This is a genomic window from Hymenobacter sp. FMD4 (assembly GCF_058932745.1).
Map to the genome: position 1 here is coordinate 1 of NZ_JBZYWH010000017.1, position 111,739 is coordinate 111,739.

Here is a 111,739-nt window from a genome sequence, read left to right on the forward strand (position 1 = left end):
CTAGTTTGAAGTGGTCGTAGCTGGCTTCGGTTACCAGCTCCTCCGAGTTGGTAAAAGCCGCTGTGGCGGCCGCTTCCGGTTCCGCCGCTTCGCTGGCCGCCGGGGCCGCCAGGCTTTGGAAGGCCCGCGACAGATCGGTCATGGAGCGGGCCACATCCAGCAGGCAGTGCGCCGCAAACAGGCCGGTGCCGAGCAGCAGCATACCCGACAGCACGTAGGCGCGGTCGATAAAGGAAAGCGCCGCCAACGACAGCAGCAGCCCGGCAATGACGTAAGCCGATTTGCTCAGCACTGCCCACGACTTAAACTTGATCATCAGGCGGCCGCCGCCGTGCTCTTCCACGGCCATCACGCCGCGTGCCCCGGCAAAGAAGCTACAGGTGGCCTGCAGGTCCCACCGATCAAAGGTGCCGCCGCGGCGGGCGCGCACTTTGTGCCGCAGCAGGTGATTCTCGACGCGAGCCAGCAGCTCCTCCACCGGGTGCCAGTCTTCGGACCAGCATTCTTCCTGCCGACGGAAGCGCAGCAGCTGCCCGGCGTACTGCGTGCAGCTGCTGCGCCGCCGCCAGGGCGTGAGGCCGAACTGCAGGCGGCCGTAAAGCCGGGCGACGGGCTGCATCAGGTGCAGCAGGGTAGTCAGGGCAAAGCGTTTGAGCTGATTCAGGCGGCTACCGGCGCTGCGAAAATCGGCGCGGCTGGCACTCAGCGCCGCCTGCGCCACCACCAGCAGGCCCGTAACGAGCAGCGGCGGAATGGCCCACAACAGCGCCGGCCACAGCACCGACAGCACCGACAGCGTGGCCAGCAGCCCGATCAACAGAAACCACTCCGGCATCAGCGGCAGATAAGCAATTGAGTTGGGCGCCTGCTCGTACACCGACTGGAACAGCGCCGAGCCCCAAGTGCCGTGGAAGATCTTGCGTTTGCCCACTTGGATGGGCAGCGTTAGTCCGTTGCCGTAGATGCGGCCCGTCCAGGAAAGGTGGCCGAAGCTGTTGTACTTCTGCGGCCACTTGCCTTCCAGCAGCGCCTCGGCCTTGCCGTAGCCCTTCTGCTGCCGCCAGTACATCTTGACGGAGTTGCGCCGGTGGTGCCACACAAACGCCGAAGCGTGGAAGCCGATGGTGTGCCCGGTGTGCAGGATGCGCCAGCACAGGTCTACGTCGTCGCCGGCGGCGCGGTAGATGGGGTCGAAGCCGCCTACTTCCAGCAGCACCGCGCGGCGGAAGGCCATGTTGCAGCCGGGAATGTGCTCGGCCAGCTCATCGGAGGTGAGCACGTGCACGGGCCCGCCGGGGGCATTGGCCACGCAGTCCGCAATGAGGCCGCCGTCGCCGGGCGGCAGGTTGGGGCCGCCGATGCCGGCGTGCTCGGAGCTCAGAAAAGCATAAGCAAGGTAGCGCAGCCACTGCGGATCGGGGTAGGCATCGTCGTCGATGTAGGCCACGATTTCGCCTTTGGCGGCGTACAGGGCCGTGTTGCGCGCGCTGCTGAGGCCCTGGTTTTCGGTGCTGATGAGCTGAACGTCGTAGTTTTTTACAATATCAAGGAGGCTATCGGTGGAGCCATCGTTCACCACTATGACTTCGTAGCTGGGGTAGTCCAGCGCCATGAGGCCCTCCATGGTGTCGCGGATGGTAGCGCTGCCGTTGTAGGAGCACACCGCTACCGAGATAAAAGGCAGGTCGGCTTCGTTGGTAAAGGGCACATCGGCAAAGGCCTGGCTTACCGTGTGCAGGGCCGGCTTGGGGTGGCGGTTGCGGTCGACGAGGCCAAAATCCCAATCCTCTATATCGAAGCCACCACGCCACCACTCATCGGTCCAGGCAAAAACGAAGGTGCCCACGCAGCCTTTGGCGAAGATGCTGCGAATCTGCCAGTCGAGGATTTCGGCCTGCTTTTCCACGCTGTTGCGCAGGCTGTCGAGGCCCACTTCGGCCAGCAGCAGGGGTTTGGCGCCCACCAGGTTGTGCAGCTTGGCGATGTAAGCGTTGAGCTTCTCCGGCGTTTCGAGGTAAACGTTGAAGCAGGCAAAGTCCAGAAACGGCAGGGAGAGGTACTCGGTAGTAGGGTAGTTGACGTACGTGACCAGTCCCGCGGGGTCTTCGGCCTTCACGGCGGCGTAGAGTCGGTGCAAAAAGCAGCTGATTTTTTCCTCGCCGTACCAGCGCACGATGGGCGCCGGAATCTCATTGCCGATGGCGTAGCACAAGATGGCAGGGTGCTGCTGGCAAGCGCGCACATTGGCCCGCAGCCGGGCAACAATGTCCTGTGCCTGCGCCGGAGTGTCCAGAAAGGTAAGGTGCTGCTCCCAAGGCAGGCCCACCATCACCAGCAGACCGTATTCCAAGGCCTTATCGAGCAGGTAGGTTGGCGGCACGGTATAGGTCCGAACGCAGTTGATGCCGTTCTGGGCCATGGCCGCAAAGTCCAGATCAATAACTTCGGGCGTGGGGTATTGGTGGCCGGCTTCACTGGGCCGAAATGTGCCGTACGTGACGCCCTTGATGTACAGTTTCTGCTTTCCCCACATCAGGAACTTGCCCTTGACACGGACTCGCTCGTGGGTGGCGCGCAAAGTGGCCGTGGGAATCAGTTGCGGTGATTCTTGTCTCATAAACCAGCAGAATTTGGAGCACGACGAGGTCAGGGCCGGTAGCCGTGCGCAAGACTTTAGAAATGGGCTGGTGGAGTAGCGAACGGGTTTCAGCAGGACGGAAACCGCAATCCGCTAGCAGGCCGGTCCGTTGGGGCCGGTCAGGGGAATATTGCCAGAGCTTTCCGCTTTGGCGGTTTTCAGTACGAATAGGGGGTTAGGTGTGTTGGGCGCTTAAGCGGATCGATTGTCCAAGCAGCATGGCAAAACGGTGGCGTAGGCGGCGGAATAGTGGAAGCTTCCTGGCGCGGGTTGGAGCAGGAACGGTACGGCTGTACATGTATAGTAAGAGCAATATAAACACCTTTATTGGTGTTATTTAATTAATCTAATTTTTATTTTGACTTTATAAGGTCAAAGAGTGCCTTCTGTTATATAAGCTGGCATCTATTGAGCAGAAGCAGTCAATCAATTAAAAGATGTTACGTGAGCCAAACGCCAACTGTGGGCCCCCATGCAGCCTGCCTTCAAGAACGGCACCTGTTATCTGTGCTTTCCGGTAAAAAATAGCCAGGACGGTTTCGTAATTGAGTGATTAACAATGCTCATGCCGCAGGTTCATTCACCAATAAGGGTGTGCTGATAAACCTGGTGCAAGGCTGGCCTACGCACCGTTCCATCATCGAGCACAAAGGCAAGTGGTACATCTTCTACCCGACACTGAGCTATCGGGCAAGACCACCTGCGCAACGTGAAGGAGCTCAAGCGCCGCCCCAATAGCGGCCTCGAACTCATAGAGCCATTAGCTAGCTGCAAGTACTGAGACACAACCGCCGGCCCCGGTATCCACAAGGAATACCGAGGCCGGCGGTTGTGTCTCTGAAGGCTAGGTTCTACAGTTCCTGCCGCGGGTTCCAGTTCCGAAATACCGTTTCCAGGGTGTATTGCCGGGCTTCCGTTTCGCTGAGCTGGCGCGACCAGGGCACGCGCTGCTTGGGCATGTAGCCCTTGCCTTTGTTCTTATACTCGGCGTAGTAAGCCGTTTGCTTGTTCGATTCCTTGTCCCAATGGTCCCAGCCTTCAGGACGAATGTGCGGGCCTAGTTCGCAGCCGATAAACACCGTTTTGGCGTAGGGCCGCCACGGCCGGCCGAGGTAGAAGCTGCCAGCTGCCGCATCGGGGGTGGGGAGAATGCGACAATTATTAAACACGTAGCCGTAGCGAGTGCTGTCGGGCGTGGAGGCCGCCGTTACGTAGCCGTTCTTCTTGCACAGAATGGTGCAGTTCTCAAACCACGCCGTGGACGAGCCGAAGATAAAATCCACCGTGCCCTCGATGTAGCAATCCTGGTAATACTGCCGCGAGCCGTAGCCGTAGGTGTACAGCGTATCCTGAAAGCCCCGGAAGCGACAGTTTTTGAAGCGCATCCGGTCGCCGGCCACCCACAGGGCCACGGCCTGACCTACCGGCCCAGATGAGTTTTCGAACGTAAGGTTTTCGGCCGTAAAATCGGGGCCGTAGAGGTAGCAGCTGGAGGAGCCCGAAGTGCCTTTGTCTTCGCCGAAGATGTTCTTCTTCTGGTTGTAATCGTCGTAGGTGAGGATGGTCTGGTCGCGGTCTTCACCGATGAGCCGCACAAATTGCTTCGAGCCGGCCAAAATCAGCTTCTCCTTGTAGGTACCTTTCTTGACGTAGATGGTGGTTACCTTCTTGCGGAAGTCCGGTACCGCGTTGAAGGCCTCTTGCACCGTGCGGAACTGCCCCGAACCGTCCTGCGCCACCACAAAATCGTAACCAAAAGCCCGGCCCAGCAGCAGCCAGCTCAGGCAGACAAGGGAAAAGAGGTGCTTCACGGCGTGGTGGGTTGGGCGTCTTTGCCGTTGGCAGTGGGCGGCACGGCGTTCTTGGCAGTGGGCTTGGCCAGCCGTTCCGAAAGCAGCGGCAACTTTTGGGCTATTACTTGACTCACCACCAGCTGCGCCATTTTGCGGGCGCCCAGCTCGCTGAAGTGGGTGTTGTCATTCTTCCCGTAGGGGTAGTTCGGATGGTCGCCGGGCGCGAGCTGCAGAAACAGCAGCTTGGAGTTTTCCTCCCCGAACTGCTGCAGCATTTCGCGGCTTAGTTGATCTAAATCGATAACGGGCACCTTGTGCTGCTTGGCCACCTCCAAAGTCGCGGCCGAATAGGCCACGTGCGTTTCCTGCTGCCGACCATCCTTGAACTTGCGCCGCGTGACGGGCGTGATGAGCACTGGGTAAGCTTTCTTGACCCGCGTCTCGGTCACAAACTTGATGAGGTTCTTGCGGTAATCGGTGGGCGAAGTGTAGCGGTCGGGGTGGGCCTCCGATTCGTCGTTGTGTCCGAATTGAATGAATACGTAATCCTGCGGTTGCAGCGCATCCACAATGGGCTGCCAGCGGTTTTCGGCCAGAAAGGTGCGGGTGCTGCGGCCGTTCATGGCGTGGTTGGCCACTACCACCGTTGTGTCAAAAAAAGTACTCAGTGGCATTCCCCAGCCAGTTTCGGGAAACACCTGCGTCACCTTTTGGGCGATGGTAGAGTCGCCGATGAGGTAGAGCTTGAGCTTTTTGGGAGGCGCCGGGGCCGTGAAGGCGGCTAGCAGTAGCACGAGACTAAGCGGCCAGGCTTTGCGCAGGAGGTGTAGCATGGGGTGGGAGGTAAGAGTTGGTGCCGAGTTGCCTGCTCCGCGCTTGGCGGCTGCATTTACCGGGCTTGCGGGTCCACGGCGGTTTTTACTTCGCGCTTCACGATGCGGTCGGCTAGTTCCAGCTTTAGCGTGCGGATGTCGGCCAGTACCAGCTGGGCCATTTTGCGGGCGCCCAGCTCGCTGAAGTGGGTGTTGTCGTCGCGGCCGTCAGGGTAGTTGGGGTGCTCACCGGGCGCCAGTTGGTTGAACAGCAGCTTAGAGTTTTCGACGCCAAATTGCTGCAGCAGCGCCTGGCTGCTGCGGTCTAGGTCGATGAGCGGAACGTTGTTGGCCTTGGCCACCTTGCGCACCAGCTCGGCGTAGGCCTCGTGGGTGCCCACTACCTTGCCCGCCTCGTTGAATTTGCGGCGAGCTACCGGCGTCAGCAGCACCGGCAGGCCTTTTTTCTGCCGCGTTTCGGTCACGAAGCGCAACAGGTTCTGCTGGAACTCGGCCTCGGTGGTGTAGCTCTTTTTGGTTGGCACCTCGTCGTTGTGCCCAAATTGGATGAAAACGTAGTCGCCTTCCTTCAGCGCGGCCGCTACGGACTGCCAGCGGTTTTCGGCCAGAAAGGTGCGGGTGCTGCGGCCGTTCATGGCGCGGTTATCCACGGTCGCCGTTTCGTCGAAAAAGGCCGTGAAGGGCATTCCCCAGCCGGTTTCGGGGTAGGTTTTTACTTCTTTGATCGACAAGGTAGAATCGCCGATCAGGTACACGGTAATCTTCTTGGGGGCGGGGGCACTAAAGGCCAGCAGGCCCAACAGCACCAGCGCCGCGGCGTATCGCAGGCAGCGGTGAATCATACTTGGGAAAGGAAATGAAGGGAGCCGTGCCCGCCGCGCCGCTACCGAGCCGCATCCGGGGCAGGATAGCTCAGCAGCAGCGCGGGGTAAGCACACTCACTCACAGGTTGATAATCGGAGCTTTAAACCAGGCTCGCAAGGATGATCCTGCTTTTATCTGCGCAATCGTTATCGGGAACGTTGCCAAATCAACCCCTGGGCTGCAACCGTGGCAGCCCAAACGGGCTCTGCCAAGCAGTAAGCTCTAGTCCGGTTCAGGAGCGCCTGCTTGTGCGGGAGCCGAAGCCAGGGTAGCAGCGCTGATTGTCATCTATGTTTTAAAGCATTATGAAAGCTCTGGGATTACTCATCGGTCTGGGAATGGCCACACAGGTTGCGCAAGCTCAAGCGACGGAGTTTTCGGCTCACCTGAACACCGGCTTTTTTCACTTCGCCGGTATTTCCACGTCCCGTTACACCGGCATCGTTATGAGCGACGTAGCCTCGGTGCCGGACTACACCAATTCGCCTTACGGTGCCCGAATGGGCTTCTCATACGGACTGGCGGCGCAGGTGCAGCGGGTTACAGCTGGCGGTACGGTATTCGGCTTGCAGGCCGGCTATGATAAGCTCCGCAGCCGCGTTGAAATCGACCAAGTGTACAATCGATTTCCGGGTCGGGCTACCGAGGGGCATTCCAACCTCGAAACCCAGTTTATCAACTCTTATGCTTTCGCCGGACACCGGTTCCGGGCTGGTTCGGTGGACCTGGACGTGGCTGCCGGCCCAGAGCTAGGCTGGGGGCTGAAGTCGGTGGATAAGGGGTGGGCAACCCACGAAGATGGTTTCGAGGTGAGGGTAAACAATGAGCGCGAGGCGCCGACGATGGATGCCCGGGCTCGCGGCACCGTCGCGGCTTACTACAAGCGTATGGGGTTGTCGCTGAGCTACTCGCGCGGCTTCACAAATTACCTCAGCAGTTACGATGGCGGTAGCAACGACGCTTCGGCTCGGTTGCTGCGCATCAGCGCCGTGTACCGGCTGCAGTAGTCCGTTCGCCCAACACACGCCGGCCCCGCTACTAATCTGGTAGCGGGGCCGGCGTGTGTTGGGTAAGGCCAGCGCAAGCAGCGCTCCAAGCTTTAATTATTATTCGCTGGCTTGCTTCAACTGCTGCAAATCCTGATCAGAGAGCTGCAACTGCATGGCCTTCAAAATGTCCTGCACCTGCTCCGGGCTGGTGGCACTGGCAATGGGGGCGGTAAGGCCCGGCTGCGCCATAATCCAGGCCAGGGCCACCTGAGCTTGCGTAGCACCTTGGTGGGCAGCCACCTCATCCACAGCCGCCAAGATGCGCAGGCCGCGTTCGTTTAGGTACTTGTTGCCGACGCCGCCGCCGCGGGCGCTTTTCTTTAGGTCGGCTTCGGAGCGGTACTTGCCGGTGAGGAAGCCGGCAGCCAGGCCGTAATAGGGAATCACGCCGAGGCCGAACTGCTGGCACACGGGCAAGAGTTGCTGCTCAAACTCGCTACGGTCGTAGAGGTTGTAGAGCGGCTGCAGGGTTTCGTAGCGCGGTAGGCCGTGCTGCTCGCTGGCTTGCAGGGCCTCGGTGAGGCGCTCGGCCGAGAAGTTGGAGGCTCCGATAGCGCGCACTTTACCTTCCTTGATTAGCTGGGCGTAGGCTTCCAGCGGCTCGTGCACCGGCACCGTAGGGTCGTCTTTGTGCGACTGGTACAGGTCGAGGTAGTCCGTCTTGAGGCGCTTCAACGAGCCCTCCACGGTGCGCAGGATGTAGTCTTTTGACAGGCCTTTCTGGTCGGGCGCTACTTCCCAGCCGACTTTGGTGGCGATGATTACATCGTCGCGGCGGCCGCGCTGCTGCAGCCATTTGCCGATGATGGTTTCGGATTCGCCACCGGTGTGGCCGGGCACCCACACGGAGTAGCCGTGGGCCGTGTCGATGCAGTTGCCGCCGCCGTCCACGAAGGCGTTGAGCACCCGGAAGGAAGTGGCCTCGTCGGCCGTCCAGCCGAATACGTTGCCGCCCAGTACCAGCGGCGCAATGGAAAGGCCGGAGCGGCCAAGTTCACGTTGTTGCATATGTCAGTCAGGAAGAAGGAAGGTAAACAACCGCAGGGCGCGGCCAGGGTTTAAACGTGCTGTGGCGCGGAGTGGTACTCCGCGTGGCGATGCAGGCGCTAAGGCAGTTCTGCGCGGCTTGAGCATGGCGGCTGTTGGCCGCACGCGGAGTGTTACTCCGCGCCACTTGGTTGGGTATGCGCAGTGTGTGGGTGGCCGCCCACGTCATTCCAAAGCCGATGCTGCCGTAACCAAGCCGGCCGAAGCTTGTACGCTAGCCCGTTTCTGAGTACCTACGCAACTATGCAGGCTCCCGACTCCACTACCCTGGCTTCGGCTACGTTTAACGTGGCCCCGCCGGTCTTCGCCAAACAGATCTTTAAATGGTTCGGCAAGCTGCTCGGGGCCGCGCTGTTATTGACAGGCTTAACGGCCGAAGCCCAGCAGCCCCGCGCCAGCATCCTCATCCGCAACGGCCGCATCCTGGACGGCTCCGGCAACTCCTGGTACCACGGCGACGTGGCCGTGCACAACGGCCGCATCCTGGCCATCGGGCGCCTGTCCGCCAATTACCCCGCCGATACCGTGCTCGACGCCAAAGGCCTCATTGTGGCGCCCGGCTTCATCGACGTGCACACCCACATCGAAGACGATGAGCTGCGCCAGCCCACGGCCGATAACTTTATCTACGACGGCGTGACGACGGTAATCACCGGCAACTGCGGCTTTTCCCGCCTCGATCTTAGCCGCTACTTCCACGTGCTCGACAGCGCCCGGCTTTCGGTGAACGTGGCTTCTCTAATGGGCCACAACGACATCCGCCGCGCCGTGATGGGTGGCGCCAACCGCGTACCTACCGAGGCCGAGCTGCAACGCATGGAAGCCCTGGTGGCGCAGGGCATGCAGGCCGGTGCCGTGGGATTCTCCTCGGGGCTGATTTACATTCCCGGCACCTACACCCGCACGCCCGAAGTCGTGCGGCTGGCCCGCGTGGCCGCGCAGCACCGCGGCGTGTATGCCACCCACATGCGCAGCGAAGGCGACAGTATCACGCAGGCCATTCAGGAGGCCTTGCGCGTGGGCCGCGAGGCCGGCATGCCGGTGCAGATTTCGCACCTTAAGCTCAGCGGACAGCACAACTGGGGCCGCGTGGGAGAGCTCCTGAACCTCATCGACGAAGCCCGCCGCCAGGGGCAGGAAGTGACCATCGATCAGTACCCGTACACGGCCAGCTCCACTTCCCTGAGCACCCTGCTTCCGGATGCCCTGCAGGCCGACGGACGCGACTCGTTGAAAGCCCGGCTCAGCCGCCCCGCCGTGCGCAAAGCCGCGGTGGAGTCCATGGTGCAGCGCCTGCGCAAGCGCAAGCTGAAGCACTTTAGCTACGCCGTGGTGGCCAGCTTTCCACCCGAGCCGAGCTACAACGGCCTCAGCATCGAGCAAATCAACCAGCGCCTGGGCCGCAAGCACCACGCCAAGGAAGAGGCCGAAACCATCCTGAACCTGGTAGTGCAGCACAACGCCGGTATGGTGTTTCACGGCATGAGCGAGCAAGATGTGCAGCAAATCATGCGCTACCCCTTCAATATGGTCGCTTCTGATGCTACCGTCCGGGTGTGGCAGGAGGGGGTGCCACACCCGCGCGGCTACGGGTCCAATGCCCGCGTGCTGGGCCGCTACGTGCGTGAGCTGCAGGTCATCAGGCTGGAAGAAGCTGTGCGCCGCATGACCTCACTGCCCGCCCAAACTTTCGGCCTGCTCGACCGCGGCCTGCTACGCCCCGGCATGGCCGCCGATATCGTCGTGTTCGACCCCGCTACCGTGCAGGACCTTTCCACTTACGACAAGCCGCACCAGTACAGCACCGGCATGCAGTACGTGCTGGTGAACGGGCGTCTCACGGTAAATCAAGGCAAGCACCTCGGCCGCCGCGCTGGGCAAGTGCTGCGCAGGGCTACGGCAAGCGCGCAGCCAGTAACGAGGTAGCCGGTGGCTCCGTGCAAGTCAGAGACTTGCTTCCGTCGGTCGTCGGGCAGTCCTGTAGCAGCGCGCACCAGCGCGCACTGCTACGGAATGACAACGTTCATACGAGCTGAGTTAAGGTTGAGAAGTAGCCGAAGCAGGCTGCTCCAGCACGCGGTAGCTGTGAGCAAATACCGGCAGCGTAATGTCCTGCGCCACCCGGTAGAGCTGATCAGCATTTACGTCGTAAAAGTCGCCGCTCCACGGTGCCGGAATGCGTACTTCCTTTTGCTCGCCGGTAAAGTTTACGGCCACGATTACCGAGGCCTTGTTCTTGTGGCGCACGAAGGCATAGGTGCCCTCGGGCGAGGGCAGGCGCGTAAACTGGCCGCACGGGTCGCCGTTGGCCAAGGCCGGGTTGCGCTTCTTGAGTTGCAGCAGCTGGGTGTAAAAGCGCTCCAGCGGGTAGTTATTCCATTCGATGGGGTCTTTGTCGAAAAACTTTAGGCGCTTTTTCAGGGCGGCTTCCTGCCCGCTGTACACCATCGGAATGCCGGGAAGCAGGGCCGTAAGCACGGCCTGCGGCAGGGCATTTTCGCCGAGGCGTTCGTACTCGGTACCGTCCCAGCTATTGATGTCGTGCGAGGTGGTAAAGTTCATCAAGTACACCGAGGGCGGGTACTTGGCGCGCTCTACCTGGAGGTACTGGTCGATGGCCGCGGTGGGCTGCTGGCCGCGGGCAATGCTGTCGAGCAAATAGCGCAGGCGCAGGGCGTAGGTAGCGTCGAAGGCTTGTTCGAGCAGGCGGCTGTTGGGGTCGAACTCGCCAGGCTTGAGGAAGGGCGGATCGTGCAGCTCGTCCCATTCGGCCAGCATAAACACCGGCTTGATTTTCTCCAGCTCGCGGCGGGTATGGTTCCAAAAGTCGGTGGGCACCAGGCCGGCCACGTCGCAGCGGAAGCCGTCCACGTCGGCCTCGCGCACCCAGTAGGCCATGCTCTCGGTCATGTACTGGCGCAGTTCGGGCTTGCTGAAATCCAGGTCGATGACGTCCTGCCAATCGGAAACGGGGGGCACGAAGCGGCCCTGCGCGTCCTTGGTAAACCACTCCGGATGTTCCTTGGCCAGCCTGCTGTCCCAAGCTGTATGATTGGCCACCCAATCCAGAATCACGTGCATGCCGCGCTTGTGGGCTTCTTGCACAAGGTGGCGCAGGTCATCCATCGTGCCCATTTCGGGGTTTACGGTGCGGTAGTCCTGCACGGAGTAGTAGCTGCCCAGCGTGCCCTTGCGCTTCTGCTGCCCGATGGGGTGCACCGGCATCAGCCACAAAATGCCCACGCCCATCTTTTCCAGCCGCGGCAGGTGTTGTTCGAAAGCTTTGAAGGTGCCCTCCGGCGTGTACTGCCGGATGTTGACCTCGTAGAGGCTGGCTTGCCGGGCCCACGCGGGCTGTTTCACCTGAAACGCCGGCGGCACGGGCGCGCAGTTCGGGTCTTGGTTTTTCGTGGCGTCAGTGGATTTGGACTGGCAGCCGATAAGCAAAGCCGCCGTGAGCATTCCGGTGGAAAAGATGGGGAGCAAGCGCATGCCTAAACATACGTAATTGCACTATTTAGATAATGTATCTTGTATTATATATATAATCAACGCTTCTGCAATTGCGCCTTGCCCAACTTGGCGGTGCCCAATCTTCAGCGGCGTATCTTTAAGCAAGTCTGTTGGCTCTGTTCCTGGCAAGGGATGCCGCTTTGGTCTGTTCTTTATGAAATATAAAATCGGGCTTTTGCCCGGCGCATTGCTGCTAGCTACCGGGGCCTGGGCGAAAAGCCAGGCTCCAGGGCCCGCTGCCCCGCCTGCGTTGGCCGATCAGGTAGCCGAGTTTTTCAGCCGGCTGCTCGATCCTACGGGTTTCCCGGCACGCTGGCGTTGCGGTCAGTGGACGGACTTCCACGGCTGGCTCTACATCGTGTCGGACCTGCTGATCTGGGCCGCTTATTTCGCCATTCCCTTTTTGCTGATCAGCTTTATCCGGCAGCGCCGCGACATGCCCTTCGATCGGCTATTCTGGGCTTTTGGCCTGTTCATCTTCGCCTGCGGCGCCACGCACTTCCTCGATGCCGTTATCTTCTGGTTTCCAGTATACCGCCTCAGTGGACTGCTTCGCTTCCTGACGGCCGTCGTGTCGTGGGTGACCGTGTGGGCCATGATGGGGGCCCTGCCTAAGGCCCTGCTGCTACGCACGCCCACCGAACTAGAGCGCATGGTGCAGGCGCGTACTGCCGAGCTGGCCGCCGCCAATGCCCAGCTGCAGGAAGTAGCCGAGCAGCTGCGCCGCCGCGAGGCCGAGTTCAGCACCATGGCCAATGCCATTCCGCAACTGGCCTGGATAGCGGAGGCCGATGGCCACATTTCCTGGTACAACCAGCGCTGGTACGACTACACCGGCACCACCCTGGAGCAGATGCAGGGCTGGGGCTGGCAGCAAGTCCAACACCCTGAGCACTTACCGACTGTACTTGCCCGGTGGCAGCAGCACCTGGCCGCCGGCCAACCTTGGGAAGACACCTTCCCGCTGCGCCGCCACGACGGTGAGTTCCGCTGGTTTCTGTCGGGGGCCTTTCCCGTGCGCAACGAGCGGGGCGAAGTAATGCGCTGGTTTGGCACCAATACCGATGTGACCGAGATGCGGCAGCTGCAGGAGCAGGTGCAGCGCAGTGAGCTGCAGTACCGCGTGCTCATGGAAAGCATTCCGCAGCTCGTCTGGACAACTAATAGTGCCGGTCTGCTCACCTACTGCGACGGCCGCACCGTGGACTACACCGGCATTGTGTGCGACGAGTGGCACGGCCGGGCCTGGCAGGAGCTGCTGCACCCCGACGATCAGGAAGCAGCCACCGCCAAATGGGAGCAAGCCCTGCTGGCAGCCGACGACGTATTCGAGGGCGAGTACCGCCTGCGCCGCTACAGCGGCGAGTACCGTTGGTTTCTGGTGCAGGCGCGCCTGCTGAACGACGCCGACCGCCAGCCCGATGCGCAGTGGTTTGGTACCTGTACCGATATTCACGAGCAGCACACCCTGCGTGAGGCCCTGCAGGTGCAGAACGCTGAACTAGCCCGCACCAACCGCGACCTGGACACCTTCGTGTACGCCGCCTCCCACGACCTGAAGCAGCCCGTGCAAAACCTGCGCGGCCTGTTCGACGAGCTAAAGCACGGCACCAGCTTCCACGACCCCGACGCCGACCGCATGCTCTACATGGTGGATGACTCTCTGAGCCAGCTGCTCAGTACCATTCACTCGCTGGGCGAAGTGGTGCAGGTGCAGCGCCAGGCCGAGCGCCTACCGGCCGAGCCCGTACAGCTGCAGCCGTTGGTGGAGGAGGTTATGCGCTCGGTGCAGGAACTGGGCGTCGCGCCGCCCACCTGGGAGCTGGATTTCTCGGCAGTGTCAGCGGTGCTATTTGTGCGGGCCAACCTGCGCTCCGTGCTGTACAACCTAATGTCGAACGCCGTGAAGTACGCCGACCCCAGCCGGGAAACACGCATCCAGGTTCGCACCGAGCTCGACAACGGCGTGCCTGTGCTCATGGTGCAAGACAACGGCTTGGGGATGGACCTCGACCGGCACGGGCACGAACTGTTCCATTTGTTCCGCCGCTTCCACGACCATGTGCCCGGCTCGGGCGTGGGCCTGTACCTGGTAAATCGACTGGTAGAGCAAGCCGGTGGCCGCCTGGAAGTGGAAAGCCAGGAGGGGCAAGGCAGTACGTTCCGGGTGTACCTGCACGCGTAGCGCCTATCCGAAAATCCAACAGCCCGTCATGTCGAGCGCAGCCGAGACATCTCGCGTGCTGACGTCCGATACTAATTAAATCAAGTTCGGTAACTAGCCCTAGCAGTACCCAATCTGGTTTAATCAGTTCAACGAAGAAAATACTATCGAGCGAGATGTCTCGACTGCGCTCGACATGACGTTCTTATCGGCCCTGGCCGGCTTTCAGCCAGGCTCTTAATATCGTTCTTACATTCCTTACCAATTGGCGCGGCGCAGCTTTTCGGGCTGCAGCACCCGGATGGTTTTGTTGGTCAGCTCGATGTAGCCATCGTTTTTAAATTCGCTCAGCGTCCGGATTAGCGACTCGGGTGCGGTGCCCACCACGGCGGCCATGTCGTCGCGCGAGAGTTGGATGGGTCCGGCCGCGGGCTCGGTGGTGGCCTGCTCGTGCATGCGCAGCAGCACATCGGCCACGCGGCGACGGATGGAGTTGTAAGCCATTGACAGCAGCTGCTGCTCCCGCTCGCTCACGCGGCCCGCCAGCAGCCGGATAAAGTGCTGACCCACTTCGGGGTTGCGGGTGACCAGCTGCGTAAAGTCATCCTTCGGAATATAAATCAGCTCGGAGTCGTCCACGGCCACGGCCGAGTCGCTGTGCTTGGTGTGCTCCAGCAGGGGCATGTAGCCAAAGAACTCGCCGGGACCGTAGAGGCCCGTTATCAGCTCCTTGCCGCCCTGCGTGGTCTTGATGGTCTTCACCCGGCCAGCCTTCACAAAGTACAGGCGCGTGGGCTCGTCGCCTTCGGAATAGATGTCCTGCTTTTTGCGCACGGTGTGCACCTTGCGGTCCTGCGAGAGGCTGTCGAGGTTGGCCACGCGGCGGGCGTCGTCCAGGAACTCGGTGAGGCCTTCCTGCTGCAGGTCGTACTCGGGCTTGAGGTGCCGGAAGCGGTTCAGGCGGCCCGTAATGGCGCTCAGCAGCTCGGCCTCGTCGAAGGGCTTGGTGAGGTAGTCATCGGCGCCCAGTTCCATGCCGCGGCGCATGTCGGTGCGCTCGGTTTTGGCCGTCAGGAAGATGAAGGGCACGCCGGCCAGCTGCGGGTTCTGGTTGAAGATGTTCAGCACGCCGTAGCCATCGAGCACGGGCATCATGATGTCGCAGATGACCAGATCGGGCCGCTGGCCCAAGGCTTTTTCCACCCCCACTTTGCCGTTTTCGGCCGTGTGCACCGCGTAGCCGGCCAGCTCCAGAATTTCAGCGGTGTTTTCACGGATGAGGTCGTTGTCCTCAATCAGCAGGATGGTCTTCATAGGGAATGGTGATGGTGACGGTGGTGCCCACGTTTAGCTCGCTCTGAAGGGCAATGCTGCCGCCCATCAGCTCCAGGTACTTGGCAATAATATACAGCCCCAGGCCGGTGCCGGGTACGTTGGTGACGTTGCGGGCGCGGAAAAACCGCTCGAACAAATGCTCCTGGTCTTCCTTCGAGATGCCCACGCCCTGATCTTGCACCGTGAGGGTGAGTTGGTTATTGGCGCAGGCAGCGCGCACCGTAACGGTAGAGCCGTCGGCGGAATATTTGATAGCGTTGGAAAGCAGATTCACCAGCACCTTGCGCAAAAGCGACGGATCGAGCAGCACCGGCCGGGGGCAGTCGATGCGCTTGTCGATGGTCTGGCCGACTTTCAGCAGGCCCTGCACGTTGCTGATGGTGTCGTCGAGTAGCGCGGGCATATCCAGCGGCACAGGATGCGCCTCGATCTTGCCTTCCTCGATGCGGCCCACCGACAGAAACTCCTCCAGAATATCGTTCAGGTGATTCACCGACGAGCGGATGCGTTGCAAATGCTTCAGGCGCTTGTCCTGCTGGTCGCCGCCGGGGTACTTCTCGATGAGTGTGGCCGAGGTGAGCACCGCCGTGAGCGGCGTGCGAAACTCGTGCGAGGCCATGCTCACGAAGCGCGACTTCAGCTCGCCCAGTTCCTGCTCGGCGGCCAGGGCCTGGGCCAGCTCGTGGGTGCGCTGCTCCAACTGCTCCAGGGTGCTGAGCAGGGCGTGGGTGCGGTCGGCCACTTTCTGCTCCAGCTCGGCGTTGAGGCGCTCCACGCGCTGCCGCTCGGCAATCAATTCCCGCTCGGCTTCCTTCTTATAGGTAATGTCGAGCACGTAAGACACCACAAACAGCTCGTCTTCGATGTAGAAATAGCTCAGGCTGACTTCCACCGGAAACTCCGACCCGTCTTTGCGGAGGGCCGATAAGTCGCCATGGTGCGCGCCCATCGCCCGGATGGAGGGGCGGGCATTGAAGGTCTCGCGCAGCTTCTCGTGGTGGCCGCTGATGTTCATCGGTACCAACAACTCGATGCCTTTGTCGAGCAGCTCGCCGTCGGCGTAGCCAAACAGCTGGTGCGACATGTGATTGGCCGAAACGATGGTGCCCGCCCGGTCGCACATGATAATGCCGATGGTCGCGTTGGCCACTACGGCCTCGAAGCGGTTCACGCTTTGGGCCAGCTCCCGCTCGGCTTGCAGCAGGCGGGCCTGCTCGGTAAGGTGCACGAGGTAGAAACTGCGGTCATTGACCTGAAAGTACGTGAGCTGCAAGCGGGCCGGAATGCTGCCGTCGGCCCGCTTACCGATCTGCACATCGGCCTCTAGGGAGCCGAGCTGCCGGGCCTGACCGAGCAGGACGGTCCAGTCCTGGCTGGCGGGCGTTTGGATGTGCAGGTGGCGGCGGGCGTCGTTCACGAAGGCTTCTTCCGACGGGTAGCCCAGCAGCTCCACGCCGGCGCGGTTGACGCGGATAAACCAGGCCGCCGCCGCGTCATAAATACCCACGAAGCCCGGCGCCTGATTGATCAGCAAATCGGTAAGCGCACTGGTATAAGGATTAGACAGCATGGCGCAAATGTAGTTTTCCGGGCACTATCCAAGTAGCCGTGTGTAGCTTGTTTTGGTTGATAGGGCCTCATAGCGGCCATTATGATGGCTATCAGGCCGGATCATGACGAATGTCATAGAGAACGATACGCCGAAAGGCCAATTTTACGATTGTAAACAAGCCTAAAGCCATGACTGACTCCCAATCCAAGCCGCTTTCACCGCCTGCCGATCCTGCGGTGTTGCTGGTGCTGCTGCCGGTGGCCAGTCGCAATTGTCAGGAGTGCCACGCCTCCACCAATGCTACGCTGGAAGCGCTCCAAAGCCGTTTGGGCACGGCTATTCGGGTAATGAAAGTAGACGAGCTAAGCCACCCGGTAGTGGTGCGCAGCTTCCACGCCCCGAAGCTGCCTTCCAGCGTGCTGGTGCGGCGCGGCGTAGAGCTGTGGCGGCAGCAGGGCTTGCCCGAGGGCGAAGCAATTGCGGAGGTGCTGCTGAGCAAGCTCCGTACGGCGCTAGCCGCCGAGCCAGTTGTTTCGGTAGCCTGAGGGGGGCGTAAAGCGGGCACTAATCAGCGGAAATCCCGCAGGCGCTTTTTGCTGAGCTCGTAGCTGATGATGGCCGGCACGTAAAACGTCACGTCGGCCAGCAGCTTGGCGGCCAGCACCCCTAGGGAAAGATTGCCGAATAGCAGGGGCAGATAATACATCAGCGCCGGCCGAATGGCGAAGCTGTCGGCCAGCTCCGCCACGCCAAACTCCACCGCCAGGGCCCGCACGTTCTTCCAGAATGTCCGCAACGTGTAGCGCTGCCCGTGCCCGTGCCGCACTTGCCGGGCGTGCAGCGCATCGGCCAGCAGCAGGTAGCCGAAGTAGGCCACATTGCCGCCCCAGGTGCCGGCCAGCGCCATGGTCAGGCGGTTATCAGTAGCCCAAAAGGCCCAGGCCGCACAGCCGAGCGTGGCGAGGATGGAAAGGATTTCGGCCGGCAAATAGCGCCGCAGCCACTCTTTAATCTTCTGTTTCATGCCCGCTGAGCGGCGCTACGCCAGCAGCCCCGTCGTTCCGATACGTAATCGGGCGGCGGGGCTGTTGTGGCTAAGGGGTGATGCCGAAAGTATCTGGCTGACGAGACTACTGATGTTTACCGCATCACCAGGATGCGCTGGCGCTGGCCTTGGGCCTCGAAGTAGTACACCCCGGCCGGTACGGGCTGCTGCTGGTCGTTGCGGGTGTCCCAGCGCAGGCGCCGTTCGCCGGGCGTGGCAGCCTCGGCCGGCAGGGTGCGCACCACGCGGCCAGCGGCGTCGCGTACGTGCACCGTGTACACTCCGGGTGTATGCACTTGGTATTGCACTTCGGTGCCGCCGCTGGTGCTGCGGTCGGCCACGGCGCCCAGGGTGAAGGCCACGGGCGAGCGGTCGGGCTGTGCGGCGGCGGCGGGCAGCAGCCGCAGACCGCGCAGCGCCAGTTCCACGTTTTGGCCGCGCGGCTGCGGGGTGTTGATGCGCAGCGTGTGGGTGGCGGCATCGTACTGCCAGGCCGAGGAAGCCAAGGGTTGGCCGTTGAGCGTGGCCGAGACCGGTGCTGCGGCCACCCGCGGAATCCACCATTGCACGGTGCGCTTGGCTGGCTCGCCGGGGTAGCCATTGCCGCTGTACAGCTCCTTGCCGAGGGTCAACTGCAGCTCGGCGCCGGTGTTGTTGGCGCGCAGGGCCCAGCGACGGAACTGCTCCTGCGGCAGGGCGCGGGCGTTGCGGCCGTCGTCCTCGTAAAGCTTGCTTTCTGAGTAGCGCACGGCACTGGTGGCGTAGTAGCGCACGTAGAGCGTGTCGGTAGAGGCCTGCGTGGTATTTGGGCCGATGGGTGACATGGGCAGCAGCGCGCCGCCGCGTACCAGCAGCGGAATCTCATTCAGCGGGGCGCTGGCCCCAATGGTGCAGTTGCCGCGCACGGGCGCCCCGGTGCGAAAATCAACCCAAGTACCGCGGGGCAGCACCACGTTGCGGCGGCGCTGGCCGGGCTGCGTCACGGGCGCCACCAGCAGGTCGCGGCCGAGCATATATTGGTCGTTGAGGTTGGCCAACCGCTCGTCGGTGGGGTGCTCGTAGTTCATGGGCCGGGCCAGCGGCGCACCCGTGATGGTATTGTCGTGGGCAAGGGTGTAGAGGTAGGGCAGCAGCGAGTAGCGCAGGCGCACGTAGCGGCGCACGATGCTTTGGTACGGCTCGGGGTAGTAGATGGGCTCGGGCGGCACGCCTTCGCCGTGCGGGCGCAGAATGGGGGAGAGCGACGAATGTTGCAGCCAGCGCGTGTACAGTTCGGCATCGTAGGGCCCCACGCAGAAGCCGCCGGCATCGGAGTGCATGTAACCCACGCCCGAAAGGCCCATGCCGAGCATGATGGGCACCTGCGCCTGGTAGCCCGACCACGAGCGGTTAATGTCGCCCGACCATGGGAAGATGCTGTGCCGCTGCATGCCTGCCCAGCCCGAGCGCGCCAGCAGGAACAAACGCTCATTGGGGTACTTGGCGGCGTGATTGTCGCTCAGGATAGACGCCCAGGCCTGGCCGTAGGCGTTGTGAATCTGGCGGGTAGTGCCGTCGTCGTATACCATGTCGAAGGGCTGGTTTTCCGGCTCGCCCAAATCAAACCACCAGCCGCCCACGCCGTCCTGCTTCAGCCGGTCGTACTGCTGCCACATCCACTGGCGCGTGGCCGGCCGGAACATATCCAGCAGCGTAGCCGGCCCGGCCCAGAACGATTCCACCGTGTAGGGCTGGCCGTTTTTGTCGCGGCCCACGAGGTTGCGGTTGCGCACCAACTCATCGTTGCGGGAGGTGCGCATCACGTACGGCTCAGAAATAATGATGGTCTTGACGCCGACCGAATCCAGGCCGCGCATCATGCCCGCCGGGTTCGGAAACTGCGAGCGTTGCCACGCGAAGTCGCCCTGCTGCTTGGTGCCGCCAAACCAATACAGATCCAGCACCACGCCGTCGATGGGAAAGTTGCCGGCGCGCATCTTCCGCACGATGCCTTCAGTCTCGGCCTGGGTGCGGTAGCCGAAGCGGCTCTGGAGCAGGCCCAGCGCCCAGCGCGGCGGCAGCGGCTGCGTGCCGGTGAGGGTGGTGTAAGCTTCCAGCACCTGCTGAAAGGGCTGCGATTCTACGTCGGTGCCGGCGTTAAGTCGCGGCGCCTCGCCCACAAGCAGGAAGTAAGAGAGCTGCTGCAGACCTTCGCCGTCGTAGCGGAGCACGCCCGGCTCGGTGGCGCCGAGGTCAAATACGCCGGGCGCGTGGTTGTCGAAAAACAGCCCGTAGCCCCGGCTCGACAGCACCACCGGCAAGGTGGTGTTGAGCGTCGATTCGCCGTTCTGGTAGCTGTAGTGGGCTTCGTTGTAGAGGCGCAGCCGCTGGCCGCGGCGGTCTACGGGTAGGGCGCGGGCCCCGGTGCCATATAGGTGCTCGTGCGGGCTTAGCCGAAAGCTCACACCCGCACCGCCCGGGCCGGTAGCCGCCGTGGCCTGGCGGGCGTACAGGCCGCCGGCATCGGCCAGCAGTGTGTCGGCGCCGCGCATGAAGGTGAGGCGCAAGGGACTTTTCTGCACCACTATTTCGAGCAGGCCCCCAAGCGGTTGCGGATTGATGCGCAAGGCTTGCGCCGATTGCTGCAGCTGCGGCTCCTGCGTAATGGCCTGGCCACGGCCCGGCGCCGGCGTGAAAGCCGTGATGGGCCGGCGCAGGCGTAGGCTCACCGACGAATCATTCGGGGCGGGCGAGCCGCTGGGAAAGAAATCGACGCGGTAGGCCTCGCCGCTGAAGCCAGCCCCGGGTGCAAACCATGGCTGTACGCGCACCATGGCGCCGGCCGTGGTGCGAACGGTAAGCACCCGGCCCTGCAGCACGTGGCTTTGGTAATCACCGATGCTGCTAGCCGGGGCCTCGGGCCGCTGAAAAGGATCGGACGTGGGCGGGGCGTTGCCTTCGCGCTGGGCCAGGGCGGGAGTGGCAGCGGAAAGAAATAGCAGCGGCAGCAATCGGCGTAAATGCGCGGGCATCGGCAGGGGCAAAAAGAGGCTTAGGTCAGCAAAATACGCTTTCGGCTTGCATCAAGGGAAAAAGCTCGAACGTGAAAAGCCGAGGAGCTGCTGCTAGACGCTGAAAGTGAGCTTGCAATACGTTGACTGTGCAAATAAACTCAGCAATAAATCGACTTGAAGGCTCGGTCAGACAACGGCCTGGCCCGGATGGCGTACGCTTAGGTAGACGTATTTCATTCAACCACACCTCCCGATCATGCAATCCTCCGCTCCCGAAAGTGCCCCGCAGCTCGACGCCACCCTGAAGGCTTTGCAAGCAGGCGACCTGCTCCAACAGGCGCCGCAGGCCCGGCAATACATCCGCGAGTGGGCTCAGGCCCTGCGCCGCTCCGAAAACAACCAGCTTTCCGACATCGCCTCCGAGCTGGACCGCCTCAACGACTTGCTCCAGGATTCCAAACCCGATAAAGCCCGCGTGCGCCAGTCGCTCCAAACGCTGGCCGAGTACACCGAGCGGGCCGCCGAAAGCATTGGTGGGCCGGGCGGCGATATTCAGCAACTCAGCACAGCCCTAAACAGCGCGGCTGATGAGCTGCGCTAAAAGCAAAGGCTAGGGTTTCTGCTCAGGCTCCGGTCGGGTACATGTTTTGAGTGATTAGGTATTATCACGCTGAATATTCTTCAGCTGGGCAACTGTGTATCAAACGCAGGCATCTGCCCAACCAAAAGCGCGGTATAGCACTTGCGGCGTCGCTTTACATACCTGCTCTCACTCATTACCGAAGCCTAGTGAAGAAACCTCTCCGCCTATTCTCGTTTATTATGAGCGGCGCTATCGCCGTATTGCTCAGCTGGCCCGCCGCCGTACAAGCGCAGGCACCCGCCGACAGCGTGGATATTCTGGTGCAACAGGCTATGCGCCAACTGCGCGTGCCGGGGCTGCAGCTGGCCGTGGTGCGCCACGGCCGCATCGAAAAGCTAGGCAACTACGGCCTGGCCAACGTGCAGGACTCGGTGCCGGTGACCACGCAAACGCGCTTTTTCCTCAACTCCATCACGAAGGCCTTCGTGGGTGTGGCGGCAATGCAGCTTGTGGAAGCCGGCAAGCTCGACCTTTCCGCGCCGGTGGGGCGCTACCTGCCCGAGTTGCCCGCTTCCTGGCATCCGGTTACGGTGCGGCAACTGCTCACGCACACCTCCGGCTTGCCCGACATCATGCCCGAGGATGCGATGGTGACCGAGAACAATGAAAAAGCCGCTTGGGCTCAGGTACAAACGCAGCCGCTGGATTTCCCCGCCGGTCAGCGGTTTGCCTACAACCAAACCAACTACCTGCTGCTGGGTCGCCTCATCGATAAGCTCAGCGGTCAGCCTTTCGCTCAGTTTATCCGGCAGCGACAAATCGAGGTAGTGGGCATGCCCCGCACCAGCTCCGGCGACGCCCACGACGTGCTGCCCCACATGGCCCGTGGCTATACCTTTACCAAATACATCGACGGGCAGGTGCGCCGCGGGAAGGAGCTGCGCAACCTGTTCGAAGTATTTCCGCCCTCGTTGCGCGCGGCGGCGGGCATGAGCTCCAGCGCCGAGGATGTGGCCCGCTGGGTAATTGCCCTGCAACAGGGCAAACTGCTGCAACCCGTCAGCCTCACTACGCTCTGGACTGCCGGCCGCCTCAACGACGGCTCGCAGCGCAGCTTCGGCGGCAAGCTCAACGGCTACGCGCTCGGCTGGCCGACCGTCGACAGGGCCGAGCACCGCGCCGTGGCGCCCGTAGGGGGCGGCCGCTCAGCGGTATTCCTCTACCCCGACGACGACTTGGCCATCATCGTGCTGACCAACCTGCAGGGCGCCAGCCCCGAACGGTTTATCGACGAGCTGGCGGCCTGCTACATCCCCGACATGCGCGCAGCCGATGGCTTTGGCTTGCCACCCGTAGTGCGGGAGCTGCACCGCACGCTGCGACAGCGTGGTTTTCAGCACGCGGAAGCGGAAGTTCGTAATGCCAAGCGCCAAAACCCTAATTACCAACTGAAGGAAGCCGACGTGAACTCCTGGGGCTACGCCTTGGTGGGGCAAGACCAACTGGCCGCCGCCCTGTCCGTGTTTCAGCTCAACGTGCGCCTATACCCCAATAGCGCCAATACCTACGACAGCCTGGCTGAAACCTATGCCGCCCTCGGCAACAAAAAGCTGGCCGCTCAGAACTACGCCCGTGCCTTGCAACTGAATCCTCAGAACAAGACCGCCGCGGAGTATTTGAAGAATTAACGCGGGAAGGGCTCCACGGCCTTTTGGCATACAGCAAAAAAGCCCCGCCATTCGTTGGCGGGGCTTTTTTATTTCCGGATTGTTTGCAATGGGTGTTGCTAGCTTGTGAACCGTGGGCCCTATAGTTGCTGACGTTGCCTTGGGCGCAAGCAGGCTTGCTAATACCCGACGGCCGTGTCGTCGCCGCGTGGGTCGGCGCCGCCTACCAGAGTGCCATTCCTGCGCCGTTCGATCAGGTCGATGCGGCCCCAGGCGGAGCGTGGGTTCAGCCGGTAGCCGCGGCGCTGCAGCTCGGCCTCGGCAGTGGGCGTGAGGGCACCGGCTTCCACATCGATGTGGTCGGGCAGCCACTGGTGATGCAAGCGCGGCGCGGCCACGGCTTGTTGGGCATCGAGGCCGTAATCGAGCACGTTCAGCGTGGCTTGCAGCACGGAAGTGATGATGGTGCTGCCGCCGGGCGTGCCCACCACGAGGCGCAGCTTGCCTTTCTCGGTCACGATAGTGGGCGTCATGGAGGAAAGCATGCGCTTGCCAGGCTGAATGGCATTGGCGCGCCCCCCGATGACGCCGTACATGTTCGGCACACCGGCCTTGGCCGAGAAGTCGTCCATTTCGTTGTTGAGCAGGAAGCCGGCACCCTGCACTACCACTTTGGAGCCGTAGCTGCCGTTGAGCGTGGTGGTGCAGCTGACGGCATTGCCCTGCGCATCCACGATGCTGTAATGGGTAGTCTGATCCGATTCGTAGGCCATCAGCCCCTCGCCAGCCTGTACTTGCGAGGAAGGCGTGGCCGCACCATCAGGGGTGATGCCGCGCATGCGCTGGCGCAGGTACTGCCCATCGAGCAACTGTGCTACGGGCACGCGGCCAAAGTCAGGGTCGCCGAGGTAGGTGGCGCGGTCGGCGTACACGCGGCGCTCGGCTTCGGTGATGAGGTGCACGCCCGAGGCGGAGTGCCAGCCGAGTTTGCGCAAATCGTAGGGCTCCAGCATCTGCAACATCTGCAGCAAGGCCACCCCACCGGAGCTAGGCGGTGGCATCCCGATTACCTCGTACTGACGGTAACGGCCGCGCAAGGGCGTACGCCACACGGGCTGGTATTGGTCGAGGTCTTGCTGACTGATAATACCGTTGCCGCGCTGCATCTCGGCGAGTAGCAGACGGGCGGTTTCGCCTTGGTAGAAACCGGTGCGACCCTGGTCCCGGATGCGGCCGAGGGTGGCAGCTAAGTCGGCATACTTGATCTGGTCGCCGGCTTGCCAGGGGCGACCTTCCGGGTGAGCGTATACCGGTACGTGCTTGTTGAGGCGCAGGAAATCAGCCTGCGTACGGTTCAGGCCCGCGGCTTCTTTCGCGGTGAGGGTCATGCCGCGCGCGGCCAGCTCGGCGGCCGGCGCCACCAGCTGTGCCCACGGCAGTTTGCCCAGCTTTTTGTGCAAGGCTTCCATGCCCGCCACCGTGCCCGGCACGCCCGCCGCCAGGTGCCCGTCGGTGCTCAGGCCGGGGCGCACGTTGCCCTGCGCATCGAGGTACATATCCCGCGAGGCAGCCAGCGGCGCTTTCTCCCGAAAATCCAGCGCGCCTACCGAGCCATCGGCCCCGCGGTACACCACGAAGCCCCCGCCACCGATATTGCCGGCGGCGGGCAGCGCCACGGCCAAGGCAAACTGCACCGCTACGGCTGCATCATACGCATTGCCGCCTGCTCGCAGCACTTCCAGCCCGATGCGCGAAGCCTCCGGGTGCGCCGCTACCACCATGGCCTGCCGCGCCGTAACGGGGGAAGCGGTTTGGGGCAGGGGAGCGGCAGTAGTATCGGACGCTGAGGAAGCAGCCGGTCGCTGGCAAGCGGGTGCCGTGGCCAGGAACGCAGCCAGGCTCAGGGAAAGCAAATAGCGGTGGAGCATGCAGCTAAGTTACACGGGTGAGTGTTTTTGGATTGACACGTGGCGGCTTAAAAGTCATTCATGCTTTCTTGCCCGTCGCTGCTCACTGCCCGCTGCCTCCCATGCGCCACCGTTTCCGTCTATTGCACTTGTTGCTTGGGGCGCTGCCCCTCACGGCCGCCGCCCAGGCACTGCCGCCCAACCTGTTGCTCGACGATACCTTCGATGACAACCGGCAGGGCTGGCGCATCGGGCGCACCGAGGACTGCACCTTCAGTCTGGAAAGCGGCACTTACCGCCTGCAAAACCGGCGCAACGTCAGCACGGAGCTGAAAACGCTGCCGCTCAGCCTCAGCGGTGATTACGCGCTGGAAGCCACCGTGCAGCAAAGCGGAGCCGGCCGCGGCGGTCTGCTGTGGGGCGCCGCCGATGAAAACAACGGCAATGTCTTCGCCCTCGAAAATGACGGCCGCAGCTACGTTATCGGCCGCTGGCAAAAAGGCAAATGGGAGGAGCTGCGCCCCGCCACGCCCGTGCCCGGCGCGGCGGGCAAGCCGCTCGCCTTGCGCGTGCTGGTGCACGGCGGCGAAGCTCGCTACTACATCGACGGCGCGGAAGTGTGGAAGCAGAACGCTGCGCGCACCTTCGGCACCGATGCCGGGCCCTACGCCAGCCGCGAAACCGAGCTGCGCCTCGACCGCCTGCGCATCTGGCACCGGGCCAGCATCCGCCTCGCACCCAATCTGCCCCTGACCATGCAGCGCGAGCCGCTGGGCGCCGCCATCAATGAGCCCGATCTGCGCGAAACCAACCCGCGCGTGAGCCCCGACGGCCGCTACCTGTACTTTGCCCGCGATGTGCAGCAGGGTACGGCGCTCAATTTGGACATCTTCGTGGCGCAGCGCCAGCCCGATGGCCGCTACGCCGACGTGCGCTCCGTGGGCCGCCCGCTCAACAACGAGGGCAACAACGCCGTGGAAAGCATCACGCCCGACGGCAACACGGCCCTGCTCATGAACCTGTACCAGGCCGACGGTTCGGCCCGGCCCGAGCGCGGTGCCTCCATGGCCCGCCGCCGGCCCGATGGCTCCTGGGGTGCCCCCGAGCAGGTGCGGTTTCGGGCCCTGCCGCCCGCCGCCGAGCGCGCCGACTACTTCCTGGCCGCTTCCGGCAACGTGATGCTGCTGGCCCTCGACGCGCCCGCGCACCCGCAAAAGTGCGACCTGTACGTGAGCCACCTCACCCCGAGCGGCCTCTGGACCGAGCCCAAGCCGCTAGGTGCCACCATCAACACGCCCGGCGACGACTACGCGCCTTTTCTAGCTCCCGATGGCAAGACCTTGTACTTCGCCTCCAGCGGCCACCCCGGTTTCGGCGGCGACGACATCTTTGTGACCCAGCGCCTCGATGAAAGCTGGACCAAGTGGAGCGAGCCGCTGAACCTCGGCCCCGGCGTCAATACCCTGCAGGACGACGGCTATTTCAGCGTCACGGCTTCCGGCGACTACGCTTTCCTCGTCGGGACCAATGAGCGCGGCTCCTACGACTTGTTTCGGGTGGCGCTGCCGCTTGCCCTGCGCCCCAAGGCTACCTTGCTCGTGCGCGGCCGGGCACTCAATGCCCGCACGGGGCAGCCCATCGTAGCCGAAATAAAAGCCGAGCTGCAGCCCAAAAACACGGCCGTGGGTCAGGCCAATGCCGCTACCGGTGGCAACTACCAACTTAGCCTGCCTGCCGGGGCCACTTACACACTACGCGCCACTGCCCCTGGCTTTCTGCCCCTTGCCGACACGCTCAACTTGACCAGCAACACGCAGTTCGGCGAAATCACCCGCGACTTGCAACTGGTGCCTTTGTCAGCGGGGCAGCGCATTGCCCTCAATAATCTGTTTTTCAAGCAAAGCAAGCCCGACCTGCTGCCCACTTCCATGCCCGAGCTGGACCGCCTCGTGCAGGTGCTCAAGGACAATCCGGACCTCAAAATTCGTCTCGAAGGCCATACCGACAACCAAGGCGACCCGAAGCTAAACGTGAAGCTGAGCGAGGAGCGCGTGCAGCACGTGCAGCAGTACCTCGTGGGGCAGGGCATAGTGGCTGCGCGGCTGCAAACCATCGGCTATGGCGGCAGCAAGCCTGTAGCGCCGAACGACAACGAGTACAACCGCCGCAAAAACCGCCGCGTGGAGCTGGTAGTAGTGGAGTAGAATTAAGAGGGGAGACGCGGCTTTTAAGGCGCCAATGGACGTTCGATGCTTTTGGGACTGCTACCCGAACAGCCCAATCCCGGATGGCGGCCTGCAGCCGCCCGCGCAGTACCACTCCGCGCCACTTACGGTTGTATCGTTGGCTTGCGAAGGTTTAGTGCCAGCAACCGCTTGCGGATGAATCGGATAGGTGTCTTTTATTTGTGTAGTTTATTTAAGAAATAAGCCACTGCGGCCATCGGCTTGACAAAAGCCAACGGCGCGTACCTTTAGGGCTTAACACATTGTACGCATGGAATCTACTGCTACTGCCGTTACGGCGCTGCCCTTGGTGCAGCAAGACCCCTGGCTGGCTCCCTACGCCGATGTTATTCAGCGCCGCCTCGACCGTTTGGAGGCGCGCCTGACCGAAATACACCTGGAATGTGGCTCCCTCAGCCGCTACGCCTGCCGCCACCAGCACTTAGGCCTGCACTACGATGTGCGCCGCCGTGGCTACTGGGTGCGTGAGTGGGCCCCGGCCGCTGAGGCTGTGTCTGTGATGGGCGACTTCAACGAGTGGGACCGGCACTACACCCCACTTACCCGCCGCCCCGACGGTGTATGGGAAACCTTCCTCAGCGAAAAAACCTTCCCCAACCTCACGCACGGCTCGCATTACAAGCTGCACGTGGTAGCCGCCAATGGCCACCGAGACCGGCTGCCCGCCACCGTGCGCCGTGTGGTGCAGGATGAGCACTCCAAGGACTTCGCAGCCCAGGTATGGCGTCCCGAAGAAGCTTTTCAGTGGACCGACCAACAGTTTCGCGTGAACAACTACGTGAAGGAGCCGCTGATTTACGAAGCGCACGTAGGCATGGCCTTGGAAGAAGGCCGCGTAGGTACCTGGCGCGAGTTTGCCGACCACATCCTGCCGCGCATTCAGGCCGATGGCTACAACGTGGTGCAGCTCATGGCCGTAGCCGAACACCCGTACTACGGCTCCTTTGGCTACCACGTGGCCAATTTCTTTGCGCCCTCGGCCCGCTTCGGCACTCCCGAGGACCTGAAGTACCTCGTGAACGAGGCGCACCGCCGTGGTCTGGCCGTGGTGATGGACGTGGTGCACTCGCACAGCGTCAAAAACGAAGCCGAGGGCCTCGGCAATTTCGACGGCTCCGGCAACCTGTATTTCCACCCCGGCGAACGGGGTCAGCACCCAGGTTGGGATTCGCTGCTGTTTGATTACGGCCGGCCCGAGGTGCAGCAGTTTCTGCTGAGCAACCTGCGCTACTGGCTCGAGGAGTTTCACTTCGACGGCTTCCGCTTCGATGGCGTCACCAGCATGCTCTACCACCACCACGGTGAGGGCACAGCCTTTACTGATTACGCCCAATATTTCGGTCCCGAAGCCGACGAGGACGCCATTTTGTACTTACAGATGGCTACGACCCTGGTGAAGGAAGTCAAGAAATCAGCCCTGCTTATTGCCGAAGACATGAGCGGCATGCCCGGCCTGGCGCGCCCCGTAGCGGAGGGCGGCCTGGGTTTCGGCTACCGCCTGGGCATGGGCCTGCCCGATTACTGGATCAAGCTGCTGAAGCACACCCGCGACGAAGACTGGAGCATGGGCGGCCTCTGGCATCAGCTTACCAACCGCCGCGCGGGCGAAAAAACCGTGGCCTACTGCGAGTCGCACGATCAGGCGTTGGTCGGCGACAAAGCCCTGTCGCACTGGCTGCTTGATGAGCGCATTTACAGCAGCATGTCGCGCCTGCGGGAGCCCGATATTATCACCACCCGCGGTATCGCCCTGCACAAGCTCATTCGCTTGGTGACGCTGGGTGCTGGAGGCGAGGCGTACATGAATTTCATCGGCAACGAGTTTGGCCACCCCGAATGGGTTGACTTTCCGCGCCAGGGCAACGACTGGAGCCACCACCACGCCCGCCGGCAGTGGTCCTTGGCCGATAACCCCGACCTGTACTACCAAAACTGGCTGCAGTTCGATCAGTCCATGATAGCCCTGGAACGCCGCACGCGTTTCCTCGCCGCCGCCAGCCGCCTGCTCCACCTCGATGAAGACAACAAAGTCATGGCCTTCGAGCGTGGCGGACTGGTTTTTATCTTCAACTTCCACCCCGAGCGCAGCCTGCCCGATTATCGGTTCTTTGCCGGTACTGCCGGCAGCTATGCCCCCGTACTGGATTCCGACGCGCTGCAGTTCGGTGGCTTCGGTCGCATCGCCACCGATGTGAAGCACTTTACGCTGCCCGACGAGCACGGCACGCCTTTCCTGAGCCTGTATCTGCCCACGCGCACCGCACAGGTGCTGCAACGAGTAAAGTAGGTAACGGCCTAGCTGAAAAACGCGCCCCAGGTTCAGAGTAGAACCTGGGGCGCGTTTGTGTTTGGTACGGTGGCTCTTGGGTTACTGCCGCAACAGTACTGCTAGCTCTTGCTTCGTCACCCGAAGCACAGTGAGTACAGCTGCCAGCTGGTAGCAAGCTTAGGCTGCGGTGCGAATACTAGCCCCGTTTCTTGCCGGCGCTGATCATTTCCACGGCCTTACGCATGCGTTCATAGCGCGTTTCTGTTTTCTTGGCGGCCTCTATCCAGCGGGTGTATTCGCGCTGATGCGTGTACGACATCTGATCGAATTTCTCGCGGCTGCCCGGTACCGCGGCCAGGGCGCGGGCAAAGTCCTCGGATATTTCCACCACGCGCGGGGCCGTGTCCTGGGCCAGTTCTACGTGCACATCTTCCCCCCAGCTTTTGCCGATGGCGTTGCGGATAGTGCGCGGCACAATCAGGACGTGATGCCCGTCGCCAAGGGGGGTAAGGCTACCTTGATAGGGAAACCCATCGAAGGTAGCCAGCACTTTCACTTGTCCGCGAGTGCCGTACACTTCTTTCACATCGAAGGGAATCAGCAGGAACACGCCGCCGCTTTCGCCGTCGAGCTCGAGCGTGGCTTCAAAAGTGTGTTCGGGGGTGAAAGGCGGGACTTGGGACATAACGCAGGGAAGGGCAAAGGGAACGATTAAGCGGGAAGACGAGCCTCGAGCACGAGAGCGGCAGCGAGGTCGGGAGCGGAGCCAGGCGCCAGCACGTGCACCCGCTCAGCCGGAATACGGTACATCGCGCAAAGACGGTCGGCCGTACCCTGATCCGATACCAAGATACGGTCGGCGTGGGGCAGGGTAAGCCGCTCCAGCGCCTCGCCCCAGCCGCGGGTAGAGGCCGTGGTGCGGTCGGCGGCCAGTTGAGTGACGCGCAACACCAGCGGCCGGCGCGTGAGGTGGCGAATTTCGACCCCGGCCAGCCAAGATGGCCAATCAGGTGCAAATACTACCTCAAAGGTAGCATCGTGCGCCAGCCGCGCGGCGTGGCGGGCATACTGAATGATGCGGAAGTTCAAATCGTCGCCATCTTCCTCCACCGTATCGAGCAGGGCATGCGCCTCGGGCACCGCTGGGTTCTCGATAGGCGGAAAAGCGGTAAGCGTGGGTTGAGGATCGGGCGCTACTACCGACGCAGGGGGGGCAACGGGCTGCGGGGTTGGCTCCGTGTGGTCGGCGGGTGGTGCGGGCGGTAGCTCTGGCACCGGCGGCAAGATAAATTCGTTGGCCAGCTCGGCGGTTTCGGCCGGGCCAGGCTCTCCGGTCGCTGGCGGCGGCGTGAGCGGCTCGGCGGGCACTTTGTGCGTGGCGCCAGCGTACGGCGCAGCCGGCACCCGAACCGGGGCCGGCGTACCGGCAAAGCTGACCGCAGGCGCGGAACTGCTGCCGAGGTACGGCGCCGCGGGAGCTACCTGGCCTACGCCTTGCAGCGCGGAGCCCGCAGGAATTTCCCGGCCCAGTAGTTTTACGGTCAGGCCAGCGGGCGTGGCCCCGGCTCCCAGCGGCTCCGACAGCCAAAGCTGCGAATTGGCGGGGTTAGGTAGGGCTTGGGAGAGGGGCAGCGCTTCGGACGTATGGTCCCAGGCCAGCAACAGCACGGAGGAAGGGGCAGTGGCAGTCATAGGCATGAGCTGTATACGTGTGCCACGAACCTAGCATGAGCGCAGCGGGCAAACAACTATAATCGCCCTAAACCTGCTTACCTTGCGGGCTAGCTCGGCTGTTAACCCCAGCCGGGCCTTCTTTTTTCACCTAGTTTGCCGCAACCCTGAACTGACATGGACAATACCACGATTCAGGAAAATAATTACATGATTAACGACCTGGCTCAGAAGGCCAAGCAGGAATTTTTTCCGGGCCGGGTCGTACGAGCTGAAGTCGTTCCGGGGAAGGCGGATTTCCGCTTTACCAGCGACAACGGGGTGGTGCTGCTCGTGCAGGTCATCACCGATAAAATAATTCGCTTCCGCTACAGCACCGACGGCTACTTCGCCCCAGACTTTAGCTACGCCTTCGAGGGCGGTGTGCCCCAGCGGCAGGCGCCCACGTTGCTGGAGTTTGTGGAGAAAGACGACCACTACCGCCTTACCACCGGCCGCCTAATCTGCATCGTGGGCCGGGAAGGCATGCACGTGCGCCTGATGAACCGCTCCGGCACGGTGCTCTGCGAGTACGAAAAGGGTTTCCACTGGGAGTACGACTACGAGACCGGCAATGACATCGTGAAGATGAGCCAGCAGGTGCAGGCCGGCGTGCACTATTTCGGTCTCGGCGATAAGCCTGCTAACATGAACCTGCGCGGGCAGCGTTTCTGTAACTGGGGCTCCGACACCTACGGCTACGTCAAAGGCTCCGACCCGCTCTACAAGAACATTCCTTTCTTTCTGGGTTTGCACCAAAAGCAGGCCTACGGCATCTTCTTCGACAATTCCTTTAAGAGCTACTTCGACTTCGCGGCCGAGCGCGCCGACGTGACCAGCTTTTGGGCCCACGGCGGCGAGATGAACTTCTACTTTATCTACGGCCCCACGCTCACCGAAGTCACGCAGGACTACACCCGCTGCCTTACCGGCACGCCCGAACTGCCTCCGCTGTGGGCCTTGGGCTACCACCAGTGCAAGTGGAGCTACTACCCCGAAAAGTTGTTTCGCGGCATCGGTGCGGAGTTTCGGAAGCGCCAGATTCCCTGCGACGCGCTTTACCTCGACATCGACTACATGGATGGCTACCGCTGCTTCACCTGGAGCCCGGAGCACTTCCCCGAGCCGAAGAAGATGGTGCAGGAACTGGCCGAGGATGGCTTCAAGACCATCGTTATCATCGACCCGGGCATCAAAATCGACCCGAACTACCCGGTGTGGCAGGAAGGCTTCGAAAACGACTATTTCTGCCGCCGCGGCGACGGACCGTTGATGAAAGGCTCGGTGTGGCCCGGCCTCTGCCATTTCCCCGATTTCACCCGCCCCACGGTGCGTGAGTGGTGGAGCGGCCTGTTTAAGGGCCTCATCGAGGACGTGGGCGTGCGCGGCGTGTGGAACGACATGAACGAACCGGCCGTGTTCGAGAAGGGCACCTTCCCCGACGACGTGCGCTTCGACTACGACGGGAACTCCTGTACGCACAAGAAGGCGCACAACGTGTACGGTATGCAGATGGCCCGCGCCACCAACGAGGGTGTGAAGCGTTTCAGCTACCCCAACCGGCCGTTCACCATCACGCGCAGCACCTACTCGGGCGGGCAGCGCTACTCCTCCGGCTGGACCGGCGACAACGTGGCTTCCTGGGAGCATTTGTGGCTGGCCAACATCCAGTGCCAGCGCCTAAGCATTTCCGGCTTTAGCTTCATCGGCTCCGATGTGGGCGGCTTTATCAACACCCCCGATGGCGAGCTATACGTGCGCTGGGTGGCGCTGGCGGCCTTCCATCCGTTCTTCCGCACCCACAGCAGCGGCGACCACGGCGACCAAGAGCCCTGGTCCTTCGGCGAAGAATTTACCGATCTGGCCCGCCGTTTTATCGAGTTGCGCTACCGCCTGCTGCCCTACATGTACACCGCCTTCTGGCAGTACGTGCAGCAGGGCACGCCCATTCTGCGCCCCCTGGCGTTCCTGGACCAAAGCGACGTGCAGACGTATCAGCGCATGGCCGAGTTTGGCGTGGGTGACCACCTGCTGGTGTGCCCCATCACCCAGGCTGGCGTGGATGGCCGCTGGATGTACCTGCCCAGAGGCAACTGGTACTACTGGTGGACCGACGAGGCCCGCGAAGGCGGCGCCGAAGTGTGGGCTCCGGCGGCGCTGGACCGCATTCCGGTGTACGTGCGCGCCGGCGCCGTCATTCCGGTGCGCCCCGTGATGCAGTACGTGGAGGAACTGCCCGTAACGGAGCTGGCCCTGCACGTATACTTCAAAGACGGCCAGGAAACCAGCACCCACTACGACGACGGCGGCGAAGGCTACGGGTACCAGGAAGGCCAATACACGCTGCGCACCTACACCGTGAGCGGCTCGGCCGCTGGCCTGAAGCTGCAGCAGCAGATTGAAGGCGCGCTGACGCCCACGTGGACGGTCTGCCGCGTAGTGCTGCACGGCCTCATTGCCTCTGATGCCTTCACCGCTACCGTGGACGGCCAACCGCTGGACGTAGAGCTGGCGCCCTCTAGCTACGGCGCGGGCGAATTGCCACAGCTGCTGGTACCGGCTGGTTTTGGTGAGCTGGTTGTGAAGTTGACCTAAGCTGGTTGGCTAAGTCTTGTATGCAAAAGCGGCGCCTGCTCATAAGCAGGCGCCGCTTTTGCATTGTGAGAAGAACACCAGGAATGTTAGGCATTCTTGATAAGCCCTGAGGGCCGACTAACATAGCCAAGCTCCATTGCTTATATCTCCGGCTTAAATGAGCTGCCCTTGCCTTCCAGGGGCGACTGGGCTTCCATGGCAAGGTATACCCGCTTTGCGGCGGTAAAGGGTATCCCCGACTCATTTGCCATGTCCAAATAGCGGCACCCGTAAGGGTAAGGCTAACAATTTTTTAGACCGTCAATTAATCCGCATCAGGCAAGGCGCGTGGACTGAGCATCACCCGGTTGAGTTCCGTTTTATGCACCCGCCAATCTGGCATGAACTGATCCATCAGACCCCAGAAACGGGCGTTGTGGAGGCGCTCGTGCAAGTGTACCAGTTCGTGCACCACCACGTATTCCAGGCAGAGCTGGGGACGCTTGATCAGCTCCAGGTTTAGCCAGATTCGGCGGGCCTGGATGTTACAAGTGCCCCAGCGCGTCTTCATTTGCTTTACGCCCCAGGCAGCAGCTTGCCGGCCCACCACAGGTTCCCACTGGGCCAGCAGCGCAGGAACCAGCGCCTTGAGCTGCTGACGGTACCAGTTGGTCAGGAGCAGGGCCTGCTCCTCGGGCGTAGATTCGGCCGGTAGGTGCAGCACCAGCTCGCCGCGTTCTTCATCGAGTACGACGCGGGTCCGGCCGGGCGTAGGCACTACGCGTAGGGTGTACGACTTGCCTTGGTAGTAATGCAGTTCGCCGTCGGTGTATTGCAGGGTGGTGGGTTGCTCGCGGGCGGCCATGGCGGCCTGATGCTTGCGAATCCACTCGCGCCGCGCCGCTACGAACTCGTGAATCGTCTGCTGGGGCATGCGCAGGGGCGCGGCCACGCGCACGCGCCCGTCCGGGGCATACACGGTCACTCGAATGGTACGGATGTTTTTGCGCACCAACTCCAGCGCAACGTCCTCAATCACTACTTGCGGCATTCCTCGGCAAAAAGAAGCCGAAGATACTGCCCGCCGAGCTTACCGGAAAACGCTCATTGGCAACTGTGCTTGCCGAGAAACGCTGGAAGGGAGCCACGTTTCTGCACCGACATCACCGGCGCTTGGCTTACAAGTGCCTGTGCAAGTACTCGTACACCTCAGGATTGGCCAGCAGGGTGCCGTGGTGCTGACGAGGAAAGACATTAATCAAAATCTGACTCCGGCCTGAAGTAGTGCTTTTGAACACGCTGCCCGTGGCCGAGCCGCTGCCCACCAGCCCGTCGCCGAAGTACTGCGCCAGCACCGATTGGGCGTTTTTCAGCAGCGAGGCAGCCAGCACGTGGTAAGTGACGCCGGGTAAGGGTGGCACTTCCGTGCGTGGCGGCAGCAAGTCGTCGGCGTGCGGGTTCTGCCAGTCTTCGTCGACGAGGCGGGCGTGGCGCAGGTCGCGAATCCCATTGGAGCGTCGGTCGATGGTGTCGGCTACCAGGCGGGCCAGGCGAAGATCGAAGCGGCGTAGCATGAGGGCCGTGAGGAAGCTGTTCTGTTCCAGGAACGAGCCTTCGTTAGGGACGCCCAGTAGGAAGACGTGGCGAAGCTTATCAATCCACGTAGCCTGCCCCTCTTGGCCGTAGTAGCCGGCGCTGCGGATGACTAGGCCTCCCATGGAATGGCCCACCAATACCAAATCCTCAATGGCGTCGGGCCAGGCGACCTGCAACTCCGTCAGCAGCTGGCTTAGCTCGCGGCCGTTTTGCGAAATGTGCCGACCGGAATTGTAACGCACGTACAAGCTGCGCACGCCCAGCTCTTTTTCGAGCCGCGGCCCAAAGCGCGGCATATCAGCGGAGCCGGTCTGCCAGATGAATTCGTCGCCCATCAGCCCGTGCAGCCACACCACCGTGCGCCGGGGGCCATCGGTAAGGTCCAGCTCCGATGGTGCTATATCAGCTCCGTTGCGGCGGAAACTGAGCTGAATGGCGCGCTGGTCGCCGCGGGCTTCTAGCTGGTCACCGATGGCGCCGTTCAGGGCTGGGAGCAGAAAGTGACGGTAGCTTCGGCCGGGATAGTTGAGCGCATCGGGGCCGGAAAACGGAGCCGTGGCCGCTCGACCAAGGGCCGCGGCTACCCGCCGCCAGCGCGGCGAGGCTTTGGGAGTATCAGCAGAGGATGAAGGCGGGCGTTCCATAAAAGTGTAAAACCTGAACAGCGCAGAAAGGTACGCGCTGCCCCGGGCTATGTTCTGGGTTTGTTTGGCCGAAACGTTTCACGGCCCAAACTCAGGACCCAAAACAAAAGCCAAGGTGAGCGACAGCACTACTAGGCCTGCTAAGCCGCGTGAGCAGTACTAATAAGCAAGCCGAACGGACTTGTCGGTAATAAACAAACCCGCCCGGACAAAGTGCCCGGGCGGGTTTCATGTTGAGAGTAGGAACGGTAGAAGCGGGTTAGCGAATCACAAGGCGGCGGGTAACCGGACCGGCCGCCGTTTCGAGGCGGAGCATGTACACGCCCGGAGTCTGGTTTTGCATGTTGAGGGCGCGGCCGTTGTAGAAGCTTTTGGCTACGGCTTTCTCCGTGTATACCACGCGGCCCATGGCATCGGTGACGGTGAGCGGGGCGGTGGCTACTTCGGGGTTATCGAGCGAGGCCAGGGCAAACTCGCCGGTGCTGCTGGGGTTGGGGTACACGCTCAGCGAAGAGGCCAGCTGCTGGGCCGACTTGTTGGACAGCACCCGGGCACCGAAGGTGATTTCATCCACAATCAGCGAGGAAGACGCGGCTGCATTGCCGGTGCCGGCAATAAAGCCCATGCGTAGCGTGTCAGGAGCCAGCGTGCCGGGAGCGTATTCAATGTTGTAAGCTGCCTGGGTAAAGGTACTACGAGCCACTAGGTTAAGCCCACCCATACCGATCATTTGCTGATTGGACCGCGGACCGCGGTACAGCTGAGCAAACGCACCGGCCGAATCATTAGGGGCTAGCGTAGCCTTGTACCAAAAACGCACGCTGCCTGGTCGGCTGGTAAAAGGAACGCCGCCGGCATTATCGAGGTCATCCGGATCGGCGCTGGTATTGATGGAGCCGATTACCAGGACGGAAGGCAGAAAGCCGGTAAAGCCCGGTATCGGAATCGGGAAGGTGCGGCTTTGAAGCTGGGCCGCGAAGTTGCCGGAGTGGCGGTCGGTAGATTTGGTGACGAAGTCAAGCGAAATAGGAATGCCCTGCGCGGCTAAGGCGTCGTCCAGGGAAGACCAGCTTTGCACGGACTCGCGGCCGTTGCGCTGCACCCAGGTTTCGAAGCCGTTGTTGGGGACACTCTGGGCCCAGCTGGCCAGCGGGCTGAGCAGCGCGAGAAGCAGTAAGATTCTTTTCATAGTCAGGGATGATAGTTGGGTCGGGAGAAAGAGTATTAGAAAGCTTGAATGGTTGCAAAGGTCAGGCACAAGATGTTGCCCGTCAATCACATCATCGGGTGAGGGAGAGCCGCCCAGTGCTAAGCGGCAGTGTGGCGGCGCAGCAAAGGCCACGCCAGCAACAAGCCCGTCAGCAAGCCGCCCAAGTGCGCCGCATGGTCGACGCTGGGGTTGATGGTGGTGGCGAAGTTGGTGCCCACGATGTAGAGCGTGTGCACAAACAGCGCGGCCCGGGCAGGGCGGCTGAGCTTGGTGGCATTGGTGGCCGTGAGGGCCAGCATAGCCCCGTACAAGCCGAAAATAGCCCCCGAAGCGCCCACGCTGTTGACGCCGCCTGTGTGCCACCACAAGCTCGCAAGGCTGCCGCCGATGCCCGTCAGGCCGTAGAGTAACAACAACTGCCCGCGGCCGATCAGCGGCTCCAGCAAAGCACCGATAAACAGCAGGCCGTAGGTATTGAGTAGCAGGTGCCACAAGCCACCGTGCAGGGCGCAGGCCGTAAGCAGGCGCCACCATTGCCCGCCGGTAGTAAGCGGGGTATAGTTGGAGCCCCAGGCTATCAGGTCTTGCCCGGCGGGCTGCACGGCATCTACCCCGCTGGCCACCATCAGCAGGTAGATCAGGATATTGAAGCCGGCCAGGCCGAGCGTGACGGCCACGGCGCTGGCGCCGGGCAAGGCGGTGGCAGCAGGAGTGGGAGGGGTGGCTTCGGGTTCCGGAACCTGGCCGCGGCGGCGCAGCTCAGCCCAGGCTGCTTCCACCAGCTCAGGCGCAAACGACCGGCCGTGCTGCGTGAGGTAGAGGAGCTCGGCGTCGGTTTTGCGGGCGAAAGCATCGGCCAGGGGCGAGGAAGAAGCCATGCCAAAGGGGCCCGCTACAAGTTTGCCAAGCCGTGAGGGCCCGCCAACTTGGCAAGGCTGCCAGCCGAACCGCGGCCCCGGCCTGCCGTATAGCCATGTACCGCACCCCCGAACCCAAAACACCATGGAACAAGATCCAATTCAGCAGGAACCGTTTAACCAGGAGATGAACGCCCGCGAAGCCGGCCGCGAATACGATGCCCAAGCCACGGCTTCGGGCCAGCCCCCGTCAGAGCAGGAACGCGACCCGCAGGGCCGCTTTGGCATGGGCGACCGGATGGGCGTGCTCACCGGCGAAAACGCCGATGACAACTCGGGCAGCGGTGGCAATGTGGGCGGCCAGCCCACCACAGGCAAAAACGTGAGCCGCAGCACTGAATACAACAACCCTGGCAACGCCGCCGACGGCGACGTGGGCGGTAGCACCACTTCGGCCGGCACGGCCTCATCGGGCAGTCAGTCGGGCCAAGTGCCGGGACTGTAAACAGGGACGAGTAAGTTTTTGAAGTTGAAGGGTGCGTATAGGCAAAAGCCAAGCTCACCGTTGCACCAGCTCCTAAACCCTCCCCTTACCATTTCACTTCTCACCTCTAATTCCCCCCTACAGCTATGAGCAATCAACCCAAAAGCGAACAACCGAATCCGACCAATCAGGAAAGCAGCGGCGCCGATAAAGTAGGCGTGGCCAACAGCGGCCAGAACCAGTTTCCGCTGAAAAAGGATGCCCGCGAGGCCGCCGAGCGTAACGCCAAGGATAATCCCGATGAACTGCCTTCTGCTGGCTCGCAGGTACGTGAAGCGGCCAAGCACGTGAACAGCGGCCGGCACGAATCCAACCAAGGCGACCAACAATAAAACGCACCGAGCCATGTCAGCAGACAAGCAGAACAGCAATAGCGCCAACGATCCGAACGCCAACCGTCAGGTAGCGCCCGGCCAGGCCCCCATCGATAAAACCAGCCCCGACGGCAACGTGAACCGCAGCGAGCAGAAGCGCATGGGCGGTGCCAGCCCGAGCACGGAAGGCACGTCCGAAGCCAGCCGCAGCACCCACGGCCAGCACGGCGGCAACCATGGCAACGATTCCGACAACCTAAACCAGCAGCCCGCCTCCGGCGAAAATGCCAAAGGCAGCTCGAACCGCGGTGGCCAGGTACCTGCCTCGCAGCAAAACCAGGGCGGTGGGCAAGACAACGAAAAAGCCAACCAGACCAAGAATACGACGGACTACAAGTCGACGTATAGCAACGGTGGGTCGGCCCCAAGCTCGGCCAACGACGGCGGTAAAATTGACGACGCCGACAATCAGTAAGCTAATGAGTGCGGGATGACCGGCGCAATAAGCCGCTAGCCAACCCCGAACTTTATCCATTCGCTTGTTTTTTGTACCGGTTCATCGGCCCGTGAAGTATCTTCCGGCCTGATGAACCGGTTTTTTGTGTCCTGCTTGCTGCTGACTATTGGGCCGGCGGCGCAAGCCCAGCTAGGCAATCCGCTGAACGCGCTGCTGCGCCGCGATACCACCGCGGCCGTGCGCAAAGTCATGGCCAATCCGGCCGCGCATCGGCTGCAAATCATCTATACCCAAATCCGGCGTGATGCGCAGGGGCGGCCGTCGTTTAAGTCTTACTCGTACCGACTGAAGCCGGAGGAATATTTCTACCCGGCTAGCACCGTGAAGCTGCCCGCGGCAGCCGTAGCCTTGCAGAAGATGCGCCGCCTGAGCGCCGCTAAGTTGGAGCGCGAAACGTTGCTGCAAATTGATTCGGCCTTTGCCGGCCAAACGCGGGTGCTGATGGACAGTAGCGCCCGCGGCTACCGGCCCACGCTGGGGCAATACGTGCGCAAGATTCTGCTCGTCAGTGACAATGATGCTTTTAATCGGCTGTATGAGTACGCGGGGCAACAGTATTTGCAGGAAAGCCTGCGGCAGCTGGGCCTGCAGCGCACACGCATCATTCACCGCCTGTCGGTAGGGGACAAGGAGCCCGGCTCCCGGCATACCAACCCGGTGATTTTTTTTGCCGACACCAGCCGCCAGACGGTGCTGCACCGCCAACCGGCCGCATTCAACCAAGGCGCGCTGCCCCCGCTGGCAGCCACCAATAGCATGGTGGGCAAGGCGTACATGCAGGGCGAAAAGCGCATCGACGAGCCGCTGGATTTCAGCACCAAGAACTTCTTTCCGCTCACCGAGCAGCAACAGGTGCTGCGGGCGCTGCTGTTTCCGGACTTTGTGCCTGTCCGGCAGCGTTTCGACTTGCTGCCCGATGACTACGCCTTCCTGCGCAAATACATGCGCCTGCTGCCGCGGGAAAGTCAATTTCCGAAGTACGACCCCAAAGAGTACCCCGACAACTACGCTAAGTTTCTGCTGGCCGGAAACAAGACGAGGCCGCTTCCCGAAGGCGTGCGCATCTATAACAAGATCGGGCAGGCCTACGGCTTTCTGATCGACAATGCCTGCATCGTGGATTCGCTGCGGGGCGTGGAGTTTATGCTCTCGGCAGTGGTGTACACCAACAGCGACGAAGTGCTGAACGACGACCATTACGACTACGACACCGTGGGCTTCCCGTTTCTGCGGCGGTTGGGGGAAATGGTTTATCAGTACGAGCTGGGCCGCACCTCGCCGCGCCGCCGCGAGCAGGTGCGGACGTATTGGGCCGAGAAGAACGAACGCGCGACCCCATGATGATTGTGCAACAACCCGCTATTCCACCTAATCAGTACGGCTTGGCCGTGGTAACCGACGTGGCCCTCTACCGCCAGCAAGTGCGCCGCGACCCAGCCCACGAGCTGATCGATCTGACGCGGCTCATTCCCGGTCTGCGGCTCGATATCCGCTACGCCACGGCCAACAATCTGGTAGGCAAACCGCTGTATACCGAACCGGCAGCCTACCTGCGCCGGCCAGTGGCCGAAGACCTGCGCCGGGTGCAGCAGGAGTTGGCCAAGCAGGGCTACGGGCTGAAGATTTACGACGCTTACCGGCCGTATACTGCCACGGTGCGCCTGTACGAAGCCTTGCCCGACGAAACGTACGCCGCCCCGCCCACCCGCGGCTCGCGGCACAACCGCGGCTGCTCCGTAGATGTGGGCTTGGTGGACCTGCGCACCGGCCAGGACCTGCCCATGCCCACAGAGTTCGACGCCGTCACGCCCCTGGCGCACTCCGATTATCAGCAGCTGCCTGCGGACGTGCTGCGGCACCGGGCGGCCCTGCACGCGGCCATGCAGCGGCACGGCTTCGTGAACTACCGCGCCGAGTGGTGGCACTTCGACCACCGTGGCTGGGAGCAATTTCCGCTGCTGGATCTGCCTTTTGCCACCTTGCGGCGTTGAGGCTGGGCCACGACGTGCGTAACTTGCAGCGGGCAAACGGGGTCGGCTGGTTGTGGCTGATGCCGAAGTTGTCCACTGTGATTTGTTGATGCGTCGTTGTTTGTCGTTTGCCGCCGGTTTGGCGCTGTTTGTTTCGTCTGTTTCGGCCGTGGTGGCTCAGCCCTCGGCCCCCGCGCCGCCCCCGGCCAAGGTTAAAAGCCCCATCATCACGGCGCCCATTCCCACGCCACCGCCCAAGCGGGAACTGCGTGGCGTCTGGATTGCGACGGTGGAGAACATCGACTGGCCGAGCCGGCGCAACCTCACGCCCGAGCAGCAGCGCCAGGAATACATCCGAATGCTGGATCAGCAGCAGCGCACCGGCATCAATGCCGTGTTTGTGCAGGTGCGTCCGGCTTCCGATGCGTTCTACCAAAGCAGCCTGGAGCCGTGGAGCAAGTGGCTGACCGGCCAGCAGGGCAAAGCGCCGGGCTGGGACCCACTGCCTTTCCTTATCGAGGAGGCGCATAAGCGCGGCATGGAGTTCCACGCCTGGTTTAATCCTTACCGCGCTAGTACCGACACCGCCACCGACCGCTTGGCGCCCAACCACCAATTTCGGCAGCACCCGGAGTGGTTTTTCCGCTACTCCGGCAAGCTGCTCTACAACCCCGGCCTGCCCGAGGTGCGCAATTACATTACCCAGGTTATCATGGACGTGGTGCGCCGCTACGACATCGATGGCGTGCACTTCGACGACTACTTTTACCCGTACCCCGATCCGGGCCAGACCATTCAGGATCAGCAAGCCTACGCCCGGTACAACGACCAGCGTTTGGACGTGGCCGACTGGCGTCGCCGCAACGTAAACCAGCTGGTGCAGCAGGTGCACGACTCCATCGATAGCGCCAAGCGCTGGGTGAAATTTGGCATCTCGCCCTTCGGCGTGTGGATGAACCAGGTAAACCACCCCGACGGCTCCGATACCAAGGCCTTCCAGGGCCACACCGGCCTCTACGCCGATGCCCGCGAATGGCTGCGTCAGGGTTGGGTCGATTACGTACTGCCGCAATTGTACTGGAGCACCAACTTCAAAGTGGCCGCTTACCCCACGCTGCTGGAGTGGTGGTCGCGCAACCGCTTTGATCGGCACCTGTACATCGGGCACGGCGCGTACCGCATGTTCGAAACCACGAAGTCGGACACGACGTGGCGCAACCCGCGCGAGCTGCCACGGCAAGTGCGCCTGAACCGCTCGTACCCCACTGACGTGAGCGGTAGCGTGTTTTTCTCGGCCAAATCGGTGCTGAACAACCCGCTCAAAACCACCGATTCACTGCGCGAAAATCTCTTCCGCTACCCGGCTTTGATGCCTACCATGCCGTGGAAAGACGCCGTACCGCCCCGCTCGGTGCAGCAGCTCACGCTGGTGCGCGCCGGTGGCCCGGTCACGCTCACCTGGCGCCCTGGTCCCGCCGCCGCCGATGGCGACTCGGCCTACGCTTTCGTGGTGTACCGCTTCGCGCAGGGCGAGCAGCCCACGCCCGACGACCCGAAGCATATCGTGGCCATTCAGCCGCGCTTTCACCGTACCACCCTGGCTTTGGTGGATACCGCCGCCCGCCCTGGCACCGAGTACGCCTACTACATCACCGCCATCGACCGTCTGCACAATGAAAGCGGCCCGTTGCGCGTGACTACCATTGGCTCGGAGGCCGGCCCCGTGATTGTACAGGCAGAGGCGCCGGTGGCCGCCGCAAGCACTGCTCCGGCAACAGCCCCAGTAGCTACCGCCCCCGCCGCGACGGAGCGTCCCTCGGTAACGAAATCGACCACAGTATCCGGCAACAACATCATCAAGACCAAAACCAAAACGAAGAAAGGCTTCTTCGGTCGTTTATTTGGTAAATAACGTTTCGGACTCCCACTGCTCTGGTTAGTCAGTAAATGGTTTAAAAGAAAACCGCCGCCCGGATTGCTCCGGGCGGCGGTTTTTGCTTGGGGGTGATGGGCTTACAAAGCCTTCACATCCAAGTTGAGCGTCACGGAAGTAGCCGTGCGGTTGAGGCCCGTCACAGTGAAGATGACGTACTGATCGGCATTGCGCAAGCGGGCGATGATTACGTCGCCTACTACCACGTTGTCGAGTGTGGTAAGCTGGTTGGCAGCTGGCGCGGTCAGATAGGCTTGGCGGATGCTATTCAGGGTGGCGGCAGTGTAAGCGGCCGTAGTGGAGCGCACAAACTTCGTAGCGTTCGGAGCTACAGCCTGCAGGCGTACGTTGTTGGTGGCGATGCTCGTAATGGCTACGTCTTTGCTGGCAGCCGGACCAGCAACGGGTACGGCCGTGAACGTGGTCAGGTCGTAAGCCGCCAGGTCGCCGCCGGTGGTGCCGGTGTAGGTGAGCGTCACGTTACGGGCTGCGGCCAGGTTCGTGGCGGTGCCGGGCGTAATTGGGTTGGCCGTAACCGTAGCCGTCCGGAAGGAGGTAGGAGTGCCGGGAGCGGGGAGGGAAGGCCCGGCTTGGAAGCGAGACTTGGCTTCAAACCGGTACACTACGGCTTGGCCGCTGCTGCCACTGGGCACGGTCACATCTACGTTTACGGTCGTCTGGGCTCCCGTTTGGGCGCCAGTGGCGGGCAGGCGTTGCCGGGCCACGCGCCGCTCGGCCGTAGTACCCACGCGTACGTAAGTAATCAGGCTGTCGAGGTCTTTGTACAAGGTGCCCGTGGCTCCCATCGTTGTAGCCGTGGTAATTCCACCCTCGTTCAAAATGAGGCTGTAGCGCACCACGTCGCCAGGTACTATGGTAGCCGTGGCCGGAGCCGTCTGGTTCGCGACGCTGTTGATGCGAATGGTTGGGCCGGCATCGGCTACCCGGAAGCTTAGCGAACGGGTTTTGGTTTGCCCGTTGTCGGATACTACTACGGCATCGAGGCGGATGTTGGCCTTGTTGGCCGCCTGTGGCACCACGTAGTTTACGATCAGCGTATCGGCATTCTTCAGGCGCGAGAAAGCGGCCTGGTAAGGAATGGTCTGGGCGATGGTCGAGTCGCGGTTCGGCTCAATCTTTTGCAGAATGCGGATTTCCCGGATGGGCGACGTTTGCTGCGCAAACTGCAGCTCGAAGCTCACGGTTTCGCCCACGGCGTACTTGGTAGCCGTACCGAGGGTATTGGCCAGAAGCGTCGGAAATTGGCCGCCTGCTTCCTCGTAGTAAGTCTCGATTTCCTTTTCACAGCCTACGAGTACGGGGGTCGCCAGCGCCAGCAGCAGTGCACTGCGGCGGAGTATGGAGTATTTCATGTTTGTTCGTTTTGCGTGTCACGGAAAAACCCGGTGGGTAAGGCCAGCCGATTAAGGCTGGTCCCACCACATGGGTAGCGTGATGTAATCAACTGCCGAGGCGCCCAGGGCATTGATGGCCTGTGGGTTGTACAGCACTTCCGTGCCGCCAGGCATCATCCGGCGCGGCCATTTGCCATTCAGCCCACTGAAGGCCCCCACTGGGTAGCGCAGGTTGGGGTAGATGGTCGGGTCAAAATCGAAGCGGCGCAAATCCGACCACGATTCCGGGTTCAGGAACATGGCAATGTACTTCTGCTCCATGATTTGCTTCAGGGTCAGATCAGACGCAGTCTGGGCCACGGCCGAGCTGCCGAGGTAAGCCGTAATCTGAGCAGCCGTGATGGTCGGGAACGTTACGGCCGGGGCGGAGAAGGTGCCACCCACCCCAATTTTGGCCATGTGCGCCCGAATACCTTCGCGGTAGGCGGCCAGCGCACGGGCCCGGTCGTTGGCGCGGAAGGCTGCTTCTGCCTCAATAAACTTCTGCTCGTGATACGTAATCATCTCGAAGTAGCCCAAGTCGCGGGCGTACCAGCTGGAGTAAAAGTCGGTGAGGTTGCCGGTGAGGGTGGTAGCCGTACCACCAGCCACGCCGGGGTCGGTGCCGGTGCTCACAGCGGTGGCCATGATGGGGAAGCGCGGATCGACCACCCCCGGAAAGGCAGCGCCAGCAGCGTTGCCGTTCAGGTATTTAATAAAGTTGGCTGAGAAAGTGGCCGTGGCGAAGTTGTTGCGCGTGGTCCCGAAGATGTTGGTAGTGGTGGTCAGCGGTGCTACGGCCGCCTGGAAGTTGATCTGGGCATCATCGGCCGAGCTCTGGAAGCCCTGGCTGGTGAGCGTCAGAATCTGCTGCGGGTCGTAGGCTTGCTTTTTGGTCAGGTGGTTCAGCTGACGGGCTTTGAGCGCATTGGCCAGCCGGATCCACTTCTGTACGTCGCCGCGGTACAGGATGTCGCCGCTGATGCTGGGCGCGGTAATGTAGAGCGGGCGGAAGTTGGCCGAAGCCGGCTTCTGCATCTCCACGATGCCCTCATCGAGCAGGCGGATGATGGTCTGGTAGATTTCCTGCTGCGAGTCGTACTTGGGCGTGTAGTTAGCCGCGCCCTGAAACGCCTCAGTGTAGGGGATATCACCCAGCATGTCGGTGGCGTGGCTCAGCAGCAGCGCCATCATAATCTTGCCGGCGCCCACGTAGTACACCGAGCCTTCGCGCTGCGCCTGCTCGATCATCGGGCCGATGTTGCCGCCCGAGTAGAAGTAGGTGTAGTTAAAAGTATTGGTGCTGTTGCCGTTGGTCAGGAAGAACTGATCGGTGCTGCTGACGGGCGAGCGGCGCACGGTGTACTGCGTGATGTACGCCGTGGTGAGCGAGGTGAACATCTGCGTCTGGCCAGCCTGCGAAATGATGCCGGGCAGAATGAAGTTCGGTGTTGCCGTGACGGGGTTGTTTGGGTCGGTGTTTACGTCGAGAAATTTCTCGCACGACGTAAGCGCCCCGCTGCCCAGCAGCAGACCCAATACGAGGAGGTACTTTTTCATAAGGAGATGTCTCTGAAGCCTTGCGGATAATCAGGCAAGGAAATTAGAAATTGACCCGCAGGCCCATGTCGACGCCGCGCGTGCCGGGCACGCTGCCGTAATCGAAGCCATTGGAACCGCCACCGCGCACACCGGCACCCGCCGACGACGTTTCGGGGTCGACGCCGGAATACTTGGTGAACAGTAGCAGGTTGCGGCCGGTCACGCTCAGCTCCAGTCCTTTGACAAAAGAGTTGCCGAAGAAGCTGGTAGGCAGCGTGTAGGTGAGGGTGGCATAGCGCAGGCGAGTCCAGGAGCCATCCTCGATGAAGGGCGTACCTACGGCACTAAGTATGTTTTGGTAATACGCCTGCGTGAGTTCCACCTGGCGGGTGTTGGGGGTATACGTACCATCGGCATTAGCCACGACGCCATCGAACACTACTTGCTTATAGCGGTCGGTGGTCCGCTCGCTCAGGCCCGTGCGGGTCGAGAACCAGTCGTTGCCGTTGACCACTTTGCCGCCCTTGCGGAAATCGAGCAGGAAGGCCAGCGAGAGGCCTTTGTACGATACCGTGTTGGTCAGTTGGGTAGTAAAGTCCGGAGCCCGGTCGCCCGCGTACACGTACGTGGTGGTATTGATCAGCGGATAGCCAGTGCTTGGGTTGATTAGGATGCGGCCATCGGGGGCCCGCTGGAAGTCCAGGGCGCCTACCGAAGTGATGGGACGGTTCGGGAAGGCCCCGCCGCGTGCCGCGTCGATTACCCAGGCGTCGGACTGGTACACCTCTGTCAGGAAGCTAGGCAGCTCCACAGCCGTGTTTTCGTTGCGGTGGAAGTTGCCGATGATGTCCCAGGTGAAGCCGTTGGCCGACTTAACCGGCGTGCCACGCAGCATCACTTCGAAGCCTTCGTTCTGCACCGTGCCGCCGTTGATGTACTGCAGGATAAAGCCTGTAGCCTGGCTTACGCGCGGCGCGATGAGCTGGTCGCGGGTACGCGAGCGGTAGTAGTTGAAGTCCAGGCCAATGCGGTTCTGCAGAAACTGCAAATCAATGCCAGCTTCGTAAGCGCGGGTGCGCTCCGGCTTCAGAATGGGGTTGGAGCCGAAGAAGCCGTTGCGGAAGCCCCCGCCGATGTAGGTGCCCTGCGCCAGCGGTGATTCTACGCGGTACGGACCAGTGTCTTTGCCCACTTCGGCTGCCGATACGCGAATCTTGCCGTAGTTCAGAATGGGGTTCTGATCCAGGCCCAGCGTGCGGGTAAACTCATAGCCCAAAGCTGCCGACCCGTAGCCGAAGCCTTTGCCGTAGTTCTTGTTCTTATTGGGGCGCGGCAGCGTCGACGACATGTCGTAGCGGCCTTGCAGTTCCAAGGTCAGTTGGCTAAACAAATCCAGGTTCAAGCGGGCAAAATTGCCCACCAGCCGGCGCTCTACGTTGGAGGTAAGCGCGTTGCGGTTGACCGTGTTGTTGATGGAAACGAAGTCCGGGTTCTGAAAAATCAGGCCGATGACGTCGGTGGTTTCCCGGCGGCTCATCTCCACGGTATTGCCTAGTATCAACGAAGTCCCAATGTTTTCGCTGAACTGGTGGCGGAAGGTGGCCAACAGGTTGGAGGTGAGCAGGCGGTTGAAGGTGCTCGTTTCGGCAATGCCGCCGTTTTGGTTATTGGGCTGCGAGGTGCCCACGGCGCGTACCGAGCGCGACTTCTCGTTGTAGAGGTCGGTACCCAGGTTATAGCTTACCGACATCCACTTGAGCGGGTCGTAGGTAAACTGCGTGTTGCCGATGAAGCGGTTCGTACGGTCCGTCTGCGGGTTGCGGTTCACCGTGAAGTACGGGTTGTCGGCATCCTGCGCGCTCGTCAGGTTACCCACTAAGCGGCGGCGCGACCCATCCGGGTTCAGGTAGTTGCGGGCATCGTCGTTGCGAGGCCAGTTCAGCAAGCTCACCATGAAGCCGCCGGTGCCCCCAAACAAGCCTGGGCCTTGCAGCGGCCGCTTGCCGCCTGAGTTCAGGTATTGGGCCGAGCCGGTAGCGCTTATCTTGGGCGAAAGCTTCACCGTGCCCGACAGGCGCACCGTAGCTTTATCAAACTCACTTTCCGGTACCACGCCCTTCTGATCCAGGTGCGAGGCCGATAGAAAGAACGTGGCCTTATCGCCCCCGCCCGACATGGTCAGGAAGTTCTGAAAAGTCGTGCCCCGCTGGAAAAAGTCGCCCACGTTGTCGTACACCGTTTCGTTCGGGCCGAAGCGCGGGCCCCACGAGCCGCGGGTGGTAGCGTCGAACACGCCGTTGGTGCCCTGCTTGTACTGATTCTGCAGCTTGGGCACCCGGCTCACCTCATCCACCGAAAACTGCGTGCGGTAGTTGATGGTGGTGCGCCCTGCTGAGCCTTTCTTGGTGGTAATCACCACGGCGCCGTTGGCAGCGCGCAGGCCGTATAGGGCCGCCGCCGCCGGGCCTTTCAGTACCGTAATGGAGGCAATGTCTTCCGGGTTGATGTCGCCGGCGCGGTTGGCCGAGCCTACCGAGCGGCCCAGCACCCCGTTGAAACCTGAGCCGCCGCCCGGCGCCGTCGATTCCACAAACGATGAGTTATCCATGATAACCCCGTCGATGATGAATAGCGGCTGGTTGTCACCATCAAGCGAATTGGCTCCGCGGATGATGATACTGGCGCCTTCGCCAGGCGCCCCGCCCGAGCTGGTGATCTGTACGCCAGCTACCTTGCCCTGCAGGGCGTTTACGATGTTGGTCTGGCGCGACTCGATGATATCCTTCGAGCTTACTTCCTGCACCGCGTAGTTGATCTGACGGCGCTCCTGCTCGATGCCGTAGGCCGTTACCACCACCTCGTCGAGGTTGCTGGTGGAGGCAATCAGCGAAATGTCAACAGTGGCGTCGTCACCCACGGAGCGCTCCACGGAGTTGTAGCCGATAAAGCTGAACACCAGCGTAGCACCGGCCGGGGCCTGCAGGGAGAAGCGCCCGTCAGCGCCGGTTTGGGTGCCGATGGTGCCGCCTTTTACCACCACGTTTACCCCGGGTAGGGGCGTGCGGTCGGCGGCCGCCGTCACCGTGCCGGTGATGGTGCGCGTCTGGGCCTGCACCTGCTGCGCCAGCGCAAGGCCGGGCAGCATGAAAGACCATAAAAGTTGCTTCATAGGGGGATGGGAAAAGAGTGGGAGATTAGTCAAAAAAAACCGCGCACCACTAACCAGTCGTGCGCGGCTGAGCTGGAGCATGGAAGCTACAGCAGATGGGAGCGGAGGGACAAGAAGCTGACATAGAAACTGATCAGCGAGAATTATAGCACGAAATCCATTGCAAAATGGAAAAACTACGCGCAACTATATTGTTTTTTAGCTTCAAGCGGGATTAAAACTACTGGAAGGGTAACATTAAGTCAAGATTAATCTCGATTTAGCCAAACTTTTCGCCTAAGCCTTGCAGCTGCTTCCCAAAACCTTATACCTTGTCGGCACCCAACATCCTGCCCCTTGCTATGCACCCTGTAGCTACCGCTGAACGCGTCCCTGTACGCATTTATCAGGATTCCGAACAAGCCTCCGCGGCCGTGGCCCAGCAAATCGCCGACCTGATTCGGCAGCGCCACGGCGAAGGCCGGCCCTGCGTGTTAGGCCTGGCCACTGGTTCGTCGCCCACGCGCGTCTATGAGGAGCTGGTGCGCCTGCACCGTGAAGAAGGCTTGTCGTTTCAGAATGTCATCACCTTCAACCTCGACGAGTACTACCCCATGCAGCCGGATTCGCTGCAGAGCTACGTGCGCTTCATGCACGAGTACTTGTTCGACCACGTGGACATTCCGGCCGAGAACATTCACATTCCCGACGGCACCGTGCCGCAGGAAAAAATAGCTGAGTACTGTCGCCATTATGAGCAGCAGATTCAGGAGCTCGGCGGCATCGATTTGCAACTGCTGGGCATCGGGCGTACCGGGCACATCGGCTTCAACGAACCCGGCTCCGGCGCCGCTTCGCGCACCCGCCTCATCACCCTCGACCACATCACCCGTACCGATGCGGCCTCCGATTTCTACGGCGAGGAAAATGTGCCGCGCCGCGCCCTTACCATGGGCGTAGGTACCATCTTGGAGGCCCACCAAATAGTGCTCATGGCCTGGGGCGAAGGCAAAGCCGCCGTGATTAAGCGCATGGTGGAAGGTGAACCAACTGACTCCGTGCCGGCCACCTACCTCCAGCGCCACCCGGCCGTGCAGGTAGTGCTGGACGAAGCCGCCGGCGCCGAGCTCACCCAGCGCAAAACGCCCTGGCTGGCCGGTCTGCCCTCCAACTGGCGCGACGCCGCCACCGTGCGCAAGGCCGTAACCTGGCTGGCGCGCCGCTTGGAAAAGCCCATTCTGAAGCTAACCGACGAAGACTACAACGAGAACGGCCTCTCCGACCTGCTCGCCGAATCGGGTCAGGCCTACGGCATCAACATCCGCGTCTTCAACGAGCTGCAGCACACCATCACTGGCTGGCCCGGCGGCAAGCCCAACGCCGACGACACCTACCGCCCAGAGCGCGCCACGCCTTTCCCCAAGCGTGTATTGATTTTCTCGCCGCACCCCGACGACGATGTAATCAGCATGGGCGGCACCTTGCTGCGCCTCGTCGATCAGGGCCACGAGGTGCACGTGGCGTACCAGACCTCCGGCAACATTGCCGTGTTTGACGACGAGGCTATTCGCTTTGCCGATTTCGTAGCCGACTACGACGCCGCGTTCCGCTTGCCCGGCGAGGAGCCAGCTGAGAATCTTTACCACCGCGTATCAGATTTCCTCCGCAACAAAGCGCCCGGCCAGGTAGATTCAGCCGAGGTGCAGCAGATCAAGGGATTGATTCGGCGCGGGGAGGCGAAGTCAGCCTGTCGCTTGGCCGGTATTCCCGACGAGAATGCGCACTTCATGGACTTGCCGTTCTACGAAACCGGCCGCGTGCGCAAAAAGCCGCTGGGCGAGGAGGATATCCAGCTGACCATCGACTTGCTAGAAAAGATTCGGCCGCACCAGATTTATGCTGCCGGCGACTTGTCAGACCCGCATGGCACGCACCGGGTATGCCTTTCGGCCATCTTTCAGGCCGTGCAGCGCCTGCAGTCTGAAGGCACCGAATGGCTGCAGGACTGCTGGGTATGGCTGTACCGCGGCGCGTGGCAGGAGTGGGACATCGACCAGATTGAAATGGCCGTTCCCATCTCGCCTGAGGAACTCACGCGCAAGCGCCGCGCTATCTTCAAGCACCAGTCGCAGAAAGACCGGCCGCTGTTCCCGGGTGCTGACCAACGCGAGTTCTGGCAGCGCGCCGAAGAGCGTAACCGCACTACTGCCCGCATCTACGATCAGCTGGGCTTACCGGAGTACGAGGGCATTGAAGCTTTTGTGCGTTGGAAATATTGATGTTGATTGTCATCTGACAAAGCCTCGTTAACTGAGGCATGTAAACAAGAAATTCGCCCGCCTCAGGAAGCATTCCATTATGCTTGCTGGGGCGGGCGAATTTTTGTGGAGCCAATTGAGCAAATCGGCAAAGACAGGGAGTAAGAACGGTCTGTGAGTTAGGTAATTCCCGCAGTGATTTGGGCGTATGGCCGGTAGAGCGGGGCCAATTTTGACGACTACAACTGCTTAGATTATTATCTTGTATTATTTTAATTATTTATAGAAAAAGTATTATAACTTAACGAAGCATTGCCACTTCACTCTACCCAATCTTCATTCCCTTACTATGCGAAACACCTACTTTTTGACCAGGCTGCCCTTGGTTTGGGGTTGCCTGGTTGCCGGTTTGTTGCTGACGCTTTCGCTGACCACGGCCGCGCAGCCTGGCGGCAGCCAACAGCAATACACGCTGCAAGGCCGCGTGACGGACGAGCGGGGGCAGGGGCTGCCCGGTACTACCGTGCTGGTAGTAGGCACCACCCAAGGAGCCTCGAGCGATGCTGACGGCAACTACCGAATCAACGCCCAGCTAGCCCCTGGTACTTACTCTCTGTCGTTCTCGGGCATCGGCTACAAAACCGTAACGCGCTCAATTATCTTGAGCAGCGGGGGCGGCAGCGTCAGTACCGACGTGACACTGGGAGAGTCGCGGCAGAACCTCGATGATGTGGTGGTTATTGGCTCCACGGTTACGGCCAGCCGGCGCGAACTTGGCAATTCCATCAATACCGTATCGGGTCGGGAGTTGGAGCGCAGTGGAACAGGGCAAGCGCTGAACGCGCTGCAGGGCAAAGTACCCGGCGCTCAGATCGTACAGAATTCCGGTGACCCGGCAGGGTCCGTGTCGGTGCGCCTGCGGGGCATCAAGTCGCTGGCGGGCTCCTCGGATCCGCTCTATGTTATCGATGGGGTAATCGTGAGCAATGCCAGTACCAACGTCTCGCAGCTGGCCGTGGCCAACGACATCGGGTCAGCGAATCCCGGCCAGAACCGCCTCGCCGACATCAACCCCAATGACATTGAAAGCATCAACGTAATCAACGGGGCGGCGGCGGCGGCGCAGTACGGCTCCCGGGCCAACAACGGCGTGGTGCTCATTACCACCAAGCGCGGCAAAGCCGGGCAGACGCGCGTAGCAGCTTATACCAGCTTCATGATTAACGAGCTGCGAGAGTCGGTACCGGTGAACACCTTCGGCAGCCAGTTTGGCTTTGAGGCGCTCCGTCTGTACACCATTGCCGGGGTTACCCCGGCACAGGTGGCGGCCAACCCCGGTACTACCACCGTTGGCATTACACGGGCCGGTACCACCACGCAACTGGCCTCGAACCAGGTGCCCGTGACACGCTACAACTACTTCGATGAGATTTTTCGCCGGGGCTATGGCACCGACAACGGGGTTTCGATAACCGGCGGTTCGGAGCGCACGCAAGGGTTGGTGTCGCTGGGGTATTTTAAAAACCAGGGCATCATTAAAGACACCGACTTTACCCGCTACAACCTGCGGGCCCGCGTCGACCACCGCCTGACGAGCTGGGCCAAGGTTTCGGGCGGCGTGGCCTATAACAACAGCTTTGCCAATGAGAAGGCCAACGGCAACGTGTTCTACAGCCCGATCAACTCGGTCAACATCACCAACAACATTTACGACATCCGACGCCGCGATGCCAACGGTAACCTGCTGGCCGTGGAGCCCACCCGTGTAAACCCGCTCTCGACCATTGAGGACATGAAGTTTACGCAGCGCGTGAGCCGCACCATCAGCGACGTGCAACTTAACCTGACTCCCTTCAACAACTTTTCGGTTGACTACATCCTGGGGGTGGATACCTACAACCAGGCGGGGCAAAACTACATCCGGCCTTATCCTTACCAGGCAGTAGCAGGCTTGCCGCTGGCCCGCTTCCCCAACGGCTTCGCGGCCGATGCCAACAACAACTTCATTCAGCTCAACTCCGATGTGAATCTGGGCTACAACAAGCAGTTTGGCGAGAACCTGAAGCTGACCGTGCTGACAGGCTACAGCTATCAGTTCCAGCGACAGGATTACAGCCGTACTTCGGGGCAGAACTTGTCGCCTTTTATCTCCACCGTCTCGGGCGCTACCACGTCCATAGAGTCGGGGTACGCGCTGAACCAGTTCAATCTCAGCGGCATCTATCTGCAAGGCAACGTGGGGTTCCGAAACCTGGCGTTCCTAACGGCGGCCATCCGCCGCGACCAGTCTAGCATTTTCTCGCCTTCGCAAACCAACCAATACTACCCGAAGGTGAGTGGCTCGCTAGTGCTGTCCGACATCGATGTGTGGAAGAACGCGGCCTTTGCCCGAAACTTTGGGGTCTTTAAGGTGCGTGCTAGTTACGGCGAGTCGGGCGGGCTGACCGCGTTGGGGCCTTATGACCGTTTTGGTTTGTTTAGGCCCGTTTTCTACCGCGGGCAGGCTACGTTCTCGCCCAGCCCCACCTTGGCCAACCCCGAGGTGCGGCCCGAGCGCATGGCGGAGCTGGAAGGCGGCGTTGATCTGGGCTTCTTCAACGACCGCATCGGCCTGAGTGCTACCATCTACAAGCAGCGCATCACCGACCTGTTGCTGCGCCGCTCAATTGCTCCCTCGCGGGGCGGCACAGAGATTTTCGAGAACATCGGCACCATGGAGAACCGCGGCCTGGAGCTGCAGCTGAACGCTACGCCCGTAAAAACTACTGGTTTCAGTTGGGACGTAACGGCCATCTTCAGCCGCAACCGCAACAAGGTGGTGGACCTGGTGGGCTCGTCGGCCATTGAAATATCAAACGTGGCCGGGGCACCTTCGTACCTGCTCAACGGCCAGCCGGCCAGCGTGTTCTATGGTTCGGGCTTTGCTCGAAACCCAGATGGTTCACTGCTGCTTACCACCCAAGGCTTTCCGCAGGACGAGCGTACCCAAGGCACTCAAGGCACTGGCTCGTTGCAGTTTACTCCTGACCGCTCCGGCGCCGATGGCCAACCGAATCCACTTAGTCCCGTGGCCAACATCCTCATTGGGGACCCTAACCCTGACTGGACCGGTTCGCTTTCGTCTAGCCTGACCTATAAAAAGGTGAACGTACGGGTGCTCTTTGATGCGGTACAAGGAGTTGACGTATTCAACGCCGACTACCGGACCCGCCAAGGTGTAGGCCTGGGTGATTTGGCGGAGCAGGAGCTGCGCGGTGAGGTACCACGCGGTTACATCTTTGCGGTTTACAACACGCAGGAGTTCCGCATCGATAACGGCTCTTTCGTGAAGCTCCGCGAGGCAGCCCTTACTTATACCTTGCCCACCTTCACCAGACATATTCAAAGCATGGATGTGTCGCTGATAGGCCGCAACCTGATTTCCTGGGACAAATACAACGGCTTCGACCCCGAGACCAGTGCCGGCGGTGCTTCTGACTTGCTACGCGGCATTGACTTTGGCAACGTGCCCATTCCCCGTACTTACCAGATTCGCCTGAGCGCTAATTTCTAAGGCATAGCGGCAACCTTCCATCTGACTTCGTATGAAAAAGATACTCGTTTTGCTGGCTGCCTTGTCCTTGACGATGAGCAGCTGCGATAAAGAATTTACGAACCCCAGCGCCGCCACTGATGTGCAGGTGCTGAGCACTGCCGACGGGCTTATTGCGGTATGCAACTCGCTGGCTGCCCGCTACAGTACTGGTGGCGCGCTGAGCTTGCTTTACAACACAGTAGCCGCTGGCGGCCTTACTACCAACGAACAGCGGGTTATCAACGTGGGCAACATTGACGAGTTCAATGTCAGCCAGGGCGCGGGTAACGTGACCAACTCGAACGCCGTGGTGCGCAACCTGTGGAACCAGGCGCAGTTGATCCGGGCCAATGCGGACCTCGTGTTGCAGAACGTTAATAATGCGGCCGATCCGGGTACGCGCAGCGGCATCATTGCGTATGCGTCCATCTTTCGGGCTATAGCTTTGGGTACGCTGGCGCAGTTTTTTGAGCAGTCGCCGCTTACCACGGAAGTCAACGCTCCTTTCGTGCCCCGCCAGCAGTTGCTGGAATCGGCCGTGAGTCAGCTGGAGGTGGCCGCCGCCGAACTACAGCGCACACCCGTCTCGGCTGATTTCAATAGTAAAATTGTTTCGGGCGTTGATCTGCCGAACACTGTGCAGGCCCTCATTGCCCGCTACAGCCTGATGGCCGGCGACAACGCCAAAGCAATTGCCGCGGCTGGCCGTGTGGACCTGACGCGCCGATCGGTACTGACCTTCGACGAAGTAACCCGCAACGCCGTTTTTGAATGGGCGTACGGCAACCGCAACGTAATAGAGCCTACTGATGCCAACTTGGGCCTGCCCGCCGCGTTGGCTCCGGAGGCGAATGACCAGCGCATCCCGTTCTATGTGCGTGCAAACCCCACGGCCACGCAAAATCGGGGGCTGGGCTTCTACTCCGCTGCCAATGCTCCCGTGCCGCTGTACGTGCCCAATGAAATGTTGCTGATTCGGGCCGAGGCTTTTGCCCGCCAGAATGACCTTACCAATGCCGTGACTGAACTGAACCGCGTGCGCACCAGCACGGCCGCGGCCACCACTGCCGGCACGCCACCGCTGCCCACGGCTCCTCCCGGCGCCGGGCTGCCGGCCTACTCGGGCCCCCTGAACAGGGAGGCCATATTGCTCGATATCTACCGGCAGCGTCAGATTGAGTTAGCCTTCCAAGGCTTCCGGCTAGAGGATAGCCGTCGGTTTGGGCGGCCTGGGCCTGGGCAGCCTGGTGCCGAGCGCAACCGCAACTTCCTGCCGTATCCGCGCGGCGAGCGGGAAAACAACACTTCAACTCCGGCCGACCCCACCATCTAAAGAGCCATAATGAAAAGTCCCCTGCCGTTGAAAGCAGGGGACTTTTTTCGTTCTTTACCCTATGCAATCTACCACCCAAGCCGCCGTCGAAACCACGCATGCGGTGCCGCTGGCCGAGGCTTCGCAGCCGGGTCGGCTCGTGTCGCTCGACGTTTTTCGGGGCATAACCGTCATGGCCATGATTCTGGTGAACAACCCCGGCGACTGGGGCCACATCTACGCGCCGCTGGAGCATGCGGCGTGGAACGGCTGCACGCCTACCGACCTCATTTTTCCTTTCTTTCTGTTCATCGTGGGGGTGTCGCTTGTGTACGCCTTAGATGGCGTAAAGCGGCAGGGCGGGCCGATGGGCCCCATCATGCTGCGCGTGGTGCGGCGCGGCGCGGTCCTGTTTGCGCTTGGGTTGTTTTTGTCGCTATTCCCCAAGTTCGATTTCAGTGTAGTGCGCATTCCGGGCGTGCTCCAGCGCATTGGGCTGGTGTTCATCGTATGCAGCCTGATCTTCCTGAACACGCAGCGACGCACCCAGCTTTGGCTGCTCGGCGGCATTTTGGTTGGTTACAACTTATTGCTGGTCATTCCGGCACCCGGTCAGACAGAAGCCTTGCTACTGCCCGGCAAAGACCTCGGCGCCTGGCTCGACCGCACCATTTTGACGGAGGCGCATCTGTGGAAATTCAGCAAAACCTGGGACCCGGAAGGCTTGCTAAGCACCTTGCCCGCCATCGGCACGGGGTTGCTCGGGGTACTTACCGCGCAATGGCTGCGCCGCAAAGACGTAGCTCCGGCCGATAAAGTGGTGTGGCTGTTTATTAATGCGGTGCTGTTCATTGTGCTGGGCATGATCTGGAACGCCTGGTTTCCCATCAACAAAAGCCTCTGGACCAGCTCCTATGTGCTGTATACCGGCGGCATCGCCCTTGCTGCTCTGGCCACACTCTACTGGATCTGCGATGTGCAGGGCTGGCGCGGCTGGATCAAGCCGTTTTTGGTGTACGGCGTCAATGCCATTACCGTGTTTTTTCTGTCGGGGCTGATTCCGCGCATTCTTAATCTGATAAAAGCTCCCCTGGCCGACGGCCGGGAAGTGGGGCTGAAGGAGTGGCTTTACCAGACCTTGTTTGTGCCCTACTTCGCTGTGCCCGAAAACGCCTCGCTGGCCGGTGCCGTCACGCTTATCCTGATCTGGCTTGGCATTTTGTGGTGGATGTACCAGAAGCGCATCATCATCAAAGTTTGAGTGCGGTTTCGTTCCGGCGCTAATAGTGCTGTCGAATGCCAAAGCGGCCTGCTCCTTAGGGGTAGGCCGCTTTGGTTTAAGGTAAGTGCCCCAAATGCTCACTAATCAACAAACCCATGTATGACGGACTCTGATAGCTGCTTGCTTACTCGCGTTTCGGTTTGCCCGGGAGGACGCTTTAGCACCCCCTAAAACGCAAAGCGGGCGGCCCGAAACGAGCCGCCTGCTTCACCATTTCACTCACCTAAGGACTTTTCAGTCCCGGTACCATTCGGTGCCGTTTGCTTCCCGGAAGCTCACGACGCCATATTCCTTTGTATAGTACACCCGCGTTACCTGGCTGGCCGCGGCTGGTTGGCCGGCCACTGGCTCAAGGTGCGGGTACTCCAAAACGTTTTGATAGATGCGCCCCCCGAAGGAGGCAGTTGGCAACATGCGCACGCCCGCAGGCAAGGCTAGCAAACCGCTGAGCTCAGCTACTGGCAGCGCTAAGCTGGTCTGTCCCCAGTTCAGTCGGGCGGCCAAAGGCCGTGGCTGCGTGGCATCGGTCACTGCTGCGGCGAGCGTGAAGGTGGCTGCGTGCTGGTAGCTGTCGGGGCGCTGGTAGTAAGCTGAGTCGATGCGTTCCAGACGGGCGCCCGTTTCCTGCTGATAAAAGCTTACGCGGGATGAACCCTCTGGCAAACCGGGTAACACCCGGTCGGAAAGCCCTTTTACTTGGTAGCGGCGTACGTAGCCCGCGGCGTTGCGAAAGTGCCATTCCTCGCCCAGCCGGTACGGTGCCGACCACTGCTGTTCTGTCTGGCTCAGCAGGTAGTGCGGCAGTTCTTTGTTGTCTAGCTCACCGAAAAAGCCGTTGCCGCACCCGGTAAGCAGCAGCGCGGCTGCCAGAAAGCTCAGCAGCGGCACACGGCGCACAAGGGTGAGGAGAGAGGACATAGTCGGAGAGACAACAGGGGTAGAAAATGAGCCGCTTGCGCAGTAGCGAACCGGCGATACAAACTTCAGGGAAAACAGTGTGCTTGTAAATAGCATATGCATGTGATGCCGAGGGCTTCGGCGCAGCGGTGACTTGGTCAGCAAAGCTGCCGCGTATGCTATGTCAACAGATGCAAAGCGCCGGGCAAACGTTGCCTGCGTTGCCGGCGGCGTTTGGGGTGGTCGTTATTAATCCATGGATTCAGCTGATTCCTGCGCTATAGTATAGCAAGGCAGTGCCATGCAGTCACCGGAAAATGTGATGGGTAAATGTGTGCTAACGGGCCTGGAAGAGCCGCTAAATGTCCGACCAAGCAGCCTTTGCGTAGAAGCAAAAATGAAACAGCTACTAATACTCGCTGCTGGCCTATTGCTGGCCGCGCCGGCCGCTTCGGCCCAATCCACGGCCTCGGCTCAAGGCACGACGGCCCCCCTTTCGGCCGGGCAGCGCAAAGCCGCCGAGGAGCTGATGACCGCCATGCAAATGGAGAAGAATACCAATTCCGCACTGGACCAGATGCTCTCAGCTCAAATGACGCAGCGCCCCGAACTGAAGCCCGTAGAAACCGAGATGCGTACTTTTCTGAACAAGTACCTAAGCTGGAATTCCCTTAAGGAAGACATGGTGCAGTTATATGCGCAGGAGTTCAGCGAAAAGGAATTAAAGGACCTGACCAAGTTCTATAGCTCGAGCACCGGTCAGAAGTTCATTGGTAAACAAAGCACGCTTATGGTCGCTGGCATGGAAATCGGCCAGCGCCGCATGCAGGAAAACCTGCCCGAACTGCAACGCAGCATCGAGGCCAAGATGAAAACCGTGACCGAATAAGTTATCAAAGACCGAAACGCAAAACGCCCGGCTAACCAGCCGGGCGTTTTGCGTTTCAAAGGGGCGTTTGCCAAGAAGGTTACTCTTCCACAGTAGTTTCTACGCGCGGCCGCTCGGCTTGCACGGCTTCAATGGCAATCTGCAGCAGGCCGGAGCGCACACTCATCTCCGTAATCTTATTGTTGTTGCGCGTGGGGTGTACGCGGTTTGTCAGTAGAATTACCATCAGGTCGTACTGCGGATCAACCCAGAAATAGGTGCCAGTGTAGCCGGTGTGGCCATAGCTGAGCTGCGAGGCGCTACGGGCCGAGTTTACCGACGGGTTGGCTGCCGGACGGTCGAAGCCCAAGGCGCGGCGGTTGTCGGGGCAAGACTGGCAGCGGGTGTATTCCTGCACGGTTTCGGGCTTTAGCAGCTGCTGACCGCCGTATTTGCCCTGCCAAGCATACAGCTGCACCAGCTTGGCCAAGTCGTTGGCCGAGCCGAACAGGCCAGCGTGGCCCGATACGCCGCCTAGCAGTGCGGCGCCTTCGTCGTGCACGGTGCCGTGTAGCAGCTGCTTGCGAAACAGGGAATCGTGCTCGGTAGGTACAATGCGCTTTTTGGCGTAGCGGTAAGTAGGGCGCAGGCCCAGCGTGCTGGCGCCTAACGGGCGGTACAGCTCATCGCGCAGAAACGTCTCAAACGACTTGCCGGTCTGCTGTTGCACCAGCTGTGGATAGAGGTAGAAGGACAGGTCGGAGTATACGTAGCCGGGCTTATCGTTCAGCGGCGACTCGGCAATGGCTTTGCGCAGGCGCTCGGGCATGTCTTTGCGCGCCCACATCTTATCGGCCACTAGCAGCGGGAAGCGGGCCGAGGAATCGGCACGGAAAAAGCGGCGGCTCATTTCGGGCACCTCGCCGCGCTTGAGCTTCAGCGGCTCGTGCGGGTACTTGGCAAAAAGGCGGCTGAAAATGCCCTTGGGCCGCGTATAGCCCTGCCAAAACGGAATCCAGGCCTTCAGGCGTGCCTGGTGCGTGAGTACGTCGCGCAGCTTCAGGTCCTTCTTGTTCGAGTCTTTCAGAAAATCAAAGTACGCCCCCAGCGTTTGATCAAGGCTGAATTTGCCTTGGTCCTGCAGCTTCATCAGGGCTGGCGTGGCGGCCGCTACTTTCGTCACCGATGCCAGATCGTAAAGGTCAGAGCTGAGCACGGGGCGGGCGGCGGGACCGTAAGTGTGCGCGCCGAATGCTTTGCGCAGTACCACAGTGCCGCGGCGAGCTATCAGCACTTCACCACCGGGAAAGGCCTGCGCCGCCAGGGCCGCACCAAGCAGCGAATCGACCCGAGCCTCCAGGCGGTTGCTCATGCCTACAGCTTCGGGGTAAGAGTAGCGCAGGCGAAGGCCACCCACCGTGGGCATCCCCGCGCCGTAGCCGTAGCGCTCCGATACTGCTACCGGTAGCCGGCCGCTGGCTCCCACACCTCCGAAGATGATCTGGGCGGCCAGTTCTTGGGCGTTCTTGCTTTCCTGATGCGCCATAATCACGGCGTCGGCCTGGTTCACGTCACGCAGCTTGGCCACGGCATACGTGTTGCCGAACACCGATACCACCATTTTCTTTTTCAGCCCGGCTAGTTCGCGTAGCAGCACGTTTTCCTCGGCCGAGATGCCGAAGTTGGTAGCCGGAATCCGGCCCAGGTTCTGCAAACCCACCAACAGCAGGTTGTAGCCTTTAAGCTGGTCGCGCAAGCGGGCTAACTCATCAAGCGTAGCAGTAGCCGGGATGGAAAAGTGCGCTGCCGGGGCGTAATCGGCTACCATGCGCTGAAAGTCGGTGGTATCCTTGGTGCCCAGCATGACGGTGGCAATGCGCAGCGTATCGAGGCTTTGCAAGGGCAGAATGTTCTTCTGGTTACGCAGCACCGTCATGCTCAGCTCCTGCAGGCGCTGGGCGAGGTACTGAGCGTGCGGTTGGTTCAGATCAGCCGTGATGTTCTTCAGCTCGATGGGGCGGTACTTGTTCAGGCCGGCCCACTGCTTCAGCGCCAGCACGCGGCGGCAGCGAATGTCAATATCGGCCTGCTTGACGCGGCCCGAGTCGATGGCGGCGCGCACGGCCTGCAAGGCCTTGGGCACGTTCTTCGAAAACTCCAGAATGTCGTTGCCAGCCAGAATGGCGCGCACGTCGGCCTCGCCGGGCGGGTACTTGCTCGTCACGCCCTTCATGTTCATGGCATCGGTGAAGATGATGCCCTGATAGCCCATCTGCTTCTGCACCATATCCGTCACGATGCCGCGCGAGAGGGTAGAAGGTACACCGGTGGTGTCCAGTGCCGGAATGTTCAGGTGGGCAATCATCACGCCGCCCAGGCCGCGACCCATCAGTGAGCGAAACGGACCGAGTTCCAGCGTGTCGAGCCGGCGGCGGTCGGCGCGGATGAGCGGCAGGGCGAAGTGCGAGTCGGCATCGGTGTCGCCGTGACCGGGAAAGTGCTTGGCTACGGCCAGAATGCCCGCATCCTGCATGCCCTTCATGTACTGATAGCTTTTCTCCGTGACGTTACGCTTGTTTTCGCCCCAGGAGCGGAAGCCGATGACCGGATTATTGGCGTTGTTGTTTACATCCACCACCGGCGCGAAATTCACGTGCATGCCCAGGCGGCGGAATTGGTAGGCCACTTCCTGGCCCATGTCGTAGAGCAACTCGTTTTGCTGCACGCCGCCCATCGTCATCTGGTAAGGAAAGCGGACCACGCTATCCAGGCGCATGCCTACGCCCCACTCGGCATCCATGGCCACGAGCAAAGGGACGCGGCTCTGGGCCTGGTAGCGGTTCAGCAGCCGCGACTGGCGCACCGGGCCACCTTGGAAGAAGATTAGCCCGCCAATACCGCTCTGCTGAATCAGCGCCGAAATAGAGTCTTCATCGATGCGCTTGCGGTTGGAATACGCTGCCACCATGAAGAGCTGTGCCACGCGTTGATCGGGCGTGAGCGTCTTCATTACCGAATCAACCCAGGGTGAATTCAGGTACCTCAGAAACTCCGGCGCGCCGGGAGCGGGCTTGGCCGGCGCAGGGGTTTTGGCCGTGCCTTTTTTCGGCGGGGCCTTTCGGGAGCCAGGCTGAGCCTGACGGGTGCGGGCTTGCTGCGCCGCTGCAGGCTTTTTAGTTGGCTGCTTTTTCCGCTGTTGGGCCGATAGCGTCAGCGGCCCAAGCAGCAACAGCAGCATCAGGAGAGTCTTGGAGAATCGCAAAACGGATGGGGTAGGAGTGCGCTGCGAAGTTAAGGCGAATGAGGCAGGCGACCTTAAAGCGCCTACGCTCTTACTCATGTTCCTTGACTCTGAACAATATAGCGTTTTCAATGTAATTGCTCAGACATCTTGTTTATTGCAGTACCAAGTGCGCTCATGCCTTCCGCTGCCACATTGTTGACTCACGTGGTATTGTTGAGCATTAGCTTAATTATTAAAATGACGTCCTGCTCGACGCCTGACAAAGCCGATCCGGCTCCTGCGGTTACAACCGGGACCATTATGAGTTGGGAGCTTGTTGCCCCAGTGGTACTTACGGCAGCGGTACTGCGGCATGTAGTATTGATGGATCTACACCAAGTTACTATGAACTTCACGCTGCTTGGCGCATGGCTCTCAACGGCGCCCGGTGAAGCTTTTCGCTACCCAAAGCAACCATTCAGCTACGTTTGCTTCTCCTTGTCTTGGAAGGTTATAGCCGAACTAGGTCCCAAGAATGAACTCGGTTGAGCTAGTGCCTTCTGTTAATCATTGACTCGCTCGTCTGCTGCAGCTACCCTATTGCCTATGTGGAAACATTTATTCACTTGTTGCGCACTGCTAATCCTACCGGTGTGCGGTAGTCGGGCCTGGGCCCAAACCACGCCTGTAGCACCGGCCGACGCCAGTGCGCTTTTCTCGGCTACCCAGCACATGCACCAGCGCTACCGCGAGGCACTGGGTAGCGGTGTTTCGCTCTACAACGGACCGGTGTACGTCAATTACGTTCCCGGAAATAACCCTAGTCACCAGTTCTTTCTGTCGGATAAGGAGCTAAACGGAAGCATCCATTACGACGGGTACGAATTCCCGAATGTGCCGCTTCAGTACGACATCCGTCAAGACTTGGTGCTGACCAGAAGTTTTGATAACCCTACCAAGCTGCGCCTGATCAGCGAGAAGGTCAACTACTTCATTATTGATGGGCGCAAGTTCGTGCGGGAAGTAGTCCCGACTGCATCAGAAGGAGTGCTGCGAACCGGCTTCTACGAGTTGCTTTTCGACAATGGAAACCAGCTTCGGGTGTTGGCCAAGCGCACCAAAGAGATGCGTGAAATTCTGGAACGCGGTACTTCCCGAAAGGAATTCTCAAACGTCGACCGCTACTATGTCGTGAAGGCTGATGCCTACTACGCAGTGGGTAGCAAGGGTTCGGTGCTGGCTGTTTTCAGCGACCGGAAGAAAGAATTGAAAAAGTACATCAGCGACCAAAAGCTGAAGTTTAGAAAAGACCAGCGGACGGCTTCCATTGTGCAAGTGGCTGCTTATTATAACGAACTAAGCAAAGCTGCAGCAAAGTGATGATGCGTAGCGTTACCCTGAAAATCAGGTTTCTAGTCCTGTTAAAGCCGCTGGGTTGTCTGTTGTTATGTTTGCTCCTGATGGGCAACGCACACGTAGGCCTAGGGCAGCAAAAGGAAAGCACACCGATAAGCGGGCAGTTTTCTAATGTTTCGTTCGAGCAATTTGCTCAGGAAGTTGAACGCCAGTCGCCGTACCGGTTTTATTACGAGCCCACCACGGTAGACAGCGTACGCGTAACTCTTACGGCTAGTGGGCAACCGTTACCTGCCGTCCTTGATGCCATTTTTAAGCAAGGTGAACTGCGCTACGCCATCGATGACAACAACCGAGTATATATCACTACCGGTCAGGCTATTCAGGCGGAGTTACCAGATGCCTTTTTTCGCCGCGAAGGTGCAGTGGCCAGCAAGGAGCAAAGCGGTGATGACCCCCTGGAAGGTCTTAACAAACCCAAGTCTAAGCGACAAACCGAAAGCAAACTTTACGAAATAGGGCAGGGGGGCAATTCCAGTGGCAAAGCCACTCTGGGCGGGCATGTGCGCGATATAAATACCGGGGAGCCCGTCATCGGGGCCACCGTGTACGTGGAGGCGCCGTCGGTCGGAGCTTCTACCGATCAGTTTGGTTACTACTCTCTCACCTTGCCACTGGGGCGCCATACCGTGCTGGTGCGGGGCATTGGTATCAAGAACACCAAGCGAAGCATCCTGCTGCGCAACGATGGCAAGATGGAGATAGAAGTGGAGGAAGATATTACCCCGCTGAAGGAGGTCATTATCGAAGCCGAGAAAGATAAGAACGTGGCTGGCATGCAAATGGGCCTGGAGAAGCTGGATATCAAGACCATTCGGCAAGTACCCACGGCCTTCGGCGAAACGGACATTCTGCGCGTGGTGCTCACGCTGCCGGGCGTAAAATCAGTGGGTGAGGGCAGCACGGGTATGAACGTACGTGGTGGTGCTACCGACCAGAACCTGATTCTGTTCAACGACGCGGTGGTGTACAACCCGGCTCACTTGTTCGGCTTTTTCTCGGCTTTCAATCCCGACATCCTGAAGAACGTGGATCTGTACAAAAGCGCCATCCCGGCCAAGTACGGCGGCCGCCTTTCTTCGGTGCTGGACATCACTACCCGCGACGGAAACAAGAAGAAATTTTCGGCTACGGGTGGCATAGGCCCGCTTACCAGTCGCCTCACTCTGGAGGGCCCCATTATACAGGATAAAACCTCGGTTATCATCAGTGGCCGCTCCTCGTACTCCGACTGGATCCTGCACCGCCTGCCCAACCGCAGTTTTCGGGAAAGCTCCGCTTCGTTCTATGATCTGAGTGGCCACATCAGTCACGAAGCCAGCGAGAAAAACGCATTGTTCGTGACCGGTTACCTCAGCCGCGACCGGTTCAAACTAGCAGCCGATACGACTTATGAGTACCTCAATCAGAATGCGAGCCTGAAGTGGAAGCACATCTTCAACAACCGCCTGTATAGTGTGGTGACGGCTGCTTACAGCCACTACGGCTACAACATTCGCAGCGAGAAGAACGCAATAAACGCCTCGGAACTTTCCTTCCGCCTGAACCAAGCCAACGCGCAGGTTGATTTTAGCTATTTCCTGAATCCCAAGCACACCGTTGAGTTCGGGGTTAGCTCGCAGTTGTACAACATTGCTCCCGGTAGCCTACAGCCTCTCGGGGCAGAGTCGCTGATTAAGGAAAACATCTTGAATCGGGAGCGGGGCTTGGAAAGCGCCCTGTACTTATCAGACCGCATCGATCTGACGCATCGGTTTTCGGTTTCGCTAGGCCTACGCTATTCCATGTTCAATGCGCTGGGGCCGAGTGATGTACGTCGATACATGCCCGGCGGTCCGCGCAACGAAGGCACCTTGCTGGATACAGTTCGCTACGGCGCCAATCAGATGATGGCTACCTACCACGGCCCCGAATACCGGGTTTCAGCCAAGTATTCGCTCACCGACAGGTCGTCGGTGAAGGCGAGCTACAACCGTACGCGCCAGTACATTCACATGCTGTCCAATACGGCCTCCATGTCGCCAACGGACATCTGGAAGTTGAGCGACACGCACGTCCGGCCGCAGGTGGGCGACCAAGTAGCCCTTGGCTACTACCGCAACTTCAAGGACAACACTATAGAAGCCTCCATTGAGACTTATTACAAGCTCATGCAGGATTTCGTGGACTACAAAAGTGGCGCGACGCTGGTGCTGAATCGTAGCATCGAAACCGACGTGGTAAATGCCGAAGGCAAAGCTTACGGGGTGGAGGTAATGGTGCGCAAAACCACCGGCAAAATCAACGGCTGGGTGAGCTACACCTACTCCCGCTCCCTGCTGCGCGTGAACAGTGGCACCACCTCCGAAATGATTAATGGCGGGCGGTACTATCCCAGCAACTTCGACAAGCCGCATGACTTGACGATGATTGGGAACTACCGCTTTAGCCGCCGTTTTAGCACGTCTCTGAACCTTACCTACAGCACGGGGCGCCCGATTACGCTACCGCTGGCCAAGTACTACGTGGGCAACTCCGTACGGGTGTTGTACTCCGACCGCAACGCCTATCGGGTGCCCGATTACTACCGTGCCGACTTGGCCCTGAACATTGAGGGCAACCACAAAGTGAAAAAGCTAGCCCACAGCTCCTGGACGGTGGGCGTGTATAACCTGACTGGCCGCCGCAACCCATTCTCGATCTACTACAAGTCCGAAAACGGCACCATTAAGGGCTATCAGCTATCGGTATTCGGACAGCCCATCCCCACCATTACCTACAACTTCAAGTTCTGAGATGAGAAACGGAGCAAGCATTTGGGGTAAAGTATGGCTATTGCTGGTTTGCCTAACAAGCTGCATAGACCCCTATAACCCGGCAATAGACGAAGCCGACACCAACTTTCTGGTGGTCGATGGTTTTATCAATGCCCGGGGCGTTAGCACCATCAAACTCTCGCGCACTTATAGCCTGAATTCCATTGGGCAGGCTCCGCCTGAGATACGCGCCCGGGTTTTCATCGAGCAGGAAGGCGGCTCTAGCTACGCGCTGACGGAAAGCACCAATGGTACCTATTCCTCGGCGGCGCTGACGCTGGATGCTACCCGAAAGTACCGACTACACTTCTTCAGTAACAATGGTAAGGAGTACGCATCGGACTTCATGGCGGTAAAGATCACGCCTGAGATTGATGCCGTGAGCTGGAAATTTGGTGGCGACGGTATTCAGGTGAGCGTCAGTACTCACGACGAAACCAACCAGTCGCGCTACTACCGCTGGAGCTTCGACGAAACCTGGGAATTTACCTCCGCCTATGAGTCCTTTTTTGAATACCGTAATGATCAGGTAGTGCGGCGGCAGTTTCCTCTGATCTATCGGTGCTGGAGTACCACCCCAAACACCGCCATCAGGCTTTTCAATACTACCCGGCTTACGCAGGATGTAGTATCCGAGTACGAGCTTATTGAAGTATCGCAAACGTCGCCAAAGCTGCGTTATGGCTACAGCATGTTGGTAAAGCAGTACGCCCAAACCCCGGAGGAGCACGCCTACTGGGAGCAGCTGCGGCGCAACACCGAGAGCATCGGCACCTTGTTTGACCCGCTGCCCTCGCAGATAACCGGCAATGTACACTCCCTTTCTGAGCCGGATGTACCGGTTATTGGTTACGTAGGAGTGTATTCTGAGTCACAGAAACGCTTGTTTATTCCCCGCTCCGAGCTGCCCCCCACGTGGCAGTCGGTAGACCCGTTTTACCGGGAGTGCACCCAGCTCGATACGGTGATGGTGGCGGACATCCGGCTCTGGTTTTCCCGCTTCTTCGAACTGCCCGTGGATGCACTCTACGGGCCCGACGGAAACATATATGCTTACACGTCCGCGTCGGTTAAATGCGTGGACTGCCGCGTCCGGGGGACCAACATCCGTCCGTCATATTGGCGTTATTAAGCGTGTTATGGCTAATTATTCTACGGACGGATTTGAACATTCCTGCTTGGTCAGAAGCTTAGCTGTTCATTCGTTGCAGCAGTTTTACTGTGTGTTCATGCGATGGGCGTGGGTGCTTCTGCTCCTTATGGCCGGGTGCATCGACCCCTTTGATCCGAAAGTGCCCGAAGCCGCCACTAGCTTCTTAGTGGTGGATGGCTTTCTTAACGGCCAAGGAATTAGCACTATTAAGCTCAGTAAAACATACAATTTGAATGCCTCGGGTCAGCCTCCCGCTGAAGGTGGAGCTCGGATGTTCATTGAGGAAGAAGGAGGAAGCCGATTCAGCCTTGCGGAGGCTCCGGCAGGAACTTACAAGTCGGCGGCGCTAACGCTGAATCCGCAACGCCTATACCGACTGCAGTTCGTAACCCGCTCCGGCCAAGAGTACGCCTCTGATTATACCCGGGTGCAGGTTACGCCAGAAATAGAGTCGGTGAAGTGGCAATTCGGCAGAGACGGAATTGTCATCAACGTCAGCACTCAGGACGATGACAGCAAGTCCCGCCACTTTCGGTGGGAATTCGATGAAACCTGGGAGTTTACCACACCTTATAATTCTACCGTTGAGTATGTGAACGGGCAGATGCGGCGGCGGTCCAACAATATCTGGCGCTGCTGGCGTACTGAGAGCAACACCTCCATTCGGCTGGCTAATACCACTCGGCTTACCCGCAATCAAGTTGCCGATTTTCAGCTCCTGGAGTTGTTTAGCAACAGCATCAAGCTACGTTACGGCTACAGCATCTTGGTAAAGCAGTATGCCCAAACCCCGGAAGAGTACGCTTACTGGGAGCAGTTGCAACGCAACACCGAGAGCATCGGCACCCTGTTTGATCCGCTGCCTTCCCAAATAACCGGCAATGTTCGTTGCTTATCTGATCCGACTACTATTGTGCTGGGCTATGTAGGGGCTCATTCCGTAGCGGAGAAAAGGCTTTCTATTTCACGAAGCGAGCTAACCCAGGCTTTCCGACACCTTGATCTTGATTATCGGGGCTGTAGTCCCGACACAGTCTTTGTTCCCGACATCGTCAGGTACTTCACCGGGTCCTACGTGACACCCATTGACCCAATAGTAGTGGGAGGGCAGGTAATAGCGTATTCTGTAGGCCCCACCCGGTGCGTAGACTGCCGCGTGCGTGGTACGAATGTGAAGCCAGCTTTCTGGCCATTTTAGTAGCAAGGCAGCATGATAAAAAATACTAAAACGAAGCCAGGCCGGCGTAGCTGGCAGGTGTTGTCGCTATTTATTTGTGGCTTGGTTTACACAGGTATAGCCCATGCCCAGCGCCAGCCGGCTTCAAGTATACACCAAGCTTTTGAGGCGTACAGCAAGCGTGATGTTCACGAAAAGCTGTTCTTGCACCTCGACCGCAGCTTGTACGTGAGCGGTGACATGATGTGGTTTAAGGCGTATGTGGTGGATGGTATGCGCCATCAGGCATTACCCCTTAGCCAAGTGGCTTATGTGGAAGTGCTGGACGCCAAGCAAACACCCGTGTTGCAGGCCAAAATCGGGCTGAAGCAGGCGGTGGGCCATGGCTCGTTTCAGCTGCCGGCTACGCTGCCGTCTGGCAACTATACCGTGCGGGCCTACACCAATTGGATGAAGAACTTCGGTCCGGAGTATTACTACCATAGCTTTGTAACGGTGGTCAATACTTTTGCTGCATCCTTGCCTAGCACCGCCGCCGATTCGGTCGGCGTCGACGTTCAGTTCTTTCCCGAGGGCGGCAGTTTGGTAAAAGGCCTGGCAAGCAAGGTAGCTTTTAAGGTAACCGACAAATCAGGCAAGGGGGTAAATGCTGAGGGCGTATTATTGGATAAAGCCAGCCAAGTAGTCGCCCGCTTCAACACCTTGAAATTTGGGATGGGCCAGTTTACGTTTACGCCTGCTGAAGCGGGCAGCGACTATACTGCCGTGGTGAAGCTGCCCAACGAGCAGAATGTCACGCGCAAAGCGCCAACGGTGTACGAACAGGGCTACGTGATGAGCGTGGAGCGCATCAGCCCAACGCAGCTGAGCATTGCGGTGGTCAGCAACGTGGTCAATGAATCCAACGAAGAAATATTCCTGCTCGGGCACGCCGGGCAGCGCACCTTAGTGGCCAAAAGCATGCGGTTGGCCAACGGGCAGGGGCGTGTGCTACTCGATAAGGTCACTTTGCCCGAGGGGATATTACACTTCACTGCGTTCAACGAACGAAAGCGGCCTGTGTGCGAGCGGCTGTATTTCCACCGTCCCAAAGGCCAGCTTGGCATTGCGGCAGCCACTGATAAAAACCTGTACGGCACACGCGACAAGGTAAACCTGAACCTGAGTACAATGGATTTGGCGGGAAAGCCCGCTGCTGCAAACCTGTCGATGGCGGTTTACCGCTTGGATTCGCTAGCGGCTTCAGCTGGTCCGGCAGATATATACAGCTACCTCTGGCTGAGCTCCGACCTACGGGGTACCATTGAAAATCCCAGTTACTATCTGCAAGCCAATAGCGCCGAAGCCGAAGAGGCTACCGACAACCTGATGCTCACGCAAGGTTGGCGCCGCTTCAGTTGGGAAAAAGTGCTGTCGGAGAAGGTGGAGCCCGAGCAGTATGCTCCCGAACTCAATGGGCACCTGATTCAGGCGCAACTGAGCAACAAAGGCACACCAGCTAAAGGCATTCCCGCTTTTCTAGCGGCTCCCAATCGGCAGGTGCGGTTGTATAGTGCGGTCAGCGGTGCCAATGGGGAGCTTTTGTTTGAAGTAAATGACTTCTTCGGCCCTAAAAACGTAGTGCTGCAAACCAACATGCGGCAGGATAGCACCTACCAATTCCAGGTGTTAAGTCCTTTCTCGGCCAGTTTCGCCCGCCGCCCCCAAGTGCCGCTCAGCTTGGAAGAGCGTCACCGGCCCGACCTGACTTCGCGGCACTTGCAGATGCAGGCCCAAAACGCCTATTTCCGCCGGCAATTGCAGCCATTCGCGTTGCCACTGGCCGATAGTGCCGCTTTTTATGGCAAACCCGATGAGCGGTACCGCCTCGATGATTACACCCGCTTCAAAGTAATGGAGGAGGTAATGCGTGAATACGTTCCTGGCGTGCAGGTGCGCATTCGGAAAGATGGGTATCATTTCATGGTGGTGGACCCCGTCAACAAGTCTCACCTCTCCGAAGATCCGATGGTCCTGTTGGATGGAGTGCCCATCTTCAACACCAATAAGGTCATGAAAATTGATCCGCTGAAAGTGCAGACGCTGGAAGTGGTAATGGGGCGCTATTCGCATCGGGGCTTGATCTACAGCGGTATCGTGAGCTACACTACCTACAAAGGTGATTTGGCTGGCGTGCAGCCCGACGCCCGTGCCCTGGTACAAGAGTATGAAGGCCTGCAGTGGGAGCGTGAGTTCTACGCGCCACGCTACGAAACCGAGCAGCAAAAGCAGAGCCGTCTGCCCGATCTGCGCAACCTGTTGTACTGGAACCCCGACGTGGTAACGACAACTACCGGTCCGAAACAGTTGGAGTTTTATACAAGTGACGAGCCCGGCAAATACTTGGTAGTAGTACAAGGTCTGGGAGCTTCGGGCTTGGCAGGAAGCAAGATCTTTACGTTTGAAGTAAAGCAGCCGAACGTAGCACAGGCTAGATAGCCGAAACTAGCTCTGCCATAAAAGACGAAATCTTCATAATCATGCAACCGGCGTTACGCCTAGCATTTACGCTGCTTTGGGGACTGCTCCTGCTGGCGGGGTGTGGGAAGCGCGTTGAGGAGCCAGTGGCCTTTGAGTTGTACGCTACCGGCATGGCTTCCAGGTCTCCCCGGCAGGGCATCACCGTAGTACAAGGTTTGGTGCAGCCGCAGACAGTGGTGCTGACTTACCGGGTTTCCGATGGGCAGCAGGAGGAAAGTGGCGAAATGGTATTGGAAGGGCAGGAGCGGGTGCGGTGTCTGAAACTGCTCCAGCAAACTCGATTGCGCGAAGTCAAGGAAAGTAGCAGTGGCCTTGAGGTAACCTTGATGGATGCCTCAGGTCAGCGCGTAACTGGCCGCCCCGAAAATGCTGATGCATGGGCGGCTTTCGCTAAGAACTTGGCCAAGCGGAGGGCTGCTGATAAATTCCCTGCTCAGTAAAAAACAAGGCGACACTTCGCATGAAGTGTCGCCCTTAGGTGATGTTTTGGAAGCGAAGGCGCTTAGCACCAGCGGCTCATCTTGAAGCCGGGCTGAGAAGCAGGTTGAGTACGTTCGGGAGCGGTTTCAGGCTCGGCGTGACCGGGCTGCTGCAAGCGACGCGGCCGCGGCGAGCGAAGCGGATCATTCGGCCGCGCCGGTGGCAAGCCTACATGAGAATCGGTAGCGGGATGAAACGGATGCTTGGTCATGATGGTAAAGGAAGTGGCGGCCCGGTGGCGCCAGTGCGGTAGCCGTTGTATACGGCGCGCTAACAGCTAAGGCTGAGTTATTTGGATTTATTTATCGGGGGTACAGCAACATTTTTGCTGCACGCAGTGGCCCATGGTGCGGCATAACGCATGCATTCTACGTAATTCAGCTACCAGCGCTTCTCCACGTGGGCGCTGCACCCGCTTCCATCCATGAATCTTCGTCCTCCCGACTCTGCCCCGCGCTGGAAACGTGATGCTTACGTAATCATTTTCGAGGCCGACACGCCGGCGGGTCGTTACTTCGACGTGGCCTTGCTGTGGGCTATTGCGTTGAGCGTGTTAGCCGTGATGCTGGAAAGCGTGCGCGAAATAGATCAGCAATACGGGCCCTACCTGCGGGCTGTAGAGTGGTTTTTTACCGGCATATTCCTACTCGAGTACATTCTGCGCCTGCTGGTGGTGCGGCGGCCGCTGGCGTACGCCTTCAGCCTGCTGGGCATAATCGATTTTCTGGCTATTGTGCCCACGCTGCTCAGTTTGTTGCTGGTAGGGAGCCGTTACCTGCTCGTTATCCGGACGCTGCGACTGCTGCGGGTGTTTCGCATTTTCAAACTTGGGCGTTTCCTGGGCGAAAGCGAATTCATCGTGGATGCCTTGAAAGCCAGCCGGTTTAAGATTTTGGTATTTCTGACGGCGGTGCTGACCATGGTGGTTGTGGTGGGCACACTGATGTATGTGGTCGAAGGCGGGCAAAACGGCTTTACCAGCATTCCAAAATGCATCTATTGGGCCATCGTTACCATTACTACGGTGGGCTACGGAGACATTTCACCCGTAACGGTGCTGGGCCAAACGCTGGCCTCCATACTCATGATTATGGGGTACGCGGTGATTGCCGTGCCCACAGGCATTGTATCAGCCCAGATGGTGCAGCACCGTCCCGGTACTACAAACCCACGGCCCAAGCCCTGTCCCCAATGCATGCAGGTCGAGCACCGATCCGATGCCCTGTTTTGCTGGCACTGCGGCCATCAGTTGTAATGCTCTGAGCTAGCTCGAGGCAATGGTCAACCGGTGAGTGTCGGCCAGCGGGCGTAATTTTACCCGGCATGCTGCACATGGAACCCGTGCCAGGGTGCGTTTGTAGAAGCTCCAAACCACATCTTCCCTCTCAAATGCGTTTTGCTTTGGTTGTTTCTGTTCCAGCTGCCGTGCAACGGCTGCTTCTCTCTCTGAATCGGCCCGTCTTGAACTTTGGGTTGATGGTGGCGCTGATGCTGAGCGTGGCGCAGGCTGCACAGGCGCAATACGTCATCCGCGGCACCGTGGTCGACAAAGACACGCAGGAGCCGCTGCCGTTCGTGAGCATCGGGGTAAGGAACTCCACCAAGGGCACGGCTAGTAACGCCAGCGGCGAGTTTTCCATCAATGTCGACCGGCTGCCGCAGACGCTGGTATTCAGCGAAATTGCCCACATCCGCGACACCGTCCGGGTTGGAAGTGTTGACAAGCCGCTGCAGGTGAGCCTGGCCACCACGGCCATCACCTTGCCCGAGGTGAAAGTCGGTAGCTATGCTTATCAGCTTGTGGACCGGGCTTACCGCCACATCCAGCGCAACTACAACCGTAAGTACTACGGCCAGGCCTTTTACCGCCAGGTAACGCGCATCGATGACGAGCCCACTGAACTGCAGGAAGTAATCTGGAACGTAAAAACCAGCAATGCCCGCATCGACGGTACCGATATTGCCCAAGGGCGCTTTGCTGCTACACAGGCGGTGATGAGCTTCAACAATTTCTCGCTGTATACCAAAGCATATGGCCTCTACGATGCCCAGGCCGATAGCGCGGTGTCATTGGCCCTGCTGAGCCCGAACGTGGTGAAAAACTACCACGTAGAGCTGGTACGCGTGCTGGGCGACGACGAAAGCGGTGTGGCCGAAATCAATTTCGAAACCCGGCCGGAAGTGAAGGGCTACAAGGCCGAAGGCACGGTGTGGATCGATGTGGAAACCTATAAGGTGCAGCGCTTCAAAATCGCCATGCCCACGTTCAACGCTTCGCTCAGCAATCCAACTTACAAGTTCACCAATACCAAACTGGCCATCGACATGGTGTTTCAACCCACAGACGATGCCGTGTCGCCGCTCGACCATATCCAGACCACGCTGGCCACGGAGCTGGTGCGGCCCAAAAATCCGAACTCCAAAATCAACGTGGAGGCTTTTACCTTCTTCTACAATACTAACCAAGCGCAGCCCACTGGAATTCGCTATGCCAAGGCCAGCGCCGGTGAGCGGGACTTGGAAACTATTCGCGGACTGAAATACGACCCTTCTTTTTGGGCCAACAACCCCGTGGTGCAGCGTACGCCGGTGGAAGACGAGGTCATTCAGGCTTTCGAGAAGAAGGGCGCTTTTGGTACGATGGTAACGCCACCCACCCCCAAAAAACCCACCCGCCGGCTGCAGTAACAGCTTTCGGTGCCAGCACGAAAAAGCCCGATCAATGCGAGTTGATCGGGCTTCGCAGTTCCTGACGGTCGGCTGCGGCGGCAAATCCACCGGACAGTTGCTAGCATGGGTATGCGCGTCATCAACCGTGCCTCAGTAAATATTGTTTTAAAGCTATTTAGCTTGAAACAATACCCTGAACCCGGTGTTATTGCTGCCTTGTTAGCCTCCTGATCATCCTTTCTTGCCCCGCCGCATGCGCCACATCACCGCCGCCGATATTCAGGCATTCGACAAGCTGTACCGTCTCAACTTGGTCAATGCCGTAACTGGCTACAAACCAGCCAACCTCATTGGTACTGCCGATGCGGCCGGTGCTACCAACGTAGCCATTTTCAGCTCCGTACTGCACCTCGGCTCCGATCCGCCTTTGCTGGGCATGGTCACGCGGCCAAATTCAGTGCCGCGCCACACGTACGAAAACATCAGAGCCACCGGTTGCTACACCATCAACCACGTAGCGGCCGAGCACGTGGCAGCGGCGCACTACACCTCGGCCAACTTTCCGCGGGAGCAGTCGGAGTTTGATGTCTGCGGCTTCATACCTGCCTTTCGCGACGGATTTGCGGCGCCTTACGTGGCCGAAAGCCGCATCAGCATCGGGCTACGGCTCCAACAGGAAATTCCTATTCCGCTTAATGGCACCGTGCTGCTCATCGGCAGCGTGGAGCACCTCTACGTAGCGGAGGAAGCCTTACTGCCCGATGGTACTCTGCACCTGGCCGCCGTAGACACCGCCTGCATTTCCGGCCTCGACGGCTACCACCGCGTGCAGCCCTTGGCGCGGTTTGCTTACGCCCGGGTAGGGGAGGGAGCGGTTAGAATAGAAGAAGAGCCCGAAACCGGAAGCTAGGAGGCGGAGTTGATAACGCAAGCTGCTCATTCCTGCCTCCTCGCTTCCAGTCGCCTACGCTTACGGGTTCGTCGACCACAGGCCGGCTTCCTTCAGGAATACCCGGCGTGGCAGGCGCAACTGCGCAATAATCAGCTCGGCCAAATCCTCGGGCTGCATTACCTTTTCGGGGTTGCCATCGGTGAGCTTTAGCTCCACGGCCAGGTCTGTGGCTACGGTGCTGGGCGTAAGGGCCGAAACACGGATGTTGTGCTTGCGCACCTCCTGCATCAGCGACTCGGTGAGGCCCAGCACGGCAAACTTAGAAGCGCTGTAAGCACTCGTAACGGCTGCACCGGTTTTGCCCGCCGTCGACGAGATGTTGATGATGTCGCCGGCTTGGCGCTCAATCATGCCGGGCAGCACGGCACGTGTCACGTAATAGGTGCCGAGTAGGTTTACCCGGATGATGTGTTCCCACTGGCTCGGCTCCAGCTCTAGGAACTTCCCGAAAGCGGCCGTGCCGGCGTTGTTAATCAGGATGTCAATGGAGCCTAGCTCGCGGCTGATTTGCTGAGCAGCTGCCGTAACGGCTTCTAAGTCGGCTACATCGGCGGCCGCTACGCTGGTTTTTGCACCTAATGCGTTTAGCTCAGCGGCTACTTCCTGCAGTTGCTGGCTCGTCCGCGCAACCAAGCCTACGTTTACGCCTTCTTTGGCCAGGGCCACTGCTATGGCCCGGCCAATACCTTTGCCAGCGCCCGTGACCAGGGCGTTTTTGCCTGCTATTGATTCCATCAAATGGGTGTGTAGGTGAAAAGGATGCTATAACCCATTTGAGCGGGTCAGGGTTATAACTGTTGAGATACTTCTGCTGATCATTTCGGCTGTTCCGGCCGTAGTGGCGTATGTTAGCAGCGCTGCCTTATTCGTTCACCCACAAAAAACCTGTTGACAGCTGTTTCTGCCCATATGCCCGTGCCCTTCCGCTCCATCTGGCTGCGGTGCTGCCTGCTGGTGCTCTGCCTGAGTGCTGCCGCCAGCGCCCAGGCCCAACGAACCGATACTACCCGTCGCCAACAACCTATCCGCAATATTCAGCTGGAGAACGTGGACGTGGCGCCGGGAGCGGTGGATACGAAGAGTTGGCTGCTGCTGGACAAGGACATCCAGCTGGAACTGGACGGGGCGGTGCGCAACCTCTACAACTTCAAGTACGACCGGGCCGAGAAGCAGTTCCGCTCCTTGCGCCGGCGCTACCCGCAGCACCCGATGCCGTACTTTTTGCTGGGGCTGAGCCAGTGGTGGAAGATCGTGCCGACGAACGTGCAGACCAAGCTCTACGACAAGCCCTTCTTCGCCTACATGGACACGGCCATCGCCAAGGGCGAGGCGCTCTACCGGCAGAACGCGCAGAACTACGAGGCCTGCTTTTTCCTGGCCGCCGCCTACGGCTTCGACGCGCGCCTGCACGCCGAGCGGGCCGACTGGCGCAAGGCCACCATCTCGAGCAAGCGCGCCCTGGACTATTTGCAGCGCAGCCAGGAGGCCAACGGGCTGAGCCCGGAGTTCCTCTTCGGCCAGGCCCTGTTCAACTACTACCAGGTCTGGATTGCCGAGCACTACCCCTTGCTGCGCCCCGTCATGCTCTTCTTCCCCAAGGGCAACCGCCAGCTCGGCCTGCAGCAGCTGCGCCACGTGGCCGACAACGGCTTCTACACCGGCACCGAGGCCAAGTTCTTCCTGATGAAAATCCTCTATAACGAGGAAAAGGACGCTGTAGCCGCTTTGCCCGTGGCGCGGCAAATGGCTACCGATTACCCCGACAACGCCTACTTCCAGCGCTTTTACGCTCTGGTGTGCTTCAATCAGGGTGAATTCGACGAGTGTGAGCGAATAAGCCGTGACATTCTCGACAAGATCAACCGCGGCTATTCCGGCTACGAGGGCATCAGTGGGCGCTACGCCACCTATTTCCTCGGCTGGCTTACCGAAACCCGCGACGAGGACCTTGCCCGCGCTACCGAGTACTACCAACGCTGCATTGTATTCGCGGAAAGCACCGGCGAAACCAAACAGGGCTTTTACGTGCTGGCGCACCGCCGCCTCGCTCGCCTCGCCGCCGACCGCAAGGATGTGGCCACGGCCCGGCGCTACTACGCCGTGGTTGAAAAAAACACCGACAAAAAATCAGCTGAACACCGCGAGGCTAGAGAGTACCTCAAGCGCAACAAGAAATAAGGCTACTTAAGAACTCATCTTGAGGTCATGCCATGACCTTACCACGCTACGAACAGCTCTGACTTCTATGGTATTGCTTTTTGCTTACGATGCGCGACATGCGCAAGGAGACAGGTCGTTGGCCAAAAACACACTGCCTAAACGGATACAGTAGCCACTCCTGAGCTCTTCGCTTTTCCTTGGCCTTGGGCCTTCCCTTCTTGGAAAGCTGTCCGGCACGCTTGGAACCGTAATCATGATGGGGTAGGCACGCGCTTCATCGCGTGTGTCATCAGCCAGTATGCCTTAGCTAACTCATATGCGCGCCATAGGTGCATGTACGCTGAGCATAGCGTGGTGGTAGCTGGGGTAAATCGTAGGAATAGCAATTACCCGAGGTCAAATTATTAGGGACGAAGTACACTGCATCTGCAGTAACCGGGCGCCTCGCTATGCGGTGCATGCTCTTCTTGTTACGCTCGTACTTATATCGTTATAACTAAATAGGTGTTTGTATAGCTTTTTGAATATCAAACAGTTCAGGAACTATTATGCGAAAAATATCTGCAAAAATATCACTGAAAAATCAGCAGCTCAGCTAGACCAACTGTTGTGCTTATTCGAGTTGGGGTAACTTTGATTGCTGTGTAACCACATGATATCCAATGCAATACAGCGGGGCAGGTTGCTCGGTTAATTGGCCTATATCCTAATCTGAATATTTACATAAATAATATAATAAATTCTTTGTATAATCCTTAATCGACATCCAATAATAGTGAACATCGTAAAAACCACCAAATCGGAAACCAAAAAACTTTGACTCATGACACAGTTCGACGCTTTGATTTCCACAACCCTGTACTCATATGAAATCCACCATACTCACTTTTGTTTTCTTCTGGATGGCGCTGGCCACCACCTTTCACGCTCATGCCCAAGTTACCTACACCTCCAAACCGGGTGGGGGTAGATGGACCGACCCCAACACTTGGACCGTATCGGGCAATAACAACGGCTTCCTGACACCGGCCAACCAAATCCAGAACAACGGGCAGGATGCTAGCAACAACATTATCGTTATCAATTCAGCAGTAGAGTTAGACCTCGATTACACCATTTGCGGTGCCCAGGGCAAACTTGTTATTGGCCCGAACGGTTCACTCACCGACGCTAACAACGCCCACAATCTTTACTTCGGTCAGCAGCAGCAAGCTGCTATGGCCCGCCTCGAACTCGATGGTCGCCTGAGCGTGTATAGCGCCAGCTTCTACAAAGGCGAAGCCGACATCAGCGCCGGCGCTGTACTCAACACCGAGTGCAACTTGTCGTTGGAAAACCAGTCCCGCCTCAACGTAGAGCCGGGCGCCACCCTCGACATCGACGGCAACCTGATGGTGCGCCAGGGCAACCCCACCATCCAAGGCTCAGGTCTGCTGTTCATCAGCGGCTGCGTACTGACGAACAACAACGGCTCGTTGAACGGCCTGTTTGGCCCCAATCTGCGGGTATGTGTGCAGGGCCAGCCTAATGACTGCGCTACCGAAGGCATAAACTGCTCGCCGCGCATCCAGGAGTACATCACCATTGACGGTTGCCGCACGGCTCCGCTGCCTGTAGAACTGGCTAGCTTCACCGCCCGCTTCGCGAATAAGCAAGTGCAGCTGCAGTGGGTAACCGCCATGGAAAAAGACGCCGCTACCTTTGCTGTAGAGCGTTCGGCTGATGGCCGCGAGTTTGTGACGGTAACCACCGTACGTGCCGCTGGCAACTCCAGCACCCGCCGCGAATACGCAGCTTACGACCAGAACATGCGCTCGGGCCTGAACTACTACCGTCTGAAGCAGACCGACACTGACGGCACGTTCACCTATTCGCAAGTACTGACCGTGCAGGCTGGGGCCGCTGAGCAGCAGCTTACTGCCTACGGTACCGCCGGCGCCATCACGGTAGAAATGCAAACTGAGGCTGTGTGCCGCGCCATCCGGGTAATGGATAGCATGGGCCGCGTACTGCACACCGAAACGATGCCCGAAGGCGCCACTGGTCTGCTTACCCGTCAGATTCCGCTGCGCCAGCCCAACGGTGGGGTGTACATCGTGCAGGCTGTCACCTCAGGCGGTACTGTAAGCAAGAAATTCTACCTCCAGCAATAGTCCACCCAGGTATCCACCCGAAGCCCACAAGGTTCTAGCCTTGTGGGCTTTCGTATTTTAATGCTAACCGGATTATGGCCCGGTGCAGCCCCGCCGCGCTACCCTCATCCTTGGCCTCGGCCACTGGGTGTTTCGGTGGGTGCCGAAACCGCTTAGCTTTAAGCCCTACTTTACTTCTGCTTTCCCATGCACAAACGAACCCTTGCGGCCAGCCTTCTGGCTGGTGCCCTGCTGATGGGCTGTTCGCAGCAAACCAAAAACGAAACCCAGACCGGAAGCGGCGCCCCTTCGGCTACAACGGATGCCAACGACCTGAACTCGGTCTTTAGCCGCTACTGGGAGGAGAACTCCAAGCTGTTTCCGCTGGAAGCTACCGCGCAGGGCGACAACCGCTACAACGACCAACTGCCCAACGACAACACGGTCGCCTTCCGTCAGCAGCTGCGCGATTTTTATCAGAAATACCTCAACGAGCTGAAGAACTTTGACCGGGAAAAACTGTCGGAAAACGACCGAATCAGCTATGATATCTTCCGCTACGACCTAGAGAACAAGCTGGAAGGCTTGGCGCTGAATACCTGGATGATTCCGTTTCAGCAGTTTTGGGGCTTGCCGCTGACCATGGGCCAGTACGGCTCCGGCGAAGGCATCCAGCCTTTCAAAACCGCCGAAGACTACGATAACTGGCTGGGCCGCGTACGGGGTTTCTCGGTGTGGGCTGATTCGGCCATCGTTAGTTTCCGCAAAGGCATGCGCGCAGGCGTGGTGCTGCCCCGGCCGCTGGTGCAGAAGATGATTCCGCAGATGGAAGCCATGGTGGTAACCGACCCCACCAAGAGCCTGTTCTACGGGCCCATCAAGAAGTTTCCCGCGGGTGTGTCGGCCGCCGACAAGCAGCGCATCACGGAAGCTTACCGCACGGCCATCATGAACGAGCTGGTGCCCACGTACCGCCGATTGGGCGAGTTCCTGAAGACGGAGTACCTGCCGGTTTCGCGCCGGAGCACCGGCATCTCGGCGGTGCCCAGCGGCGACAATATCTACCGGTACTACGTCAAAAACTGGACTACTACCGACAAGGCCCCCGAGGAAATTTACCAGACGGGCCTGGCAGAAGTAAAGCGGATTCGCACGGAAATGGAGCGCGTAAAAGCCTCCGTAGGCTTCAAGGGCGACCTGAACGCCTTCTTCAACTACATGCGCACCGATAAGCGCTTCACGCCTTACAAGACGCCGGAAGAGGTGCTCAATGCTTTCCGTGGCATTCAAACCACCATTACCCCGAATCTGAACAAACTCTTTGGCCGCACGCCCAAGACGCCATTTGAAATCCGGCAGACCGAAGCCTTCCGCGCTGCCTCGGCTTCGGCCGAGTACAACCAGGGCAACCCCGATGGTTCGCGTCCCGGCATTTTCTACGTGCCCATTCTCGACGCCAAAACCTTTAATACCACTTCGGGCATGGAGTCGCTGTTTTTGCACGAAGCCATTCCGGGCCATCACTACCAGATTTCGCTGCAGCAGGAAAACGAAGGCTTGCCTAAGTTCCGCCGCTTTGCGTGGTATGGGGCCATGGGCGAAGGCTGGGCCCTGTATACCGAAAGCCTGGGCAAGGAGCTGGGTCTCTATACCGACCCCTACCAGTACATGGGCGCGCTCGGCGACGAGATTCACCGTGCCATCCGTCTGGTGGTAGATGTGGGCATGCACACCAAGAACATGACGCGCGAACAGGCCATCAAGTACATGATGGACAACGAGGCAATCAACGAGCAGGGCGCTACGGCTGAAATTGAGCGCTACATGGCCATTCCCGGGCAGGCGCTGTCGTATAAAATTGGTCAGCTCAAGATTCAGGAGCTGCGCGCCAAGTATCAGCAGCAACTAGGCGATAAGTTCAAGATCAGTGCCTTCCACGACGAGTTGCTCAAAGACGGCGTAATGCCGCTGGCTGTGCTAGAGCGTAAAATGGACGCTTGGGCAGCCCGTCAATAGTCTTCAGAATCCATGTAAAAAGCCCCGCAGCAGTGCTGCGGGGCTTTTTGTTATATATGAATCTAAATAAGGTGGAGTCATAAGGTGGAGTCTAGCTAAAAGCAGCAAATAGACAAGCAGGCTAGTTGGAAGCCAAATCGTTATCCATCACTTTGCTGTTGCTGTCTTGGTCATGGCGTGAGGTTTGCCCCGCACGGCAGTGCCGGCCGTATCTGTGGCGGTAAGAATGGCTGGCAGCTGCGTTACGACGGCCGTTATTGGCGCCGTCACCGAGGGCATAACGTTGGAAACGGGAGTAGGACATAACAGGGAATGGTAAGTGGGAAGAAGGAGGGAGCTGCTTCCTTTTACGGCGTACGGTAGAGGTTCAGTTGCTCCCCGCTTACTGATTATTGTGCAGAAAAACACGGATATACGCTCGGCTCATAATGCGTATTTGCCATCGGCCCACGGCCAAATACGGAGGGGAGCAAATGGAAAAGCCGTCCACGGAGGAGTTCCGTGGACGGCTTTCATAAGCGGACAGCAAACAACTGGTATGTTACTGGTTATTGTTGCTCTTGTTCGCCTGCTCGTTGTTCCTGTTTGACTTAGGAGAAGTGTTACCCAATTGGGGCTCACTGCCCGCATTGGGGGAGGTTTGGCGCGGAGCGTTGTTCATGGTACCACGCCCACCGGTAGTCCCAATCTGAGGGCCGTTGGTGGTGCCAGGTACTTCTGAGTCCGTGCGGCCCCGGTTCGTCAGGCTACGGCCGCTGGTAGTGCTGGTGCCGTCGGTGGTACCGCTTTGGGTATACTCCGAAGTATTCTGATTGCCATAAGGCTGCGAGCTGCGCGCTTCGGCTACGGTGCGGGCGCCCGATGTAGTACCAACAGGGGTGTATACTGCGCCGCCGTTGGAAATGCTGTCGCGGTCGGTATCCTGACGCGTGGCTTTGGGAGCGGTGGCAAAGGAATCTAAGTAGTGGTCGATACCGGGTTCGTAGCGACGGTCGCAGGCAACTACGGCTAGCAGGAGCAGGGCGGCGCCCAGCACAGAGGAGGTACGGGACATAATAGAGGCAGTATTGGAGTTGAAATGCATCAGCACGTGCAGCTGTATACGGAATCAACCGGCTTTATGGCTAAGCCGCGTTACGCTGTGGCCAAACTCCCATCTTTGTGCCGTTACCCAATTTTACTTGTTGTGACCAACGCTGTACTTAGCTGGAGCGGTGGCAAGGATTCGGCCCTGTGCCTGTACCACGCCCTGCGCGACCCGCAATTCCGCCTTACTCACCTGCTGACCACCCTCAACGAGCATTACCGGCGCGTGGCCATGCACGGTGTACGGGCCGAACTGCTCGATGCTCAGGCCGAGCGCATCGGCCTGCCTCTGGTTCCGGTGTGGCTGCCCGAAATGCCTTCCATGGAGCTGTACGAGCAGCGCATGACCGCTGCGCTGCAGCAACTGGCTGGGCAGGGCGTGCGCACCTCTGTGTTTGGCGACCTGCACCTGCAGGACCTGCGCGCCTACCGCGAGCAGCAATTGGCGCGCGTGGGCTGGCAGGCTGCTTTCCCCATTTGGCATAAGCCAGCAGTGGAATTGCTGGCCGAGTTTTTCGACTTGGGTTTCAAGGCCGTGGTGGTATGTGTGAACGAGCAGCACCTTGATCAAAGCTTCTGCGGCCGTGAGTTGGATCGGGACTTCATCAAAGACCTGCCCACGGGCGTAGACCCCTGCGGCGAAAACGGCGAGTACCACAGCTTCGTCTACGAAGCACCGTATTTCAGCGCGCCCATCGCCGTACAACGCGGCGAACTGGTGCGCCGCACCTATCGGCCGGCCACTGCCGATTCCCGGGACACTCAGAACGACTGCTACCGCGAAGAGCCAGACCCATTTCAAGCGGCCTTTTGGTACTGCGACCTGCTGCCTGAAACAGCTGCCAATCAACCTAATTAGTACCAAACCTGTCTTACGCAAAAAAGCCCGGTACTGAACTTGCTTCAGCACCGGGCTTTTCCGTATAGACAAGAGTTATAGCCGTGGCTCAGGGCTAAAATATGTATCACTGATACCATCGGTGGGGGCAAATGGGTCCACCACCTGTTCGTCGTGGCCAATGATGGTGCGGTACTCTTGTGAGCTGTTTTTGTACCGGCGCTTCTTGTAGCGGCCCCCGCTGATTCGGTCGCGGTTCATAATTACGGCGGCAGCTAGGCCTACCGCTACGGCTGTAGCTCCTACAAGCCAGGGAGTGCGTGGGCTGATAACGGGCGGTGGCACCGATAGTACTCCTGTTTCGTCGGCTTGCGCCGGTTGCGGCACATAACGGCCATGGGCTGGCACCGCCAATTCGTCAAACTGCTGAGCCAGCTGATCAAGCTCCCGCTGCAGGGCCTCGCCCCGCATCGGAATACCGTGGCCGGTAGCGGCAATAGCCGGCTTCAGGCTAGCCAGCAATTGTACTGAAGAGCGGGCAGCATGCCAGTCGCAGGTGAAGTACATAGGCGGGCCGTGCACTTCCTGCCGCTGCTCCCACACTGCCAGGGCCGATTCCTGCTTGGTGGTAACGAACGCGTCGCCCACGATCAGTACGCGGTCCGACTCGCGGAAAAACGATACGTGTCCCGGCGTGTGGCCCGGCGTGTGCAGCCAGCGCCACCCGGGTAGGTAAGGCACCGAGCCATCGGCGGGCAGCTCTTGGGCGCGGTTCTGGAGGTGGTAAGGCGTTTTGGGGTACAGCACCGACATCAGAGCCATGGCACCGCCGCCCACGGTGGGGTCGGGTGGGGGGTAAGAAGAGCGGCCGGTGAGGTAAGGGAGTTCCAGCCGGTGCGCGTAAACGGGCACATCCCAGTGCTCGGCGAGGGTTTTGAGTGCGCCGGCGTGGTCGAAGTGGCCGTGCGTCATGATGATGGCTTCGGGCCGCGAATCAGTGCCAAATAGCGTTTCGGCCGTGTGGCGGATCTTGCCTGCCGCCCCGGGCAAGCCTGCGTCTACCAGCACCCAGGGGCCGTGGTTGGGCTCCTGGCGCACGAAGAACAGGTTGACGAATACGTTGCGCAGTGCCCATACCCCTGGCGCTACGTATTGCAGCTCGGGCGTGGTGGCGCGGTTGGGCCGCGACTTGAGTGCTTCCAGATGCTTGGTCATGAGGTAGGGGGTTGGGAGTAGAAATAACAGTCGGTTACGGTTCGCAGCTGCACAGGACTTCACGCTTGGGCCCATCTACTTGGTAGTTTGGCAGCGATACTTCCTTCATATACACCACATCGAGCCGTTTCAGGTCGGGACGGTTCGGGTTTTGGTGCCAGATGCGCAGTTGGTAATTGCAGTAATACGCCCGCATCCATTCATTGTTAACGAAGAGGTAGTTCTCCGAATACTTGCGCCACCGGTCGTTTTTGTGCAGCGCCATTACGGAGTACGGCTTATCGTACGTTACCGGACGCCCGCTGCGGTAGAGGTCGTATACTTTGCCGTCTTCGGCGTGGCCCTCCAGGATAAACCAACCGTCATCTTTGAACACCGAGGGCGCAAACATGCCCCAGTGCTGATCGGTGCGGAATAGATAGCCGAACCAACGCAGCGGCTCGCTCATGGCGTAGCGCGGCGCCACAATGCCATCAAGATTCCACCAGATGGTGTAGCCGATCAGCACGTACAGCACCGTTTCGCGCAAGGCGGGCCGCAGACGGAATTTGCGCGGCTTGGTTGGAGTGCGCCACGTAGCTTGCAGTTGTAACTGCAGGGGCGGCGTCCAGGCTGGTAGGCGTTGGCGCCAGCCAGCGAGGTAGCTCGAATACCGCTGTGTAGAGGGGCCCAGCTTACACACCAGCCAGTTCATAGCCGGGGTAGGTATCAGCCCGAGCAGGGCCGCAAAGCTGATCAGGAAGAAAAGGCCGACAAACAGCGTAAGACTGATGCCCAAGTGGAAGCCGAATAGCACGACCACGAATATCACGCGAAACAGCGGCGTAGCTACCGGGATGAACAGCAGAATGGGCAGCAGCAGCTCAGTATAATACGTGAAGAACGTGAGCCAGCGCATCAGCTCGTAATGCGGATAGAGCAGTCGCCCACCCGGCATCAGTACCTGATCCAAGCTGAGCGCGTAATAGATTGCCGTGCCTTCGGTGCGCCATTCCGGGGCATTTTTCAGGAATGCCGTGCAGATGTACACAAGCGCAATCTGGACTACAAAGGCCATTGTGGCCGCCGAGAAATGGGAGTAATTCTCCGGCTCAGGCTGGCCCTCAGCATCCTTGGACCACACGCGGCCCCAAGGCAGGAAAATACCCCAGAACAGCAGCATGCGCAGCAAATCGTCGCCGCCCTGCGCTATCATGGGGTTGCGGTTTTGGAGCGACACCAGCATCACCCACGAAAGCACCGTCATCAGGCGGGTGCGCCAGCCCAGCAGCAGGCCCGCCGCGAAGGCGGCGGCCGTCAAGAACAGCAAGGCCTGCATATGCCACAGGCCGCTCATAGTATGAATGGAAAACTCGTACGGGTTCCAGGCTCGCTGAAACAACACATACAGCGGCAGCACTCCCAGATTGGTATAGTGCGCCTCAAGGTCGGTGGCCCTGATACCCAGATCGAGTAGCAGGACGGCCCCCACAGCCATGCGCATCAGCGCGAGGGCCCGAATATCGACTTCGAAAGGTCGGCGGAGCACGGCCAACAGCCGCTGGCCGCGCCCTTGGGGCGTGGGGGGCGGAGGCGCAGAAAGGGCAACCTCCTGGTCGGGAAGTTGCCCTGGCGCCCGGTCAAGCAGTTGGACCGAGGATTGCAAAGCAGTGGCCGTTAGCGTGTGGTTGTTCCGCTAGTGGTGCCGCTGGTCGTTGAGCCAGAGGTGGTACCCGACGTAGTGCCGCGGGTAGTAGAGCCCGACGTAGTGCCGCTGGTAGTGCCACGAGTAGTAGCGCCTGCCGTAGTGCCGGAGGTGCTACGAGTAGTTGAGCCCGACGTAGTGCCGCTAGTGGTGCCCGACGTGGTGCCGCTAGTGGTTCCCATAGTACCGGACGTAGTGCCGCTGGTAGTACCCATGGTAGTGCCAGAAGTCGTACCGCTAGTAGTACCCATGGTGCCGGAAGTGGTGCCGCTGGTGCTCATGGTAGTGGAGCCCGAGGTGGTGCCGCTGGTAGTACCCATGGTGGTAGTCCCCGACGTGGTGCCGCTGGTCATCGTGCCGCTCGTAGTACCAGATGTCATCGAGCCGCTAGTGGAGCCCGAGGTAGTACCCGTGGTAGTAGTGCCCGAGGTGGTGCCGCTGGTAGTAGACGAGCCTGAAGTCGTCGTGGCGGGTGTGGTCGAGTCGTAGGTGCCCGATGTAGTGGCCGAGCCCGACGTAGTGCCGGATGTGGTGGCGCCGGAGGTAGTTTCGCGGTTGCAGCCGGTCAGGGCCATTGCGGCGCTGAACAGAATGGCTGAGCACATGGCTAGCGGGGAAAGGAAGGACTTTTTCATAGCTGGGGTGAATGGGTTGTGTGGTGAAAGAAGGACCAATTAGAAGCACAGCTCACGGCACGAGCTACGACCGCCTCATCAATGTGGTTGATGAATCCGGCTTACCCTTTACGTAGAGTTTGTATTTAAGGTCGAGTATTGCTTGTATTTTTTCAGGAGCCAACTGTGCTAAAGGAAAAAAAGGACAGCCACAAAGGTGACGTCCTTTTTCTCCCTCCTCTTTCCAAAAGTTGTGCGGTTGAGCAAGTATGTGCCTAATTGCTAACGGGTAGTACTGCCGCTGGTAGTTGACCCCCCTGCACCCGAACCGCCCGTGGCGGCTCCGGTAGTGGCTTCGTTGGTGGTAGCGCCACCACCGGTAGCGCCGCCAGTGGTGCTCATGCCAGAAGTAGTGGCTTGCATGCTGCTGCCGCTGCCACCACCAGTGGTTCCGCCGGTAGTGGAGCTTGCGCCAGCCGTGGTGCCACCTGCTGTGGTACCGGAGCCCGCCGTCGTTCCGCCTGCGGTGGTACCCATGCCGCCAGATTGGTCCGTACCAGTCGACATGGAATCGTTAGTGCCCATGTCAGTACTACTCATATCAGAGCCGGGACCAGTGCCGTCGGCGCCCATGCCCGAGCCGGCGTTGGAGTTACCGTCGTTGCCGCCGCAAGACCCTAAAGCAAGCAGCGCACAGAGAGCCCCCGACATGCATATCATGCGTGTTCGGTTCATAAAAAGGTGATTTTGGTTGGGTAGTAAAAAGACAAGTAATGCGGCGAATACAGAAAGCTTATACGCTGTAAATGAGAGGGTAGACGAATATTTCGAATAATTTTTTGTGCATGTTTTTTGCAATAGTACAATGGTGTTTACCGCTGGCAACTAGCCTGCTGAAAAGGCAGAAACCTAACCGCAGTGCGGCGGTTTCGTACTGGCACAGGCAGCCAACCTTAATCTTCGCATGACCTCCGGCTCTTCCATTATCCTTTTCGACGGCGTGTGCAACCTATGCCACGGGCTGGTGCAGTTCATCATCGAACGCGACCCACAGGCGCGGTTCCGCTTTGCCTCGCTACAATCCGAGGCAGGGCAGCGGCTTATGCCCGCCGGCGTCAACCCTGACCCTGAAAACCCCGATTCAGTGGTGCTCATCGAAGATGGCCAGGCATACACCCATTCCACTGCCATCCTGCGCATTTTGCGGCAGCTGGGCGGCGGCTGGCGGCTGCTGTCGGCTGGCATGATTTTGCCCCGCTTCCTGCGCGATGCTGCTTACCGCTTCGTAGCCCGCAACCGCTACCGGTGGTTTGGCAAGCAAAACGAATGCTGGCTGCCCACCCCCGATCTGAAAGCCCGCTTTCTGTAGCAAGTGGCGCCTGCGCGCATCCAATAAGTAAAACGTTGGCAGGCGCAGCCCCACGTGTAAGGCTGGACCTTGCATTCCTATTGCTTGCCTTCTTGTTCCGCTCCGAACTGCGGCAGCAGCGACTTGAGCATGGCAATCAAAGGCGCCGCCTTCTCCCCAAAAAACTGCTGATCAAACTCCTCCAAGGCCCAGGCTGCACGCACCACGGCTTTCAGGCCCGCGGGTGTTAGAATCAGGCTGCGGGCCCGCGCGTCCTGCTCATTGGCGGGGCGCTGCAGCAAGCCTTTGTCTTCCAGCGCCCGCACGATCTTGCTGGTCGTCATCTTGTCGGTGCGGGTGTGCTGGGCTACTGAGGCTTGCGTTACGAGTTCTGAGCCCTGACCTAAGCGCTGCACGGCTGCCAGCAGCAGAAACTGCGACGGCGACAAGTTCATGGGTTGTAATACTTGGCCTAAGCTGCGCTGCCAGTGCGCAGTGGCCTGCACCAGCAGGAAGCCGGGGTTGTCGTCGGTACCTTCGAAAGAGAACAGTTGATCGGCTGGTTGTGGCATCGGAATTTTAGTAGGTTGCAGCGCCGAACCACTGGATGGTTGAGCCGAACTCCTAAACGCATATTCTGTAACGGAGTTTACTGTAAGTCTGTTTACCACTTGTTTTCCCCTCTGAAGCCGCGTTTAGCGGCTTTTGTCATCTTATGAAAGCTCTCGTTCTCGATGGTATTGGGCAGCCGCTGCAGTTGCGCGAAGTACCCACGCCCCAGCCGCAGGCCGGGGAAGTATTGATCCGGCTCGAAGCCGCTGCCCTCAATCACCGCGACGTTTGGATTCAGAAAGGGCAGTACGCCGGTCTGCGCTTCCCCATCATTCTCGGCTCAGATGGGGCTGGCACGGTGGCCCAATTGGGTGAAAACATGGATGCCAAGTTGCTTGGGCAGTCAGTCGTCATTAATCCTGGCCACAACTGGGGGCCCAACCCCAAAGCACAGGACCGCAGCTTTTCCATTCTCGGCTTGCCCCAAGACGGCACCTTCGCCGAGTACGTGTGCGTGCCGGCCCGCTATGTGCATTCGCGCCCGGCGCATCTTACGGCCGAGCAAGCGGCCGTGCTGCCTTTGGGCGGCGTTACGGCGTACCGGGCCATGTTTACCCGCGGGCGTTTGCAAGCCGGCGAGCGGGTGCTGATTACTGGCATCGGCGGTGGCGTCGCGCTGCTGGCTCTGCAGCTGGCCGTAGCCAGTGGGGCTGAAGTGTGGGTGACTTCAAGCTCCGATGACAAGATTGCCCGCGCCCAAGCGCTAGGTGCTCGTGGAGGTATTAGCTACCGACAAGAAAACTGGGGTCCCGCGCTAGTAAAGCAAGCCGGAGGCGCTTTTGATTTAATTATTGACAGCGCGGCCGGCCCCGGGGTACTGCAGTTGCTCGAAGCTGCGGCGCCTGGTGGGCGCATCGTATTCTACGGCGGCACTACCGGAGCGGTGCCCAACCTGCCGCCGGCCCGCATCTTCTGGAAACAGCTGGATCTGATGGGTTCCACCATGGGAACTGAGGATGATTTTGCGGGGCTGATGCGCTTGGTAGAAAACGCCAAAGTAGTGCCTATGATGGACGAGGTTTTCCCGCTGGCCAATGGCGAACAGGCTATGCGGCGCATGGACGACGGGCAACAATTTGGCAAACTGGTATTGCGTATAAATGAGTTGTAATTGCTTGATTTTCAGGCTAAAAATTTTAGTTTCAGAACTGCTTTTGGGGAATGTACTGGGTGCTTGTGCTGTTGTATTATCGACACTGAAAAGCAAGGAATAACCCACCATGAAGACACCCGCTGATTACCTCGATGTGCCGGTTTTTCACCTGACGTATCCGACCGGTGAGGACTCCGAAATGGTACCCGTAGTCACTTTCGACGACGCCCTGCGCGCCGTGGAAACTGCCTTGGCTGATGCCGAAAAATATCGTTACCTACTGATGCGCGCCCTGCGTCGCTCCCAGGAAGGCGAGGAGGCCGCATCTTTCGCTCCGGTCAGCATCGCCGATGTTCGGCCCATGTATCCAGATCTGGCAGCCTAAGCGAGATTTACTCCATTTGAATACCGAATAACAAGCGGCCCCTCACGGGCCGCTTTTTTTGTGCGGCTACCTAAGCATGAACCTGTTTGGCCGGAAGTGCGTCTACCTTAGTTAAACAGGATTTATTTCACATGATTGCCAGTTTCCTATATAGAGTTGGTCTAGTGGCCGTTGCCATGTACGCTGGAGCCGTGTCGTCCTCGGCTCAACGCTTCGCCGTTATCGGCGATTATGGCTTTGCCGGCGACCCTGAACGTGACGTGGCTAAATTGGTACACAGCTGGAAACCAGCATTCATCCTGACACTGGGCGACAACAACTACGACCGCGGCGACGCTACTACCATCGACCAGAATATCGGCCAGTACTATCAGGCTTATATTTATCCTTATAAGGGTCGTTACGGCGCGGGCGCCACTGAAAACCGCTTTTTTCCGACACTCGGCAACCACGATCTGTACACTACTAATGGCCTGGCTTATCAGCAGTACTTCACGCTGCCCGGTAACGGCCGCTATTACGACTTTGTGCGCGGCGATGTGCACTTCTTCGCCTTGAATAGCTCTTCGCACGAGCCCGATGGCAATACCCTCGTTTCCAAACAGGCCCGCTGGCTGAAGAAGCGCCTAAAGGAATCAAAAGTCACTTGGAAAGTGGTGTACTTTCACCACGCGCCGTATTCATCCGGCAACCACGGCAATACGCTGGCTATGCGCTGGCCCTTCAAGGCTTGGGGTGCTTCCGTGGTCATGGCCGGCCACGACCACCACTACGAACGGCTGGATGTAGGCGGCTTGCCTTACTTCGTGAATGGCCTCGGCGGACGAAGCCTGTATGATATGCGCACGCGCATCGTAAAGCCTAGCCGTAAGCACTTCAACGCCGATTATGGCGCCATGCTGGTAGATGCCACGGCTGAGAGCTTTAAGCTGCAGTTCGTCACTCGCACCGGTGAGGTTATCGATACTTATGAACTAGGCAAGAAAACCTCGAAGCCAGCCGCATCGAATGCCCCAGCATCGGCTACTTCATCGGGTAACTGACCCTAGTTGCAAAACGCGGCTAGCGACTAGTTCCCCTCCTCATCGAGGAGGAGTAGTATGTGCGCTTTAGTGTACGCGCCGTAGGGGCGAGGCTTGCGGTGCCTGATAGCCGGTTGAGCGCTGTGCCAGTACCTTGGCCAGGTCGGCTGCCTGCTGCCGCAGCTCTGGCACCGCCGTCGATTCAAACCACAACGGACGCAAACTGGGCCCTAAGGTGAAAAGCGCAGGCGAAGCTTCACCGTTGGCTGATAGGAGGGCGCCGGTAGCATCCGTGCGAATGCCCAGGCGCATGGCATCCGGTACGAGCAGGCCGGCGTTGCGCAAGCTAGCTACGAGCGGATCGGCCAGCCGCTGGTAATCCATCAGCGGACCGGTGCAAAGAACTACGTGGTCGGCAAGGAGCATGCGGTGCGCGTGGTCGTGGCGCAACTGCACGGCCAGCTGTCCATCGGCTTGCGGCTCGATGTGCTGCACGCGGCCTTTGTGCACCTGCAGGCGCCCCTGGTTCAGGAGCTGCTCCAGCACAGCGGCGTTCTGCGGCGGATTGCGGTGCCGCAGCGTCGACCAAAGCGTAGCCAAGTGGCGCATAAAGCGTTGCTGCTCTACCAGCGGCCAAGCCGCCCAAATGTGGCCTAGGTTCGGACGTAGGGCGTCAAGTACTGCCCGCCAGTCGTAGCCTTCGGCCGCCGCGGTCTGCACGTGGCGACGCACCACGCGCAACACCTCTGTTACGGTGCGCAGGCCAGCCACATCCGCCGCGTAGTAGTTGGGGTAGGGCTTGACGGCCGTGAGCGTGTGAGCCACCGGCCAGCGTCCATGGCGCGATACGGCCAGCAGCGGCCCGCGGTGCCCATCGGCTTGCAGGGCCATCAGTACATCGAGCGAGGTGAGGCCGGTACCCACCAGCAGCACCGATTCATTGAGTCCAATGTTGCGCAGAGCTCCGGGTGCCCACGGGTTGGCGTGGAAATTCGGATGGTGCCGATACACGGTATCGGGCTGCACGGGCATGGAAGGAGCGAAATTGCCCAAAGCCAGCACTACATTATTGGCCTCTAGTTGTTGCCCATTGTCGAGCGTCAGGCGCATGCGGCAGTCATCGGCCATAGGCTGAGCGTCTACGGCGCGGGCGTTCAGCCATTGCAGGCGCACGCCGTTAATAGCGGTGTTGTCCAGCGCAACCTGCACCAGGCTTTCGATGTAGCGGCCATACACCTGTCGCGGGCAAAAGCCGTGGAGGCACTCAGCAATGCCGTGCTTCTGCAGCCACTCCACGAAGTGATTGGGCTCGTCGGGAAAGGCACTTAGCCCGCCGCTGCGCACGTTCAGCAGCCATTCAGGGCGGTCGTTGGTGTAAGCCGTGCCCGGCCCAAGCCGCTCGCGCGGCTCCACCACCACCACATCCAATGGATGGGGGCCACCCGGTAGGCGCGTGAGCTGAACGGCCAGTAAACTGCCCGCTACTCCGCCTCCGATGATGACAATGGTGTGCCGCGTCATAGTGTGCCCCTAAGCCCAAGATCCTCTTGAGCATTGCTTCCGAAAAAAGGAAAAATTTCGGACAATGCCCACCTCAGGCTAGATAGCAAGGGGCACGGCGGTCCGGGCTACAGATACGCGCCCGGCACCAAAAAGTCACGTACGTACTCAGAAATTCCGTCCTCCAGGCGCGTAAACGGCCGCTGATAGCCAATGCTGCGCAGCTTGCTCATATCGGCTTGGGTGAAGTACTGGTAAGTGTCGCGGATGTCTTCGGGCGTGTCCTTGAACTTGATGTCCGCCGTCTTGTCGAGTGCGGCAAAAGTATTCAGGGCCAGATCCAGGAAGGTGCGGGCCTCGCCGGTGCCCAGGTTGTAGATGCCGGAGTTGCGGCGGTGGTGCATCAGGAAGGTGCACACGTCGGTGAGGTCACGCACGTAGATAAAGTCGCGCATTTGCTCGCCGTCGGCAAACTTGGGGTTGTGCGAGCGAAACAGTTCCATGGACCCCGTGCGCTGCACCTGCTGGAAGGTGTGGAATATCACCGAAGCCATGCGGCCTTTGTGGTACTCGTTGGGGCCGTACACGTTGAAAAACTTCAGTCCTGCCCAGAAAAACGGTTTTTCTTCCTGCTGAATGGCCCAGTTATCGAAGTCGTTCTTGGAGTCGCCGTAGGGATTCAGCGGGCGCAGCAGCGGCAGTAAGGCTTCGTCGTCGGAGTAGCCGAGCGCGCCCGAGCCGTAGGTGGCAGCCGAGGAAGCGTACACCAGCGGCAAGTTGTAGCGCACACAAGCCTGCCACATCTGCTTGGAGTAATTCAAATTCAGCAGATCGAAGATGGCCACGTCTTGCTCCGCCGTATCGGTGCGGGCGCCGAGGTGGAAGATGAACTCCACCTGCTCGTGATTCTTGTCGAGCCAGTCAAAAAACTCGTTGCGGTCGACAAACTCGCGCAGGTGCTTGCCCTTCAGGTTGGCCATTTTCTTCTCCACTGAGAAGTTGTCCACGGCCACTACGTCGTTGAAGCCATCGGCATTGAGCCGGCTGATCATGCAGCTGCCGATGAAGCCCGCTGCGCCCGTCACGATAATCATAAGCAGGAGTTGTGTTCTGAGCTGCGAAGTACGGAGTTTCTCGGCGCATGGCGTACTCGGGGCCTCGGGCCGGGGGATGGAAAGGAGCGAGATAGGGACGAGGCTGGGTCAGTACCACTAGTGGCGCTTCTGTAGCGTTGTTGGCTGGCTATAGCAGACGCCGGCCCAGAGCGAGAAGAATTATGCTTCATGGATCAAGTACCGTCCACGAAAAAGCCCGCCACCGGGAAGGCAGCGGGCTATTGTGGCGTTTGTTTGGCTACGTAGTGGGTTAGCCCAGCGAGGCGCTGTACATCCACACGGTTTTCTCCTGCTCGCGGATGTAGTCACTCATCAGGGCGCCAGTGCCTTCATCGTTGGCCTCGCCGGCCAGTTCCAGCAGCTCACGCTCCAGTAGCAACAAGGCCTGAAAGTTTTCCACCACCGTGCGCACCGCCGCTGAGCCTTCCGAAACATTGGTAGCTTCCTTGATGGTGGCCGTTTGTACGTAGTCGGTGAACGAGTGCAGCGGGCGGTGGCCCAGCGTCAGAATACGTTCCGCTATTTCATCGATTTTGACCAGCGCATCGGTGTAAAGCTCCTCAAACTTGGCGTGCAATTCGAAGAACTTCTCGCCCTTGATATTCCAGTGAAAGCCACGGGTGTTGATGTAGAAGATCTGGTAGTTGGCCAGCAGTTTGTTCAGCCCTGTTGCAAGTTCCTGGGACTGCGCGGAGTCTAGCCCGATTTGGTTTTTCATAGTCGATGGTTGGAATGAGTGATGTAGCGCTTACGCAACGGCTGCCGCCGCAGATTCGACCGGCATACGGACCGTGTCCGAGATAAAAGCTAGAAATGAAGGCTTCGGTTATGAACGGATGAAAGCAGCCTCCGTTACTGTCGGCCCGATTACCCTTGACAGAAGGCTTTTGCATTGAGCCGCCAGGTGTCTACCAGCAAAAGGAACCAATCAAAAGTTGAACCTCCACCTCCAGGAGCACCTAACGAGTCGCTGGAAAAATTGCTCGCCCAGCTTGCTCACACCCGTTTCAAGTAAGTTCTCCTACCTTTGACCCACTGTTTCCGGGCTAACTTCTCAGCCCGACTGCGGCAGGTGCTTAGCTTTCGGGCTGGGCTTAAAAAGGGAATCGGGTGCAAGTCCCGAACAGACGCGCTACTGTAAGTACCCATTAGCCAAGTCTTTTCACGCAAGCCATTGCTTCGATTACTGAAGCGAGAAGGCCGAAAAGACGGTACAAGTCAGGAGACCTGCCCGCCGCTGTACGGTGACGCCTTCGCGCCTAAGGCCGTCATCAGGTAAGAACCGCCGCGGCCGGGCCGCTGGTGCTGGCCCTTGCGGGCCGGGTTGGGCAGAGCCCCGCGTTTAGCCTGTGGCGGGTAGGAGAGGAGGGCGTCGCGAAGTGCCGGAGCAGCGACGTACACCGCAGGCCTTGCCTGCTTTTGCTCTCCTCAATGACCACCAACCTTGCCCAAGGTTTTACTTTTCGGCCCATACCGCCGCTTGTAGCGCCCGGCAGCGCCCTGCCCGCGGCCGTGCAGCACCGCATCGACACCAAAACCAAACCGGTGGGCGCCTTAGGTCAGCTCGAAGATCTGGCCCGCCAAATCTGCCTCGTGCAGCAAACTCTTGCGCCGGAGCTGCGCCAGCCGCACCTATTAGTATTTGCCGCCGACCACGGCATCAGCGCCGAGGGCGTCAGTCCTTACCCAGCCGAGGTAACCGGCCAGATGGTGCGCAACTTTGCTGCCGGGGGCGCGGCCATCAATGTGTTCTGCCGCCAGCACGAGTTGGCGCTGCGCGTCATCAATGCCGGCGTGGCCACAGACCTCTCCGACGTGCCCGGCCTCACCGATGCCCGCGTAGCCGCCGGCACGCGCAGCTTCCTGCACGAGCCGGCCATGACGCCCGCGCAGTGCCAACAAGCCCTGCAGCACGGCGCCGCCATCATTGATGAGCTGCACGCCAAGGGCTGCAACGTCGTCGGTTTCGGCGAAATGGGCATCGGTAATACGTCCTCGGCTGCGGTACTTCTGCGCTTGCTCACCGGCCTGCCGCTGGCCCAGTGCGTCGGCCGCGGCACCGGCCTCGACGATGCGGGCCTACAACGCAAACTTGCTATCCTGACCGAGGCCGTGGCCGCTCACCTGCAGGTGTCAGCCGCCGATCCACTGCAGGTACTGGCAACCTTCGGCGGCTTCGAAATCGCCCAGATCTGTGGGGCTATGCTGCGCGCGGCGTCCCATCGGATGCTGGTACTGGTGGATGGCTTTATCGTGAGTGCCGCCCTGCTTGTCGCGGCCCGGTTGGCGCCAGCCATACTGGAGTACTGTGTATTCTGCACCGAATCGGCCGAAGCCGGCCACCAGAACCTGCTGGCCGAGTTGAAGGCCCGGCCACTACTGCGTTTGGGCCTGCGCCTGGGCGAAGGCACGGGCTGCGCTCTGGCCTACCCGCTGCTGCAGTCGGCTGTGCGCTTCCTCCATGAAATGGCTTCCTTCGAAAGCGCCGGCGTGAGCACCGCTACTGCCGAAACCGAAGCATCCACCCTCCGATGAAAAAGTGGCTACGCACGCAGCTGGAGTTGTACCTGACGGCCCAGATGTTTTACACGCGGTTGCCCTGCCCGTCTTGGATTGGCCATGCGGAGGACATGCTCAACCGCGCCACCATCTATTTTCCGCTGATTGGCTGGCTGGTCGGTGGTGTATCGGCCCTTGTGTACTGGGGCGCGGCTTACCTCTGGGGGCCAGCTATTGGTCTGCTGCTGAGTATGGTGGCTTCGGTACTGATTACCGGCGCGTTTCACGAGGATGGCTTTGCCGACGTGTGCGACGGTTTTGGGGGTGGCTGGACCTCCGGCCGCATCCTCGAAATCATGAAGGATAGCCGCGTGGGCACTTACGGCGTGGTTGGGCTGGGCCTGCTGCTGGCTGCAAAGTTCGGTGCCCTGTACCGCGCCGATGGCCTTGTTTCTGCCATTCAGGCCTCGGTACCGGTATTGCTACTGGTCGCACACCCGCTTAGCCGCCTCACGGCTTTGAGCTTCGTATTCACGCACCAGTACGCCCGCGAAAACGACGACGCCAAAGCCAAGCCCGTCGCCAAAGCTCTCGACCGGGGCCGCTTGTTCACGGCGGCGGCTTGGGGCCTGTTGCCGCTGCTGGCCTGGGCGGCGTACGCTCAAAACCCCGGCATGCTGCTCGTGCTCCTGCCGCTGGCCATTCTGCAAATTGTGCTCGGGCGATGGTTTCAGCGCTGGATCGGAGGCTACACCGGCGACTGCCTCGGCGCCACCCAGCAATTGGCCGAAGTCGTGATTTACCTGTTTTTCACCGCCCGCATCTGGTTCTGATGGCCGCTACACTTCTCGACGTATACCTCATCCGCCACACTCAGGTAGCCACGCCCGGCCTCTGCTATGGCCACCACGACGTAGGTCTGGCCGATTCCTTCGAAGAAGAAGTGGCTGCGCTTCAAGCCAAGTTGCCGGCACCGCCTGCCGCCGGTTTCCGCGCTTTCACCAGCCCCTCCTCGCGCTGCACGCGCCTGGCCGCCGCCGTGGCTCCTTCCGCTACTCCCGATGAGCGCCTGCGCGAAATGCACTTCGGCACTTGGGAAGGCCGTCTGTGGAACGAGCTGCCCGAAGCCGAACTGACGCCTTGGATGGCTGATTACGTCACTTATGCTCCGCCCCAAGGCGAAACGTTCCAACAGCTGCAAGACCGCGCCGTGGCTTTTCTCGACGAGCTGCCTTCACTGGGTGCTACCGACCGCCCATTGCTGATTTTCTCCCACGGCGGCGTCATCCGCGCTTTGCTGGCACACTGCCTGGGTTACCCGCTGCGCAATGCTTTTCAGGTGACCATCGATTTTGCGTCCGTCACGCAGCTCACTCACCAGCATGGTCGTTGGCAGGTGCGCGGAGTGAACCGGTAACCAGTATCCTTCTACACGTTTGCTGAGCTGAGACGAATAAAAAGAACAGTCATGTCGAGCTTGTCGAGACATCTCGCGTGCTAATGGCTGAGAGTAATCTACTGGTTGAGGTTACTACCTGGCATCAACACGCGAGATGTCTCGACAAGCTCGACATGACGGTCAACGGTCACGGTTCCCCAGCTCCCTTATCGGCTACTTTTACTTTCTCATGCGCCAACTATATCCGTTGCTGCTCGGGGCCGTGCTCACGGCCTGCTCCCAATCTCCGGACGCTGCCAAAACGCCGACGTCCCAAGCACCCACTCGCATTACCGTACAGGATGACCTCGGTCGCTCCGTCACCATCCCGTCCCAGCCCAAGCGCGTCATGGCGCTGGCCGCGTCCATGACCGAAATGCTTTTTGCCGTGGCCGATACGGCTACCATCGTGGCCCGTACCCAAGCCTGCGACTACCCCGCTGCGGCGCTGCGCAAGCCTATAGTAAGCAGTTATCCGGTTGATTTCGAAGGCATCGTGGGCAAGCATCCCGACATTGTGTTCACCGTCGAAGGCATGACCAGCGCCGCCGACGCCGCCCGTCTGCAGGAACTGGGCATCCCGGTCTACTACCAGCGCTACCGCCGGGTGGAAGACATCTTCCGCGGCCTCCGCGACCTGGGCCGCATCCTTGGCCGCGAGCAGCAAGCCCGGCAACTTACCGATTCGCTGCAGCGCGAGCTGGCCAGCCTGCCCGCTACTGCCGGCCCCAAGCCGCGCGCCCTGGCCATCACCTGGCTCGACCCGATTTACGCCTACGGCCGCAATACGCTGTTTACCGACAAGATTCGCCTCGCCGGCGGCCAAAATGCTCTACAGGATTCGTTTCCGCAGCCCTATCCGGCCCTGACGCGGGAGTATATCCTGAAGCTGAACCCCGATGTGCTAATCGGCGGCCGCCTTGGCAAGCTCGATAGCACGTTCTTCCGCATGTATCCCGAGTTGCGCCGTATCCAGGCTTACCAGACGCGCCAGGTATATCCTGTCAACGGCGACCTGATGGCCCGGCCCAGCCCGCGCGTTGTCGAATCCGTACGCGAGCTGTACCAGCTGCTGCATCCTGCCTCATGAGCCGTCGTGCGCCGTTGTTGTTTGTGGGCTTGTTGCTGACGGCAGCTGTGCTGCTGGTCGTCGGTATCCGCTTGGGCAGCATCGAAAGCGCCGATTACGCCATGCTCTGGCAGGCCATTCAGCACTACGACCCCAACAATGCAGCCCATTTAGTGCTCTTCGAGTTACGCCTGCCGCGCTTGCTGTTGGCCCTGCTGGCCGGGGGCGGCCTTGCCCTGAGCGGCTACCTCATGCAGGCCATGGTCAATAACCCACTGGCCGACCCTTACTTGCTGGGTACGGCTTCCGGGGCATCGTTGGGGGCGCTGGTGGTAAGCGTGCTACTGCCCACCGCTAGCGGCCTTACACCTTGGATCCTGCCCATCGGGAGTCTGGCCGGTGCCGTCGGCGCTACACTGGTAGTTGTAGGTATCGGTTCCCGGCGCGGCCGCCTGATGCCGGCGCAGCTGCTGCTGGCCGGCGTGGCCGTTGCGGCTTTGCTTAATGCCTTGGGCGGCCTCATCATTTTCCAGGCCCAAACCGATTCTCAGTTGCGAGCCGCCGTATCGTGGGCATTCGGCAGCCTGGAGCGGGCTGGCTGGAACTTGCTAATCGGGCCAGCCATCGTGGTTGTCATCGGTCTGATGCTGGCCTGGGCGCTGCAGCGCCACCTGAACGTGTTGCTGCTGGGGGAGGAGCGTGCCGCTGCGCTGGGCTTAGACGTGAGCCGCACGCGCTGGACTTTGTTGCTTACTGCCTGCGGCATTACGGCCGGCGTAGTAGCTCTGTGCGGCCCGCTGGGCTTTGTCGGGCTGATCGTGCCGCACATCACGCGTAGCCTGCTAGGCGTCACTGGCCGACTGAATATTGCCTTCTGTGCCCTGCTTGGCGGCACCTTCCTACTAGCCTGCGACCTGCTCGCCCGCTGGCTGCATCCACCGGCCGGCCTGCCAGTCGGACTTATTACTGCCCTGTTCGGCGTACCGTTCTTCGTATATTTGCTGCGGAAAAAAGGGGCTTAGGGTCTTTGCACCGTGTGCAGCTTGGAATTATGACAGCCGCACATGCGTAAGGCCCCAAGCCCCTCAGTCTCTAAGCGTCTCCCAATGATTTACCTCAGCCGCCAGGAGCACTTCAACGCTGCCCACAAACTCTACAATCCCACGTGGAGCGAGGAGCGCAACAAGGAAGTGTTCGGGCCTTGCGCCAATGCCAACTGGCACGGCCATAATTACGACCTCATCGTCACCGTAAAAGGTCTGCCCGACCCCGAAACCGGATTCATTGTCGATTTAAAGGCGCTCAGTGTGCTCATCCGGGACCACATCATTCGCTACGTCGACCACAAAAACCTCAATCTTGACGTGCCTTTCATGGCCGGAAAGCTGGCCAGCACCGAAAATCTGGCTCTGGCTTTCTGGGAAATTTTGCAACGCGAGCTTCCAGCTATTACCAGCACGGCCCAGCTGCACTGCGTCAAGATCTACGAAACGCCCCGCAACTTCGTCGAATACTACGGCGAGTAAACCAATCAAAAATTAAGAATTAACAATTGAGGGTTATTGGTCGCAGAGCGAAATCAAGCTTTTGAGAAGTCAGGAATAATACTCCGCACTCTTGGATAGCACCGTTCGTTTGTCCACTAATTCCGGTTTTAATTCTTGATTTTTCATTCTTCATTGAGAATGAAATACTACCTCATTGCCGGCGAACGGTCCGGAGACTTTCATGCTGCCCGCCTTATGCGGGCCCTACATAAGCAGGATTCCACGGCCGAGTTTCGTTGCTGGGGTGGTGAAATGATGCAGGCCGAAGGGGGCCACATGGTGCACCATTACGATGAAATGGCCATCATGGGCTTCGTGGAAGCTGCCACCAGTATCTTCAAGTTTCGTCGCTTTCTGAAGGAATGCGAGCAGGACTTGGTGGCCAACAAGCCCGATGTGCTGATTTTGGTTGATTACGCGGGCTTCAACATGCGCGTGGCCAAAATTGCCAAGGCGCATGGTATCAAAGTCTTCTACTACATCTCGCCTAAAATCTGGGCTTGGAACCAGAGCCGCGTCCACAAGATCAAGGCCTTGGTAGATAAGATGTTCGTCATCCTGCCCTTTGAGCGGGAGTTTTACCAGCGTTTCGGCTATGATGTCGACTACATCGGTAACCCCACGGCCGATGCCGTGCACGAGCACGCTGGTACCGACGACTTCTACCAGCGCAACGGCTTTGATCCGAACCGTCCGATCATTGCTGTGCTACCCGGCTCGCGCAAGCAGGAAATCGAGGAAATGCTCTTCGAAATGCTGCGCATCCTGCCGCCTTTCCTGGATTACCAGTTCGTGGTGGCTGGCGTTTCCAATCTCGACCGCAACTACTACAATCACTTCGAGCGCATCAACGTGCGCATGGTGTTCGAGCAGACCTACGACCTGCTACGCCACGCTAAAGCGGCCGTGGTCACCAGTGGTACCGCTACCCTCGAAACCGCCCTCTTCGACGTGCCGCAGGTAGTTTGCTACCGGACCAGCGCCATTTCTTACCAAATAGGCAAAGCAGTCATTAAGGTACCCTACATCTCCTTGGTGAATCTAATTGCCGAACGTCCGGTAGTAAAAGAGCTCATCCAAGGCGACTTCACCGCCCGTAACCTCGTCACCGAGCTGCACCGCTTACTCGACGATAAGCAATACATAGCCGAAGTAAAAGCCGGCTACGCGGAAATTCGCGAGAAGCTAGGCCGGACAAATGCGGCGGAAAAGGCTGCAGAACTGATGGTGGGGTACCTGCAAGGCAAGTCGTAGGTAGGGTGACTTGACGAAACCAATCCATGGTCTCGTAAGATCAACTCGTGCGAGTACTAGCAAGCTTCTTCATATCACGCAGAACGAAAAAGCGAAGGGGCGCTGGAACAATTGTTCCAGCGCCCCTTCGCTTTTTCTTAGCAGAAATTAAGCCGCCCGCAACTGCTTCAGCGGCGACTTCTCAAACTTCTCGTGTGCGTAGTCCAGGTCAATGACCAGCTCTGTCGTGTCCGTCATCGACGGCATATCGAACATGGCATCGGTCATGATGCTTTCGCAGATGCTGCGCAGGCCACGGGCTCCGAGGCGGTACTCGTCGGCTTTATCCACGATGTAGTCCAGCGCCTCGTCGGTGAAGGTGAGGGTAACACCTTCCATCTCGAACAAGCGGTTGTATTGCTTCAGGATCGAGTTCTTCGGCTCCGTCAGGATCATACGCAGCGTGGCCTTGTCCAGCGGGTTCAGGTGCGTAAGCACCGGCAGACGGCCAATCAGCTCGGGAATCAGGCCAAACTGCTTCAGGTCCTGAGCCGTGATGTAACGCAGGAAGTTGTTGGTGTCCACCTTCTCTTCCAGCATGGTCTTGGCAAAGCCCAGCGGCTTGGTGTTCAGGCGGCTCTTGATGATACGGTCGATGCCCACGAAGGCGCCACCGCAGATAAACAGGATGTTTTCCGTATTCACCGTAATCATCTTTTGCTCGGGGTGCTTGCGGCCGCCGTGCGGGGGCACATTTACCGTGGTGCCTTCCAGCAGCTTCAGCATGGCTTGCTGTACGCCTTCACCACTCACGTCGCGAGTGATGCTGGGATTGTCGCTCTTGCGGGCAATCTTATCCACCTCGTCGATGTACACGATGCCACGCTCAGCGGCTTCCACGTTGTAGTCGGCGGCTTGGAGCAGGCGCGTCAGAATGCTTTCCACGTCCTCGCCTACGTAGCCGGCTTCCGTCAGCACGGTAGCATCGGCAATGCAGAAGGGTACCTGCAGCACCGAGGCCAGCATCTTAGCCAGGAAGGTTTTGCCGGTGCCAGTTTCGCCTACCATGATGATGTTCGATTTCTCAATCGTCACGTCATCCTTGGTGGTCGGCTTTTGCATCAGGCGCTTGTAGTGGTTGTATACTGCTACGGCCAGCACTTTTTTCGCTTCATCTTGGCCTACCACGTATTGGTCGAGGTATTCCTTCATGTCGCGTGGCTTCACGAGGTTAAACTTCGGCGCCTTGGCATTCGAACGAATCTTGTTCTCTTCGTTCAGAATTTGCTGCGCCTGCCCAACGCAACGCTCACAGATGTGGGCGTTGATGCCGGAAATCATGATGGAAACCTCGCGCTTGCTTTTGCCGCAGAACGAGCAGGTGATATCTGCCATTGTCGAAGGAAAGTCGAAAATCTAACTGTATCGTCCCTAGTTGGGTAATACAGACTCAAAGGTACGAATTCGGAAACGCCCCGCGTACACGGAAAAGTGCCGTTGGACGACGCTTCTATAAAAAGAACAACCGTCTCATCCTGAAGTTACCATTCAGGATGAGACGGTTGCATGGACGGCGGCTCACACAGCAAACTTTGTCGCCGAACGGCCAGAATTACTAGCCGGATCAGCCGCCGAATGATTTGTCCTGCCAGGCTAAGTGAATCACCCAGTGGCGCCAAGTATTACACCTTGCTCGGCAGGACAAGCGAAAATTACTTTTCAAGCTTGTGACGCTCCAGTACTTCGTCGATGATGCCATATTCCTTGGCTTCGTCGGCGCGCATCCAGTAGTCGCGGTCGGAATTGTCGTGCACTTCCTGGTAAGTTTTTCCAGTGTGCTTCGCCAAGATGTCGTACAGCTCCTTCTTGAGCTTGAGAATCTCACGGGCCGTAATTTCAATGTCCGACGACTGACCTTGCACGCCGCCCGAGGGCTGGTGAATCATGACGCGGGCGTGGGGCAGGGCCGAACGCTTGTCCGTAGCACCGCCAGCCAGCAGTACTGCACCCATAGAGGCCGCGAGGCCCGTGCAGATGGTGGCTACGTCCGGACCCACGTACTGCATGGTGTCGTAGATGCCCAGGCCGGCGTACACCGAGCCGCCCGGCGAGTTGATGTACAGCAGGATGTCTTTTTTCGCATCAGCCGACTCTAGGAAGAGCAGCTGTGCGGTAATGATATTGGCAATGTAATCGTCGACGGGCGTGCCCAGGAACACGATGCGGTCCATGATCAGGCGCGAAAACACGTCAATCTCGGCGAAGCGCGTGGGGCGCTCCTCAATAACCGAGCGCGTCATGTTCGTGACGAAATGGCTGGACTGGCCTTCGATGTGGTGTAGATACTGATCGACACCCAAGCCGCTCAGGCCTTGGCCCTTAACGGCGAATTTGCGGAATTCCTGTTTGTTCAGCATTGACTGAAAAAGGTAGGAGGATGGTTGGTACGGCATGACACCGGCACAAAGCCGGGAAGCAAAGGGTACGAAAAAAGCCCTTACTCCGACGAAGTAAGGGCTTTTTTTTAGTGGGAATCAACCCGCAGCGCAGATTTACGCTTGGGGCTGGTTCCGGAAGTCCTCGGCCGTCATCGGCTGGTCTTTAACAACAATCTGACCACGCAGGTTATCGAGCACCTTCTCTGCCAGAATGGCTTCGTACTCCTGTACGTAGTTCTTGCCGTTCTCCTGGCGCAGGTAGTTGTCGGCAAAACCGCGCACCGATTCGCGCAGCTCTTCCGATACTTCTGGCATGTTGAACTGGGCCATGATCTTGTCCATGGTGCGCTCCAGGATTTCCTCGTTCGACACCTTCAGGCCTTGCTCTTCCACCACTTTGTTGCGGATCAAAGACCACTTTAGCTCCTTCTCATAGTCGGAGTAGTGCTCCTCTACTTGCTCAGCCGTTAGTTTGCCTTTGTTGGCAGCTACGAGCCACTTTTTGAAGAACTCCTGGGGCAGGGCGATTTGCGTCTCGGTTACGATCTTATCGATCAGACGACGGTTCAACAGGTTGTCCGATTCCCGGTCGTAGTTCTCCTGGATAGTTTCGCGCACTTTAGCGTCGAAATCTTCCTTCGAGGCTACGGTGTCTTTGCCAAACACCTTGTCGAACAAGTCCTGATCGTACTCGGCGTGCTTCGAGCGGTGGATTTTCTCCACTTCGAAGGTGTATTCGCCCTCTACGCCAGCGGCTAACTCTTTCGACATGCCCGAGAAGTTGGCAATAGCCGAAACGTCACCCGCAAAGGCATCTTTCAGGTCGAACGTCACCACGTCGCCTTCTTTCACACCGATAAACTTGTCGGCGCCGTTCTTCACCTTGTTGGTCGGCAGCAGCACTTTCTGCGAAAACTCAGTGGTTTCCTGCTTCAGCTGCCCCGAGATGTAGTCACCCGCTTCCGAAGCCTCGGGGTTGGTATTTTCACCGAATTGACGGCCAATCTGCTCGTACGTCTCGTCCAGCGTGTTTTGGTCGAGCTCCACTTTCGGGCGCTCCACTTCAAACGAATCACCTACGGGCAGCGAAAAATCCGGAATCAGGCCTAGCTCAAACTGAAACTCAAACTCCTTTTCCGTATCAAAATCTACGTTAGTGGGAACCGGCAGCGGGTCGCCCAGCAGGCGCAGGTTGTTTTCCTTGATGTAGCCATCCACCGACGAACTCAGCAGGCGGTTGATTTCGTCAACCAAGATGCCCTTACCATACATCTTACGCACCAGCCCCGCGGGTACTTTCCCCGGACGGAAGCCCTTAATCTGCGCACGCTTGCTGGTTTCTTTGATTTGCTTTTCTACAGCTTCTGTGTAGTCAGCTTCAGTGAGGCGTACGGTCAGCAGAGCGGCCTGCTGTTCGTCTTTTTTGTCGAGGGTGATGTCCAAAACGAGTCGGAGATTAGAGAGTAAAAGGCAAAAACCCGATCAGGGAATAAAAACAAGCCCCCAACGCACCGGGGCCGGGGTGTTGAGGGCTTGCATCGTTGTGCTGCCGCCGAAGCAGCAGGGGAGTGGTGCGGATGGAGGGACTCGAACCCACACGCCTTGCGGCACCAGATCCTAAGTCTGGCACGTCTACCAATTTCGCCACATCCGCATACACGGCCGGTTGCCGCGGGGCCGCAAAGCTAAGCAAGAGTGTTGCAAAAATCAAATCATTGTGTCAAGTTGACGGCTGAGGTGTGCTAGGCAGAGGTAGCAACTTCTTCTTGAGCTGTTACATTGGGCTCGGTTGAATTTAGATTGGCTACACGCTCTTATTGAAACGTTGGGTAACGACTGCTCTCTTTGCGCTGTTATATTGGTAAATACCACCACACCCAACTGCCCCTTCGCTGAGCAGAACTATTCATTCGAACAGTCCAGCTCCGCAAGCAGGAGCCTACCGGGTAAGGTTTTCGTACCTTCGTCTGCCGCCTTCCGCAAGCGGCCCGCAGTGCTTTTCGCCAATGGCAACTCTTATAGATCCTGAGGTAGAGCGGCAGGAAATCCTGCGCCACTACCGCCGCCTGCTTCGCACCGCCAAGCCTTACCTAAAAGAAGGCGACGCCAAGCTCATCAAAAAGGCCTTCAATACTTCGCTGGAGGCCCATAAGGACATGCGCCGCAAGTCCGGGGAGCCGTACATTCTGCACCCGCTGGCCGTAGCGCAGATCGTGGTGGAGGAAATCGGCCTCGGGACCACCAGCATTGTGGCGGCCCTGCTGCACGATGTGGTGGAGGACACTACTTGGGAAATTTCCGACGTGGAGCGGGAGTTCGGCTCCAAAGTCGCCCGCATCGTCGACGGCCTGACCAAGATTTCGGGCGTGTTCGATTACGGCACCTCCGAGCAGGCCGAGAACTTCCGCAAGATGCTGCTGACGCTGTCGGAAGACGTGCGCGTTATCCTTATCAAAATCGCCGACCGCCTGCACAACATGCGGACGCTCGATTCGATGCCGCGCCATAAGCAGCTCAAAATAGCTTCGGAAACCATCTACCTCTACGCGCCGCTGGCCCACCGCCTTGGCCTGTACGCCATCAAGAGCGAACTGGAGGATCTGCACCTGAAGTACACCGACACGGAAACCTTCCGGGAGTTGACGCAGAAGGTGCGCCAAAGCCGCGGCGCCCGCAACCGCTTTATCAAGGAGTTTGTGGCGCCGCTGGAAGATGAGTTGAAGCTGCAAGGCTTCGATTTTGAAATCAAAGGCCGGCCCAAGAGCATCTACTCCATCCTGCGGAAGATGCGCAAGCAGAATATTCCTTTCGAGGAAGTGTATGATCTGTTTGCCATCCGTGTCATTCTAAACGTGCCGCCCGAGCAGGAGAAAGCCGCTTGCTGGCGCGTCTATTCCATCGTCACCGATTTTTATCAGCCCAATCCTGACCGCCTGCGCGACTGGGTGAGCACGCCCAAAGCAAACGGCTACGAGTCGCTGCACACCACCGTCATGTCCCAGACCGGCCAATGGGTGGAAGTTCAGATCCGCTCCAAACGGATGGATGACATTGCCGAGAAAGGCTACGCGGCGCACTGGAAGTACAAGGACACCGGCGCCGTACAGCCCGAATCCAGCTTGGAAGCGTGGATTGCGAAGGTGCGTGAGATGCTCGAAACTAATAACTCCAGTGCCTTGGAGTTTATGGACGAGTTTCGCCAGAACCTGTTTGTCAAAGAAGTTTACGTCTTTACTCCGAAAGGCAAGCTCATCATCTTACCGGATGGAGCTACGGCACTGGACTTTGCCTTCGAAATTCATACGCACATCGGTCTGCAGTGCCTCGGTGCTAAAGTCAATCAGAAGCTGGAGCCGCTGAGCTACCGCCTGCGCAACGGCGACCAGGTCGAAATCTTGACCTCGCAAAAGCAACGGCCCACGGAGGAGTGGCTGAGTTATGTAACCACCTCCAAAGCCCGCACCCGCATCAAGGACTACATCCGCGACGATAAGCGTGCGAAGGCTGAAGACGGCAAGTTCTTGCTTGAAAAGCGTTTTGAGTTGTTGGGCCTGGAGCTAAATCAGGACAACCAAAACCGCTTGTTGGCTCACTATAATGTGTACAACCTTCAGGAGTTCTATTACCGCTTGGCCATCGGCCAGATAGACGGGCGAGAAATCAAGGAAAGCCTGTTTGATCCAGCTACGTCGGCGCCACGCAGTCCTTCCATGCTCGAGCCAAAGGCCTTCGATCAGGAAGTGCAAAAATTGCGCGGTGTACGCCCCGATATGCTAGTGATAGGAGAAAAGACCGACACCATTCGGCACACCATCGCCACTTGCTGCAATCCCATTCCCGGCGACGACGTGTTTGGGTTTGAAACTGACGAAGGCATCGTGATTCACCGCACGTCCTGTCCCAAGGCTACTAATTTGATGTCGAGCTTCGGCAACCGTATCGTGCGCGCCAAGTGGACCGAGCAACTCGAACTAGCCTTCCTGGCCGGTATCCGCATCAAAGGTTCCGACCGTGTCGGCCTCGTCAACGACGTTACCAAGATCATTTCCAATAGCCTCAAGGTAAACATGCGCTCCATCACCATCGATTCTGATGATGGCATGTTTGAAGGGCAGATCATGGTGTTCGTCAATGACACCGCCCACCTTGAGAAGCTAATCCAACGCCTCAGCCGCGTACGCGGTGTGCTGTCCGTCGAACGGTTCGGTTCCTAAAGGCCGTTATCGTTCCTTCAGTACGTGACAGTACAAGTTGGTACACCTAAGTATATATAGGAGCAGCAAATGCTTGATGTTGAAAAATACGAGGAGGTAAAAAAGATTTTCACTGCCTACCTCGAAAGCAAAGGATTGCGCAAGACCTCGGAGCGGTACGCCATTCTAGAGGAGATTTACTCGCGCACGGGTCATTTTGATGTAGAAGAGCTCTATGCTGGCATGAAAGAGCGCGGCATTCAGGTAAGCCGTGCTACGGTTTACAATACGCTCGATTTGCTCGTCGAGCATCACCTCGTCAGCAAGCACCAGTTTGGACGCAACCTCGCTCAGTACGAGAAATCGTACGGCTATCGGCAGCACGACCATGTCATCTGCACGGAGTGCCACAAGGTGGTGGAGTTCTGCGACCCCCGCATCCACGGCATCCAAACCATGGTCGGGGAGTTATTGAACTTCCATATCTTGCACCACTCCTTGAATCTTTACGGCATTTGCGGCGACTGCCGCGCCAAAGCCGCTCGTACTACCACCGAATGAAAACTGACGCCAACTTACAAGACGGCATCCTGTCAGTACGCCTCACCGGCGACCTGATTGGCAGCCCCGATTCCCAACAGCTCCTACAAACCGTTGATCAACACCTCGGCGACGAAGCCGTAAAGCTCTGCTCTGTTGATCTTTCCAACGTCCGCTACGTCAATAGCTCCGGCATCGGCGTATTAGTATCGCTACTGACTAAGTTTCGTAGCCGCGGTGGTGAATTAGTGCTGATCAACCCCGCTGAGCATCCGCGGAAGATGCTGGCACTTACCAAGCTTACTTCTATTTTCACCATCGCCGACGACGAGGCAGCTGCTTCCAGCTTGCTCAAAAACGCCAACTAATGCCAGTAGACGTACTCGTCGGTCTCCAATGGGGCGACGAAGGAAAAGGTAAAATCGTGGACGTGCTTGCACCCACGTACGATGTAGTAGCTCGTTTTCAAGGCGGCCCCAACGCTGGTCATACGCTTACTTTCAACGGTACCAAGCACGTCCTGCACCAGGTGCCCTCGGGTATCTTTCACCCGCATATTATTAATGTAGTCGGCAACGGCGTTGTTCTCGACCCCGTCGTGTTCCGCGAAGAGTTGCGCAAGCTCAGCGCGCGCGGCGTTGATGGAACGGCCAACCTCTACATTTCTAAAAAAGCCCAACTGATTCTTCCTTCGCACCGCGCGCTGGACCGTATCTGGGAGGAAGCCCGCGGCGGCGGCAAAATTGGCTCTACGCTCAAAGGCATTGGACCGACCTACCAAGACAAAATTGGCCGCACCGGCCTGCGGGTAGGGGACATCCTTCGTTCTGATTTCAAACAGCGGTACGAAGAAACTGTAACTCGTCACCGACAGCTTGCAAACTTTCACCAACGCGAACTGGAAATCGAAGATGCCGAGCCAATCTTTTTTGAAGCGGTTGAAGAGCTTCGTCAACTCAAACTGGCCGACACCGAGTACCTCCTCAACGATCTGCTGGCCCAAGGCAAGCGCATCCTAGCTGAAGGCGCCCAAGGCTCGCTACTCGATATCGACTTTGGGACCTACCCTTACGTTACCTCCTCCAGCACCGTCGTAGCTGGCGCGTGCACCGGCCTCGGCATTGCCCCTAAGCACATAAATAAGGTATACGGAATCAGCAAAGCCTATTGCACCCGCGTGGGTGGTGGCCCATTCCCTACTGAGCTTCACGATGAAGTAGGGGAGAAGATTCGCCAAGCAGGCCGCGAGTTCGGATCCACTACTGGGCGCCCCCGACGTTGTGGCTGGATTGATTTGCCCGCTCTCCGATACGCTATCATGCTGAATGGCGTCACTGAAATTCATTTGATGAAAGCCGATGTGCTTTCTGATTTTGATGAGATCCGCGTTTGTACCCACTACAAAGGTTCCGACGGCACCCGCACCGAGCAACTACCTGACCTAGCCGAGCTGCAGGAGCTCTTTCCGGAGTACATATCGATGCCCGGGTGGCAAACCAGCCTCGACGATATCTCCGAATCCATAGAATTGCCAAAGGAACTGACGGCCTACGTGAAATACCTTGAGCAGCAGTTGCAGGTGCCAGTCTCTATAGTAAGCGTAGGGCCAGACCGCACGAGCACCATTCACTTGAATTAGGATTACCGTTAAAAAAATGTGAAAGGCCCGCTTGACATTACACAAGCGGGCCTTACCTTTGTAATCCCAGTTCGGCGAACGGCCAGCTGTGACGTCCAAATCAGGAAGTTTGAGTTTTTTCAGTCGGGCTCTTGACTTTTTAAAACTGAAGACATTACCTTTGTACCCCGCTTCAGTAGGAGGCAGGTTTCGAGACTTCGCCAGCGCTTCTCTGAAAAAAAAACAGCGGTTGGAACTTGGAGGGAGGCAAAGAAGTTGAGTACTTTTGCAGCCCGGTTCGAAACGCGAACGGGCT

General features: G+C 59.3%; 85 protein-coding genes, 1 tRNA gene and 1 riboswitch. Of the genes, 49 read left to right on the forward strand and 37 right to left on the reverse strand.

From position 1 onward, the window contains the following. From AC5FXY_RS15155 to AC5FXY_RS15170, 4 genes are all read right to left on the reverse strand, one after another. Window positions 1-2,617, reverse strand: a 2,617-nt coding sequence (locus AC5FXY_RS15155; protein WP_493557541.1) for a glycosyltransferase, incomplete at its 3' end; no start/stop codon positions are given. An 872-nt stretch (window positions 2,618-3,489) separates the two neighbouring features. Continuing rightward, the gene (locus AC5FXY_RS15160; protein WP_493557542.1) at window positions 3,490-4,449 is read right to left on the reverse strand and encodes a pectinesterase family protein; all 960 of its coding nucleotides are present in this window, start codon (window positions 4,447-4,449) and stop codon (window positions 3,490-3,492) included. Then, window positions 4,446-5,264, reverse strand: a complete 819-nt coding sequence (locus AC5FXY_RS15165) for a rhamnogalacturonan acetylesterase (RefSeq protein ID WP_493557543.1) — start codon at window positions 5,262-5,264, stop codon at window positions 4,446-4,448. Before AC5FXY_RS15165 ends, AC5FXY_RS15160 begins: the two co-directional genes overlap by 4 nt. A 56-nt stretch (window positions 5,265-5,320) precedes the next feature. Further along, window positions 5,321-6,106: a rhamnogalacturonan acetylesterase gene (locus tag AC5FXY_RS15170; RefSeq protein WP_493557544.1), complete on the reverse strand. Its 786-nt coding sequence runs from the start codon at window positions 6,104-6,106 to the stop codon at window positions 5,321-5,323. Between the two features lie 327 nt (window positions 6,107-6,433). Between AC5FXY_RS15170 and AC5FXY_RS15175 the strand changes: the two genes are divergently transcribed. After that, window positions 6,434-7,135 (forward strand): hypothetical protein, encoded by a 702-nt coding sequence (locus AC5FXY_RS15175; RefSeq protein WP_493557545.1) that lies wholly within the window; start codon window positions 6,434-6,436, stop codon window positions 7,133-7,135. A 99-nt stretch (window positions 7,136-7,234) separates the two neighbouring features. On the opposite strand, the gene AC5FXY_RS15180 is transcribed toward AC5FXY_RS15175, so the two are convergent. Continuing rightward, window positions 7,235-8,185: an aldo/keto reductase gene (locus AC5FXY_RS15180; RefSeq protein ID WP_493557546.1), complete on the reverse strand. Its 951-nt coding sequence runs from the start codon at window positions 8,183-8,185 to the stop codon at window positions 7,235-7,237. A 282-nt stretch (window positions 8,186-8,467) separates the two neighbouring features. Between AC5FXY_RS15180 and AC5FXY_RS15185 the strand changes: the two genes are divergently transcribed. Further along, window positions 8,468-10,150 carry an N-acyl-D-amino-acid deacylase family protein gene (locus AC5FXY_RS15185; RefSeq protein WP_493557547.1) on the forward strand — a complete coding sequence of 561 codons (1,683 nt, stop codon included), beginning with the start codon at window positions 8,468-8,470 and terminating at the stop codon, window positions 10,148-10,150. A gap of 111 nt (window positions 10,151-10,261) precedes the next feature. Here the strand turns inward: AC5FXY_RS15185 and AC5FXY_RS15190 are convergent, their stop codons facing one another. Further along, complete coding sequence (locus tag AC5FXY_RS15190; RefSeq protein ID WP_493557548.1) at window positions 10,262-11,716, reverse strand: alpha-amylase family glycosyl hydrolase; 1,455 nt, start codon at window positions 11,714-11,716, stop codon at window positions 10,262-10,264. Window positions 11,717-11,891: 175 nt separating this feature from the next. On the opposite strand from AC5FXY_RS15190, the gene AC5FXY_RS15195 reads away from it, so the two are divergent. Beyond that, the gene (locus tag AC5FXY_RS15195; RefSeq protein ID WP_493557549.1) at window positions 11,892-13,922 is read left to right on the forward strand and encodes a sensor histidine kinase; all 2,031 of its coding nucleotides are present in this window, start codon (window positions 11,892-11,894) and stop codon (window positions 13,920-13,922) included. Window positions 13,923-14,159: 237 nt separating this feature from the next. On the opposite strand, the gene AC5FXY_RS15200 is transcribed toward AC5FXY_RS15195, so the two are convergent. Both AC5FXY_RS15200 and AC5FXY_RS15205 read right to left on the reverse strand, forming a co-directional pair. Then, complete coding sequence (locus AC5FXY_RS15200) at window positions 14,160-15,215, reverse strand: response regulator (RefSeq protein ID WP_493557550.1); 1,056 nt, start codon at window positions 15,213-15,215, stop codon at window positions 14,160-14,162. Continuing rightward, window positions 15,193-16,806, reverse strand: a complete 1,614-nt coding sequence (locus tag AC5FXY_RS15205) for a sensor histidine kinase (protein WP_493557551.1) — start codon at window positions 16,804-16,806, stop codon at window positions 15,193-15,195. Before AC5FXY_RS15205 ends, AC5FXY_RS15200 begins: the two co-directional genes overlap by 23 nt. 170 nt (window positions 16,807-16,976) lie before the next feature. Here AC5FXY_RS15205 and AC5FXY_RS15210 point away from each other — a divergent pair, with 170 nt between their 5' ends. Continuing rightward, window positions 16,977-17,333 carry a hypothetical protein gene (locus tag AC5FXY_RS15210; protein WP_493557552.1) on the forward strand — a complete coding sequence of 119 codons (357 nt, stop codon included), beginning with the start codon at window positions 16,977-16,979 and terminating at the stop codon, window positions 17,331-17,333. Window positions 17,334-17,356: 23 nt separating this feature from the next. Here the strand turns inward: AC5FXY_RS15210 and AC5FXY_RS15215 are convergent, their stop codons facing one another. Together AC5FXY_RS15215 and AC5FXY_RS15220 are read right to left on the reverse strand one after the other, a co-directional pair. Continuing rightward, window positions 17,357-17,812: a hypothetical protein gene (locus AC5FXY_RS15215; protein ID WP_493557553.1), complete on the reverse strand. Its 456-nt coding sequence runs from the start codon at window positions 17,810-17,812 to the stop codon at window positions 17,357-17,359. 116 nt (window positions 17,813-17,928) lie between these two features. After that, window positions 17,929-20,844 carry a TIM-barrel domain-containing protein gene (locus tag AC5FXY_RS15220; RefSeq protein WP_493557554.1) on the reverse strand — a complete coding sequence of 972 codons (2,916 nt, stop codon included), beginning with the start codon at window positions 20,842-20,844 and terminating at the stop codon, window positions 17,929-17,931. Window positions 20,845-21,082: 238 nt separating this feature from the next. Here AC5FXY_RS15220 and AC5FXY_RS15225 point away from each other — a divergent pair, with 238 nt between their 5' ends. Both AC5FXY_RS15225 and AC5FXY_RS15230 read left to right on the forward strand, forming a co-directional pair. Further along, complete coding sequence (locus AC5FXY_RS15225) at window positions 21,083-21,427, forward strand: hypothetical protein (protein WP_493557555.1); 345 nt, start codon at window positions 21,083-21,085, stop codon at window positions 21,425-21,427. Window positions 21,428-21,615: 188 nt separating this feature from the next. Next, window positions 21,616-23,097 carry a serine hydrolase domain-containing protein gene (locus tag AC5FXY_RS15230; RefSeq protein ID WP_493557556.1) on the forward strand — a complete coding sequence of 494 codons (1,482 nt, stop codon included), beginning with the start codon at window positions 21,616-21,618 and terminating at the stop codon, window positions 23,095-23,097. Between the two features lie 158 nt (window positions 23,098-23,255). Here AC5FXY_RS15230 and ggt read toward each other — a convergent pair whose 3' ends face one another. Continuing rightward, window positions 23,256-25,004, reverse strand: coding sequence for a gamma-glutamyltransferase (ggt, locus tag AC5FXY_RS15235; protein ID WP_493557557.1), 1,749 nt, complete (start codon window positions 25,002-25,004; stop codon window positions 23,256-23,258). A gap of 101 nt (window positions 25,005-25,105) precedes the next feature. On the opposite strand from ggt, the gene AC5FXY_RS15240 reads away from it, so the two are divergent. Both AC5FXY_RS15240 and AC5FXY_RS15245 read left to right on the forward strand, forming a co-directional pair. Beyond that, complete coding sequence (locus AC5FXY_RS15240) at window positions 25,106-27,187, forward strand: OmpA family protein (protein ID WP_493557558.1); 2,082 nt, start codon at window positions 25,106-25,108, stop codon at window positions 27,185-27,187. 292 nt (window positions 27,188-27,479) lie between these two features. After that, window positions 27,480-29,516: an alpha amylase C-terminal domain-containing protein gene (locus AC5FXY_RS15245; protein ID WP_493557559.1), complete on the forward strand. Its 2,037-nt coding sequence runs from the start codon at window positions 27,480-27,482 to the stop codon at window positions 29,514-29,516. 178 nt (window positions 29,517-29,694) lie between these two features. On the opposite strand, the gene AC5FXY_RS15250 is transcribed toward AC5FXY_RS15245, so the two are convergent. Both AC5FXY_RS15250 and AC5FXY_RS15255 read right to left on the reverse strand, forming a co-directional pair. Beyond that, entirely contained in the window at window positions 29,695-30,183 is a 489-nt protein-coding gene (locus AC5FXY_RS15250) for a YdeI/OmpD-associated family protein (RefSeq protein ID WP_493557560.1), read from the reverse strand. A 26-nt stretch (window positions 30,184-30,209) separates the two neighbouring features. Next, window positions 30,210-31,190 carry a glycosyltransferase family 4 protein gene (locus tag AC5FXY_RS15255; RefSeq protein WP_493557561.1) on the reverse strand — a complete coding sequence of 327 codons (981 nt, stop codon included), beginning with the start codon at window positions 31,188-31,190 and terminating at the stop codon, window positions 30,210-30,212. Between the two features lie 156 nt (window positions 31,191-31,346). Between AC5FXY_RS15255 and AC5FXY_RS15260 the strand changes: the two genes are divergently transcribed. After that, entirely contained in the window at window positions 31,347-33,803 is a 2,457-nt protein-coding gene (locus AC5FXY_RS15260) for a glycoside hydrolase family 31 protein (RefSeq protein ID WP_493557562.1), read from the forward strand. 304 nt (window positions 33,804-34,107) lie between these two features. Here AC5FXY_RS15260 and AC5FXY_RS15265 read toward each other — a convergent pair whose 3' ends face one another. The 4 genes from AC5FXY_RS15265 to AC5FXY_RS15280 form a co-directional block, all read right to left on the reverse strand. Next, complete coding sequence (locus tag AC5FXY_RS15265) at window positions 34,108-34,833, reverse strand: M48 family metallopeptidase (protein WP_493557563.1); 726 nt, start codon at window positions 34,831-34,833, stop codon at window positions 34,108-34,110. A gap of 127 nt (window positions 34,834-34,960) precedes the next feature. Next, entirely contained in the window at window positions 34,961-36,022 is a 1,062-nt protein-coding gene (locus AC5FXY_RS15270; protein WP_493557564.1) for an esterase/lipase family protein, read from the reverse strand. 259 nt (window positions 36,023-36,281) lie between these two features. After that, window positions 36,282-37,211 carry a T9SS type A sorting domain-containing protein gene (locus tag AC5FXY_RS15275; RefSeq protein ID WP_493557565.1) on the reverse strand — a complete coding sequence of 310 codons (930 nt, stop codon included), beginning with the start codon at window positions 37,209-37,211 and terminating at the stop codon, window positions 36,282-36,284. Window positions 37,212-37,330: 119 nt separating this feature from the next. Continuing rightward, a complete protein-coding gene (locus AC5FXY_RS15280; RefSeq protein WP_493557566.1) occupies window positions 37,331-38,110 on the reverse strand; it encodes a rhomboid family intramembrane serine protease in 780 nt (259 codons plus the stop codon). Between the two features lie 124 nt (window positions 38,111-38,234). On the opposite strand from AC5FXY_RS15280, the gene AC5FXY_RS15285 reads away from it, so the two are divergent. The 6 genes from AC5FXY_RS15285 to AC5FXY_RS15310 all read left to right on the forward strand — a co-directional run bounded on the left by AC5FXY_RS15285 (window position 38,235) and on the right by AC5FXY_RS15310 (window position 43,346). After that, window positions 38,235-38,594, forward strand: a complete 360-nt coding sequence (locus tag AC5FXY_RS15285; RefSeq protein WP_493557567.1) for a hypothetical protein — start codon at window positions 38,235-38,237, stop codon at window positions 38,592-38,594. A gap of 125 nt (window positions 38,595-38,719) precedes the next feature. Beyond that, window positions 38,720-38,965, forward strand: coding sequence for a hypothetical protein (locus AC5FXY_RS15290; RefSeq protein WP_493557568.1), 246 nt, complete (start codon window positions 38,720-38,722; stop codon window positions 38,963-38,965). 13 nt (window positions 38,966-38,978) lie between these two features. Continuing rightward, window positions 38,979-39,422 (forward strand): hypothetical protein, encoded by a 444-nt coding sequence (locus tag AC5FXY_RS15295; RefSeq protein ID WP_493557569.1) that lies wholly within the window; start codon window positions 38,979-38,981, stop codon window positions 39,420-39,422. A gap of 111 nt (window positions 39,423-39,533) precedes the next feature. Next, a complete protein-coding gene (locus AC5FXY_RS15300; RefSeq protein ID WP_493557570.1) occupies window positions 39,534-40,805 on the forward strand; it encodes a serine hydrolase in 1,272 nt (423 codons plus the stop codon). Then, window positions 40,802-41,455, forward strand: a complete 654-nt coding sequence (locus AC5FXY_RS15305; protein ID WP_493557571.1) for a M15 family metallopeptidase — start codon at window positions 40,802-40,804, stop codon at window positions 41,453-41,455. Before AC5FXY_RS15300 ends, AC5FXY_RS15305 begins: the two co-directional genes overlap by 4 nt. 88 nt (window positions 41,456-41,543) lie before the next feature. Further along, window positions 41,544-43,346 carry a glycoside hydrolase family 10-like protein gene (locus AC5FXY_RS15310; RefSeq protein WP_493557572.1) on the forward strand — a complete coding sequence of 601 codons (1,803 nt, stop codon included), beginning with the start codon at window positions 41,544-41,546 and terminating at the stop codon, window positions 43,344-43,346. Between the two features lie 101 nt (window positions 43,347-43,447). Here the strand turns inward: AC5FXY_RS15310 and AC5FXY_RS15315 are convergent, their stop codons facing one another. From AC5FXY_RS15315 to AC5FXY_RS15325, 3 genes are read right to left on the reverse strand one after another with little or no spacing between them, the layout of a single operon-like run. After that, window positions 43,448-44,740 (reverse strand): hypothetical protein, encoded by a 1,293-nt coding sequence (locus AC5FXY_RS15315; RefSeq protein ID WP_493557573.1) that lies wholly within the window; start codon window positions 44,738-44,740, stop codon window positions 43,448-43,450. A gap of 51 nt (window positions 44,741-44,791) precedes the next feature. After that, window positions 44,792-46,321, reverse strand: a complete 1,530-nt coding sequence (locus tag AC5FXY_RS15320; protein ID WP_493557574.1) for a SusD/RagB family nutrient-binding outer membrane lipoprotein — start codon at window positions 46,319-46,321, stop codon at window positions 44,792-44,794. Between the two features lie 43 nt (window positions 46,322-46,364). Continuing rightward, window positions 46,365-49,472, reverse strand: coding sequence for a SusC/RagA family TonB-linked outer membrane protein (locus tag AC5FXY_RS15325; RefSeq protein ID WP_493557575.1), 3,108 nt, complete (start codon window positions 49,470-49,472; stop codon window positions 46,365-46,367). A gap of 341 nt (window positions 49,473-49,813) precedes the next feature. Between AC5FXY_RS15325 and nagB the strand changes: the two genes are divergently transcribed. From nagB to AC5FXY_RS15345, 4 genes are all read left to right on the forward strand, one after another. Continuing rightward, window positions 49,814-51,730 (forward strand): glucosamine-6-phosphate deaminase, encoded by a 1,917-nt coding sequence (gene nagB, locus AC5FXY_RS15330; protein WP_493557576.1) that lies wholly within the window; start codon window positions 49,814-49,816, stop codon window positions 51,728-51,730. A 328-nt stretch (window positions 51,731-52,058) separates the two neighbouring features. Then, window positions 52,059-55,262: a SusC/RagA family TonB-linked outer membrane protein gene (locus tag AC5FXY_RS15335; RefSeq protein ID WP_493557577.1), complete on the forward strand. Its 3,204-nt coding sequence runs from the start codon at window positions 52,059-52,061 to the stop codon at window positions 55,260-55,262. Between the two features lie 31 nt (window positions 55,263-55,293). Continuing rightward, a complete protein-coding gene (locus tag AC5FXY_RS15340) occupies window positions 55,294-56,616 on the forward strand; it encodes a RagB/SusD family nutrient uptake outer membrane protein (protein WP_493557578.1) in 1,323 nt (440 codons plus the stop codon). Between the two features lie 61 nt (window positions 56,617-56,677). Then, window positions 56,678-57,856 carry an acyltransferase family protein gene (locus AC5FXY_RS15345; protein WP_493557579.1) on the forward strand — a complete coding sequence of 393 codons (1,179 nt, stop codon included), beginning with the start codon at window positions 56,678-56,680 and terminating at the stop codon, window positions 57,854-57,856. A 255-nt stretch (window positions 57,857-58,111) separates the two neighbouring features. On the opposite strand, the gene AC5FXY_RS15350 is transcribed toward AC5FXY_RS15345, so the two are convergent. Then, on the reverse strand, window positions 58,112-58,795 hold the full coding sequence (locus AC5FXY_RS15350) for a hypothetical protein (protein ID WP_493557580.1): 684 nt from the start codon (window positions 58,793-58,795) through the stop codon (window positions 58,112-58,114). Between the two features lie 376 nt (window positions 58,796-59,171). On the opposite strand from AC5FXY_RS15350, the gene AC5FXY_RS15355 reads away from it, so the two are divergent. Continuing rightward, a complete protein-coding gene (locus AC5FXY_RS15355) occupies window positions 59,172-59,663 on the forward strand; it encodes a DUF2059 domain-containing protein (protein WP_493557581.1) in 492 nt (163 codons plus the stop codon). A 79-nt stretch (window positions 59,664-59,742) separates the two neighbouring features. Here AC5FXY_RS15355 and AC5FXY_RS15360 read toward each other — a convergent pair whose 3' ends face one another. Continuing rightward, window positions 59,743-62,880 carry a serine hydrolase domain-containing protein gene (locus AC5FXY_RS15360; RefSeq protein WP_493557582.1) on the reverse strand — a complete coding sequence of 1,046 codons (3,138 nt, stop codon included), beginning with the start codon at window positions 62,878-62,880 and terminating at the stop codon, window positions 59,743-59,745. Window positions 62,881-63,471: 591 nt separating this feature from the next. Here AC5FXY_RS15360 and AC5FXY_RS15365 point away from each other — a divergent pair. From AC5FXY_RS15365 to AC5FXY_RS15390, 6 genes are all read left to right on the forward strand, one after another. Then, the gene (locus tag AC5FXY_RS15365) at window positions 63,472-64,245 is read left to right on the forward strand and encodes a hypothetical protein (protein ID WP_493557583.1); all 774 of its coding nucleotides are present in this window, start codon (window positions 63,472-63,474) and stop codon (window positions 64,243-64,245) included. An 80-nt stretch (window positions 64,246-64,325) separates the two neighbouring features. Continuing rightward, the gene (locus AC5FXY_RS15370) at window positions 64,326-67,055 is read left to right on the forward strand and encodes a TonB-dependent receptor (protein ID WP_493557584.1); all 2,730 of its coding nucleotides are present in this window, start codon (window positions 64,326-64,328) and stop codon (window positions 67,053-67,055) included. A 1-nt stretch (window position 67,056) separates the two neighbouring features. Continuing rightward, window positions 67,057-68,208: a DUF4249 domain-containing protein gene (locus AC5FXY_RS15375; protein WP_493557585.1), complete on the forward strand. Its 1,152-nt coding sequence runs from the start codon at window positions 67,057-67,059 to the stop codon at window positions 68,206-68,208. 127 nt (window positions 68,209-68,335) lie between these two features. Then, the gene (locus AC5FXY_RS15380) at window positions 68,336-69,427 is read left to right on the forward strand and encodes a DUF4249 domain-containing protein (protein ID WP_493557586.1); all 1,092 of its coding nucleotides are present in this window, start codon (window positions 68,336-68,338) and stop codon (window positions 69,425-69,427) included. A 183-nt stretch (window positions 69,428-69,610) separates the two neighbouring features. After that, entirely contained in the window at window positions 69,611-71,884 is a 2,274-nt protein-coding gene (locus AC5FXY_RS15385) for a hypothetical protein (RefSeq protein ID WP_493557587.1), read from the forward strand. A gap of 41 nt (window positions 71,885-71,925) precedes the next feature. Continuing rightward, window positions 71,926-72,366 (forward strand): hypothetical protein, encoded by a 441-nt coding sequence (locus AC5FXY_RS15390; protein WP_493557588.1) that lies wholly within the window; start codon window positions 71,926-71,928, stop codon window positions 72,364-72,366. 62 nt (window positions 72,367-72,428) lie between these two features. Here AC5FXY_RS15390 and AC5FXY_RS15395 read toward each other — a convergent pair whose 3' ends face one another. Next, window positions 72,429-72,617: a hypothetical protein gene (locus AC5FXY_RS15395; RefSeq protein ID WP_493557589.1), complete on the reverse strand. Its 189-nt coding sequence runs from the start codon at window positions 72,615-72,617 to the stop codon at window positions 72,429-72,431. 213 nt (window positions 72,618-72,830) lie between these two features. On the opposite strand from AC5FXY_RS15395, the gene AC5FXY_RS15400 reads away from it, so the two are divergent. The 3 genes from AC5FXY_RS15400 to AC5FXY_RS15410 all read left to right on the forward strand — a co-directional run bounded on the left by AC5FXY_RS15400 (window position 72,831) and on the right by AC5FXY_RS15410 (window position 75,986). Beyond that, window positions 72,831-73,661: an ion transporter gene (locus AC5FXY_RS15400; RefSeq protein WP_493557590.1), complete on the forward strand. Its 831-nt coding sequence runs from the start codon at window positions 72,831-72,833 to the stop codon at window positions 73,659-73,661. A gap of 134 nt (window positions 73,662-73,795) precedes the next feature. After that, on the forward strand, window positions 73,796-75,094 hold the full coding sequence (locus AC5FXY_RS15405) for a carboxypeptidase-like regulatory domain-containing protein (protein ID WP_493557591.1): 1,299 nt from the start codon (window positions 73,796-73,798) through the stop codon (window positions 75,092-75,094). Between the two features lie 235 nt (window positions 75,095-75,329). Then, window positions 75,330-75,986: a flavin reductase family protein gene (locus AC5FXY_RS15410; RefSeq protein WP_493557592.1), complete on the forward strand. Its 657-nt coding sequence runs from the start codon at window positions 75,330-75,332 to the stop codon at window positions 75,984-75,986. A 60-nt stretch (window positions 75,987-76,046) separates the two neighbouring features. On the opposite strand, the gene AC5FXY_RS15415 is transcribed toward AC5FXY_RS15410, so the two are convergent. Next, a complete protein-coding gene (locus AC5FXY_RS15415) occupies window positions 76,047-76,763 on the reverse strand; it encodes a 3-ketoacyl-ACP reductase (RefSeq protein ID WP_493557593.1) in 717 nt (238 codons plus the stop codon). 174 nt (window positions 76,764-76,937) lie between these two features. Between AC5FXY_RS15415 and AC5FXY_RS15420 the strand changes: the two genes are divergently transcribed. The 3 genes from AC5FXY_RS15420 to AC5FXY_RS15430 all read left to right on the forward strand — a co-directional run bounded on the left by AC5FXY_RS15420 (window position 76,938) and on the right by AC5FXY_RS15430 (window position 82,336). Continuing rightward, window positions 76,938-78,206 carry a tetratricopeptide repeat protein gene (locus tag AC5FXY_RS15420; RefSeq protein WP_493557594.1) on the forward strand — a complete coding sequence of 423 codons (1,269 nt, stop codon included), beginning with the start codon at window positions 76,938-76,940 and terminating at the stop codon, window positions 78,204-78,206. Between the two features lie 848 nt (window positions 78,207-79,054). Beyond that, on the forward strand, window positions 79,055-80,341 hold the full coding sequence (locus AC5FXY_RS15425; RefSeq protein ID WP_493557595.1) for a T9SS type A sorting domain-containing protein: 1,287 nt from the start codon (window positions 79,055-79,057) through the stop codon (window positions 80,339-80,341). Between the two features lie 186 nt (window positions 80,342-80,527). Then, window positions 80,528-82,336, forward strand: a complete 1,809-nt coding sequence (locus AC5FXY_RS15430; RefSeq protein ID WP_493557596.1) for a DUF885 domain-containing protein — start codon at window positions 80,528-80,530, stop codon at window positions 82,334-82,336. Window positions 82,337-82,457: 121 nt separating this feature from the next. On the opposite strand, the gene AC5FXY_RS15435 is transcribed toward AC5FXY_RS15430, so the two are convergent. Together AC5FXY_RS15435 and AC5FXY_RS15440 are read right to left on the reverse strand one after the other, a co-directional pair. Further along, window positions 82,458-82,640, reverse strand: coding sequence for a hypothetical protein (locus AC5FXY_RS15435; protein ID WP_493557597.1), 183 nt, complete (start codon window positions 82,638-82,640; stop codon window positions 82,458-82,460). A 237-nt stretch (window positions 82,641-82,877) separates the two neighbouring features. After that, window positions 82,878-83,390 carry a hypothetical protein gene (locus AC5FXY_RS15440; protein ID WP_493557598.1) on the reverse strand — a complete coding sequence of 171 codons (513 nt, stop codon included), beginning with the start codon at window positions 83,388-83,390 and terminating at the stop codon, window positions 82,878-82,880. 132 nt (window positions 83,391-83,522) lie between these two features. Between AC5FXY_RS15440 and AC5FXY_RS15445 the strand changes: the two genes are divergently transcribed. Then, window positions 83,523-84,281 (forward strand): Dph6-related ATP pyrophosphatase, encoded by a 759-nt coding sequence (locus AC5FXY_RS15445; protein ID WP_493557599.1) that lies wholly within the window; start codon window positions 83,523-83,525, stop codon window positions 84,279-84,281. A gap of 75 nt (window positions 84,282-84,356) precedes the next feature. Here the strand turns inward: AC5FXY_RS15445 and AC5FXY_RS15450 are convergent, their stop codons facing one another. Further along, window positions 84,357-85,475, reverse strand: coding sequence for an MBL fold metallo-hydrolase (locus AC5FXY_RS15450; RefSeq protein WP_493557600.1), 1,119 nt, complete (start codon window positions 85,473-85,475; stop codon window positions 84,357-84,359). A 34-nt stretch (window positions 85,476-85,509) separates the two neighbouring features. Further along, window positions 85,510-87,120: an HTTM domain-containing protein gene (locus AC5FXY_RS15455; RefSeq protein WP_493557601.1), complete on the reverse strand. Its 1,611-nt coding sequence runs from the start codon at window positions 87,118-87,120 to the stop codon at window positions 85,510-85,512. 18 nt (window positions 87,121-87,138) lie between these two features. Here AC5FXY_RS15455 and AC5FXY_RS15460 point away from each other — a divergent pair, with 18 nt between their 5' ends. After that, on the forward strand, window positions 87,139-87,648 hold the full coding sequence (locus AC5FXY_RS15460; RefSeq protein ID WP_493557602.1) for a hypothetical protein: 510 nt from the start codon (window positions 87,139-87,141) through the stop codon (window positions 87,646-87,648). A 407-nt stretch (window positions 87,649-88,055) separates the two neighbouring features. Here AC5FXY_RS15460 and AC5FXY_RS15465 read toward each other — a convergent pair whose 3' ends face one another. Further along, window positions 88,056-88,508 (reverse strand): hypothetical protein, encoded by a 453-nt coding sequence (locus tag AC5FXY_RS15465; protein WP_493557603.1) that lies wholly within the window; start codon window positions 88,506-88,508, stop codon window positions 88,056-88,058. Window positions 88,509-88,737: 229 nt separating this feature from the next. Between AC5FXY_RS15465 and AC5FXY_RS15470 the strand changes: the two genes are divergently transcribed. Continuing rightward, the gene (locus tag AC5FXY_RS15470; protein ID WP_493557604.1) at window positions 88,738-89,142 is read left to right on the forward strand and encodes a thiol-disulfide oxidoreductase DCC family protein; all 405 of its coding nucleotides are present in this window, start codon (window positions 88,738-88,740) and stop codon (window positions 89,140-89,142) included. 77 nt (window positions 89,143-89,219) lie between these two features. Here AC5FXY_RS15470 and AC5FXY_RS15475 read toward each other — a convergent pair whose 3' ends face one another. Further along, entirely contained in the window at window positions 89,220-89,693 is a 474-nt protein-coding gene (locus AC5FXY_RS15475) for a MarR family winged helix-turn-helix transcriptional regulator (protein ID WP_493557605.1), read from the reverse strand. Window positions 89,694-89,836: 143 nt separating this feature from the next. Between AC5FXY_RS15475 and AC5FXY_RS15480 the strand changes: the two genes are divergently transcribed. From AC5FXY_RS15480 to AC5FXY_RS15490, 3 genes are all read left to right on the forward strand, one after another. Beyond that, entirely contained in the window at window positions 89,837-90,844 is a 1,008-nt protein-coding gene (locus AC5FXY_RS15480; protein WP_493557606.1) for a zinc-binding dehydrogenase, read from the forward strand. 109 nt (window positions 90,845-90,953) lie between these two features. Further along, complete coding sequence (locus AC5FXY_RS15485) at window positions 90,954-91,211, forward strand: hypothetical protein (protein ID WP_493557607.1); 258 nt, start codon at window positions 90,954-90,956, stop codon at window positions 91,209-91,211. Between the two features lie 176 nt (window positions 91,212-91,387). Beyond that, window positions 91,388-92,254: a metallophosphoesterase family protein gene (locus AC5FXY_RS15490; RefSeq protein ID WP_493557608.1), complete on the forward strand. Its 867-nt coding sequence runs from the start codon at window positions 91,388-91,390 to the stop codon at window positions 92,252-92,254. A gap of 66 nt (window positions 92,255-92,320) precedes the next feature. Here AC5FXY_RS15490 and AC5FXY_RS15495 read toward each other — a convergent pair whose 3' ends face one another. From AC5FXY_RS15495 to AC5FXY_RS15505, 3 genes are all read right to left on the reverse strand, one after another. Beyond that, a complete protein-coding gene (locus AC5FXY_RS15495; protein ID WP_493557609.1) occupies window positions 92,321-93,754 on the reverse strand; it encodes an FAD/NAD(P)-binding protein in 1,434 nt (477 codons plus the stop codon). A gap of 107 nt (window positions 93,755-93,861) precedes the next feature. Beyond that, window positions 93,862-94,827 carry an ADP-glyceromanno-heptose 6-epimerase gene (gene rfaD, locus AC5FXY_RS15500; protein ID WP_493557610.1) on the reverse strand — a complete coding sequence of 322 codons (966 nt, stop codon included), beginning with the start codon at window positions 94,825-94,827 and terminating at the stop codon, window positions 93,862-93,864. Window positions 94,828-95,098: 271 nt separating this feature from the next. Continuing rightward, window positions 95,099-95,566, reverse strand: coding sequence for a Dps family protein (locus tag AC5FXY_RS15505; RefSeq protein WP_493557611.1), 468 nt, complete (start codon window positions 95,564-95,566; stop codon window positions 95,099-95,101). 335 nt (window positions 95,567-95,901) lie between these two features. After that, window positions 95,902-96,097, forward strand: a riboswitch (cobalamin riboswitch). Between the two features lie 182 nt (window positions 96,098-96,279). Between AC5FXY_RS15505 and cobT the strand changes: the two genes are divergently transcribed. From cobT to lpxB, 7 genes are all read left to right on the forward strand, one after another. Further along, window positions 96,280-97,383, forward strand: coding sequence for a nicotinate-nucleotide--dimethylbenzimidazole phosphoribosyltransferase (gene cobT / locus AC5FXY_RS15510; protein WP_493557612.1), 1,104 nt, complete (start codon window positions 96,280-96,282; stop codon window positions 97,381-97,383). After that, the gene (locus tag AC5FXY_RS15515) at window positions 97,380-98,180 is read left to right on the forward strand and encodes an adenosylcobinamide-GDP ribazoletransferase (protein ID WP_493557613.1); all 801 of its coding nucleotides are present in this window, start codon (window positions 97,380-97,382) and stop codon (window positions 98,178-98,180) included. The genes cobT and AC5FXY_RS15515 overlap by 4 nt, the downstream gene beginning before the upstream one ends. After that, window positions 98,180-98,764: an alpha-ribazole phosphatase family protein gene (cobC, locus tag AC5FXY_RS15520; RefSeq protein ID WP_493557614.1), complete on the forward strand. Its 585-nt coding sequence runs from the start codon at window positions 98,180-98,182 to the stop codon at window positions 98,762-98,764. The genes AC5FXY_RS15515 and cobC overlap by 1 nt, the downstream gene beginning before the upstream one ends. Before the next feature lie 211 nt (window positions 98,765-98,975). Beyond that, window positions 98,976-99,875 (forward strand): ABC transporter substrate-binding protein, encoded by a 900-nt coding sequence (locus tag AC5FXY_RS15525; RefSeq protein ID WP_493557615.1) that lies wholly within the window; start codon window positions 98,976-98,978, stop codon window positions 99,873-99,875. After that, window positions 99,872-100,876, forward strand: a complete 1,005-nt coding sequence (locus AC5FXY_RS15530; protein WP_493557616.1) for a FecCD family ABC transporter permease — start codon at window positions 99,872-99,874, stop codon at window positions 100,874-100,876. The genes AC5FXY_RS15525 and AC5FXY_RS15530 overlap by 4 nt, the downstream gene beginning before the upstream one ends. An 84-nt stretch (window positions 100,877-100,960) precedes the next feature. Beyond that, window positions 100,961-101,380 carry a 6-pyruvoyl trahydropterin synthase family protein gene (locus AC5FXY_RS15535; protein WP_493557617.1) on the forward strand — a complete coding sequence of 140 codons (420 nt, stop codon included), beginning with the start codon at window positions 100,961-100,963 and terminating at the stop codon, window positions 101,378-101,380. A gap of 159 nt (window positions 101,381-101,539) precedes the next feature. Next, window positions 101,540-102,655, forward strand: a complete 1,116-nt coding sequence (gene lpxB, locus AC5FXY_RS15540) for a lipid-A-disaccharide synthase (RefSeq protein WP_493557618.1) — start codon at window positions 101,540-101,542, stop codon at window positions 102,653-102,655. Window positions 102,656-102,802: 147 nt separating this feature from the next. Here lpxB and clpX read toward each other — a convergent pair whose 3' ends face one another. From clpX to AC5FXY_RS15560, 4 genes are all read right to left on the reverse strand, one after another. Beyond that, entirely contained in the window at window positions 102,803-104,029 is a 1,227-nt protein-coding gene (gene clpX / locus AC5FXY_RS15545) for an ATP-dependent Clp protease ATP-binding subunit ClpX (protein WP_493557619.1), read from the reverse strand. 317 nt (window positions 104,030-104,346) lie between these two features. Beyond that, window positions 104,347-105,051 (reverse strand): ATP-dependent Clp protease proteolytic subunit, encoded by a 705-nt coding sequence (locus AC5FXY_RS15550; RefSeq protein WP_493557620.1) that lies wholly within the window; start codon window positions 105,049-105,051, stop codon window positions 104,347-104,349. A gap of 135 nt (window positions 105,052-105,186) precedes the next feature. Continuing rightward, a complete protein-coding gene (tig, locus tag AC5FXY_RS15555; RefSeq protein ID WP_493557621.1) occupies window positions 105,187-106,515 on the reverse strand; it encodes a trigger factor in 1,329 nt (442 codons plus the stop codon). A 126-nt stretch (window positions 106,516-106,641) separates the two neighbouring features. Further along, window positions 106,642-106,726 (reverse strand) — tRNA-Leu (locus AC5FXY_RS15560). A 352-nt stretch (window positions 106,727-107,078) separates the two neighbouring features. On the opposite strand from AC5FXY_RS15560, the gene AC5FXY_RS15565 reads away from it, so the two are divergent. The 4 genes from AC5FXY_RS15565 to AC5FXY_RS15580 all read left to right on the forward strand — a co-directional run bounded on the left by AC5FXY_RS15565 (window position 107,079) and on the right by AC5FXY_RS15580 (window position 111,444). After that, on the forward strand, window positions 107,079-109,286 hold the full coding sequence (locus tag AC5FXY_RS15565; protein WP_493557622.1) for a RelA/SpoT family protein: 2,208 nt from the start codon (window positions 107,079-107,081) through the stop codon (window positions 109,284-109,286). Window positions 109,287-109,355: 69 nt separating this feature from the next. After that, the gene (locus AC5FXY_RS15570; protein ID WP_059072716.1) at window positions 109,356-109,826 is read left to right on the forward strand and encodes a Fur family transcriptional regulator; all 471 of its coding nucleotides are present in this window, start codon (window positions 109,356-109,358) and stop codon (window positions 109,824-109,826) included. Further along, window positions 109,823-110,173 (forward strand): STAS domain-containing protein, encoded by a 351-nt coding sequence (locus AC5FXY_RS15575; RefSeq protein WP_493557623.1) that lies wholly within the window; start codon window positions 109,823-109,825, stop codon window positions 110,171-110,173. The genes AC5FXY_RS15570 and AC5FXY_RS15575 overlap by 4 nt, the downstream gene beginning before the upstream one ends. After that, window positions 110,173-111,444 carry an adenylosuccinate synthase gene (locus tag AC5FXY_RS15580; protein ID WP_493557624.1) on the forward strand — a complete coding sequence of 424 codons (1,272 nt, stop codon included), beginning with the start codon at window positions 110,173-110,175 and terminating at the stop codon, window positions 111,442-111,444. Before AC5FXY_RS15575 ends, AC5FXY_RS15580 begins: the two co-directional genes overlap by 1 nt. Window positions 111,445-111,739 lie beyond the last annotated feature (295 nt).

Bases quoted from the DNA above. Each gene is read 5' to 3' on its own strand.
- rfaD (WP_493557610.1), bottom strand. From the start codon at position 94,827: ATGATTATCGTGACGGGCGCAGCGGGCTTCATCGGCAGCTGCATGATC.
- AC5FXY_RS15325 (WP_493557575.1), bottom strand. From the start codon at position 49,472: ATGAAGCAACTTTTATGGTCTTTCATGCTGCCCGGCCTTGCGCTGGCG.
- AC5FXY_RS15355 (WP_493557581.1), top strand. From the start codon at position 59,172: ATGAAACAGCTACTAATACTCGCTGCTGGCCTATTGCTGGCCGCGCCG.
- AC5FXY_RS15265 (WP_493557563.1), bottom strand. From the start codon at position 34,833: ATGCCGCAAGTAGTGATTGAGGACGTTGCGCTGGAGTTGGTGCGCAAA.
- AC5FXY_RS15400 (WP_493557590.1), top strand. From the start codon at position 72,831: ATGAATCTTCGTCCTCCCGACTCTGCCCCGCGCTGGAAACGTGATGCT.
- AC5FXY_RS15475 (WP_493557605.1), bottom strand. From the start codon at position 89,693: ATGCCACAACCAGCCGATCAACTGTTCTCTTTCGAAGGTACCGACGAC.
- AC5FXY_RS15180 (WP_493557546.1), bottom strand. From the start codon at position 8,185: ATGCAACAACGTGAACTTGGCCGCTCCGGCCTTTCCATTGCGCCGCTG.
- cobT (WP_493557612.1), top strand. From the start codon at position 96,280: ATGACCACCAACCTTGCCCAAGGTTTTACTTTTCGGCCCATACCGCCG.
- AC5FXY_RS15435 (WP_493557597.1), bottom strand. From the start codon at position 82,640: ATGTCCTACTCCCGTTTCCAACGTTATGCCCTCGGTGACGGCGCCAAT.
- AC5FXY_RS15240 (WP_493557558.1), top strand. From the start codon at position 25,106: ATGCGCCACCGTTTCCGTCTATTGCACTTGTTGCTTGGGGCGCTGCCC.
- AC5FXY_RS15345 (WP_493557579.1), top strand. From the start codon at position 56,678: ATGCAATCTACCACCCAAGCCGCCGTCGAAACCACGCATGCGGTGCCG.
- AC5FXY_RS15255 (WP_493557561.1), bottom strand. From the start codon at position 31,190: ATGACTGCCACTGCCCCTTCCTCCGTGCTGTTGCTGGCCTGGGACCAT.
- lpxB (WP_493557618.1), top strand. From the start codon at position 101,540: ATGAAATACTACCTCATTGCCGGCGAACGGTCCGGAGACTTTCATGCT.
- AC5FXY_RS15505 (WP_493557611.1), bottom strand. From the start codon at position 95,566: ATGAAAAACCAAATCGGGCTAGACTCCGCGCAGTCCCAGGAACTTGCA.
- AC5FXY_RS15380 (WP_493557586.1), top strand. From the start codon at position 68,336: ATGGCCGGGTGCATCGACCCCTTTGATCCGAAAGTGCCCGAAGCCGCC.
- AC5FXY_RS15535 (WP_493557617.1), top strand. From the start codon at position 100,961: ATGATTTACCTCAGCCGCCAGGAGCACTTCAACGCTGCCCACAAACTC.
- AC5FXY_RS15350 (WP_493557580.1), bottom strand. From the start codon at position 58,795: ATGTCCTCTCTCCTCACCCTTGTGCGCCGTGTGCCGCTGCTGAGCTTT.
- AC5FXY_RS15190 (WP_493557548.1), bottom strand. From the start codon at position 11,716: ATGCGCTTGCTCCCCATCTTTTCCACCGGAATGCTCACGGCGGCTTTG.
- AC5FXY_RS15165 (WP_493557543.1), bottom strand. From the start codon at position 5,264: ATGCTACACCTCCTGCGCAAAGCCTGGCCGCTTAGTCTCGTGCTACTG.
- AC5FXY_RS15420 (WP_493557594.1), top strand. From the start codon at position 76,938: ATGCCCGTGCCCTTCCGCTCCATCTGGCTGCGGTGCTGCCTGCTGGTG.
- AC5FXY_RS15440 (WP_493557598.1), bottom strand. From the start codon at position 83,390: ATGTCCCGTACCTCCTCTGTGCTGGGCGCCGCCCTGCTCCTGCTAGCC.
- AC5FXY_RS15295 (WP_493557569.1), top strand. From the start codon at position 38,979: ATGTCAGCAGACAAGCAGAACAGCAATAGCGCCAACGATCCGAACGCC.
- AC5FXY_RS15530 (WP_493557616.1), top strand. From the start codon at position 99,872: ATGAGCCGTCGTGCGCCGTTGTTGTTTGTGGGCTTGTTGCTGACGGCA.
- AC5FXY_RS15300 (WP_493557570.1), top strand. From the start codon at position 39,534: ATGAACCGGTTTTTTGTGTCCTGCTTGCTGCTGACTATTGGGCCGGCG.
- AC5FXY_RS15575 (WP_493557623.1), top strand. From the start codon at position 109,823: ATGAAAACTGACGCCAACTTACAAGACGGCATCCTGTCAGTACGCCTC.
- AC5FXY_RS15580 (WP_493557624.1), top strand. From the start codon at position 110,173: ATGCCAGTAGACGTACTCGTCGGTCTCCAATGGGGCGACGAAGGAAAA.
- AC5FXY_RS15425 (WP_493557595.1), top strand. From the start codon at position 79,055: ATGAAATCCACCATACTCACTTTTGTTTTCTTCTGGATGGCGCTGGCC.
- AC5FXY_RS15370 (WP_493557584.1), top strand. From the start codon at position 64,326: ATGGGCAACGCACACGTAGGCCTAGGGCAGCAAAAGGAAAGCACACCG.
- ggt (WP_493557557.1), bottom strand. From the start codon at position 25,004: ATGCTCCACCGCTATTTGCTTTCCCTGAGCCTGGCTGCGTTCCTGGCC.
- AC5FXY_RS15465 (WP_493557603.1), bottom strand. From the start codon at position 88,508: ATGAACCGAACACGCATGATATGCATGTCGGGGGCTCTCTGTGCGCTG.
- AC5FXY_RS15285 (WP_493557567.1), top strand. From the start codon at position 38,235: ATGGAACAAGATCCAATTCAGCAGGAACCGTTTAACCAGGAGATGAAC.
- AC5FXY_RS15305 (WP_493557571.1), top strand. From the start codon at position 40,802: ATGATGATTGTGCAACAACCCGCTATTCCACCTAATCAGTACGGCTTG.
- AC5FXY_RS15260 (WP_493557562.1), top strand. From the start codon at position 31,347: ATGGACAATACCACGATTCAGGAAAATAATTACATGATTAACGACCTG.
- AC5FXY_RS15335 (WP_493557577.1), top strand. From the start codon at position 52,059: ATGCGAAACACCTACTTTTTGACCAGGCTGCCCTTGGTTTGGGGTTGC.
- AC5FXY_RS15490 (WP_493557608.1), top strand. From the start codon at position 91,388: ATGTACGCTGGAGCCGTGTCGTCCTCGGCTCAACGCTTCGCCGTTATC.
- AC5FXY_RS15470 (WP_493557604.1), top strand. From the start codon at position 88,738: ATGACCTCCGGCTCTTCCATTATCCTTTTCGACGGCGTGTGCAACCTA.
- AC5FXY_RS15410 (WP_493557592.1), top strand. From the start codon at position 75,330: ATGCGCCACATCACCGCCGCCGATATTCAGGCATTCGACAAGCTGTAC.
- AC5FXY_RS15390 (WP_493557588.1), top strand. From the start codon at position 71,926: ATGCAACCGGCGTTACGCCTAGCATTTACGCTGCTTTGGGGACTGCTC.
- cobC (WP_493557614.1), top strand. From the start codon at position 98,180: ATGGCCGCTACACTTCTCGACGTATACCTCATCCGCCACACTCAGGTA.
- AC5FXY_RS15430 (WP_493557596.1), top strand. From the start codon at position 80,528: ATGCACAAACGAACCCTTGCGGCCAGCCTTCTGGCTGGTGCCCTGCTG.
- AC5FXY_RS15215 (WP_493557553.1), bottom strand. From the start codon at position 17,812: ATGAAACAGAAGATTAAAGAGTGGCTGCGGCGCTATTTGCCGGCCGAA.
- AC5FXY_RS15185 (WP_493557547.1), top strand. From the start codon at position 8,468: ATGCAGGCTCCCGACTCCACTACCCTGGCTTCGGCTACGTTTAACGTG.
- AC5FXY_RS15415 (WP_493557593.1), bottom strand. From the start codon at position 76,763: ATGGAATCAATAGCAGGCAAAAACGCCCTGGTCACGGGCGCTGGCAAA.
- AC5FXY_RS15495 (WP_493557609.1), bottom strand. From the start codon at position 93,754: ATGACGCGGCACACCATTGTCATCATCGGAGGCGGAGTAGCGGGCAGT.
- AC5FXY_RS15280 (WP_493557566.1), bottom strand. From the start codon at position 38,110: ATGGCTTCTTCCTCGCCCCTGGCCGATGCTTTCGCCCGCAAAACCGAC.
- AC5FXY_RS15570 (WP_059072716.1), top strand. From the start codon at position 109,356: ATGCTTGATGTTGAAAAATACGAGGAGGTAAAAAAGATTTTCACTGCC.
- AC5FXY_RS15375 (WP_493557585.1), top strand. From the start codon at position 67,057: ATGAGAAACGGAGCAAGCATTTGGGGTAAAGTATGGCTATTGCTGGTT.
- AC5FXY_RS15250 (WP_493557560.1), bottom strand. From the start codon at position 30,183: ATGTCCCAAGTCCCGCCTTTCACCCCCGAACACACTTTTGAAGCCACG.
- AC5FXY_RS15275 (WP_493557565.1), bottom strand. From the start codon at position 37,211: ATGAAAAGAATCTTACTGCTTCTCGCGCTGCTCAGCCCGCTGGCCAGC.
- AC5FXY_RS15550 (WP_493557620.1), bottom strand. From the start codon at position 105,051: ATGCTGAACAAACAGGAATTCCGCAAATTCGCCGTTAAGGGCCAAGGC.
- AC5FXY_RS15485 (WP_493557607.1), top strand. From the start codon at position 90,954: ATGAAGACACCCGCTGATTACCTCGATGTGCCGGTTTTTCACCTGACG.
- AC5FXY_RS15365 (WP_493557583.1), top strand. From the start codon at position 63,472: ATGTGGAAACATTTATTCACTTGTTGCGCACTGCTAATCCTACCGGTG.
- AC5FXY_RS15565 (WP_493557622.1), top strand. From the start codon at position 107,079: ATGGCAACTCTTATAGATCCTGAGGTAGAGCGGCAGGAAATCCTGCGC.
- AC5FXY_RS15205 (WP_493557551.1), bottom strand. From the start codon at position 16,806: ATGCTGTCTAATCCTTATACCAGTGCGCTTACCGATTTGCTGATCAAT.
- AC5FXY_RS15480 (WP_493557606.1), top strand. From the start codon at position 89,837: ATGAAAGCTCTCGTTCTCGATGGTATTGGGCAGCCGCTGCAGTTGCGC.
- AC5FXY_RS15395 (WP_493557589.1), bottom strand. From the start codon at position 72,617: ATGACCAAGCATCCGTTTCATCCCGCTACCGATTCTCATGTAGGCTTG.
- AC5FXY_RS15290 (WP_493557568.1), top strand. From the start codon at position 38,720: ATGAGCAATCAACCCAAAAGCGAACAACCGAATCCGACCAATCAGGAA.
- AC5FXY_RS15360 (WP_493557582.1), bottom strand. From the start codon at position 62,880: ATGCTGCTGTTGCTGCTTGGGCCGCTGACGCTATCGGCCCAACAGCGG.
- AC5FXY_RS15450 (WP_493557600.1), bottom strand. From the start codon at position 85,475: ATGACCAAGCATCTGGAAGCACTCAAGTCGCGGCCCAACCGCGCCACC.
- AC5FXY_RS15515 (WP_493557613.1), top strand. From the start codon at position 97,380: ATGAAAAAGTGGCTACGCACGCAGCTGGAGTTGTACCTGACGGCCCAG.
- AC5FXY_RS15220 (WP_493557554.1), bottom strand. From the start codon at position 20,844: ATGCCCGCGCATTTACGCCGATTGCTGCCGCTGCTATTTCTTTCCGCT.
- AC5FXY_RS15210 (WP_493557552.1), top strand. From the start codon at position 16,977: ATGACTGACTCCCAATCCAAGCCGCTTTCACCGCCTGCCGATCCTGCG.
- AC5FXY_RS15270 (WP_493557564.1), bottom strand. From the start codon at position 36,022: ATGGAACGCCCGCCTTCATCCTCTGCTGATACTCCCAAAGCCTCGCCG.
- AC5FXY_RS15320 (WP_493557574.1), bottom strand. From the start codon at position 46,321: ATGAAAAAGTACCTCCTCGTATTGGGTCTGCTGCTGGGCAGCGGGGCG.
- AC5FXY_RS15310 (WP_493557572.1), top strand. From the start codon at position 41,544: ATGCGTCGTTGTTTGTCGTTTGCCGCCGGTTTGGCGCTGTTTGTTTCG.
- AC5FXY_RS15340 (WP_493557578.1), top strand. From the start codon at position 55,294: ATGAAAAAGATACTCGTTTTGCTGGCTGCCTTGTCCTTGACGATGAGC.
- AC5FXY_RS15225 (WP_493557555.1), top strand. From the start codon at position 21,083: ATGCAATCCTCCGCTCCCGAAAGTGCCCCGCAGCTCGACGCCACCCTG.
- clpX (WP_493557619.1), bottom strand. From the start codon at position 104,029: ATGGCAGATATCACCTGCTCGTTCTGCGGCAAAAGCAAGCGCGAGGTT.
- AC5FXY_RS15525 (WP_493557615.1), top strand. From the start codon at position 98,976: ATGCGCCAACTATATCCGTTGCTGCTCGGGGCCGTGCTCACGGCCTGC.
- AC5FXY_RS15170 (WP_493557544.1), bottom strand. From the start codon at position 6,106: ATGATTCACCGCTGCCTGCGATACGCCGCGGCGCTGGTGCTGTTGGGC.
- AC5FXY_RS15175 (WP_493557545.1), top strand. From the start codon at position 6,434: ATGAAAGCTCTGGGATTACTCATCGGTCTGGGAATGGCCACACAGGTT.
- AC5FXY_RS15315 (WP_493557573.1), bottom strand. From the start codon at position 44,740: ATGAAATACTCCATACTCCGCCGCAGTGCACTGCTGCTGGCGCTGGCG.
- AC5FXY_RS15200 (WP_493557550.1), bottom strand. From the start codon at position 15,215: ATGAAGACCATCCTGCTGATTGAGGACAACGACCTCATCCGTGAAAAC.
- AC5FXY_RS15245 (WP_493557559.1), top strand. From the start codon at position 27,480: ATGGAATCTACTGCTACTGCCGTTACGGCGCTGCCCTTGGTGCAGCAA.
- AC5FXY_RS15405 (WP_493557591.1), top strand. From the start codon at position 73,796: ATGCGTTTTGCTTTGGTTGTTTCTGTTCCAGCTGCCGTGCAACGGCTG.
- AC5FXY_RS15195 (WP_493557549.1), top strand. From the start codon at position 11,892: ATGAAATATAAAATCGGGCTTTTGCCCGGCGCATTGCTGCTAGCTACC.
- nagB (WP_493557576.1), top strand. From the start codon at position 49,814: ATGCACCCTGTAGCTACCGCTGAACGCGTCCCTGTACGCATTTATCAG.